We start from the raw sequence: 115,343 nt of genomic DNA, 5'->3' as shown, positions 1-115,343 counted from the left end.
GAATTACCCGACGATACCGGCGGCCAACATCTGGGCCGCTACCATCAACGGGTTGCCAACCGTTACGGCTTATTGGCCGAATGGATTGCCCGGACCGGATACCCAATTGGGAAAAAGCCCTTTGATGGCCACGGATGCCACGGGATATCAAAAAGACAGAAGGTACATTGTTGAGACGAATCTACGGTTGGATATTGCCATACCTGGGATCGATGGCTTGTCCGTGTCGGGCAACGCTTCTTTCGACAAGAACATCCTGAATGACAAGATCTGGAAGAAGCCCTGGACGCTTTATTCGTGGGACGGTAAAACGTATGATGAACAGGGGCAGCCTGTGCTAATCGGTTCACCTACGGGTTATGCCGATCCCAGTCTGTCACACTCGATGACAGATGGAAACCGGATTAGCCTGAACACATTGATCAACTATCAGAAAAGCTTCGCCGATACACATCATCTCAAGTTTCTTATCGGCGGAGAGCGGATCACAACGGACTCGGAGTTTGTTTCTGCATTCCGCAGGTATTTTCCTTCCACTGCATTAGACCAGCTGTTTGCCGGAGGTGACCTCCTAAAAGATAACAATGGCTCGGCCAGCACCAGTGCCCGTTTAAATGCATTCGGGCGTATTAACTACGATTACCTCAACAAATACCTGGTGGAATTTGTGTGGCGGTACGATGGTTCTTACATATTTCCCGAGGGTAAGCAATTTGGCTTCTTTCCCGGCGTATCGCTGGGTTGGGTGATTTCCGACGAAAATTTCTGGAAAGAAAGCCTGTCATCGGTTAATTATTTTAAGATTAGAGGTTCTTGGGGGCAGACGGGCAATGATCGCATTGCTGCTTATCAGTTTTTGTCAAGCTATGCCCTGGGTGGATCAAATGCCAATTACATGTTTGATCAGGACGTCCCCAATAAGACACTCTCTCCCATCCGAATCCCCAATCCGAGTGTAACGTGGGAGGTTGCAAATCAGACAAACATAGGTTTTGATGGCGAGCTATTTGGTGGACAATTTAAATTTTCGGCCGATTACTTTTATAATCTACGTTCAGAAATTCTAGCATTCCGGAATGCATCTGTCCCTGAATCCACGGGCCTCACACTACCCCGTGAAAATATCGGAGAAGTCGTTAATCAAGGCTTTGAGGCACAAGTAAGCTATTATGGTAATACGTCGGCAGGGTTTACCTATGGCATATCGGTAAATGGCGGATTTGCAAAAAACAAGATCAAATACTGGGACGAATCGCCGGGGGTGCCTGATTACCAGAAATCAACGGGTCATCCAATTGGGTCCAAGCTGAATTACCAAGTAATCGGTATATTCCGGGATCAGGCGGCGATTGATGCATACCCGCATATCGCGACTGCTAGACCGGGTGATCTTATTTTTGAGGATGTGAATAACGATGGGTCTATTGACGGCCGGGATATGAAAATGGATTACCGATCGGATATACCCACGTTAACGGGAGGCATGGCAATCGATTTAGGTTTCAAGAATTTTTATGCTACGATCCTTTTTCAGGGAGCTGCAGGCGCAGTGAGAAGCATTTATATGGAATCCGAAGGAGAAGGGTTCAACTACCTGATGCAGAACGTGGCAGGCAGGTGGACACCGGATAATATCGACGCCTCGAAACCACGGGCCTACAACCGTGTCGGTGAATATTGGCGGGCAAATCCCGGTTTCAACAACACGTATTACACCAAAAATAATAATTACTTACGACTCAAGAATATTGAAATTGGCTATAGTTTGTCGGAAGAAATCCTGAAGAAATTTGGCGTAACGGAGCTACGGGTTTACCTGAGTGGACAAAATCTGCTGACTTTTACCAAATTGAAGGATTTTGACCCCGAATCTGCATACAGCCAGACAACAGGGACCATTTACCCCAATGACAAGACTTCCAATATTGGACTGGCATTAACTTTTTAATCGCATGGATATGAAAAGTATAGCTTATCACAAGAGACTATTAGTATGGGTGTTGTTGATATGGATGACCGCCTGTACGAGTGACATACTTAATACCAATCCACTGAACGAGTTTTCTGAGAAAGATGTCTGGAAGGATCCGGCATTGGTAGAATTAATCATTAATCGAATATATAATGAATTCGATTTTGTATTTACCGAGGGAATGAAGAGTGGATTGGTGGACGAATCAAATCAAACCTTCGCGGGTCTGAATTTTAATTTTATCGAATTGTCTCCCGACTATCTTCCAAACCGGGGTAACTCTTTCCGGAGCTGGGCACAGTATTACAAGACCATCAGGGATTGCAATCTATTCTTCGAACACGCTGATCAAATCGAATGGCCTGATGGAACGGCGGACGGGAAAACACTTCGCGAGCGAATGACGGGCGAAGTGACTTTCCAGCGCGCTTTTCTCTATACGTATTTGGTTAATTATTTTGGCGGGGTTCCGCTTATCACTAAGGTATACGGATTAAATGATGATTTTCTGGTGCCGAGGAACACCTATGCGGAGTGCATTGACTTCATTGTGAGTGAATGTGACAAAGCTGCGGCGTTATTGCCGGAAGTACAGAGTGGGGAAAATGATGGCCGGGCCACTAAAGGAGCTGCGCTGGCGCTTAAGGCCCGGGTACTTCTTTTTGCAGCGAGCGACCTATATAATACACCGGTGTTTTCTTCTTATCCCAATCCCGAGCTGATCGGCTACACGGATGGGAACCGGGAGGCGCGGTGGCAAGCGGCGAAAGATGCAGCCAAAGCGGTGATCGATCTCCAGCAATATGAATTATACAAAGCAGATCCAGAATCGCCTGAAGCTGTTTCTCAGAACATCATTGAACTTTTCACGTTGAAGAAAACCACCGAAGATATCTTTGTGAAGTACATCAATGAACTTGCAGATGCACGGGGGTTTGGCCGGTTCAGTACCCCGAATGGATATGGGGGGACCAGCACCATTTCACTGTTGGGAGAACTGGTGGATAGTTATGAAATGGCTGATGGGACAAAATTCAGCTGGAATAATCCGGTACATGCGAAGGAACCGTACAAAAACCGGGAACCGAGATTCTACGCGAATGTGCTCTATGAGGGGGCGGTGTTTAAACCACGGCCGGCTGATGCAAGTGTGATAGACCCTATCGGTGTGATACAAGCCGGTGTTTGGCACCGGTGGGATGCCGCCTCGGGCGCAGTAACCGAACAATGGGGACTTGACACGAGAAGAGGACCGTTTGCCCCACATAACGGTAGCTATACGGGGATATACAGCCGGAAGATGGTTGATGCATCTGTGAACCAGCAATTTGATCCGCAAACGGTACCCTGGCGATATTTCCGATATGCCGAAGTATTACTTAATTATGCTGAGGCATGCATTGAATTGGGTGAAGAGGAAGAGGCGCGGACCTACATTAATCTGATTAGGAAACGGGCCGGTTTGCCGGGTATCACGGAGTCGGGAGAAGCCTTGCTTGCCCGGTATCGAAACGAAAGGCGGATAGAGCTTTCACTGGAGGATCATCGTTTTTACGATGTCAGACGATGGGTCATCGGCCCCGAGGCCTACCATCCGGTGCATGGTGTAAAAATAGTTTATGAATTACTGGCCAATCGGGAGACGGCTACTGCACCAACAATCACGCCCGTTGTCATTGAAAACCGGGAATGGGTTAAACGAACGTATTTTTTCCCGATTCCGCGCAGTGAGATGAATAAGAATAAATTATTGATTCAGAACCCAGATTATCAATAATATGAGAAGAATTTGTTTATTCTGGGCTTACCTGTTGATAGGCTCGGCAGCTGCCGCATTTCAAAAAGACGAAACCGACACGGTCTCTTACAAGTTTACAGCGATGCCCCCTGTTATGCCGGGGACCAATCCATTGACGTGGGAGGGCGATGTGTCTGCGCGGATGTTGGATGAAGCACATTTATTCATTGACAAAAAGCTCGATGAAGCGGAGAGTCAACGAGCTCAGTATTGGAAGCGAGATTTCAGTTCAACCGCGTCGTATCGCGCATCTATCGAGCCCAATCGGAAACGGTTGATGGCGCGTCTTGGTGTCGAAGATTCCAGTGAACCACCCGTAAATTACAACACCGGATGGGAAGACAAGCGGCCGGGGGCGGCTATGGATAAAATCGCTGCGGTGGGAGACTCGATTGTAATCGCCGAAACCGGGAAGTATGTAATCTATCAAGTGAGATGGCCGGTCTTGAACCGGGTGACGGGCGTAGGACTCTTGATTCAGCCAAAAGGAAAGACGGTGGCATGTGTCATTGCGATTCCGGATGCTGATCAGTCACCCGAGCAGTTTGTGGGTCTTGCTCCGGGAGTGCCGCCTGAATCGCAATTTGCTAGGCACCTCGCTGAGAACGGGTTTACGGTACTGGTGCCGTTACTGATCAGTCGAAATTTACTCTTCCCCGGAACGACTAAGCAACAGACTTTTCGAGAAAGAATTTATCGGCAATCCTTTCATATGGGGCGCCACATCATCGGGTACGAAGTGGAAAAGATCCGTTCAGCGGTTGATTATTTCAAAGAGTCGTTGCCCGCAGGCACGAAGATAGGTGTGGCCGGATATGGTGAAGGGGGACTGTTGGCGCTCTATAGCTCGGCGATCGACAGTCGGATCGATGCGACTTTTGTCAGTGGTTATTTCGATACCCATAAAAACGCATGGGATGAACCGCTTTATCGCAACGTTTTCGGAGGGTTTTCGGAATTTGGAGATGCTGAACTTGCCACTCTTATTGCTCCCCGACCATTGGTAATTGAGTACAGTAACATACAAGCCATACGGGATGAAGTAGCGGCTTGGGCAAGGCAGCCTTCTCAGCTTAATGGTTTCCCATTTACCGGCTACAAAGGTCAGCTGCGAACCCCCGCCTTTGCCAGCGTGTCCGCAGAATATCACCGCCTGGAAGAATTGGTACCTCCCGGATTCCAGACCCGGTATTTGATTGCCGGCGAAAAGGACGAACCGTTACCATTTGGCTCCACGAAAGCGTTGACGAGACTGGCGGCTGTGTTGGGTTTTTCGTCACCCATCATTGCTTCCGACAAGATTCCTACAGACCATCGGCGGTTTGTTGATGTAGCCGGAAGGCAACAGCAGCAGGCAAAAGAACTGGAAGACCATGTCCAATGGTTGATGCGGGTGTCTGATGATGAGCGAAATGCTTTTTTTCTGCATAGGGCAATGCCGGAATGGCCGACAAAATCTTGGAGCTCCAGGCTTTATCATGCCTACCAGTCACCCGAGAAGTTTATCGAAGCAACGAAGGAATATCGTCGATATTTTCTGGAAGAAATCCTGGGCAGGTTTGAGGATGACATGTTAGCTCCCCATGCAAAAACCCGAAAGAAATACGATCGCGAAAGATGGACGGGTTATGAGGTGGAACTTGAGGTGTATCCCCATCTTTTTGCAGCAGGAATTCTCCTTATCCCCAAAGATTTGCAGCCGGGTGAAAAGCGTCCGGTTGTGGTGACACAGCATGGTAGGAGCGGAATTCCGCAGCAGTTGGTAGAAGGAAACCATTCCGCATACAACGATGTGGCAGCCAGGTTGGCAGACCAAGGTTTTATCGTGTACGCACCTTACAACCCCTACCGCGGAGAGGATCGGTATCGGTGGCTTGATCGCAAAGCAAATGCCCTCGGGAAGACCCTTTTTTCTTTTATTATATCTCAGCATGAGCAAACATTAAAATGGCTGTCTGACCTTGCTTTTGTCGATGCAAAGCGTATTGGGTTCTACGGCATCAGCTACGGTGGCGAAGCGGCCATGCGCCTTCCGGCTGTACTGGAGGGCTACAGCTTATCAATCTGTTCCGGGGATTTCGGGGATTGGACCCGGAAAGTTACCGATGCTTATTACAAGGGAAGCTTTATAAACACGCCCGAATGGGAGATGTCTTACTTTAACATGGGGAACACGTTTAGCTATGCGGAAATGGCCTACCTAATCTTTCCGAGACCGTTTATGGTAGAGCGTGGTCACGATGACCTGGTTCAGCCCGATGCCTGGGTCGCCTACGAGTTTGCGAAAGTAAAATATCTATACGACCAGTTTAATCTTGGAGACAAAACGTATATTGAATATTTCAACGGAGGTCATTCGATGAAAAGTGAAGGTTCCTTTGCCTTCCTTCACGAACACCTCAACTGGCCCTAACAAAAATAAGTACTATGCATAATACATCCATTTTTTCAGCACGTTTGCTATTTCGTGTCTTAATCTCCGTGATTGTTCCGCTGACGGCGTGGGCCACCGATGTCAAGGATTTCGGCGCCAAAGGCGACGGAAAGATAGACGACACGGACGCCATCCGTAAGGCCATTATCCATGCAAAGGACGGTCTGCTCGAGTTTCCCAAAGGAAGCTACCGGATTACGGAAACCCTGGAGATTGATCTTGCTGAAGTCGGTACGCTGGGCATTTCGGGAAAAGGAGGGAGTGCCCGGATTGTGATGGCAGGAGCAGGGCCCGCGCTACGGATTGTTGGATCGCACGATAAAGGGTCGGCACTACCCGCCTCTGTAAAGCCAATTACTTGGGAAAAAGAGCGTATGCCAACAGTAACGGCAATTGAGATTATCGGAGCACATGCGGAGGCGGATGGCATTGCCCTTGTAAACACCTTCATGCCCGTTCTGACGGGTGTATTGATTCGTGATGTTAGATACGGAATTCATCTTTTGTCGCGAAATCGGAATGTACTCATCGATGCATGCCACATTTACCATGCTCGGGGCGTTGGCATTTACCTAGACGACGTGAATATCCATCAAATGATCGTCAGCGACAGCCACATCAGTTATTGTCAACAAGGGGGAATCAAGGTCCGTGGCGGGGAAATCCGTAACTTCCAGATCACGGGTAATGACATCGAGTACAATTGCGATCCTGAAGGAGAAGTTTCTGCGGATATTTGGGTCGACTGCTCACAGGGGGGTAGTGTGCGGGAAGGGACCATTGTCGGTAACACGATTCAGGCGATCCATAGTCCCGACGGAGCCAACATACGCTTTACGGGTGTCCCCGGCAACGCAGACAAGATCGGTTTATGGAGTATATCCGATAATCACATCGGTAACCAAGCAGTGAACATTCATTTAGACCACTGTCGGGGGATCACCGTAACGGGTAATACCTTTATGCGCGGTTATGACCGTCATGTAAAAATAGTCGACAGTAAAAATATATTGATCAATAACAATCTTTTTGATCATAACGATGATTATTACACGTCGCAGGTTGATGCGCCAGGGGGTATTAGCATTGATCGTGCAAATCACATCACGCTGAACGATAACATCATCGACGGAACGGGTTATGGCAATGAGACCGACGGAGGTGCCGTCGTCATTGCAAATAGCCAAATGGTAACGGTCAGAGGCTCTCACATCTACAATGCACGATACAACGGTATACGCATTGCACACAGTACTCATGTGCAAGTGACCGATTGCTTGATTGACGGAAAGGCCGATCCTGAAATGGCTGCGGGAATTGTGTTGAACGGCGATTGCGCGTATACAGTGATCCGCCAGAACCAAGTTGGCAAGGGGAAGGATGGTGCCATTGTCAATCACGCGCAGGGAGTTGTGATTGAACACAATCAGGTCGTTAGCGGCGATTAACTGCAAGGGTTGTCGCATCGGGCTCTAAGAAAGGAAAAATGGTATCAGGATCAGAGAGAAAAATAGTAGTCTTATCGGAGGAATCCGACTATATTGAGCAGTCGGTTCTCGTACGTTACCGGATATGTGGAAAACAAAGTCGCTGATTTTAATTGTGGTTGTGTGGGTGTCCCTCGCTTCGATCGGGTTTCCCCAAGAGCCTTCTGAATCCAAGGCCGCGCCTACGCTCGCGGGTAGCACCCCGTTGACAGAAAACAGGGATCTGTCGGACCTCATGATCGAAGGGATTGGACATTACTTAGACGGTGCATTGGCCGAAGCAGCGGACCGAAGGGCTAGTCTTTGGAAGCGCGATTTCTCCAATCAGCACGCGTATGAAGAATCCGTCTTTGCCAACCGTTCCCGACTTGGTCGAATCATTGGCCTGGCCGATTCCGTTGCCGGGAACGTGGAGATGGCTTATCTTTCTACTACATCGACTCCAGCTAATGCAGCTGACAATCCCCTTTTCACAGCATATGCTGTACAATGGGGGGTGTTTGCTGAGATTCACGGTGAAGGTCTTTTGTTACAGCCCAAGGGACCGATACGCGCCCGTGTGGTTGTCCTTCCTGATGCCGATGAAACGCCTGAGCAGTTGATTGGCACCGCGCCCGGACTCGCTCCTGTGCATCAATATGCGCGTCGGCTGGCGGAGAACGGTTGTCAGGTGATTGTTCCGGTCGTTATCGATCGGTCTGACGAAGCTTCGGGCAGCAGGCGGTTGAATAGATTTACGAACCAACCGCACCGCGAGTGGATTTATCGGCAGGCATATACCTTCGGCCGCCATATTATCGGCTTTGAAGTCCAGAAAGTGCTGGCAGCCGTCAACTGGTTTGAGCAGGAAAATCAGAAAGCGGACATTCCTATCGGCGTTGCGGGGTGGGGAGAAGGGGGGCTATTGGCATTTTATAGTGCTGCGGTAGATACCCGTATTGATGCGGCGCTCGTGAGTGGTTATTTCGGGAAGCGCGACAGCCTTTGGCAGGAGCCGATCTACCGGAACCTGTTTCGTTTGTTACCCGAGTTTGGTGATGCGGAAATTGCCAGTTTGATTGCCCCAAGGAAGTTGGTTATTGACTATTCACAATCTCCCCAAGTACTGGGTCCGCCCCCGCCCAGACCGGGGCCGCCACGTCTGGGTGCGTCCGCGGCTCCCGGTGTGTTGTCGACGGCTTCTTATGCCAATGTACATGACGAAGTAAATCGGGCTAGAAGGCTGGCGGGTGCATATGGTTCTTTTTTGGCGTTATCTGCAGACGATGGTAAACCGTTCAGCCGTCTCGGCGAATCGGGCGTGCACTTGTTTGTGCAGCAACTAATCCCCGGTATGCAGGCGTTGCAATCACCCGGAGAACCTCCTTCCGAAATGCGGGCAGATTTTGACCCGCGCCAACGGCAACTGCGCCAGCTTGCAGAAATGGAACAGTTTACGCAGGGTCTAATCCGTTCGTCGCGGCATGATCGAGATCAGTTTTTCTGGGAACGGTTGTCCTCTTCATCACCCGAACAGTGGGGCAAAGACATTCAACCGTACAAACATTACCTGTGGAATGAGATTATCGGGAAGCTACCAGACTCCGGGATGCCCATGCACCCCAAAACGCGAAAGATCCTGGATGAACCCAAGTGGGTGGGTTACGAAGTGACATTGGATGTTGCCCCCGGCATCTTCGTGTGGGGGTATTACCTGCTTCCAAAAGGGCTGCGGCCCGGTGAAAAAAGACCGGTTGTGGTGGTACAGCATGGTGGCGGTGGACTGCCGTCGGACGTACTCAATGACGAAGGCCCATACAACGGAATAGCTAAGGTGCTGGCAAACAGTGGCTACATTGTCTTTGCCCCACATTTCCCTTGGCGCGGCGGAAAGGCGTATCGGGATCTTCAGCGGAAAGCGAACCCTTTGGGCCTTTCTGTCTTTTCAATCATTCTCAGTCAGCACGAACGAATCCTCGACTGGCTGGCTATACAGCCTTCCACGGATACCAGCCGGATCGGGCTGTATGGGCTTTCTTGGGGTGGGAAAGTCGCCGTGCGCGTACCGGCCCTGTTGGATGGTTACCGTTTATCCATTTGTTCTGGCGACTTTAACGAGTGGATCTGGAAAAACGCGACGACCGACTGGGCAAACAGCTATATGTTAAACCCCGAATATGAAATGTTCGATTTTAATCTAGGCAGGACATTCAATTACGGGGAAATGGTGGCCCTTATCGCACCCCGAGCGTTCATGGTAGAACGTGGGCACGACGATGGGGTAGGCATCGATGAAATGGTCGCATTCGAATATGCCAAAGTCAACCGATTATACGATTGGCTCCGCCGACCGGAAATGACCAGTATCGCTTATTTTAACGGCGGGCATGAAATTAACGGTATCGCATCGTGCGAGTTTATTGCCAAACATTTTAAGCGACCTATTTATATTGATAAGACGAATGAAAATCCATGAACAAACAACGAGGTGAATGAGCACGAATTTAAAATTTACAACCCGGAAATGGGCGATCCCTTTCGTATTGATAGGCATGCTATCCATTCTGATAGGCTGTCGGGGCGATAGGCAATCGGACGCAAAAAGCATTAGCGAAATGGCCGCGAATGAAGACGTAGCCCGATACTTGGAAGCATTTAAAGGGCTGGGAGCTCTGACGGACTCTTCCCGGGCCACTCCTCCGGAAGATGCGTTGAAAAATTTCCATTTTCCGGAAGATCTTGCCCTTGACCTCGTATTGTCGGAGCCGCAAATAACCCAGCCGGTGGAGTTGAGCTTTGATCATCGGGGCCGTCTGTGGGTCGTGCAATATCATCAGTATCCGTATCCAAATGGCGTCAAAATCGTCAGTGTTGACAATTATCTACGGGTACAGTTTGACAAGCTGCCTGCTGCCCCGCCCCAGGGTGCCCGAGGAGCCGACAAAATCACCTTCTTTGAAGACACCGACGGCGATGGGGTATTCGACCGATCTACCGATGCGATTACCGGATTGAATATTGCCACCAGCGTGGTTACGGGGAGAGGGCGGATCTGGGTGCTTAATCCGCCCTACCTATTGGCATACCCGGATAAAAATGGCGACGGAATTCCGGACGCCGAGCCAGAAGTTAAATTGCAGGGATTTGGTCTGGAAGACACACACGCCGTCGCAAATAGCCTCCGGTGGGGTCCAGATGGCTGGCTATATGGCGCGCAAGGAAGCACAACAACCGCCAATGTCAGTTCATCTGTATCGAAGAATGTCGCCTTTCAAGGGCAAGTGATCTGGCGCTATCATCCGGATACGGAGGTTTTCGAAGTGTTTGCGGAAGGTGGTGGGAATACATTTAATATTGAATTCGATAGTAAGGGCCGTATTTTTTCAGGTAATAATGCCTACGATCGGGGGCCCAATTTCAAGCAAGGAGGGTTTTATCCGCGCAGCCTTGGCAAACACGGACCGTATATGAATCCGTATACGTTTGGCAATCTTCCCAATATGGCTCTTCAGGGAGATAAATCCCGTTTTACACATTCGTTGATCCGTTATGAAGGAGGTGAGCTGCCAACTGCTTATGAGGGCAAATTAATTGCGGTCAACCCGCTGCTCAACTACGTACAGCTCACCCGTATCGAACCGGATGGATCCTCGCTGAAGAACATTGATGAAAAACGAATCATCGAGACGGAAGACCATTGGTTTCGACCGGTTAACATCATTGCCGGCCCCGATGGAGCTGTATACATGGCAGATTGGTATGACAGCCGCCTGTCACACGTTGATCCGCGCGACACATGGGACAAGGGTTCGGGACGGATCTATCGGCTCCGGGCCAAAGCAGATAGCGGCGCACATCACCCTTCTTTTGACCTGAGCAATTATACTAACGACCAGCTTATTGAGTTGCTGAAAAGCCCTAATAAATGGTTCCGCCAACAGGCCTTGCTGCAGTTTGCCAATCATAGGGATCAACGTGCTGTTCAGCAGCTGTTGCCATTACTGCGGCAGGAGGCGGACGGCCAAACAGCGTTGGAAGCACTTTGGGCGATTAACCTATGTGGTGGCTTTGACGAGAAAACAGCGCTTGAGGCGCTAAACCATACAGACCCTTATGTCAGGCTTTGGGCCATTCGGCTATTGGGGGATGCCGGTAAAGTCAATCCAACGCTCTCCGCTAAACTCATTGGCCTGTCTGCTGCTGAGCCACATGCTGAGGTAAGGAGTCAGCTGGCTGCTACAGCCAAGCGCCTGCCTGCCCGGGATGCGATGCCCATTGTCAAAAACCTGTTGACCCATTATGACGACAGCAAAGACCCGGATATACCCATGCAGATTTGGTGGGCGATCGAGTCAAAGGCCGAAACAGACCGGGAGCTCGTTTTATCGTTGTTTAAGGACCCGGCTGTGTGGAAACAAACGACCACCCAGGAGTTCATCCTATCTCGGTTGTCGCAACGTTATGCGATGGCTGGAGGCGCGGCGAACTATGCGGCGATTGTCCGGCAGATGGAGCTTTCGCCGAATAAGGCATTTACCAGACTGCTGGTGAGTGGCCTCAAGGAAGGCCTGCGCGGCAGTGACGTTGTCGGCCTTTCACCTGAACTTGCCCAGGCCCTGAGGCCCTATCAAGCTGAATTTTTTGGCGGACCCCTGGCTTTGTCTCTTAAACAAGGGGATCCACAGGCGGTCAAACAGGCGCTCGCTATCATTGCCGACGAGCAGGCTGACGCCGATCACCGTCTTACTTATGTCCAGATTCTGGGAGAGACCGATCAACCTTCTTCCATTCCGGTACTGCTTTCCCTGATAGAGAACGGCCGGGTGAGCAACGCGCTAAAGCAAGCCGCCATCGTTGCCTTACGGCGGTATGACCAACCCGATATTGGCGTGCGGGTGTTGAAGGCTTATCCGGGTTTCCGTGCGGATGCCGGCTTGCGGACTGCGGCAATTGACATGGCTTCCTCCCGGGTGGTATGGACACGCGAATTATTTCGATTGATCGAGCAAGATAAACGGATCAGTCCGACGGATATACTTGATCAACAAGCGCGCCGTTTCCAACTACTGAACGATCCGGAGATTACAGCGGCCACCCATCGGATTTGGCCTAATGTGAAGCCTTTGGATACCGACGAGAAACAAGCGCGCATGAGTCGCTATGCCCGTCTGATCCAGTCCGGCAAAGGGGATGAAGCGAAGGGACGCATGCTGTTTGCGATACACTGCGGTATCTGTCACCGTTTATTTGAAGAAGGAGGAATCACGGCCCCTGATCTCACCGGTTATGAGCGCAGCAACCTGAATACTTTCCTGCTAAACGTGGTAGACCCCAATGCCGAAATCCGGGAGGGTTATACTATTCAGCAGATTACGACCCAAGACGGCCGGATGCTGGAAGGGCGGATTGTGGCACAAGAGGGTGATGTTACCACGCTTCAGCCCCTTACTGGCAGGCAAATCAGTATCTCAGCTAAGCAGATTAAAGAGATGAAAGCCTTGCCGCTATCGGTTATGCCCGAGCGAATATTGGATCCGTTAAACGACCAGGAGGTGCGTGATTTGTTCGCATATATTATGAAAAAGAATAAATAGTTTTAACCAAAAAATTAGTTTTCAGTTGTTGTACGCAGGTCCATGGATGTGGCTAATGCGATTACGCGACCTTGGTCGCCTACCGCGTTGTAGAAATGATAGACGATGCCATTCCATTTAATTACCCAAGGTTTATGCGCAAATTGGTTGTCATAGGGCTCTGATGGCGCAATCAGGTCTTCGCCGTCCCAAGGCGTCCAATGGATGAGATCATAGGAGCAGGCAAAACGTTCGAACGCTCCCGGACGCCAGAAAGCGCCAAAGTAAAACATGACATAAAGATCATCGATTTTCGTGATCTGCGCGTCGCCGCAGATACCCTGGTGCATCGTAATTAACGGTTGCTCGCCATGGCGTTTCCAGTTTTCCAAGTCGTCGGAAACGGCCATGGCAATGCTTTCGAATCCCTGTCCATTTGCATCCTTTTCCTGTCCTTTTGCATTGTAGTACATAACGTACGGATACCCCGTGACTTTTTCCGAATCTTCTATGATTAAACTTTTATAGATCGTCAGGTTGTCACACCATCGCGCATCGGGATCGGATGCAGACAAAATGGGCGTGGGCTTGCGCGTCCATTCTGCAGGTGCCGTGACGTTTTGCGTGGAGGCTAAACCGATGCCTAATTGGCCGGCTTCATATCCGTGATCGGAACCGCCAAGGTAAGACAGCCAATACCTACCATTGTGCTGTTTCGGCTGATAAGTACCTCCCCATTCGATATCGACTAGCGATACGTATCCAGCTTTTTGCGAGGCATCCCATGTTGAATCGGTAAACGACAGAATGCGGCCCTTGGTATCCCAATTGAGCAAATCGGGACTTTCTGCCAACCACGTTTCGTAGCCCATGCCATCGAAAACAATGTAGGTCATATACCACGTACTATCCATACGGAAGATTGTCGGGCTGTCGAACATTTTAGTCGAATCCGGAGGTGCCAGTACAATGCCGTATTTGTAAGGTGTTTTGACAGTTTCAAACACCTCGACCATCGTTTCTTTCGCTACCTGCCGATGCTTGGTTGTGGTCGTGTGACACGACGTTATGCAGAGGATCAGGGTTATGAATAGGCCCGTTTTCAAATTGCAACCTATTAAGACTTGATCTGCATTTTTTCGGGATCCCAGGAAACGATGCGCTTTTCAAAATAACTGATATTGCCCGCTTCGGTTGGTCCACATGCCCGCAGCCCGAAAGTGGCGTCTTCTACGACCTGTTTTCCGTTTCGGATGGCATCAAAGAAGTTCACAAAGTGTTCGTACCTGTCGCCTTTATAGTTTTTGGGCGTCTTAAAGACAAACTCACGGGGTCCTTCCATTTCATATTGTTCCGGATACTTTTTGGCATATTCTTCTTTAAACTTTTGCTGCATGGCTTCGGAAAAAGACCCGATGGACATGCCTGGGGCCTTGGGCCAGGGGTTGCGTCTTACCATGAGATTGTCCCATCCAATGGAAATATCACCTTCCGAGCCGACAATATGGAATAAATAATTTTCACCACCACCGCTGGCAAAATTCGTACGCAGGGCGAGGTTGAATGCGGGATGGGTGTCGGAGGCGGAATAGTCGAATAGGCCGAGGTGAACATCGGGCACATCCCTGCCGTCTTTCCAATAACGGAGACCTCCGGTTGACATGACGCGCTCGGGGCCTTTGGAATCCAGAACGAAGTGCAGCATAGACAGCATATGCACGTACAGATCCCCGGCAACGCCGGTGCCGTAATCCTGATAGTTTCTCCAACGGAAGAAACGCAGCGGATCCCAAGGGCGCTTGGGAGCATGCCCCAGGTAGGTATCCCAGTCTACCGTTTCCGGGGAAGCATCGGGCGGTATGGAGTACTGCCAGGCGCCGATGGCGCTGTGGCGGTCAATCTGTACTTCCACGAAGTTTACCTCGCCGATGTCGCCGGCCTTGATCAACTCCTTTGCCTTGGCATGGATGATGGAACTCACGAACTGGCTGCCTACCTGAAAGACTTTTCCGGTTTTCTTTTGTGCCTCAATGACGCGGTGTCCTTCGGCTACCTTTTGCACCATTGGCTTTTCACAGTATACGTGCTTTCCCTGCTGCATCGCATCTATCGAAATTTTTTCGTGCCAATGGTCGGTGGTTGCATTGATTACGGCGTCCACATCATCGCGTTCCAGTATCTCGCGATAGTCTTTTGTCACAAACAGCTGTTGGCCCCAGAGTTCTTTTGCACGGATGCGACGTCCCTCATAGAGGTCACATGCAGCCACAATTTCCACACCGGGGACCTGAAGTGCGGTATTCATGTCGCCGATCCCCATCCCTCCGGTTCCGATCAGCGCGATACGAATCCGATCATTTGCTGCGATGGGCTGCTTTTTAACGAGATCCAAATACTGAAATGCCGGCTGGTTTGCCGCAGTTGAAAACGCAGTAGGGGTTACGGCCATCACCGCCGTTGACTGTCCCAGTTTCTTTAAAAAAATCCGTCGTGAACTTTCCGTTGGCTTTGTCATACGTGTCTGTATTTAGCAGTTACTCGATTTTAATTTCCTTTATCTTTATGTTTCTGAAGGCTATCGGCGTGCCTTCATTCTGAAAGAGCAGGTGTCCCTTTTTGGCTTTGCCGAAGCCCTGTAAATCTTTGTACTTGCTGTCTCGGATCAATGCCGCAAACGAAGAGGTGCTTCGGTCATACTCGACCACTTTATCACCATTCAGCCAATGGGTAATGAGGTTGCCATTTACCGTAATTTTAGCGGTATTCCACTGTCCGAACGCACTGACGGTTTTCGCAGGATCGGCAGTTATCAGGTCATAGAGAGAAGCAACCGAGCGTAAATTGCCCCGTTCAGGGTACCGGTAATTGATATCGTCCAAAATCTGGTATTCCAATCCCAGGTATGCTCCCTTTTGGCTTTTATAATTGTTCGTTACCAAGTACTTAACGCCACTATTGGTGTTTTCTGAAAGGGCGAACTCAAATGTGAGTTCAAAATTTCCGAATTGTCTTTCGGTAATAATGTCCATCTGTTTTCCATGGGGAATGGGGGTTGCCAAAAGCATACCGTCTTTGATTTCCCATCCTCCTTCAGCCAGTTTCCGCAATCCGCGAAAACTTTCTCCATCAAAAAGCAGTTCCCATCCCTCGGCTTTTTCGGCGGCTGTCAAGACTGTTGGTTCTTGGGCGGCCGCATTAAAGACCTGAAAGTTAAAAAAAAGCCATAAGATCATCAAAGGTTTCATCGAGTTGTTTTTAGTTAAGAAGAAATACCCTGCAAAAAGCGGGGTATTTCCATAAAAAACGAAGTTAATGCTGAATTATATTTTGGGCTCCCAGCCGGGTTCATACGTACGGCTCCAGAGCTTCGCAGCTTCGGGGTCGCCGATGATATGGCCGTTTTTGGGATCTAACTTGAGGTCGCGCCCCACGCGCCAGGCGATGTTACTAAGCAGCATCGCAACGGTGCTTTTGTAGCCGAGCTCGATGTCGCAATTGGGGCGACGGTCGTTACGGATCGCATCCAGAAAATCAGCCGCATGCATGCTGTCCATTCCGAGGCTGGGGCTGGCAAGATTCCGTCCCTGCATGGCATTTCCATCGGCCGCCGCTTTTTCTTCTTTGATCAGTTTTCCCTTCAGGTCGTATATTTGGTAAGCGTCTTCCCCGGTGTCCAGGCTTCCATTTTCACCGTAGAAGATGATGCCCCGGTCCTTGCCTTCCACGTTTCGCCCATTGCAGCTCCTGCTTTCCCAAAGGAGAGTGGCCCCTGGATATTCGAGGGTGACAACCTGCGTGTCCGGCGTTTCCCAGTCGTCCTGAAACTGATAGCGGCCACCGATGGAACTGACCCGCGTGGGGAAGTCGACCCCAAGGCCCCACCGCGCTACATCCACTTCGTGCGTGCCGTTGTTGAGCGCTTCACCGGTTCCCCAATGCCAAAACCAATGCCAATTGTAGTGAATCAGTCCATCTTGATAAGCCATGCGCGGGGCCGGCCCCTGCCACAAATCATAGTCCAGCCACGAGGGAACGCTACCCGGTTTTAGGAATGTTTCCTTTCGGGTATTCGTATACCAGGTTTTGGCCATGTACACGTTGCCAATGATGCCGTCGTGCAGCAGCTCGATGCCTTTGGTAAGGATGGGTGCCGAACGGCGCTGTGCACCCATTTGCACGACGCGATTGTACTTTCGGGCGGCAGCAACGGCCATTTCGCCCTCGGCGGGATTGTGCGCCATGGGCTTTTCCACGTAAACGTGCTTCCCTGCCTGACAGGCCATGATGGTAAGGGGAGCATGCCAGTGGTCGGGTGTTGCTGTGTAAATCGCATCGATGTCTTTGTTCTCTAAAACATTACGGAGGTCCTTTTCCGATTTCGGTGTGTTGGTTTGACCGGCTTCTGCCACGCGTTTGATGGCTTTCGGAATGGCCCGTTCATCCACATCGCATACATAAGAAACTTCTGCATTCTTCTGGCGGGCGAAGGTTCCGCTCATGCTGGCTCCTCTGCTGTTTACACCAATCATTGCCATACGGATCCGGTCATTTGCGCCGATGATGTTACGGTAACTTTTGGCCGAAGCGGCCATGGCTGAGTTATTGAACAGGCTGTTTCCCAAGGAAATTGCGGCTGTGCCAATGCCGACCTTTTTGATGAAATCTCTTCTGGAATTTGCGTTCATGATCTTTGATTTATAAGGATTTGATTTTTATATTTTTAAAAAACACCACGTCGCCATGATCCTGCAACAGGATGTGGCCTTTATTGATGGAGCCAAAGCTTGGTTTGACCTCTTTGAATTTGCTTAACTCCCGGGCTTGTTCAAATTCCGGACTTTTCCGGTCGTATGTCAATACTTCCTGACCGTTTACGTAATGAGTCACTTTGGAGCCGTGGGCGACAATCCGGGCCTGGTTCCATTCGCCGACCTTGATTGCTACCTTATTGGTTACGGGAAGCAGGTCATACAGTGTGCTGAGTTGGCGATTTCCGTGTAAGCCCAGTTTGGCGTCGGGATGGTTTTGGTTGTCGATGATCTGGTATTCGGGGCCTAGCCAGCCGCCTTCCTCGTAATTGGTAAAGAAATATTTGATGCCGCTGTTGGCGCCTTTGGTGATCTTGAAATCAATCCGCAGATCAAAGTCGCTGTACTGCTCGTCGGAAATGATATCCCGGTGACCTTTGGTTTCGGGACGGACAGACAGCACGCCGTCCGCTATCTGCCAGTCTTCATTCGGTGAAATGCCCCGGGTGGTTTTCCATCCCGTCAGGTCTTTTCCGTTGAAGAGCAGTTGCCAGCCATCGGCTTGCTCTTGGGTGGTCAGCTCGTTATCGCGGGTTTGGCCTTGTACTCCAGCTGCCAGCAGGAGTAGGGATACAGATAAAATGAGTTTGTTCATTCCTATAAAGTTAACATTACATTTGCGTATATCCATTGTTCTGAATGATTTGTTGCGGATTGGATTGCATAACGGTCATCGGGATCGGGTAAGCCAGCATGTCGTCGCTCCATGTAAACGGATTGAAGCCATCGGCTTTTTGTTCGGCGACCATGACCTCCTCGGCGCGTCCGGTGCGTACGAGGTCAAACCAGCGGTGGTTTTCGAATGCCAGCTCCACGCGGCGTTCCTTTTCAATGGCAAGGAGAAACGCATCGTCGTTACTGAAATCGGTCAACTCGTAGTCTGCAAGCAGATCGGCCGGTTTTTCGATCGTCGGGTCGCCCGGAGTATTCCGCGCACGCTCCCGGATTTTATTAACATAAAGCAAAGCGGTCGTTTTATCCCCGCCTGTCCGCACCAGTGCTTCGGCATACAGCAGATAGATATCGGCTAACCGAAGTTCGATCCAATTATTTCCATTGTCGGATCCGCTGGTCGCTACATCGTAATATTTCCGTACGTATTTGTCGCGTTCAAACGCACCGGTCTGTGCATTGGTCCAGCCGTCGCGCATGGACACGTATTTCCGGGAGTCGCCTGTTTCGTAGGCGTTCGACATGTCTTGCGTAGGGGCATTTTGGCCACCTTTGTTGCCGACGAGCACAACCTCCTTATTTGAGAACCGGGGCGCAAAATTATTGTTCCAAGGGCTCCCCGTATCGCCGTCTGGCGAACCTTTCATGTATTGGATTTCGAACAGGGACTCCGCGTTATTTTTGTTATCCACGTCAAACAGATTGCCATAATCCGCAACGAGTGAATAGGCGCTATTTCCAACGGTTTCCTGAAATTTTTCCATAGCCAGGTTGTAATATTCGTTGCCTTTATTCAGCGGATATCCGGCCATGGTCATGTACACTTTTCCCAGTAATGCGGTGGCCGCACCTTTGGTTGCCCGCCCGATATCACTCCCGGAATACGAGGGCGGAAGGTTGGCTTCCGCAAACTGGAGGTCGGCGATAATGAGTGCATAGATCTCCTCCAAGGGTGCGCGATGCAATTCATACGCTTCATCAGGCGTGATTTCTTTGTCAACCTTGATAACACCCAGCAACTCGCCATTCTGGGCGACACCGCCGAATATGCGGTTTAACCAGAAATAGGTCAGCGCGCGGATGAAGCTGGCTTCCGCCTTGTACTGGTTACGAAGGGGTTCGGAATCGCTGGAGAAGGTAGCAGCATCGCTACGGCCAAGGACAAGGTTGCACCGCAAAATGGTGATATAGCCATCATCCCAACACTCTTTAAGAAAGCTATTTTCAGGGAGTAAAGGGGCGGCAAATTCATCTATCCCTTTTTCGTTGGCGGGATTTCCCGCCAGCCATGAATAGGTGGTATTATCCGAACGGATTTCACCCAAGCGATAGAACGATCCGTTGTAAAGGGTACGAAGACTTGCATACGCAGACATCGTTGCCTGATTGATGTCCTGTTGGGTTTTGTAAAACGTACTGGAATTCAAATTGGAAGGGGGTGCCAAATTGATAAAATCGTTGGAACAGGACCCCAGTATAAGTGTGATGACGAGTGATAAGATGATCTTTTTCATAATCCACATGTTTGATTGAGTAAACATTACAGCGTGAGGTTTATACCGAAAATAAAGGACCGGGAAGTAGGATACCCCAGGTAATCTCCCCCTTTTTGTAACCCTGCGCCCTCGCTGCTTGTCTCGGGATCATAGCCCGTGTAGTTGGTGATGGTAAACAGGTTGCCGCCCGTTACGTATAACCGAAGGGCACCGACGTGCAGCCGGTCGAGCAGATTTTGACCTACATTATAGGCCAGGTTTACGTTTCTCAGCCGCAGGTAGGAAGCATCCTGTACCCAGGCCGAAGACGGGTCCCGTTGCCAGCCTGTTGGGTTGCGGGTGGCCCGGAAGTGGATGCCGTCGCCGGGATCTTCCGGCGAACGCCAGCGATTGACCTGTTCAATCATGCCATTCCGATCGCCGTGGTAAATTCCAACCATCCGTTTGAAAAAGCTGAAAACCTCCGCTCCGTATGAGCCTGTGAATTGGATGCCCAGGGAGAAGTTCTTATATGAAAAATGGTTGGTCATGCCCGCAATGAAGTCTGGGTGATTATTTCCTAAATAGGTCTTATCATTTTGATTCAATATTCCGTCTCCGTTGACGTCGGCATACCGACCATCTCCGATTTGATCAGCCGCAAGATGTGGATACCGGTCCAGTTCCTCCTGTGAAGTAAAAACACCTTCGTATTTATACCCATAGAACGTAGCAATGGGGTATCCGATGGTCGCCACGAACGCATTGTTGGCGTTGGGTGCGCTTGCATAAATAGGCCGTCGATCGGGGCCTACTTCCAACACTTTGTTCCGGTTAAAGGAAATGTTGAAATTGGTGTTCCATTTGAAATCATGAATCAAATTGCGGGTTGTAACCGCAAGTTCGACCCCTCTGTTCTGTACCTTTCCGATGTTTTGCAGTTGACTGTCATAGCCGGTAATAGTGGGTACCTGCACATCGAGCAACAGGTCGATCGATTGGCTGTTATAGAAATCGGTTTCCACCCGGATGCGATCGTTAAACAGCCCCAGCTCTAAGCCAAGATTGATCTGTTGGGTTTTTTCCCATCCGAGGTCTTCATTGGGTATCGATTCGGGGTCGACCGTATTCTGGAGCGTACCACCTCCGGGATAATACCCAGGGCTTAGGAGCCCGATGGCTGAATAGTTGCCGATGCGATTGTTTCCCGAAATCCCAAAACCGGCTCTGATTTTCAGGTCGCTGATGGCGCCTACACTTTGCATGAATTCCTCCTGGGATATCCGCCAGCCAACGGACGCAGAAGGAAATGTTCCCCATTTACGGCGTAGACCGAACCGGGAGGACCCATCACTGCGTAGCGCAGCTGTAAAAAGGTAGCGGTCATCGTAGATGTAATTTACCCGGCTCAGGTACGAGATCATCGAGTATTCCGAGGCGGAGCTGGTCAAGTTATACATATTGCCGGCGTTCAGCGTTTCAATCTCGTCGTTTGCAAATCCCCGGGCCTCACCCTCTATCTGGCTGTCGGTGTGTTTTTGCGTAGTATACCCTACTAATGCGGTCAGCTGATGTTTATCCGCGAACGTCTTCGTGTAGTTGAGGGTATTTTCAATGACCCAGTCGTAATCCGTTTCCCTTTCTTCCCTTGATAGGGCCGGTCGGGGTGCCCGGGATGCATCGAGGTCTACCGTTGAGGGCTCAAACCGGTTATCTTGGCTGTTTTCAATACCACCATTGATGCTTACACGGTACTTGAGACCCTCGATAATTTCCCAATCGGCCGAGAGAGTACCCAGCCAGCCATATCTTTTGTTGTTGAGTTTTACCAAATCGGCGACACCCATGGGGCTGGCAACATCTCCGCCTAGTATATCCGGATTCCTCACCATGGAACCATAACTGCCATCTGCGTTCTGAATCGGATAGATGGGCGGCAGCTGGAGCGCATACATCACCGCCGAATACTTTCCCTGATCCTGTTCGCGCCCGTTTGCGGAATAGGCCATGAGGTTCATCCCCAGCTCAATGGTTTTAGTTACTTTTGAAGTGACGGAAGACCGGAAGTTGAACCGTTGGTAGTCCGTGTTGATGACGATACCGTCTTGCTTCGTATAACTGCCCGAAAAATTATATTGTGTATTTTCCGACCCGCCGTTTACCGACAGTTCGTTTTGTTGGGTAAGTGCATTCCGGTACAGGAGGTCCTGCCAGTTATTGTCGGGCATCTGGGCGACCGAGGCAGGGTCCAGAAAGTTATAGCGATAACCACCCGTGCCATCGGGGATGATGTATTGGCCCGTGGCACTTGGGTAGAGGCGCCGCCGGGAGTTTGGATCGTTGATGGTGTGTGGGCTTTGGTCGGGGTCGCTGGGAATCACCGCTGCGTCCAACCACGCCTCATTTCTGCCATCGATCAGCCACTGGACGAATTGGTCCCGGTTCATCATGTCTACCTCTTTACCGCGCTGCTGAAACCCGACAAATGAATTTACCGAAACCTTCGGAGGGCCAACGTGTCCTTTTTTTGTGGTGATGACGACAACGCCGTTGGCGCCCCGAGAACCGTAAATGGCCGTGGACGAGGCGTCTTTCAGCACCTGAATGCTTTCGATATCAGAAGGGTTGATCAGCCGGAATGCATTTCCTTCCATCGGATACCCGTCGACCACATACAGGGGGTCACTGGATTGGGTGATGGAACCCGTACCCCTGACGCGGATGGATAAGCTTTCACCGCCCGGTGCCCCGCTGGTTTGCTGTACCTGAACACCGGCCATTTGTCCGGCGATCGCCTCACCAAAATTCTGAACGGGCCGATTTTGGATATTTTCTGCCGATACCGATGCCACCGCAGTGGTGACGTCGGCCCTTCGTTGGGTACCATAACCCACGACCACCACTTCATCCAGGTCGCTGACGGACTCTGTCATCATCGTGTTGATGACGGAAGAGCTGCTAATGGGGATTTCCCGGTCCTCGTAGCCAATGATGGTAAATACGAGTGCTTTTTCTTCGGGCGACAGTGAAATGCGGTAATTCCCATTCGCGTCGGTTGTTGTGATCGCGGAAGTGTTTTTAGCCGATACCGTAACTCCCTCCAAGGGTTCGCCCTTTCCATTGGTGATTCGGCCCGTAATCTCGCGCTGCTGTATGGAGGCACGCACCGCGGTCTTTTCTTCCCTTACTTTTTTCATCGATGGACTAACGAGTATGGTTTTTTCGTTGATCGTGTATTTGAGGGACTGCTGTTCCAATATCGCATCAAGGAAATCGGTCAGGGGCATTTTGGTGGCCCTGAAAGTAACCGGCGTAGCGGATCGTATAACCCGGGCATTATATAGAACATAGTATCCGGTTTGTGATTCTACTTCTTTGAATACATTCGCCAGTGATTGCTTCTTTACATCCAAACTGACCGTTTGGGAGAGTGAGGTGGCGCTGAGGTGCATACAGCTCAATAGTACTAATAATGTCGTAATGTTTATGTGCATGATCCAGCGCTTAACACCGCATAATTGGTTTCTTCGCATGGGAGTTTGAACATCCCATGGACGTACTAAGTTATTTTTCATTAACTTTGATTGTTTTGGATAGTTTATAACGTCGTTTTATAAAATTGGCCATCAATTGGCACATCCGAACAGGCGCAGGGGAGTGCTGGAACCACTTCCCTGTTTTGTTTTTTTGATTTATATGGGTTTCATAGGCATACGTTTAAAGGGTTCTTAACTATATTTATTGATTACTCTCCAACTATTAACTGCCGCCCCTTGATGCGGGAATGGATACCTGAATCTTTCAGGAAATCGACAAAGATCTGCAAGTTGACATTTTTGCTCATTTTGCCCGAAAAAAGTTCCTTAGGGGCTGCACCTTGATAGTGCACGTCGATATCGTACCAACGGTCTATTTGTTTCATCATCTGTTCAAAAGGTGTTTCTTCAAAATAAAAGATTCCATTTTTCCATGCGATTACGGTTTCTGTATTTACATTGCGGATTTCGGTTTCGGCATTTCGGATGATGCTTTGTTCACCGGGCTTCAGTTGATTGGCCCGATTGGTTTTTAAGTTGAATACGTTAACCGCGCCTTCCACAAGGGTTGTCTTGGTCTCGGACTCGTCGACATAGGCGGTGATGCAAAAGTGCGTTCCAAGGACTTCCACCGTTTGCTCTTTGGTTTTTACGCGAAAAGGCCGGGGTTTATGAGCAGCAGATACCACTTCGAAATAGGCCTCGCCTTCCAGTTCAACGATGCGTGCGGATTGGTCAAATCGGGGGGGATAACGTAGCGTACTGGCGGAATTGAGCCATACCCTGGTCCCGTCGGGCAACGTGATTTGATACGTACCTCCTTTTGGGGTGGAAAGGGAAAGCGGTTTCGACACGTCCAATGTTTGATTTCGTGTATTTAGCACAGAACTTCCGTCTGCGTAGGTAATTTCATTACCAATGATTACCCCGGTTTGTTCCGTACTTAAGTTGATTGTCTGTCCATCTGGCAATGTGAGGGTGGCCTTGTTACCTCCCGGTTCGATATCCTGCACAATTGCAGTAGCCGATTGGAGCGGTTTGCGAGGCGATGATAAATAATAATACGTGGTACCCAGTACCGATAAAAGCAGCGCTGCGGCAACATAAGGCAACCATCGGCGAAAACGCTGCGGCGGAGTTGTTGTTGGCAGCGATTCGTTTTGCAGCCGATCCATAATACGGCTGCCCAATGCTTCCAGTTGATCGGGGGGCCAGTGCGCAGGTTCGGTATCGCCGATGGAGTCGAACCATTGATCCAGCAGGGCCCGCTGTTCGCCGGTGAGCTCGCCGCTTTGGTACTTCTCAATGAGCCGTTTGAATTTTTCTGTGTTCATATGGTCAGCGCGCAGCTTGTGGGGCCGCTTTAATAGGAAGTCGCCTAACTCCCACGATACACACAGGCTAATTTGATTTTTTAAAAAAAATATCGGAAAAAGTTGCGATCACATCAAAAACACCTAAGTTTGATCCGGTAGTAACCAATTGCCATGACCCAGAATACCGATAATACGCAGTTGCTGGAAGCCTTACGAAGCGGAGACGCAAACGCTTTTGAACGGATTTATTTGCAGATGGGCGAGCAATTGCTTCACTATGTGCACAGTAGAATCCAAAATCGGGCGGTCAGTGAAGAAATCATTCAGGAGATATTTATTTCTTTATGGATGCGCAGGCACGACCTTAGCATCAGGACGGCGTTGGAACCTTATTTATTCAGTGCAGCGAAGCATAAAATTTTGAGCCATATCCGATCGGAGAAGGTACGCCGACGGTATGCCGAACATTTTGCCTTGTTCGTTGCCCAGCATCATGCGAATATGACTGCGGATTTGCTGGATGTAGCGGATTTGGAAGCCGTCATCGAGGAGCGGATAGCAACTTTGCCTCCCAAATGCCAGCAGGCTTTCCGCATGAGCCGGTTTGCGCACAAGTCGATTGCAGAAATTGCCGAAGAAATGGATATCTCTGCCCGCACGGTCGAAAACTACATCACGAAGGCACTGAAATATTTACGGGAGGCTTTATCCAGGGGACAGTGGACGTTCGTGTTAATCGGCCTCTTTTTATCCTGTTTTTAATTATCCATCAACGGACTATCGGTTTGATCCTTCGATCCAACGTGTCCTTCAGCGCATGCACCTCTTGTGGGTAAGCGGCGCTCAGGTCTCGCGATTCAGTTGGATCGTCGTCGAGATTGTACAGCGCCCAAGCAGGATCTTCCTTGTCTTTCACGAGTTTCCAGTCGCCTCTACGGATAGCGATGTTCCCTTCGTGCTCCCAATATAGCGTCCGGTTGTGGAGGCTACCGATGTCGTTCCGCTTCAGTAAGGATACCAGGCTGATGCCGGGTAAGTGGCCATCGGCGGCCACTCCGGATAACTCCCGCAGGGTTGGCATCAAATCGATAATATGACCTACACCGTCGGTGAATCCCCCCGGTTGTTTGATTCCCTGCGGCCAGTACCAGATCGACGGCGTTGCAATGCCGCCTTCGTGCATGTATTTCTTGTATTTTTTGAAAGGCGTATTCGATGCGTACGCCCAGGGTGCTTCATAAGCGGTGTAGGAACCGCGTTCACCGACGCGCTTGGTTGCGTCGTTGAGGCCTCTCCGTTCAACGCTTTCGGCACAGGCACCGTTGTCCGAAAGGAACACGATGAGCGTATTCTCCAACACCCCTTTTTCTTCGAGTTGATGGACCAATCTTCCGATGTTCTTATCCATAACTTCGATCATCGCTGCATAAACAGCCATTTTTCTGGCCCATTGCTTTTTATCAGGAATCGAATTCCACGCCGGAATGTCTTCGGGCCGGACGCCGGGTGTGTAACGGTCGTCTATCACTCCGCTTGCCTTCATCTGCTCAAATCGCGATGCGCGTATCGCATCCCAGCCGCGTAAATAACGCGCTTCATACTTCGCCACGATGGAATCGGGCGCATGCAGCGGCCAGTGTGGCGCTGTGTAGGCAAGGTAAAGCAGAAAGGGCCGCTTTGCTGTACGATTGTCGGCATAATGCTCGTTAACGAACGTGAGCGCAGTGTCTGTAAACGCATCGGTCATGTAAAACCCTGCTGCTGGGGGATTCCAAATGGCATCGTCCCGTACCATCACCCGCTTGCGCTTTTCGTCTACCAGCTCGTAGTAGCTACTGGCGCCCGAGATGAGCCCGAAATACCGGTCGAAGCCCCGTTTCCGGGGCCAGTGTTGCGGTCGCTCGCCCACATGCCATTTTCCGGCCATGTAGGTGCTGTATCCCGCTTCGCGCAGCACCTCGGCAATTGTCGGCCGGTCGGTACGGAGAAATCCCTGGTACGGTCCGGGCGTGATGGGTTCATCGGCGTAACTGACCATATGGCCCATGCCGGCATCGTGCGGATACTGGCCCGTCAGTAACGAGGCGCGCGTGGGGCAGCACCTTCCGGCATTGTAAAAGCTCCGGAACCGCATTCCTCCTTCCGCAAGCTTATCGATGTTCGGCGTATGTATTTCGCCGCCGTAACAGCCGATATCGGAATAACCCATGTCGTCAGCGAGGATGACCACGATGTTGGGGCGATCTGCTGTGCCCTGTTGGGCGAAACTTGGGTTGTAGCAACTGGCAAATAGCAGTATCACAAGCGGGAAAATGGTCGTCTTCATCGGTTTAATGTGTTTTGTGCATTCCTTTTATTTCGTCGAGTAACGCATGTAACTCCTTTACCTTATCCGGAAACTGTTGATAGCGGTTTGTGGTTTCCTGCGGATCCTTTTCAAGGTTGTACAGCTGCCCGGCAGGTCCGCCGGGAACGGGTTCTTCGCGTTGAGGTTCGGAAAAGCCGCCGGATCCGAGACCGTCTATCAGTTTCCACGGACCTTTGCGGATGGCGAGATAACCGTTTGAGGCCTGATGGACCACGGCGTGTTGACCGGGAATGTCGTCTGTCTCCCCCTTCAATACGGGCAAGATACTGTAACTGTCGGGCGCGGCATCTGTCGGCATTCTGGTCTGCAGGATGGCGGCACAGGTAGCCGAAAGGTTGGCCAATGTTGTCAGGGCATCACTCGTTGTACCCGGCTGTACGGCAGCGGGCCACCGCACGATAAAGGGGATGCGATGGCCGCCTTCCCAGGCATCGCCCTTCATTCCGCGATAGGGACCGGTTGCGCGGTGATGGAAACGTTCGGCAAATTGCGGCCGCCAGTAGGGACCGTTGTCGCTGGTAAAGACGACCAGTGTGTTTTTTGCAATGCCGAGGCTGTCGATTGCCCGTAATACGCGACCTACGGCATCGTCTACCATTTGTACATAATCACCATAATCCCCGGCATTGGAGGCCCCGCGCTGGTCACCGGTAGGTAACCACGGTGTATGGGGTGCGGGAAGGGGAAGGTACAGAAAAAACGGCTGCGGCTGCTTTGCTTGCTGTCCAATGTACTGCACGGCTTTGTCGGTAAACGTCGGCAATACGCGGTCAAATTCAAAAGAAGGGGCCATTTTCCCCGCGCGCCAAAAGGCACCGGTATATCCGGTATTCAGGTCGTTGCCCGGTGTGTGGGCGGTGGGAAGCTCAATCAGCGTATCCCGCTCAAGGTAACAGTACGGCTCCATGTCGAGCGAAGCCGGGAGTATAAAAGAATAATCGAATCCAAGGCTCAACGGCCCTCCGGCCGGCGGTTTGGTAAAGTCGATGTATTCGGGATTCATGTCTTTCAATAGCCCAAACTCGTTCATTTGCGGATTGCTGGGATCAAGCACGTCACGATGTGCCTCCTTGACCGCCCAATCCAGTCCCAGGTGCCATTTGCCGATGACGGCGGTGCGGTAGCCCTGTTGTTGGAGTAAGGTGCCTACCGTAAAACTGCCCTGTGGGATGATAGCGCGGCCATATCCCCGGAGTACGCCGACAGGTAAACGGCTTCGCCAGGCGTAAGTACCCGTCATAATCGCATAGCGGGTGGGCGTACACACCGACGTTGGGGCATGGGCATCCGTAAACCGCATTCCTTGCTTAGCTAGGGCGTCGATGTGGGGCGTGTTGATCCGGCCGTCAGGATTGTAGATGCTTACATCACCGTAACCCAAATCGTCAGCAAGAATGTACACAATATTGGGTTGGGCTGGCTGTGCCCTGATGGGTTGGACAACGGATCCAAGCCCGATTAAGCATAGCAGGGTGTTCTTGAAAACGAAGCTATTCATAAGAGCTGTTTGTAATTAATTCAAACGATTGTAATGGCTTATAAATTGTGCGTACACATTTTCCGGAATCGAGAGGTGGTCATCCGTCCGTTCCATATGTGCCCGGAGGCACGTCAGCAGTTGGAGCACCCTGCGTTCGTTTTCCCGTTGGAAGGCGAGATTAACTTTTTCCTGGGGGTCTTTCGTTATATGGTACAATTCGAGAAATATTTCATCGCCAAAAATATCAGCAATCAGCTTATAACCATCCTTCACCACTGCCCGCTGGAAATTACCCAGGGAACCGTTGCCGTCGTATTGCAGGAATATCGGTCGTGCCTTGTCCGGCTGCTCTTTACGTACCAACGGGAGCAGCGACTGGCCATCAAGGTCATCCGGAACGGGCACACCTGTATAATCCAATAAGGTAGGCAATACGTCTACCAGGCTCACCGGCTCATCAATGGCTGTACGGCCAACCGGAAAACCACTCGGAAACCGGATATACAACGGTACGCGCACGGACTCTTCATACATACAGTTTTTTTGCCAGAGCGAATGGCTGCCGAGCATCTCGCCATGGTCGGCGGTGAAAACAATGATGGCCTCATCGTACAGGCCTTCTTCTTTCAATGCTTGGACGATCCGGCCTACCTCATCGTCCAGCAGTTTGACCAATCCGAGGTATTTTGCCCAGGTATCCCGCCATTCATCGCGGGTGTACCGGGTGCCCAAAAATCCGGTGATGTTATACAATTGCAGGGGAGACTGACCGGGATACCACTGGCCGACATTGTCCGGCAAATCCACCTGTTGGCTGGAGATGGCAGAGAAATAAGGTTCGGGGATATGAAACGGTGGATGCGGAGCCAGAAACATGCAGTTGAGGAGGAACGGCTTGGTTTTGTCGCGCTGCCGGATGGCCCGCTGTGCTTCGTTGCTGAAATACCGGTCCGTAAAGTATCCGACGCCCGGCTTATAAGGTGCTGCAAATGGGGTTGAATAATACCGGGCACCGGTATGGTGTCCGGATACCTGTTCCGGAACCAATGCCTTGAAAATGCGTCCTCCGGGTTTGTCCACACCTTCCGATTTCATCCACTGCGCATACGTCTGCTGGGTAATCCATTTGGTTTGAGTTTCCGGATCCTTTTCAAGCGGGTCTTCGGTAAAAAGGTGTTGCTTGCCCACATGCCAGCTGTCCCAACTATCCTCCATGAGGGTATACAAGTTGGGGATGCCCGCACTTACGTACCCGAAATGGGCATCTTGCGGCGCCCACGGATTGATCAGCGAATGTGTGCGGTTGGGATACAGTCCGGTGAAGAAAGAGGCCCTCGAAGGCGCACAGAGCGGTGAAGCAGCATACGTGGTAGTAAACGTAACACCTTCTTGCACAAGTGCCGAAATATTCGGTGTCATTTCGCCGATGACATCGGCCCGCAACTGGTCGGCCATGATGACAATAATCGGCGGGGAAGCTTTCTGCTGTCCGGCTGACCGGGCAGCGAAAAGCATGCACCCCACGAGTAGAAAGGATAAAGAACCGTACTTCATGGTTTTGCTATTGGTAACGCGTTAATAATTCGGGATTCACTTTTCGGAAATAGGCCGTCATTTCGGCGGCTAATTCCTTGACTTTTCCGGGGTTTTCACCGGCAATGTTGTGGGTTTCACCCCGGTCTTCCTTGAGGTTGTACAATTCCACCTTGCCGGATTTCCAGAATTTCAACAGTTTGTAGTCGCCATCGATCACCGCCGAATGGGGATACCCGTTGTTATAGCGGTGGAAAACGAGTGCGTTGTTTGTGCGCGCAACGGGTTTGCCCGTTTCGCCCGAGAGCAGGCTCACGAAGCTGCCGCCATCGGTGTCCAGGCTACCGGAAGCCGGGTTTTCACCGGCCAGCTCGGCAAACGTAGCTAGCAGGTCCCAACCGACAATTGGGACGTCACATTGGCTACCGGCCTCAACACCGGGGCCCATGACCAGGAACGGCACCCGTATCCCCCCTTCGTAGAGTGTCCATTTTCCGCCGCGAAGGGGATAATTCCGCATCGGCTTGGTAAACTGCGACGGATGGTCCAGCCGGTTCCGCACGGCAGGCATGAATTCGGTGGCGCCATTATCGGCCATGAAAAAGACATAGGTGTTTTGGGCAATACCCAGCCGTTCGAGGGTATCCAAGACGGCCCCGATGCTGCGGTCGAGGTCATCCAGCATACCTGCGAACGCGGGGTCGTCATGCTTCTTTCCCCTAGGTTTCTTCTGGTATTTTTCATACGACCCGGCAGTCGTCTGCTTCTCTACGTGTGTGGCATAGTGCGAGATTTGCAGGAAAAAGGGAACTCCGGCTTTTGCCTGGCGTGTCATGAAGTTGGTCGACCGTGCCGCGAGTGTATTCGCCCGCTTCGGATCGCTCGTGATGAAATAATCGGTCCACTTGTCTGTTCCCTCGATGGCAAAGTTGCCGTTTTTGTTGCCGGTATCGCCGTCACTTTCGTCATAGCCCGCATCTTCGGGGGAAAATCCGGCACGCATATCCCACTTGCCGAAATGGGCCGTCTGATAGCGGCCGTTGATGCCTTTGAGCACTTGGGGCAAGGTTGGATAGTTCCCTGCCGTTGGCTGGTAATTCGTTCCAAACGACTCATCTCCCTGCCGGGCAGGTGTGTGGCCGAAGAGGATGCTTCGCCTGGAAGGCGAACAGATGGACGCGGGGGCATAAGCCTGGGAGAAGCGCATGCCTGCGGCAGCTAGCCGATCCAGGTTGGGGGTTTCGTGGTAATCACTGGCCGACTGCGGGTCGGATTTATCCATCCGCGAGGAGAGCGAGGACCAACCGAGGTCGTCGGCTAAAATGAATACGATATTAGGTGCTGTAGGTTGTTGTGCGCATAGTCCTTTTGCAACTCCGGTTAATAGTGTGGATACCACTAAAAAAAGGGCTGTCCGGATCATGATTGATGATTTATGAGTAAGCATAGTGTGTATGAGTATTGACGATGTTGCCATCCACATCGTAATGATTGAATTGAATGCACGGATTTTCGTCTTTCCGGAATACGCGGACCTGTAGGAATCCGCCTTTGACGCGCAGGAAACGGTGTTCCGGCCGCACATCGCCCGGTTTCCACCCCTGTGCATGGAAGTCGCTGACCGGGCCGGATCCGAACTCCAGCAGGCCTGTTTCAAGGTCTTCGGAGAAGTACTGCCAATGCCGGTCGCCGCTGACGACAAATAGCTGGTCCACCGTCGATAGGTACTGCCGCAACCAGGCTCCCTCCGTATGGAAGTTTTTATTGGCGTGGTTGTCTTTTTTGGTGTCCCGATCGGGGCCAACGATCGGTGTGGGTGAGATCAGTAACTTGAATGTCGCGGTGGAGGCGGCTATGGTCTCCTTAAACCACGCCAGTTGCTCATCGCCCCAGATGGTTTTGCCGGGGCCGTCGGGTACGTCGTTGTTTGACCGGTATTCACGCGCTTCGATGAGCCAGAGTTGTAGGTCTTTGCCCCACTGATAGGTCCGGTAGGGTTTCCCACGGAGCGCCACCTGTTCGTTCCATACCTTCAGACCGTCCGCATAAGAGAGCTCGCCGTAGGGTTGCGCCGTAGGGTCGACATCGTTTTTTAGCAGGTCGTGGTCGTCTTTGAGCATGTAGATGGGCACCTCACGGCAGAAATCACGGATAGCCGGCCTTGAATTCATGGCGTGCCATTTGTGCCGTGCCTTTTCCCGAGTCGTAGCCAGCGGCCCGGGTTTATCATAATAGACATAGTCGCCCGTGTGGACGTAACAATCCGGCCGCAGCCGACGCATGCTGTCGTACACTTTAAATCCCCGGTCATTGTCATCGTAACTCCAGAGGTACTGGCAGGTGCAGGCCACCAAATTCACTGCGGCGGGCGTTCGCGGGTCCGGTGCCGTACGGAACGAAACGCTGGCATAGGCGGATGTTCCATTCATTGACGTACGTGCTTCGATTTCCACGCGGTAATTGGTGCCGCTTTTCAGGTTGTCTATTGGTATTTTCACGGTATAATCGTCGTCCGCTGCGGCTGTGTGCCAATCCGAACGGAACGTTTGTATACGACCGTTAAAGAGCGTAATCCGCACAAATCCCGCCGCACCGGCAACGGCACCGTCCATGTTGCCCACCGGCTGGTTTTCATCGAAATCGATGGGATGCCTGAATACCTCTTCCCGCCGGCTATGGCGGATGGGACCGGGTGTTTCCTGGCTGCATAATCGGGTCCAAAATAGGGCCGACCGGTCGGTGACTTCGGAAATTTTAAATCCGGTTGTAAAATAAACCGGGAGCGAAATCGATGCGGCGATATCCTCGAAAACGGGGAGCGCCATCATGCCAAGCCCTGTTTTCTTCAGGAAGTTTCTTCGGCTCTCTGTGCGCATGTTATTCCTCATGATGTTGTTCCTTATTTTGATAAGCGGGGTTATATGCCCCCTGTTCGCGGAAACCGGGGAAGGGGCGCATCCTGCCAAACCGCGGATAGCTGTCAAATACGTCGCTTCCCGAAATCATCCGCGGATCCCCCTGCTCGATCAGGAGTTGTTCGAGTTGGATACGGAGCCCAGCCAGCACGTCGGCATAGCGGTTATCCGCTACCAGGTTTGCCACGCAGGCCGGGTCTTCGCGGATCGCGTACAATTCTTCGGCGGCCTGCTTAGCAGTAGCCAAACCGTATTGCGTCGGCCACCGGTAGCGGTTGGTGAGCAGGAGTTCTTTTGTGGGCGAATCGTCGATATCCTCAAAGCCCAACACGATCGGTTTCATACCGGTACCGTCAGCCTCACCGCTGGGGTTTTCCGGAGGTGGGTCGCCCATGGGCCACCGGTCGGGTTTAAGGTTGCGTATATACAGGTAATCGGCGGTACGGATTGCCCGGGCGGGATAACCGAGGTTGTCCGGACGGGCGTGCGTATGCCGCTCCCTTCCGGTCAGTGCAAACCGGCTGGCTGTATCGGGTACATTGCCGCTTACGAGGGGGATAAGACTTTTTCCCGTGATTGCGGGCAGCGGCTCCGCAGCGGCCCATTCGAGGATGGTGGGTGCCAGGTCAATGAGGCTCACCGGCGCATCGACCAAGCGTTGCCCCGTGATACCCGGACCGCAAATGGCCAGGGGTACGTGGATGCCATACTCATGCAGACTGGCCTTGGCATGGGGAAAGGCCATGCCGTTGTCGGCCGTTACGACGATGATCGTGTTTTCCAGCTCTCCCCTGCGCGCCAACATGTCGAGCATTTTCTTGAGATGCTGATCAAACCAGCTGATTTCCAATGCATAGTCCAATAAGTCGGTCCGTATGGTATCGTGGTCGGGCAGGAACGGGGGGACGTCCATTCCCGCCGGGTCCAAGCCCTGGCGAAGGCCCGATCCGTATTCATATACCCGGTGTGGCTCGTGGCAGCCAAACCAAAAGAAAAAAGGCTGTCCTTCAGGTTTTTCCTCCAGGAAGCGTTCGAAATTGGCCGCGTAGTTTGTGGGATTGATCCCGCTGGTAGGCACACTGGTATATTTTTCGTTGTTATATTCTGGTCCCACGGGATTCTGCTTCCACCCGGCATCGCGCCAGTTGCCGGGCCCCCAGGCTTTGCCCGTATAGCCGGTAGCATAGCCGACCGAGGCCAGCGCATCGGTAAACACGGGGAATTTCTTAGGGAAATAGCTGCTGTGCGTACCTGCTTCTTCCAACTGCCAGATGTTGCGGCCGGTAAGGATGACTGCTCTGGAAGGGCTGCATTGGGGTGCGGCGACAAATGCGTTGCTGAACAGGACGCCATGTGCCGCCACGCTGTCAAACGCGGGGGTTTTAAACTGCGGCAGGCCATAGGCCGAAGCATGCGGAAAAGACTGGTCATCGGCGATGGCAAACAGGATGTTTGGGGGACGCTGAGACTTCGTTTTATCGGGTTGCTGGACACAGCCACCCCAAGCGATCAAGGATCCAATCAGTACGTTATAGATTAAGAACTTGTTCATTTTTTCTTGTTTTTGCTGTCGATTAGTAAACGTTGCTGCATGGCGTAGGGTAATTCATCCGAAGCCTCCACATAGCGGATATGACTGCTGAGCATTTCAGCTAGTTTTGCGCTGTTCTCACGTTGACCGAAGGTTTTCCCTGCTAGCGAGATCTGCGCGGCGTGCGTGGAAAAGGCCGTTGTGCCCGAACGGTTCGTGACGGATAAGCCCGGTGAACGTGCGGTGTCCAATTGCGCACGGATGTCCCAATTACCTAAAGAAACGGTCAGCACACCATCATGGTACGCCTCTTCAGCCGCTTCGATGTTGACCGTAGGGCCTACCTGAAAGACGGCAAGGAAACGTGTGGAGCGGATCTTGGCAACGTTGATCGCTTTGAGGTGCCATTGTTCATCGTCATAACGTTTCAGTTCCCCGAACTGATTGAGGCTTCCGCGCCAATTTTCTGCGCGTACTTCAAACGTATCGGCCAAACTCCAGGACACCGCCGAAGGTGTCCACAGCTTACCTGCGCCGGAGAATCCCTCGAAGCGGGAAGAAAAACGGTTGGTTGCCGTATCGATGTGAATTTTGGCCATGCTATGGAGCAGCCACGACCAGCTCGCGGGATGGTCGGCCTCCAGCTCGTCATACACCACGATGATATCGGGCTTCAGCAAGAGCAGGTGCCGGTGGAATTTCTTCAGCCCGTAGTCTTCACCGGTTTCGGCACTGCTGTACGCGGCAGACGCATCTCCCATCACATAGGCCATTTCTTCCCCTTGCAGGAACCGGGGCATCCAGCCGTAGGCCTCCACACTATAGGGTTGGCCGGCACCGTCGATCAAGAGGCTATTGTTGCTTTTGGTGTGCTGATACCAGCCTGTGCGGTGCGGATCCTTCATCGTTACCTTATAGCCCGTGCGGAAGAACGCACGTTTGCCGCCGTACAAGATGTTGAACGCATTTTGATCCGAAAGGAAATGCCCATACGAACCGAAGGGGCTCGACCGCATCGCCACCATGAGGTTTTCAGGAGTATTGCCCGGATTGGAATGCAATGCTGCGAGGCCAATTTCCCGGAAGATCTTTCCGGTTTCTAGTTCGGCGGCAGCAGCCGAGCTGGCGCTGTCAGCGTCTTCCGTCCGGGCTAGCCGGATCCACCGCAGGGACCGATCGGTCGCGATGTCCGGATTTTCGTATTGTCGGCACAGTTCCACATACCGCGCGGCTTTGGGATTTCCGGTCAGCCTGGCGAGCATGTCTGCATAAGCAATATACGCCACGCCCGGCGAAAAGACCTCCTCGGTATTGTCTCCAAACCCGTCCGCGGAGGATCCTGGGGGAACATGGTATAAGAGCCAGTCGATGGTATGCGTATACCAGGGATGCGTGTTGATGAAATCAAAACCGGTATACTGCTTGATGGTCAGGGGAATATCGATGAGTGTCGCCATGTTCATCCGGAAATACGATGCCCCTTCAATCCATCCACCATCCACGCCACCCAATATGGGTGCGCGGGCAAGGAATAGTTCATAGGCATATTCCAGCCATTGGGCAGCTTCCGGAACATCCCCATATACAGCGATGCCGGTCTGAAAAAAATAATGCAGGATGTGCTGCCACACGTGGCCGCTCAATATTTTTGCCTCCACATCGTTCCGCCAGCTGATGTAAAAGCTGCTGGCACGTTCGGTGATTGATCGAAGCATGAGCGCCCGGTCCGCGCTGGTCAGCGATCCGTGAAAGGTATCGAATACGAGCGCGAGGGCCAACATGCAGCGTGCATCGCTGAAGTCGCTGATCCGGGATACCCCTTTGGGGTCCCACGTGGCAATTTCCCGGGCAATGCGTATCGCATGGACGCGGTACCGGCTGTCGCCGGTGAGGAGGTAAGCCTGGCACAGCGGTAGCGTGGTGCCATAGGCGAACTCACCCAATCGCTTGCTGGCATCCTGCTCCTGTTTGCGGTTCCGCTCGGCGTCGTCGTGCCGCCTTTTCGGCAGGCCATCGCGCTCCGTCAGGATGGGCTGCTTCAGGGCCATTTCCGCTTCCCGGATAATGGCCTGCACATCACCGTCAGCAGCGAGGGACCGGATGTGGGTCGTATCTGCCCCTTCTGCGAGTAAACGCGGATGAACTGCCGGTATACCATCGAGGAACCGGTTTGCGGGTGGTGACACCAAGGGGATGGCGGAGGGTGTGATTTGAAAAGTCTGCAAAGCAGACCACGTTTTTCCGGAGACCCGGTACTGCCAGTACCAGATTCCCTCGGGAAGGCGCTGGTGCGGATTGAACAGCGCCCAGGGAATGTTTTCGCGGTGTAGCGTCTGTTCGTTTGGAAACAAGGAATCGGGTGACAGGCGTACGTCATAGCGCACGGATTTCCCCTTTTCCGCAGGCCAGCGGAGGACAGGCGTATTGAATTGCGCCGCAATGCCGGCCGTCGGCTCAGCGGCCGAAAGGTACCGTGAATAGACGGCATCTGGATACGACACCGGCTGTGTGCGTGGAGCCCCGCATTGGATGAGAATTGCTGCGGCCACGCCCGCGAACAAACGGATCAGTTGCTTAGGAATCATGGCTTGTACGGTTTTGATGGGTGAGTTGCCAAACCCGGAAGTTCCGGTAGCGGAAGTGTGACCATTGCATCTGGCGGAAACCGATCTTACCTGCACCGAGGACCGGACCTTGTGTATTCCCATCGTCTGTCCAGTCAATGATTTTACGGCCATCGATAAAAAAGCAGATACGGCCCAGATCTTTGACCAGCTTGATGTGGTGAACGGCAGGAGATGTCTTTGGGATGCCCTCCGGTCCGGTCTGTACGAGCGCGAAGCCACTGTTCTTGCGTAAGTGGGCAAATTCGCGCGTCGGATTCTTGGGATTATTCGCGTAGTAGGAAATGTGGTAGCTGTTGATCTGATCTTTTGTATAATACTTGAATGTACCCTCGCGGGGCGGAAGCGCGGAGTCGAAGAGGTCTTCGCCGTTTCTTCCGGCGGCTGCAAAGAATGTAATCAACAGGCCGGCCTCGGTGTGGAGGTTTTGCACTTCCCATTCGGCTATGAAACTACCCGGAAAGGTTTGGGGGCACCAAAACACGTGGTGCCATTGCTGTTGTTCGGCATAGAGTTCCATCCATCCGTTCTTAAATTCCAGTTTACCGGGTCCTTCCATGACCCATCCGCGGACAGCGGCCGGGTCTGACAACGTGTTTTCGTAAAGCAGTTCCCCTTTTTCATAGGTCACGGCAGGACCGGATTCTTCAAGCAGCCGAATAATTTCACATCCCGCTAGCAAAAACGCCCCAGTCCCATACGATTCCCAGTTTTCTTCGGAAAACGCTTTGGGTTCAATACCCGGCGGCTGCACAAAGCCCAGCCGTCCTTCCGCGTTGATGTGGCTACTCAACCCGGCCCAAGCCTTCTTGACGACCGGTAGGTAGGTGTCGGCGTCGAGTAAGCCGGTGCGGATCCCCCAGGCAAACGCATAGCAAAAGAGCGCGGTGCTGCTGCATTCCGGCTCCGGGAATGCATCGTAGTCCAACAGGTTTGCCCGCCAGAGGCCGTCGGCTCCCTGGCGCGCGCGGATGGACGCGGCCATCTCCACAAATTGCTTTTCGAATCGGGGGCGGCCATTAAAATCGGAGGGTAGTTCACTTCCTATGCGCGCGATCGCTGCCAACACCCAGCCGTTGCCGCGGCTCCAAAAAACTTTCGCACCATTGGGACTTTTGGCATCGAAGAACCGGTCGTCGCGGTAAAAGAGGTTTTCCGGTTGGGCATAGAGATATTCCGATGTTTTCCACCAATGTTCGGTCAGGTAATCGAGGTATTTTTCATCACCAGTCAACCGGTAGTACTTTGCAAAGGCAGGCGGAGCCATGAAAAGCGCGTCGCACCACGACCACCATTCTCTGCGGTACGGGTTGTCCGTAAACTGCACATCGGCTTTGGGTCGGCGGGCTAAGTGTGCATCCAGCATCCATTTGCTGTGCTGGATACGTTGGCTGTCGGGTTGGTGCCGGAAGAGGTCCAGGTAAGTCTGTACCACCATCAAGCGGTCGGCATCGTAGACATCAGACATTCCCTGCCAGTGGTGGCTGGACGCGATGTTGCAAAGGTAATCGTCGTAAATGGAATCGCGTGTGGTATCATAGAGCGCCATTAAACCCGCGTACCACGTTCCTTCGTGCCAGTCGAGCTTCGGATATTTGGCCGGTTGCTGCATCTGCCACTGTGCCGTTTTGTTCATCAGGTTGCGTATGTTGTCTTTTTGCCAACCATCCTGCGCACTGACGGTCTGTATGGCGATACTAAAAAATAATAGCGTAATAATCAATCTAATCATGGTAGTAACGTATGAATGTCAGCAATAAACACCTGTCGCCTTCCTCCGGGAGCTCCGTTGAAGCAAATCTGGGTATAGTCCCTGTTCCAGGCGGGGTGAGGGTCCAGCTTATGGTGGCTTCCGCCGGTTATGCGATCGGGAGGTAAATATTGATTGCTTCCGCCACCCACGTCCGTCGGTAGGGTGCAGATAATCGTTTCGGTGTCGTATTTTAGGTCAATGAGCCGAAGGGGGATTTCCCCGCTCTCAGGCACCACATAGGTCTGTTTCGGATAGGCATCCGCGAGCAGGTATCGCGAACCCGGGTGCATAGTGGGATGGCCGCTGCCGAGGTGTTTTTCGGAGAGTACCGTAAACTGGTCGCCCCTGTAATCAAAAGCGCAAAACAGCATGTCTTGGTAACCCAGCCAGGTTGGGATGCAGTTCATAATAATCCGTTCCCCGTCGGGATGCCAGTTCGGGTGATTGCCGGAGCCCCCCAATCGGGCGCGCTGGTTCCACTTTTCGGCGGACAAGCACTGTATCAGCTCCTTTCCGTTCGTGTTCATGGTAAACAGGGAAGCGTTGCGGCCCTCGCCGTCGACCTGCGCACGGAAAACCTGCAAAATACGGGTATTCTGCCGGTTGAATTTGGAATGGAAGAGGTAACCGATGCTGCGGTTGTACCGCTGGCGATCATTTTCGGCCACGGCGTCGAAAAATTGATCCATGGTGGCCAGCAGTGTCGTCTCGTTTCGTTCCAGGTCGGTTTTCCACAATCCTTCGCGATGCATGTCTTCCGGCCGGAAGGGCTGGGGCTTGCCCGGAGGAGGATCGGGCACCGCATAGCCGTATTGGTGGATGTTCATGTTCAGGAGGTTCGGACTGATTACCGATTTATCGTCCGGCGCAATGTCGTATTTTGCCCCTGAGAACGCCTTGATGTCGCCGGTTATCAGGTCGATGCGTACACAGACCGGTATACCGTTGATGACGTCGTTGGTATACAGGTACCGGTCGGTGGCGTGGCCCCACTGCACATTTGCACCCACCTGGAAAGACCAAGCTTTGGTCTGGTAAACCGTACGTATGGCTCGTTTTTCCAAATCGACCACACAAACAGCTGCGGTATCCCCCCAAACCGGCTTTTTACGTTGATAGGGTAGCTTGGTGAGCGCGAGGTACCGTCCGGATGGGCTCCAGGGGCATACATCGTAAAAGGTATGCACGTAATAACCATCATCCGGTGTTACCTGCATAACCGGCGCGGCGGTTTGTCCACTCCGGAATGGGCGGAAATCAAACGGCTTCCAATTTTCTTTATCTTTCGGGCTGTGAAAAGCCCAGACGCCCGGTAGCGTCAATACGGCGGTAAATCCCACCGTTGTTTGGTATATAAATTCCTTTCGGGTCATTTGTTGCGTAGTTTTGCCCCGTTCATTTCCATTTCGTTCAGCAAGGGATCATTCTGCGATTTCATCCAGTCGACCAACAGCTGATACATTTCCGTTACGGTGCTGTTCAGCGCTTCGTCATGTGCACGGTTAACCAATTCGTACGGATCTTGGGACAGATCGTACAACTCAATGAGCGGACGGTTCCGGTAATAATGGGCACGTTGGATGGCATTGGCATCGCCACTCGACAGCCACGAATCAAGCACCCGCTTGGCATCGATGACCGCCCGTTCGTCCGGTTCGTCCATCGCCTTCAAGGAAAAGCGATTACCTGAGCGCAGGTTTACGATCAGTTTGTAACGATCGCTTACGACCGTCCGTATGGGGTATTCATTGGCGCCTTGCACGCCCAAATTTGTATAACAGCCATATACAGCGTGATGCAGGGATGTTGCCTGGCCCTTCAGGACGGGGGTAAGGGACTTGCCGTCCAGCGGTTGGGGAGTAACGCCTGCCATATCGAGTAACGTGGGGAGGATATCGACCATGCTCACGAGCGCATCGGAAACGGTACCCGGTTGCACCACGCCGGGCCATTTGACAATGAGTGGGATGCGTATGCCTTGTTCGTAAAGTGTCCACTTGGCGAATGGGAAGGCTGGGCCGTGATCGCTGAGGTATAGCTGGATACTGTTTTCATGGAGACCCAGCCGCTCCAGCCAAAACAGTATGGATCCGATTTCCTGATCGGCCAATGTCACGTGATCGTAATAAGCCGCGGTATATTGCGTGGTTTCCGGCGTATTGGCCAGCCATCGCTTTGGGGTGATTTTACCATGGCCTCCTTTCAGGTTAAAGTAGGGCTGATGCGGCGCATTAAGTGATACAATCAGGCAGAATGGCCGCACGTGCTCGCCGCTTAGGTAAGCCGGAATCTGATGCCGCTCCATATACGTGAATGGAAACGCTTCTTTTGGCTTAATATGTTCTTTTCCAGCCAATATCACCTCGTATCCGGCAGCAGCGAGGTAATGGGGCAGCGACCTGATACCCTCGAATACCGATCCATGGTTGCGGGAGCATCCGTTGTGGTGGGGATACAAGCCCGTAAACAACGCCGAACGGGACGGTGCGCACACCGAAACGGGCGTATAGGCCCGGGTAAACACCATGCCCTCCCGCGCGAGCTGATCTATTGCGGGCGTTATCACCTCGGTGTTTCCGTAGCATCCTGCATCTTCCTGCCCATGGTCGTCTGAAAGGAAAACTACGATGTTCGGTTTTGGTTGTGCGTACGTATCCAAGGAAACAGTGAATGCCCACACCGCGAAGAAGAGAACCGAATAGCTAATCCTTCGTATCATCGCTTATGGTTTATTGCTTGGTTTCGATGGCGGACATCGAGGGTGGTACTAATTCGGGCAATGCCCCAAACTGTTTGTTAGGGGCATCCCCCATGTCCAACCGGAGCGTTCCGCCTTTTACCATCACGTCATGGGGTATCCACGCCCGATCCAATGGGTTACCATTTAACGTGGCGGACTGGATATAACAGTTTTTCGGACTATTATGACGGGTTTCGATGACGAATTTCTTGCCGGGGTAATAGTCTGGATTGAGGCGGAGCGTTATTTTGTCGAATATGGGGCTGCCGATCTCGTATATCGGCGTGGTCGACACACCGCCGTCGGTTGTAAAAAGTCCGATCTTGAAAAGTACAGCCAACGCGCCCATCAGCCCTTGATCTTCATCGCCGCTGTACCCGTAGTCGGGGGATATACCGCTGTACACCTCCTTGACGACCTGCCTTGTCCAGTATTGGGTAAGGTATGGCGTGCCGGCATAATTGAACAGGAAAGCGGTGTGTATACTGGGCTGGTTGCCATAGTTAAGGTAGACCTCCCTGTTTTGGGCGTGTGTTTCTACGGAGTGTGATTTGCCCGATGTGAAATGATGGGACTGGGCCACTTGGAATACGCTGTCGAGCTTTCCGCTGAATCTATCAGCACCTCCCATCAGGTTGATCAGCCCGGCAACGTCGTGGGGTACAAACCACGTGTATTGCGCGGCATTGCCTTCTACCCATCCGTTTTCATAGGTGAGGACATTGGCGGGCGAACGCCATCGACCGGTGCTGTCCTTTACCCACATCCAGCCCAATTCGTTGTTCCATAGATTTTTGTAGTTTTCTGCGCGTCGGCGGAATAATTGCGCGTCGTCCGTCTTGCCCAGCGCATGCGCCAACTGCGACAGCGCGAAGTCCTGGTAGGCATATTCCAGGGTCTGTGCCGCACCGTTTTGATGATAGCCGTACCGGATATTGCTGAGCGGATAAGGCACATAGCCCTTATCGATGTACTGCTCGATGCCACCGCCTTTGAACGTATCGTGTTCATAACCCGCTTTGCTCATCAACCCGCCCGGCAGGTGGTTTTTACGCAGGCCTTCGTATGCTTTCTTCACGTCGAAACCGTGGATACCTTTCATGTATGCGCTTACGATAAACGGGGTGGATGAGGCACCGGTCATGACGAACGTGTAATTGCCCCCGGCCGGTCCGCGTGGAATCAACCCGCCATCGTCATACATCAGCAGCATGGAGTTGACAAACGAATGGGTGACCTCCGGATAGACCAGGTGCCACAGTGTATTGATGGTCCATTGGGCACCCCAGAAGGAATCCGAGTTGTGGTGGTTAAACGTGGGTTTACCCTTTTCATCAAGTGGTATCTGGCCAATCCTTGGGCTTGACCCGGTCATGTCGCAGTATTTGCCGTTCACATCGCTGATGATCCGTCTTCCTTGCAAGGCATGCCACAGGTCGGTATAAAATCGTTGGCGCTCTTCGAGAGTACCCCCTTCTACGGTTATCCGGCTGAGCCATTGGTTCCATTCCCCCCTCGATTCACGCACCACCCGGTCAAAGTCCCAATGGGGCAGCTCGACATCAAGATTGAGGCGTGCTTGTTCCACGCTGACGTAGGAGATGGCGACCTTTAGTTGCACCTCCTCGTCCTGCGCGGTCGGAAAGCTGATAAAAATACCGGTGTGTTCGCCATCCACCTCCTCGATGCCGTTTATGAGTTCCCCGTTCTGCCAGCCTGAAAATTGCTGGAAAGGCTTGTCGATCCTGGCGGTAAAGTAAACCGTTACGGGTTTAGGGCGGCGTACGGTTGCGCCCATGACGGCATAGCCTTCGATTTCCCGATCATTGACCTTTCGGGCATAGCCCCTGTCCGTCTTTGAGGGACCTAATGCCGTCGTGAAGTCAAAGAGAATGTGGCTTTCGCGGGATTTGGGAAAGGTATAGCGGTGGAATCCGACCCGTGTGGTGGACGTCAGTTCTGCCGTGATCCCGTAGTCATCCAATACAATTTTGTGATAACCTGGCCTGACGATTTCCTGTTGATGCGTGTAGGCCGATCCATACACATGCGGGCCCAGATGCCCCCGAAATGGCCCTGTTGTGGGCAATACCGGAATGCCCGACAGCTGCCAGCCGTGTACGTGGCTGAAACAGCGGATGGTATCCTGGTGATATCGGTAGCCGGTTCCCCAGTCGCCGTCTACTTCCATATCGGGACTTAGGTTGACCATTCCGAAGGGCCGCGTTGCGGAGTTGAAAAAGAACCAACGGGAATTGGCTGCATCGACCAGCGGTTGTACGAGGTCAACGGGAGCAGCGAGTTCCTTGATTTTGATGTTTTTGAAATAGGCTAAATCGCCGTGGTCCTGAAGGAGGATATGGCCCGAGAGGGCCTGCCCGAAATCAGGCACTTCGTGAAACTTGCTTTTCGCGACCAAGGCCTTGAAGGCGGCTGACCCGCGATCATACTCCACGACTTTGATGTGGTTAAGCCAATGCTCCACATGGTTGCCGTTTACGACAATCTTGGCCCTGTTCCATTTTCCCGGTTTGTTTATCCGCTTGTTTTTCCCCGGCTCGCTTAAGTTTCCGGCAGTGATCAGGTCATAGAGTGATCCTGCCGTGCGGTTTCCGTCTACGCCGTTCTTGGCATCGGGATGCCGTTCGTCGTCGAGGATTTGATATTCCGGACCGAGGCCCGTTCCCGGCCGTTGCCGGAGTTCCTCAACCACCAGGTATTTGATCCCACTGTTGCCCCCTTCGGTGATCAGGAAATCCAGTTCGAGTTCGAAATTGGAAAATTCGCGGTCGGTAACGATATCGCCACCTTTGTTAGGGTCTCCTTTTTCCGATGGCAGGACCTTCAGCAGGCCGTTTTCAATTTGCCATCCCGTAGGGGGAAAGTCCTTGGCACTTGCCCTTCGCCATCCTGCCGTGGTTTTACCGTCCCAAAGCAAGCGCCATCCTTCGTCGATTTGGCGTTTGGTCAGCTGGTTGGTGAGATAGCTTACTTCTTCTACGTCGTTATCCGGTTTCCAGCAATCGGCGGCGAGGTCTTCGGTTTTGATCCGGATGTTACGCCACTGGACCGTCAGTCCTTCCTGGCTTTTCTGTTTGATGCCATGCACCTGCAGGGCAATAAACCCTTCGGGCGTTAGATCGATGATGAGGTTGGCGCACTGTACTCCGTTGACCCATGTCCGGATGGTATTACCCACGGCTTCGATGTGATAACGGTTCCATTCGCCGTTTTTAAAGGCACTTCTGCCTTTCTCGTTGATAGATAGCGGATACAACCATCCTTGGCGTGCTTCGTCGTAGATGCCTCCGCTCCATGCACGTTCGGCCGGATCGATCTCCACTTGATAGCCGTGCACACGGCCGTTGTCTACTTCAGGGAGGCTCAGGCTCCGGACCTGTATCCCCGAGTTGAGGCCAACGTCAATCTTTACATCCATTTCGAGGATGAAATCCGCATACGTTTCTTTGGTGCAGAGAAACGTATTGGGGGTGTTCAGCTGCGAAATACCGACAATGGTGCCGTCACGTATTTCATAGCTTGCCGTTCCGTTTTTCTTTTCCCATCCATCGAAGTTCTGGCCATTGAATAGCGCTTGCCACCCTTTTTGGGCAAACGAGGGTTGACAGCAGCAAACGAAGATTGCACTTACTAAGCCAGCCAGAAATCCATCCATTTTTAATCGCATCATTCATCCATTTTAGTTTGCCGGTTGCCCGACGGTAAGCACGGCTTCGCCTGCTGGCGGAATCCATCGGATTGTCACCAACCGGCGAAGCCGGCACTGATATGTTGGTTTATTGCGTGTTAATAGCCCGGATTTTGCGAAACGGTGTTCGATGAACGCTCGATTTGCGACAACGGTATCGGCCGTAGCAAGTGAAAATCCTTAATCGTATTGGCTTCCGAAGCCCGTTCGTTGTACAGTTTCACCCGTTCGATGAGCTTTCCTGTCCGCTTCAATTCGGTCCACCTGGGTTCCTCGCCGCAGAGTTCCCGCGCCCGCTCGTCAAGAATGTCGTCTAGGGTTACCGAAGAAAGCTCCATGGCATCTTTCATCCCCGGAGCACCCGCCCGCCGGCGCACCGCGTTGATGTGTTCGAGGGCCTTGGGTTCATTCCCGGCCTTGAGATACGCCTCTGCGGCAATGAGGTGGGTTTCTGCCAAACGGAATACAAACAGGTCACGGGTTCCTTTGTCGTCGCCGTACGGTAAGCCGGCCTCGAAGAATTTCCACAGGGGCGGGAACTGATTTTGTTTTGCTACGTTCATGTAGTATTCGTCGTAGTTGACGACGAGGTAATCTGCGGCGGCCATCCGTTCAACAGTCCAGGGTTGGTCCCATTTCGGGAAGTAGAGCACGGTATCTCCTACTTTTACATCGCCTTTATCCACGGTAGCGTAGAAAATCCGAAGAAAGGTGATATCGTACCGTGTATCCATATCCGTATCATAGAGGCTTGATAGGTATCTCGTGGGAACGTAGGTTGCTTGCTGCCGATTGTACGTGCTCGACCGATCCATGCCGATCAGTCCATCCACTCCCTGACCAAAGAGCGAGTGGGCGTCGTTGCCATCGCCATTTAATACCGTATTGACGCTGTATTGTACCGCAAATAGAATTTCATTGTTTTCTTCATTTCCCTGCTGAAAGACCTCACCGAAGGTATCAAGCAGCTGATACTGGCCGGAATTGATGACATCGGTGGCAATACTGGCCGCCTTCGCGAAATCATCAGATCCAGCAAAATCGCGGTATCCACGGGTCAGGTATACCTTCGCGAGCAGATGTTGCGCTGCACCTTTTGTAACCCGGCCGTATTCTTCCTGCGCGGGTGGAAGGGCGGGGATGGCTTCTTCGAGGTCCTTAATAATCTGTTCATAAACTTGTGCTTCTGGTATCCGTTCGGCGGTAGTCACCACTTCGGTAATTTCGGTAAGTGGCAATGGAATATCGCCAAATTGCTGGACCAGGTAAAAATAATAGAGGGCTCTCAGGAATTTGATTTCAGAAACCCGGATCGTTTTGATCGCGTCATCCATGGATACCTCCGGCGCACGATCAAGTGCGGTATTGGCGCGGGCGATTGCTGCATATAAAAAGGTCCAATAAACGGCCGAATTTCCATCCTGGGGATTGATAGCCTGTGCCGAATATTCGTTAAACTGGTTTAGCCCACCCAAGGCCGGGTCGCCGGGTCGCGTAAAGATATCGGTACCCAGTAGTGTCAAGCCTCGTAGCTTGTGAATTTCCCTCAACGGGCTATAGGCCGATTTTACGAGATCTTCATACCCCTGCTCGTCTACATAATAGTTGTCGGTCGTGCGGTCCGAGATAAGCTCCTCCTCCAAAAAGCCATTGCAGGAAACCGCGGTTAAGATTACCCAGGCCATGAGTGCAATGCCGGATATATTTTTTATAATCGATTTCATATAATTTTTCTTTAACGGCTCTATCGTTAACTGTAAAGAGTCCGTAGTTAGTTCTTCCATCTCCGGTTATCAAAAAGATATGTTTGCTCCAAACAGATAGGTGGCTGAGCTTATTCCCATATTAAACGTATTTTGCCCGCTCCACTCCGGATCAAACCCTGCATAGTCGGTAAATATCAACGGATTGTTGGCCGTCAGGTATAACCGTAATCCCGACATCTTCAGGCGTGACAGGATGTTTGGCGAAAACGAATATCCCAATGTAATATTCTGTACGCGCACGAAGGAAGCATCCACATAGGCTTTCAGCTCTTCGCGTCCCCTGCCGCCGGTGTTGTTGGGTGCAGGCCACTCATTGGAAGGATTTGTCTCCGTCCAGTAATTTACGTTGAGCTTGTTATACCGACCGTTCCATTCCCTTGCGAAATTGGAGTGATGGAACGGGCTGTAAATCATGGAGCCCTGCCGTGAATACAGCATGAACGAGAAATCTACTCCTTTATAGGCGAAGGTGTTCGTCATGCCACCGATCCACTTGGGAAGCGGACTCCCGATAATCTGCCGGTCTACTTCTGTAATCTGCCCATCTTCATTCAGGTCTTTTACCTTTACGTGGCCCGGCTCTGCACCGTATTTAGCAGCCTCTTCGGCCTCGTCGAGCTGCCATATCCCGTCGAAGACTTCAGCATAATGTACTTGTATGGGTTGGCCGATGAACCATTTATTTCCGATGTCATCCTTCTGGTCTCCGTAGAGTTCAACGATTTCGTTGTGGTTTTTGGCAAACGTAAGCGTCGTTTTCCACGAGAAATTGCTGGTGTGGATGTTTACGGTATTAAGCGCTACTTCTACGCCCTTATTAGCGGTAGAACCGACGTTGGCGGTAATCGCGCCAAAACCTGTGTGCTGAGGAAGTGCCCGGCTAAGGATGAGGTCTTCGGTTTTCCTGCTGTAGATATCCACCGATCCGGAAATCCGGTTCTTTAAGAATCCGAAATCGATACCGAGGTTTATTTCCTTACTTTTTTCCCAGCCCAGCGATTTGTTGGCAATGGCGCCGGGTGCAAAGCCGAGGGCGGCATCGCCTCCCCAATCGTACAACGTCTGCAAGATAGAAGCTTGGGTCGAATACGGAGCAACGGCATCGTTGCCCACCACACCGTAGCTTAATCGAAGCTTGAGATTGGAAAGCGGTTTGACATCCCGAAGGAACTCTTCTTCGCTTACGCGCCAAGCGATCGCTGCTGAAGGGAAGAAAGCCCACTTGTGACCTGCGGCCAGCTTTGATGAACCATCGGCCCGTCCGGTAAGCGTCAATTGGTATTTATCGTTGAAGGAATAGTTGAACCTTCCCATATACGAGAGCAACGCCCATTCAGTCAGGTAGCTGGAAACCCCTTCGATATTGCCGGCAGAACCCGTATTATACCAAAAGGAGTCGTACGGCAAGTCCAATACATCCTGCGCCGCGCCCTCACCCCGGCTCGAGACGATGCTATTGGCCAGTATGCCACCGAAGGAATGGGATTTGACCGATTTGTTATAAGAAAGTACGTTGTCTAATGTGTAAGAAAAATTTAACTGGTTGCTGTATCCACCACTTCCATTCCGGGTTCCCGTATTCGCTTTGGAATATTTTCCGGCGAAATTTCCGCTGCGTACACTCTCGAAGTAAGGCGAAATGGTTGACCGGAACGATAGCCCATCCAATAAATTCACCTCAACAAAGAGGTTGCCGAAAACCCGGAAATTTCTGGTTTCATTTTTTACGTTCAACGGATCGAATAGCGGGTTGGGAGTTTGACTGTCGCTGGTGGTCGGCCAGAAAAGCAGCTCGCCGTTCTCGTCATAGGCGTCGCCCGTCGGCCGCAGCCGATACGCACCCCGAAGGGCTTCGTTCGATCCCTGATCTTGTATGCCATAAGACACATACGTGGATGTGCCGGCGTTGATCCAGCTGTTTATTTTTCCGTCGATATTCGATTTTAATGTAAACCGGCTAAATTCTTCGGCGGGAACATTTCCCTCTTCCTTTAGGTAACCTGCCGAAAAGAAATGCCGGGAACTTTCATTTCCCCCCGAAAGGGAGATATTGTGGCTTGATTGCATGCCATTTTGCAACAGTAGATCGATCCAATCCGTATAGACGCCATTTTCGATGTTTTGCTTTTCCTTGTCGTCGAAATACCGGGTGCCTCCATTTTTTAAAATTTCGTTGAAATTCGCGACAAATTGCGGGCCGTCCATCATATCAGGCAGGTTCGTGGGCGTCTTCATGCCAACATAGCCATCGTATGCGATCCGGTTTTTCCCGGGTGCCCCTTGCCGGGTGGTTACGATGATTACACCGTTTGATCCCCTCGATCCGTAGATGGCTGTTGCCGAGGCGTCCTTCAGGACATCAATTTTCTCGATATCAGCCGGATTCAATGAGCTCAGCGACCCCCCCATTACACCGTCGATGACCACGAGGGGCGCATTGCCCTTGCCGATGGAGTTCAATCCCCGTATCTCGATGCTGTAATCGTCTCCTGGCTTTCCGTTTACTTTGAGCAAGTTAACACCGGCCACCTGCCCTTGTATGGCTCCGGCTGCCTGTATGTTGGCCGTGCGCACGATGGCATCGCGATCGACAGATCCGATTGCTCCGGTCACGTCGCTCTTTTTTACGCTTCCATAACCGATCACCACCACCTCATCGAGGTCGCTGAGGGAAGGGGATAGCGAAACATTAAGGTTGTTGGAAGTGCCGATGGAATGTTCCTGGGGCTCGAAACCTACCAAGGTAAAGACCAGGGTCGTGGCCTGTTGGGGGACTGATAGGCTAAATCGCCCGGCACGATCGGTGGTTGTTACGGAATGGGTCCCTTTGGCCGCAACGGTGACACCCTCCAGTGGCTGGTTTTGATGGTCCGTTACACGGCCCGAGATTTCACGTTGCAGAATTTCTGTATCAGGCACCGGGGTACTTATTTTTTTCCGGTGTATCAGCACCGTTGTGTTTTCAATCTCATAGGTGAGCGGTTGCCCGGAAAAACAAGCTTCCAGTACTTCATTTAAGGAAGCATTCCTGAAGTGGAGGTCGACCGTTTTGGTTCCTTGTAGGTGTGTGCTATTGTACAGAAAGTCGTAACCGGTCTGTTGCTGAATTTGGTCCAATACAGATGCGATTGAAGCCTGTTTGACGTTGATAGTCACTTTTTGTGCATAGCTTTTTGCACCTGCTTGCAGGATGGTAACGATCAGCAATACAGCGACTAATTTCATGGTTAGCAACAATTTGAATAGATATCGCCGAGGCCGGCGAAATGCAATAGATTTTTTATACATTTGACAAAATGTTTGGTTAATAATTGATTATGTACTCAACGAATTAGTTCAATACCAGCATTTGTGCCGGGTGCGCCGCGAACGCCTCCGGCTTTTTTCTGGTCATTGCGATGCAGGTATACCTACTTCATGACGACCACCCTCCTTTCCCTGATTTCAAAGTGTATAGGGGCGAGTTTCTCCAGATGGCTGAAGAGCTGCGCCACATTTTTTGAACGTTGGAATGTTCCGGAAAACCGGTCGTCGAATTGTCCTTCATACTCTACCGCTTCAATATCGTACCAGCGAGATATTTTTTCTATGATATCTTCGATGGATTCGTTGTCAAAGCGGAAATAACCGTTTTTCCAGGCGATTGCCGATCGGACGTCTGCTGCGGACCGGTGAATGGCTCCGGTAGCTTCGTCGACTACGGCCTGTTGTCCGGGTTTTAGCGTGATGTTATTTCCATTTTTGGAGACATTGACCGATCCTTCCACCAGTGTGGTTGTCGTCTGTTTTTCATCCACGTAAGCAGATACATTGAAATGTGTGCCGAGCACCTGTATCGTGCTGCCGTTGGCATCCAGGAAAAAGGGTTTTGAAGCATCGTGCGCTACTTCGAAATAGGCTTCTCCGCTGATCGATACCGTTCTTTTATCATGCGGGAACACGACCGGATAGCGAATGGAAGACCCGGTGTTTAACCATACCTTGGTCCCATCGGGTAGCAGGATCCGGTACGTACTGCCCTTGGGTGTGCTAAACGTATTGTATTTCAGCGTATTGCTTTGATTGCTGTTGTCGACGGTTTTATAGAAAACGCTGCCATCTTCGGTCTTTGTGATTTCAATACCCGATTCCTGGGCTAAAATTCCGTTTGCCGCATCATCCAGCAGAATGGTACTGCCATCCGCCAAGGTAAGTATTGCCTGATTTCGATCAGGCAGCAGGATGCTATCCCTCGTTGTGTTGCTTTGAAGGTTGGCCCTGTCCAACTGTTTGCCGTTGTATAACCAACTACCCACAGCGATTGCTGCGACAAGAACCGCCGCAACCTTTACGAATGAAAACAGGAAGTGTTTTTTGGTTGGCCTGATCGGTGAAGGGGTTAGCTGCCGTTCCTGAATTTCGGCGAGAAGCTGATCATATACATGCTTTTGGCGATCAGGTTCAAATGCAGTTTGTTCGTTAGCCGTTTGCAATGCCTCGTCAATAGCCGAAGAAACAAAAGAAGTGTCCGTGGTATCCAGATATTCCAGCAACTCGTGACAGTCCTTGCGTGTGATGGTGTTGTCAACGTATTTCTTTAGCAAAAGCTGCAAGCGGTTTTCGTTCATTGTCCTATCGGCAAATAAATTGGCTCCTCGTAATGGAGGTTATATAAAGAGAACACAGATAAGTACGGGTAGGACTAGTTGAAACAGAATTTTTTTTTTGCGGCGGTGTCAGCTTGCCAGCAAGCTGTAAAAAGTAAGTGCCAGAAGATAGGTGTAGCCCGATTGATGCAGCGAATTTTTCAATGTTTTCAGGGCCTGCACCATGTGATTTTTCACCGTATTGGGTGATAAGCCCAATTTCTCGGCAATTTCGTGGTGGGAGAGGCCTTCTTCCCTGCTGAGTTTGTATATCCGTTGTTGCTGTTTGGGGAGACAGGCGATCAGGCGTTGGGCCTGTTGTTCCAATTCGACCGCCATAAGCTGCTCTTCGGGTGGGCGACCGGCCACCTCCATACCATTCATCAATTGCTCAAACAGTACGGGGGATTTACGGATTTCCCTTAGTTTATTCAAGCATAGTCGTTTGGTTATTACATACAGGTACAGCCATAGGTTGCCCTGATCATCCAACCCTTCCCGATTAAGCCATAGCTTCAGGAATACATCCTGCACGATTTCTTCACTCCAGGAAGCATCTTTTAGGAAACGGAAGGCCAACTGGTATACCTGTCCGCTGTGAATGTCATAGATCATGCGGAAGGCAGCTTCGTCGCCAGCCATCAAATGCCGGATAGTTGAGGAATCAACAGAAGACATGGTATAAGTTTATAATTGTATTAACCAATTACAAACCTACTATAAAAATGTAACCAATCCAAGAGAAAGAAACGGGTCGATCATCGGGGTTGCATATACGCTTTCAGAAATTGTGCGGTATAGGTATCCGCATGTTTCACCATATCCTCCGGAGTGCCTTCAAATACGAGGTTACCGCCTGCCTGACCGCCTTCGGGACCAATGTCGATGATCCAGTCGGCGCTTTTGATCATGTCCATGTTGTGCTCGATGACAAGGATGCTGTTGCCCTGGGCAATCAGGGCGTCAAACGATTTTAGTAATTTTTTGATGTCGTGGAAATGCAGCCCGGTGGTGGGCTCATCAAAGATGAAGAGTGTATTTTTGCTGTTATTGCCTTTAATGAGAAAGGAAGCCAGCTTAATCCGTTGGGCTTCGCCGCCGGAAAGCGTGCTGGAAGACTGGCCCAGCTTGACATATCCCAGCCCGACATCGCCCAGGGGTTGCAATTTGGCGATGATTTTCGGCTGATCCGCAAAAAATTCGAGTGCTTCATCTACGCTGAGATCAAGGATATCGGACACGTTTTTGTCCTTACAGGTGACGTCGAGCACGTGCTGTTTAAAGCGCTTGCCGCCGCAGGCTTCACAAGGAAGCACGATGTCGGCCATGAATTGCATCTCGATTTTAACCTCTCCTTCTCCCTGGCATACGTCGCAGCGGCCACCCTCAACATTGAACGAAAATGCGGCTGGTTTCAATCCGGCCGCTTTAGCGGCCGATTGGGAACTATATAGCGCCCGGATTTCGTCCCAGGCCTTGACGTAGGTCACGGGATTGGAACGTGATGAGCGGCCGATGGGATTCTGGTCGACCAGCTCCACCTGCTCAATCCGCTGGATGTCGCCATCGATGCCGTCGTACTGGCCGGTCTGTTCGCCGGAATAATTACCGATTGCTTTTTGAAGTGCCGGATATAGAATGCGTTTTATCAACGATGTTTTTCCCGAACCCGATACCCCGGTCACCACGGTGAAGACATTGAGCGGAAAACGGACATCGATTCCCTGTAAGTTGTTTTCGCGGGCCCCTTTGATACGGATCGCATCGTGCCATTTGCGCCGATTTGCCGGTACGGGAATATATTCTTTACCACTGAGATACTTGCCGGTAAGGCTGTGGTCGTCTGCTAGAATTTGATCATAGGTGCCGTCAAACACCAATCTACCGCCGTTTACACCCGCTTCAGGCCCGATGTCAATCAGGTAGTCTGCCGACTGCATCATCTCCTGTTCGTGTTCCACAACCAAGACCGTATTGCCTACGTTGCGTAGGGATTTTAACACACCGATAAGGCGCTGTGTGTCGCGCGGATGCAGACCGATGCTGGGTTCGTCCAACACATAGATCGAGCCGACCAACGAGCTGCCGAGTGACGTGGCCAGGTTAATCCGTTGTGATTCGCCTCCGGAGAGTGTATTTGACAGGCGATTGAGTGTCAAATAACTCAGGCCTACATCGGTAAGAAACAACAGGCGATTGCAGATTTCCGTTAGGAGCCGACTCGCTATTTTACGCTCGTTTTCTGACAAATTCAAGTTTTGAAAGAATAGGAGTGCAACATCCAGTGGCATCAGCACGATATCCGAGATGGATTTTCCATTGATTTTTACGTAGGAGGCGTCTTTACGCAGGCGCGTTCCCTTGCATTCAGGGCAGTCGGTTTTGCCGCGGTAGCGAGAGAGCATTACGCGGTACTGGATTTTATAGGTCTGCTCCTCGAGTTCTTTAAAAAAGCGATTCAGGCCCTCAAAGTAGCGGTTGCCTGTCCACAGCAATTCCTTTTGTTCGTCGGTCAGGTCGGCATAGGCCCGATGTATCGGGAAATCGAATTTTATACAGTTTTTGACGAGGCGCTGCAGCCATTCGCCCATTTTTTCACCGCGCCAGGGAGCGATTGCCCCATCGTACACGGATCGACTTTTATCGGGGACGACCAAATCCGGGTCGATGCCGATAATCCGGCCATAGCCTTCGCAGCGTTTGCAGGCTCCATAGGGATTGTTAAAACTGAAGAAATTGGGCGTGGGCTCTTCAAAAGTAATGCCGTCAAGCTCGAACCGGTCTGAAAAGGTATGTACCGTGCCGTTCTCTTCTACATAGCAGTCTCCCTTTCCTTCAAAAAAAGCCGTTTGCACGGAATCTGCGATGCGATTGGCGGTATCCTCTTCGCCGTCAACTGTAATCCGGTCGATGACGATCAGCAGGTCTCCGGGTTTTGCCGTCCGGTTTTCGACAGCGACATCTTCCAACAACGACTCAATTTTTTGCATGGTTCCGTTGTAGATGACCCGCACAAATCCTTTCTGTAAAAGAATGGCCAATTCTTCTTTCAGCTTGCGGTTGTTGGTGGGGTGCAACGGCGCACTGATGGTCGTTACTGTACCTTGGGCAAGCGAAGTTACAAAGGAAGTTACCGACGTGACGGTGTCTTTCTTCACTTCCTCACCCGACACGGGGGAATACGTTTTGCCAATCCGGGCATAGAGCAGCTTCAGGTAGTCGTAGATTTCGGTGGATGTCCCCACCGTGGAGCGGGGATTGCTGGTAATGACCCGCTGTTCGATGGCAATAGCCGGTGCAATGCCCTTAATATAGTCCACCTCAGGCTTGCTCATGCGCCCCATAAACTGCCGGGCGTACGACGAGAGGCTCTCCACATAACGGCGTTGCCCTTCGGCATAGAGTGTATCAAAAGCCAGGGATGATTTGCCGGAGCCCGACATGCCGGTTACCACCACGAGCTTATTTTTTGGGATGGCCACGTCGACGTTCTTGAGGTTGTGTACACGTGCGCCTTTGATGAGAATATGGGTTTTGGGATCGAGCGTTGCTACTTCTGTATTCATATATGGACCAAGCGACCATACAGTATGCTGTACGGGAGATACAAAAGTACGGATAATTTTTTTAGTATCAACACTCCCTTGTTATGCGAAAGCGTAACAAGGGAGTGTAGTAAGGGAGGGACAGTGCGGACGGTTATTTTTTCTCGACCGTCAGTACGGCTTGGTCGTTGCCTCCGGTCAGGTCCAGCGTCAGTACATAGGTGGCGCCGACCTCCAAAGTTTGCCCTTCTGCAATGCCTAGGTTGCCGGGGTCTCGGCCATTGCTGCCGTCGCCCACGAAAATGAGATCGCTGGTGGTGCTGAGTGCGGCATTGGTAAATTCTCCACCCCAGCCCTTTTGGTGGAAAAATTTAAAATTGATGTTATCCGAGGTGACGGTGGTACCGGCAACTACGGTGATTTGATAAGTCTTGTCTGCCACCGGAGCCATACAGAGCGCTTTTTCGGTCGTCCAGCCGACAGCATTGGTTGCTACGGATGGTTTTCCAATGCCCTCGCCAATAATCCATACCGCGCCGGATCCATCGGTTTGCAACGTGGCTAAGTCCGATCCATTGAGTGCTTCTACGATGAAATATTCACGATTGAAATCGGCCGTTATTCGATAATTGCCTGCCTTCGGTTGGAACAGGAGGTTGCCGGATGCATCCCGGGCGAAGTAATCGGGATCGATCCACCACGCATCTAGGTCCTCAAAACCATCGATGACCACCGGCTCTTCATGATTCAGTGCGAGGTCCACCTGATAGGTGTTGTCATCCACTCGATCCATCACCGTTTGGTTAATTGCATAAGCGATGATAAACGGTGATGCTTCGTAGTTCAGGGTGTTGAACGTAATGGAATAGTTACCCGAGAATGCGTTGGAAAATGGGATGTTGCTGGTGCTGCCCTCCTTGATGGCATTCTCCACCCAGCCAAATGTTAGCTCGTTTCCATTCTGGCCATAGGCAGGGGTCTTGATATACCCGTTTACCTTGGCGGGGAAGCTGGTAGACGCCGTATACATATATAATCCTGTGCGTTCCATCCGGTACTCGGTGTCATCGGCAGCTACCAGCGTTACGTAGGGATAGTCCGGTCGTTCCAGCGGAAGCTCGTAGGTTTCTTCCCGTATGGTGAAGTTGATGTTTTGCAATACCAATTTGAGTGTGGCGGTTCCATTGGGCACATCGGCATAATAAGGGATATAGATTTTGCCGGTGTAATCACCTTCCGCCTTGGTGCGGATGACGGTTTCGGATACCAGCTCATCGCTGTAGTACAGGCGGGCTTTCAGGGTTGACAGGGGTATGCGCGCATCGTCCGAAACGCCCACGGTAAATTGGAGGCTATCGCCGAAATAGGCGGAAGCAAATTCTGTCTTGGTATTGAGCACGGGATTTCCCGGTGCCTTTTGCTCTTCTTTTTTGCAGGCATTCATTGCCAGAAAGCCGGCGAGAAGGAATAAGGTTATTATTGGGTTCTTCATGATTTTACGAATCTAATTCCAACGATAAGAAACTACTGACTTGGCGGGTACTTCATAGCTGAAGTGGTGCGTGCCATCGGCAAGCACGATGCGCTTTTTTTCGTCCGTATTATTAAGCAATACCGCGGCGTAGCTGCTATCGGGGTTTTCAAAAGCCGCATACATAACTCCTGCGGCGGTATAGCCGCTGGTACCGATACGGGTTGCTCCGGGCTTCACCACTGCCGATAAATGGCTGATAATGTAGTAGTGGGAGTTCCTGCGGATGGTTTTATAGTCATTTTTATTGATATCTACGGCGCCGTAACAGGTTTGGCACCCACCGTCACGGTTGGGACCCCGGTCGCTATCGAGCATGAGATTCCACACAATGACCGCTCTGCACCAATTGTTTACGGTGCCGAGGGCCACTTCCTCCATATCGTCCATTAAACGGGTAGTTAAATTTCGGCCATCGTTCCAGGTACCGATAGAGGTTTCTGTAAAAATCAACTCCTTATCCGGCCGCTGTTGGCGGATGTCAAGCAGTTCCTGGCGATTACCCCCATAGTTATGGTAGGCTGCGCCTGCCACAAAAGAAGCAGCGGCCTCATCCTGGTATATTTTGACGGGGTAGTCGTATTGGTCGGCCATGTTATCGTAGTTATAGTTGTGGTCGAAAACATAGATTTTCGTTTCCAAGCCCGCGTCCCGCAACCGGGGGCCAAGCCCTTCTTTGATAAATGCCTGCTGCTCCTGCCACCCCATGAATAAAGAGGCGGAATTACCGCGGTTAAGCGGTTCATTTTGCGGAGTTACCGCATAGATGGGAATCCCTTCGGATTCCAGGGCCTGTATCCACTTGACGAAATAAAGACCATAATCGGAGTAGTAAGCCGGATTAAGGTGGCCGCTCGTCCACGCGTTGTGCGGCTGACGGTCCGTGAGGTTGTTTACCTTCATCCAACGGGGGGGGGTCCACGGCGAGCCGATGATTTTGATCGACGGATTGATAGCCAGGATTTCCTTGAGTATGGGAATGACGTAATCCCGCTCCTCGCTCTGCAGGGCAAAGTTCTCAATGCCGGGATTATCGCATAGTGAGTACTCGCTGAGTGAGAAATCGGAGCAGCCGATGGCGATGCGGATGTAGCTATGTCCATACCCCTCGGATTCGGAGAAAGTTTCCTTCAGAAACTTCGCACGATCTTCGGTATTCATCTGCATGAGGTTGTAACTGGTAGACCCCGTGATGGCGGCACCGAAACCGTCCATTTCCTGGTAGCGCTGGGTTGGATCGAGTGTGATGGTAGTGGGAGACATATTGGATGACTCACCGTAGTCAACAGTTTGCCATTTCAGGTCTTGCGAAAGGTCGGCCGTGGTGACCAAAACTTTCACGTCTCCGTCTGTGACTGGAGGCGCTGGCTCCGGCTCGGGTGTGGAATTGTTGTTCGAGCTGCAGGTAGCGAAAAGAAAGCAGACCAGCATGAGCTTGGCGATATGGTGATAAAAAAGTTGGCTGTTCATACGAAGTGTTTGCAATGTCAATATCCGGGGTTCTGTACTAATTTGGGATTCTGATCGATAGCGTTTTGTGGAATGGGCAGCCGGTAAGAGGTGCTGTTGAACGGATAGGCCTGTGTTAAGCGTCCTTCGTCGCTGGCGTAGACAGCGTTCATCACCTCTTCCACTTTATCCAACCGCACCAAATCGAACCAGCGCTGTCCTTCGAAAGCGAGTTCGAGCCGCCGTTCTTTCAGGAGTGCATCCAGCATCGCTGTTGGGTCGGTGCGCACAGCGCTGGATAAGCGGGCTAGCCCGGCACGCTGCCGGATTTGGTCAATAATCGCCGCTGCGTCTTCCAGGTTACTCGTCATAATCAGGGCCTCGGCTTTCAGTAACAGGATATCTGCATAACGGAGCTTAATGATGCTGTTATGGGCCGAACGGATCTTGTACATAAACGGGTAGTTAGCTGCGGGGTAATAATTGCTCCAGCTGGTTTCGTAGTACACAATGGCCTGCTCGTAACGCTTTTCGTCGCCCTCCTGTTGGTAGGCACGGATGAGGTTGCGCGAGGGGGTTACCCATTTAGCCCAGGTAAAGCTGTTATCGTAGTTGGACAGGTCGCGGCCGAACATCCACGTAACCCAGTTTCCGCTTCCGGGAAAAAAATGGGCTTCCAGGATGGACTCCACGGTGTTGCGGGCCTGAGCATCGGATCCGACTGCATTGGTACCAAAGAGTTCGTTCAGGTCGGCTACCAAGCCAAAGCCGTCTGCAGCAAGCTCGTCTGCATACTGGATGACTTTGGTATAATCCCGTATCGGTTTCTCGGCATACACTTTTGCGAGCATGGCCCGGGCGACCGATTTGGTAAACAAGGTTTTATCTGAAGGGTTTACAGCAGGCGCATCTGGAAGCGCCTCTAGCAAGTCTGTCTCGATTTGGCGGTAAACCTCTTCCTCGGGCGATTGGGCCGGGAAATACAGATCGTAGACTTCCTCGATGTTTTCGGCCGTAATATCCGGCGCTTCGGTGATAATCAACGGCACATCACCCCATATGCGCACCATGTCAAAATAAACCAGTGCACGGAAAATTTTTGCCTCGGCCTTGTACTGTGCACGTTCGGTTGTTGTTAGGGACGCATCTTGTACGCTGTCAATATTGAGCAACAGCCGGTTAGCCCGTGCTACGTCTTCCAGGTACCGTGTCCAGTCGCGTGCTAACACGGAGTTCGAAGCGTCCAACGCATTGTTTTCAAACGGAATTACTTCGGCACCCGTGGTACCGCCATATGCATTGTCGGAATGTGCATCGGCGATGAGCAACAGATCGAGATACCAGTGCTCCTGGCGATCGTTCAGCTGACGGTAAATAGTCTGCATATGGCTTTCAACAGCTGCTTTGTCTTTAAAAACCACCTCTTGCCCTGCATCGTTGACACCCTCGGTAACATCCGAATAGGTATCTATTGGTTCGGTGATCAGTGAGCACGACGACAGTAGCGCCGCCATGCCGGAAATCATCAGAATATGAGCGTATATTTTCATCTTATTCGAATTAAAATTCAACATTGATACCCACCACAAACGACCGATTTTGCGGATATGTACCCCAGTCTATGCCTTGTACGGCACCGCTGTTTCCCCATTGGTTTACTTCGGGGTCCATGCCCGAGTAGTTGGTCCAGGTAAGCAGATTAGTAGCCGAAATATAGGGTTGTAACCGGTTGATGCCTAAGCGTGTGAGTGCATCTGACCGAACATTGTATCCCAAGGAAATGTTTTTTACACGGAGGTAGCTTCCATCCTCCACAAAATAAGAGGAGTTGCGCAGGTCGAACCCAGCTTTGGGCACGTCCGTAACCTGGCCCGGGATGCGCCAGCGGTCCAGCACACGTGTCGATTGGTTCTTCCCATCATACATCCCTTCGGTTTCGATGCGCGAAGCATTGAAAATATCATTGCCGTACGACCCTTGTAAAAATACGCTCAGGTTAACGTTTTTCCAAGAAAGCGTATTGGTCAATCCGAACGTAAAGTCCGGATTCGGGTCGCCGATGTACGAACGGTCCGTGGGCGTAATTTTTCCGTCCTCATTGAGGTCCCGATAGATGAGCTGGCCGGTTTCCGGATCCACTCCGTCGGCCACGTAGCCGTAGAAGCCGCTCAACGGACGTCCGGGCCCGTTGCGTACCACTTGGTCGCTGATGACATCGCTGGTCGGCGCCGCCCAGTAGAACGGGGTCAGGGCAACGTAATCAAACCGGTTGCGGTTAAAGGAAATGTTAAAATCCGTATCCCAGCTGAAATCGCCGATGAAATTGCGGCTGTTTACAGCAATTTCAAAGCCACGGTTGCTCATCTCGCCTTCGTTGCGGATAATCGAACCGGATGCTTGCCCTGGGGGCAAGGTCACCCACATGAGCATGTCGGTCGTTTTCTTGTAATAATAGTCGAGGTTTACCGTCAGTCGGTTGCGGAGCGCGGTGAAATCGATGCCCACGCCGGTTTGCGTCGTGGTTTCCCAGGTCAGGTCGCGCGTCCGGAGATTGGCGGGCGAGATGGTGGGCACGGCATTGACATATTCTTCTTCAAACCACGGAAGGCGGGTAATGTTGTAGCGTTGCAAGTACGCATAGTCGCCCACGCCCGATTGATTACCCGTCTGTCCCCAGCCGGCACGGATTTTCAGGTCGTCCAGCCAAGTCACGTCCTCCAGAAACGGCTCTGCCGAAAGACGCCAGGCTGCAGAAGCCGAAGGGAAGAGGCCCCATCGGTGGTCGGGGTGCAGCTTGGAGGAGCCGTCGGAACGGAGATTGGCCGTGAGGAGGTACTTGCTGTTGAAGTTGTAAGACACGCGCCCGAAGAACGACATGATCGCCCAGTCGGAGCCCCCGCTGCCCGTATTGTCCCAGGCAATGCGGTTGGCCGCATTCAGCGTGGGTATCGACCCATTCCGGTAGTGCGATCCATTTATCCAACTGTTGGAATAATACGATTGCGTCCATGAAGAGCCGGCCATGACCTCCAGGTTGTGCATACCGAACGACTTGTTATAGTTCGCCACATTGTCCCACGTGGTGACCGTGTTGATATTGCGGTTGTCCGAACCCTCGCCATACTGATTGCGGCCCCAAGAGGTGGTATAGGGATCTAAGAAGGAAGTATTCACCGCATTGCGGCGGTCCAATGTAAACGAAGACTTGAGCGTGAGTTCCGGAAGAAAGGAGATTAACGCATGGCCCGAAGCAATTAATCTATTTTCCCGGTTCTGGTTGTCCTTGCTGCGAGCCAAATTTTCCAGGGGGCTCGTGATATTGACCCCATAGAAATTGGTATTGTATTGCCCGGGATTTTCCGGATCCCATATGGGTGCAAAGGTCGGCGTGTTAATCACGGCCAATACCACACCGCCTCGGTTGGCCCCATTGCCGGTGTTGATGCCATTGCTGGAATAGTCGGAATAGGTTACGTTGGCATTGACATTGAGCCATTTCCGTACCTGATTGTCAATGTTGGCCCGGAAGTTATACCTTTTGTAAAAAGCCGCATCGAGTACTCCCTTTTCGTCCAGGTAACCTCCGGAAAGGAAATATTTCAGCTTTTCGGTACCGTCGGAGATGGATACTTGATAGTTTTGAATCCGGCCAGGCTGATAGGTTTCTTCAAACCAATCCGTCTGATCGGTCAGTCCATCGGGCAAATTTACGATGCCAATTTCGTCCATCAGTTCGGTGTATTGCGCTGTGTTGAGCGGCGTAATGGAGTTGGCAACCTGGTTTTGGGTAACTTGGGCGTTGACGGCAATGCGTGCCTCGCCCGGCCTGCCGGTTTTGGTCGTTATGAGCACCACCCCGTTGGCCGCACGCGAGCCGTAGATGGCTGCCGATGAAGCATCTTTCAGGATTTGCATATCGGCGATATCCTGTGGCGAAAGGAAGTTGATGTTATCCACCGGCACCCCATCAACCACATAAAGCGGGTCGTTGCTGCCGTTGAACGAAGTCGTTCCGCGGATACGGATAGACGTTTCGCCCCCCGGCGCCCCGTTCGGCTGGATAACCGACACGCCGGCTGCCCTGCCCTGTATGGCTTGTGCCGCTGATACAATCGGCCGTTCATTGAGGTCGTCCATTGAGACGCTGGAAATAGCGGTGGTTACGTCTTTACGTTTCACCGAGCCGTAACCGATGACGACTACGTCTTCCAGCATGTTCAACGAGGGGTTAAGCTGCACCGCCATGGGAGTGTTACCGGCAGGTAGCTCAATCGGATCATAACCGACAAAGGAAATGGCTATAACCGCCCCTTCAGGCACATTATTCAAAACAAAATGGCCCTTATCATCCGTTGTCGTGCCATTCGTTGTTCCCTTTTGGGAGACGGACACGCCGAACATGGGCTGCCCGTTGCTGGCATCAATCACCGCACCCGTAACACGCAGGCTGGTCTGGGCAAAACCTGGTGAGGTGTTGAGCCACGTCAGTAGTAAAAAAATAGGGAAAATACCCCTTTTTAATTGTGTAAAGAAAAGCTGCATATCCAAGATGTTTAATACAGGTTATTATTTGGGTTTATTGGCTATCCCAACCGTTGCAAAAGCGACCGTCGTTCTTGCACGACAAAATTAAGTACCGTCTCCGGGGAAATTTCCTACTTCCGGCAGCGATGAAGGGAAAAAGTAAAACCTGTAAAATGTATTTATCTTGTATTCAGTGTTTTGTGTTTTTGCTGCCAGCCGAAAAAGTAACCTTTGAGCAAGTCATTTGGCCTAGGTAATCTGTCGGAGCGTACCTATTTGTTTGATCTGAGCTTCAAATTCTTCACGCGACATAGCTGCTTTGTGCCTTATTTTTGTGCGGTAGTTATAGACGGTTCGTAGGGAGTAGCGCAGGAAACTCGCGATTTTTACGCTGTCCGTGATGCCAAGACGCAACAGTGCAAAAATCCGCAGTTCGGTGTTAAGCAGCTCGCCGGGCTTGGGAAGAATCTCTTCATCGGGCAGCAGCAAGCTGTTGAATTCAGACACAAATGTCGGATAAAGGTTCAGGAAAATGGTATCAAAATTACGGTATAATTCGGCCAATTCGTTTTCAGCTAGGTCGGTTGACTTTAATTCTTTGAGCAATAGATTATATTGGCTGTTAACCGCTTTCTTATGCAGGGATTTGCGGTAATTTTCGAGCTTTTCGATGTTGGCTGAGCAGATATCAAAGAAATGGGCGATGTATTCTTCCTTGATGTGGTTGGCTTCAAACAGGTTTTCATTCGCCTTCCGGAGCGCATGGTTTAACTGGCTGAGTTGCTGGTTTGTTTGAGAGAGGGCTTTTCGGGTTTTCGCCAGCCGCTTCATCTGGATATAGCTGTAGACAATGCCAATGATCAAACCGAGGGATAATAGGCTGATTAAAATTAAGAAGAGCCGGAGCCCGGCTTTCTGTTCTTGTTCCAGCGCCCGGAAGGACGCATTGATGATCGGATAGTAGCTCGTGCTTTCCACGGTGCGGTATCGTACGTTACAAAATATGGCATCGTTGATGGCCGCTTCCATAAACTGATAGGCCTGCGTGATGTCGCCCATATCATAAAAAGTCAGGGCCAGGCCCTGAAGCGATGCATTGTCTTTAATGGAATTAATGACGTCAGTAATGGCCGATAACGCGAAATAATGCAACTGTTGGGCGATGTCGCCTTCATTTTTGCTGATGACCCCGAGGAGGTACGTAATGAGCGCTTGTTCCGGATTTTGGTTGTCGGTTTGGTCGAGCAAAGCCAGTAACCTTACCTCCGCCTGTTTGGGTTGCCCGCGGTACAAGATGCGGGTAGCTGCGGTAATCTTGTATTTTAAAGAGTTTGTATCCAGTACAGCCAGCAACGAGTCGCGGTATAATTCGCTTTTCTGGTAGTAGGCATCGTTGGCATTGCTTTGTCCGTACCGGCTGCAAAATGAGAGGTATGTTTCGTAATAATGGGGCAAAAGCTCGCTGGCAAGTGCGGTGCGGTCTATTCCATTCAGCAGCTCCTCCGATTCAATATAGAGTCCGCCGGAGGAATACAGCCAAGCCAGCTGGATGGCTGTTTCGTCTTTGAAGTTGGTGTTGGCCAGTGCCTTTGCAATCTGTTGGTTTCGCTGTGCATAGAAAATGGCCGAATCGGCTTTGTATTTTTTGTAAGCTTCAATAAGCTGCCGATTAAGTTGGTATTGGCGGAATAGGTTCGGCGGGTCCTGTTGCAACTGCTGCTTGAGGGTAGTTATTTTGTTTTCTTTTACCGTATCGTACAGGTCCCTGTTTTGCATGACCTGCTGGAGTTTTGCGAGTACAGCGTCGTTGGCCTTGGCGGAGTAAGCAGCTAGGACGATCAGAAGCAACAACAAAATGGGGCTTGGCTTCATTTTTACAAACTTAGCTAAACTCGCTTTTATATGCAATATAATTGCGTCGGTCTCTCCTCTGCCATTGAGGGACAACTTTGTGCCCTATTTCTGGAGGTAACTTATTATCTTTAAACCCATGAAAGTCACCTTTTTCTCGGCAAAGCCTTATGATAAGGATTTTTTTGGGCGGCTCAACGAAACCTTCGGCTTCGATTTCATCTTTTATGAAACTCATTTAGGGCCACATATCGTCAATGCGGTAGAGGAATCGGATGCCGTCTGTGCCTTTGTCAACGACAAGCTTACGGCGGAAGTATTGCGCATTTTGGCCGACCGGGGTGTGAAATACATCGCCATGCGATGTGCAGGCTTCAACAACATCGACCTGGATGCTGCCAGGCAATACGGCTTGCGTGTTTGCCGTGTACCGGCCTATTCGCCGGAGGCGGTGGCAGAACATGCTCTGGCCATGATGCTTACCCTCAACCGTAAAACTCATAAAGCGTATAACCGGGTGCGGGAACAGAACTTTTCACTTAATGGCCTCATGGGCTTTAATCTGCATGGCAAGGTGATCGGCATTGTCGGCACGGGCAACATCGGGAAGGCATTTGCCCGAATCATGCGCGGTTTTGGTTGCGAGTTACTTGCTTATGACCTGTATGAAGACGATGCCCTCAAGACTGCTGGAGTAAAGTATGTGCCTTTATCCCAGCTTTTTAACCGGGCAGATGTTATTTCGCTACATTGTCCGTTGACCCCTGACACCAACCACCTGATCAATCGGGAAACACTGAAGTTGATGAAACCGAGGGTGATGATTATCAATACGAGTCGGGGCGGGCTTATTGATACGGCGGCAGTGTTAGAAGGGCTGCGCTCCAAGCACATCGGCTATCTGGGAATCGATGTATACGAGCAAGAGGAGAAACTCTTTTTCCGGGATCTTTCACAAACGATATTAGACGATGATGCCATTCAGCTGCTTATGAGTTTTCCCAATGTGCTGGTGACCGGTCATCAGGCTTTTTTTACCGCCGAAGCATTGGAAGAGATTGCGTCTACAACATTGACTAACCTGTCGCGTTTATCTCAGGGGCTGGAACCCGAAAATCCCGCAGCGCTGCTGGTATAAGCGGCGAACCGATCCGAAATGAATAGTTAATGTACATTAAGTAAAAGAAAACAACATGTCCAAGCTACACCGAAGGGATTTTATCAAATTGTCCGCAACGGCGGGACTGGCAGCTTCCTTGTGGGAACCGCTTTTGCAAAAAGCGTTGGCGGTACAGGCCTACAACGCCACAAGGTCCATAAAAGATGTACAACACATTGTGATCCTCATGCAGGAAAACCGTTCCTTTGATCACTATTTTGGCGCAATGAAAGGGGTGCGCGGTTTTGGAGACCGTTTTCCCATCCCGCTTGAAAGCGGTCAGCGGGCATTTCATCAGTCAGACGGCAAAAAGATTGTCCCTCCTTATCGTGCCGACCGGAAAATATCAAACGCTGCTTTCGTCAATGGCACTCCGCATAATTTTCCAGATACGCAAGCCGCGTGGAATCAGGGAAAATACGGATTCTGGCCGTTGTTTAAGACCCCCTATTCCATGGCGTATTATACCAGGGAAGAAATTCCCTTTCAATACGCCATGGCCGAATATTTTACCATCTGCGATGCCTATCACTGTTCCATTGCCACGGGTACAGATCCCAACCGGATCGTGTTTTGGTCAGGATCCGGTTGGGATCCTGAAAAGCAGGCAGCCGGCATCAACTGCACCGATGCGGATTCGGAACCGGTCAACCTCCGTTGCTGGATCAAAGGCGAAATGCCGGACCCGGGATATACCTATCAAGGAAGTGCATTCAAATGGCCCACCATTCCGGACGTGTTGCAACAGGCGGGGATCAGTTGGCGCATTTATCAGGATCCGAACGATAATTGGACCGGGGCTATGCACGGCTGCCTGGCCTTTGAAAGCTTCCGGAATGCGAAACCCGGGGATCCGATCTATGAAAATGGAATGCGGCACTGGTCGCTGGAAGACCTGGCTAACGACGTGAAAAACAATACCCTTCCGCAAGTAAGCTGGATATTGCCCTCACAGAGCAATTCCGAACATCCGGGTGCTCCTTCCAGCCCCTACCGTGCGTCCAACTTTACACACGAAGTGTTGTCTGCCATTACGTCCAATCCGGCGGTATGGAGCAAGACCGTTTTCTTCCTGACTTTCGATGAGAATGATGGCCTTTTTGATCACCTGCCCGCGCCCGCGGTCCCTTCTTACAACTTGGATGGCACGCTGGCCGGTAAATCAACGATAGACGTTGCCGGTATGTATTTCCACGATGACAAGGACAACCTGGAAGATACCAATACGTCACGCGTTTACATTGACAAAAGAGACACGATCTCCGGAAATGTACGTCCTTGGGGGATGGGTCCCCGTGTGCCGATGTATATTCTGTCCCCTTGGAGCAAAGGCGGGTGGGTGGATTCAGCAGTGGCCGATCATACATCGATAGGACAGTTTATCGAAAAAAGGTTTGGCGTAATCCTTCCGGCTATTTCGCCGTGGCATCGCGCCGTTAGCAGTGACCTAACTTCTGCATTCGACTTTGTCACACCCAACGATCCAAAGCTGCCGGTTATGCCGGATACATCCGGATTTGAAAGCATGGATGCGGCGTCTAAAGCACTTCCCAAGGCTGTTGCTCCCGAACAGCCAGCCCAATTATACCAAGAGCGAGGAACCCGTTTTTCGCGAGCGCTTCCCTATCGGTTGCATTGCACATTGAAATACCTGAAAGATCAAAAGCAGGTACAGCTTGTTTTTGAAAACAGGGGGAACAAAGGGGCTGTATATCATGTATATGACATGCATCGGCTAGATCGGATTCCACGGCGGTACACGGTGGAAGCGGGTAAGTTGCTGGCAGACGAATGGAAGGTGAGTGAGACAAACGGTGCCTATCACCTCGAAGTATATGGCCCAAACGGGTATTTCCATAAATTTGCGGGAAATATAGGCGATGCCGAACCGGAGATCGAACTGGAATACAATCATCGAAACGGGGGGCTTTCTATTCTTTTGCAGAACAATTCACCGGCTTCTTTAAGTCTGGAAATTTCGGCGAATGCATATGATTATGAAAAGTCAACTCCGATTTCCCTGGCTCCCCGAAAAAAAATGAAGAAACAAATAAAGCTGGAAAAAAGCAGCAATTGGTACGACTTTACCGTGAAAGCCTCAACGGGTTTTTTGCACCGTTTTGCCGGAAGAATAGAAACCGGAATGGACGGCGTCAGTGACCCGGCTATGGCGACTGAAATATAGTTCTGTACTACGGATTATCGCCGAATCCGGACATACAGTATCAACATACACAGCGCTACTCCAAGAAAAAAGCAGGTGAGCCCAAAACTCCGGACACGGTTGCGTGCGTGGGCTGACAAAAAAGCGTGTGTGTTATTTTTTGATAAAACGTAGGTGCAGAGATAGCCTCCGACAAATAACAATACGATCACTAAAAACAAAAACTTCATTTGCGGTTGAATGTAACATATGCTGTGCAAAGAATAAACTAAAGTTACAGAAAAGTGGCGAGAGAGGAGTGAAAATTAAACTATTTTCAGCTATGTTTGTAAATCCGTGCTTTTAAGTTGAAAAATTGCTATTGAAAGGCAAACGTACTAAATCGTCTTTTGACTCGCTTAGGGCTTACTGGCTGGAGTTGACCGGAAAGCCAGGTGAGTTACCACGTGAAAACCGCGGTTTCAATGTGGTGTCGCTGTACGTGATGCTGTTATTGGCGATTTTGATTCCCTTGGACTTTTATCTCGGACTGTGGGAGATTGCTATTGGGTTAATTGTGACCGAAGGCATGATTATCACGATGTTCTTTTTGTCGCGTTACCGGGGTTTACACCGTGCGGGATTAATTGTATATGCCATCTATAGTTATTTGCTTGTTATCTTTACCTATTTTTACAATGGCGGGAACGCGGGGCCAGCGCTTTATTTTTTTCTGTTAACCTATCTGCTTCAGATCGCGTTCACTGCACAGCAGCTTCATTGGGTTTGGACGGGATTGCACCTCATTTTACCGGTTGGTCTGTTGGTCATCGAATATGCCTATCCATCTGTTGTGATCACAACTTACGATTCGAAAAGTTCACGTTTTATCGATTTGACAACGTCCTTCCCAATCATTATTATTTGTGTTTTTGCTGCAACCAGCTATCTTCGAAAAGCATATGAACGGGAACGGGCGGCTGCGGAACTTCGGGCGAGGCAGATTGAAAGTCAGAACAAACGGATTAAATCACAGAATAGATTATTGCAAAAGGCAAACCGTGAAAAAATCGAGTTGATATCCATCCTGGGGCATGACCTAAGAAATCCGTTGAACGCGATGACCGGTACGCTCGAAATTCTTACGAAAGAAGATCTCTCTTCTAATATGAAGAAAAAACTGAACGGAGAACTGTTAATTGCTGCCCACAATACATCCGCCCTGTTGAACAACGTACTCGCTTGGGTGTCGGGACAAATTAAGGGCATTAACCCCCTGCTTACTTGGGTAGACCCCACTATGATTATCGAACGTGTATTGGATGTGCAGGGATTTATAGCGGAGAAAAAGGACATCACAATCCAATTGAATACCAGGAAAGGAATTAAAGTGCTTGCAGATGCTGAAATGTTGGAGGTGATTGTCCGGAATCTGATAAATAATGCGCTTAAGTTTACCCCTCAAAAAGGTACGATAAACGTATCGGTGGTTGAAGATCGGGCAGTGAATGAGTGCACGATTTTGGTCCGTGACGACGGCGTTGGCATGACCGATGAAGATGCAAAAAACATATTTGAAGGTCGCATCCAATCCACATATGGCACGGAAAGCGAAAAGGGAATCGGGTTGGGGCTATTTTTATGCCGAGAGCTTACGATCCGATTAAATGGAACGATCTGGGTAGAAAGCGAACTGGGCAAAGGCTCCGTTTTTTTCCTCACATTGCCACTGTATAATGGCGGTAAACCGGATAATCCCGCCGTACTTTTTTCAAAAGAGAACGTATCTCACGCTTCTCATTAGTTTTGTTGCCCACCAATTGGGCAGTTTTTGCCGAAAACGGAAATCCAACGATCCGACACATGTTTGGATTTATTTTTGTTAGATAGGATTTCGTGAATACCGCGCATTTTATATATGTTTGAAAAGGAAAGAAACTTGACCATGACGACAACGAATTTAGATCCGGCGATCCAGGCACGTGCCGATGTTTGGCTGCGTGCGCCATATGATGAAGCTACGATAGCAGCCGTAAAGGAATTATTTGACACACAGCAATATACTGAGCTGACGGATAGCTTTTACAAAGATCTTGAATTTGGCACGGGAGGCCTGCGCGGCATCATGGGCGTGGGCACCAACCGGATGAATAAATATACCATCGGCCGGGCTACACAGGGGTTGAGCAATTACTTGCTTAAGACTTATGCTGGACAAACGATAAAAGTGGCTATTTCTTTTGATAGCCGAAACAACTCCCAATCGTTCGCACGGCTGGTGGCGGATGTGTTTTCTGCAAATGGTATTCAGGTATACCTCTTTTCCGAATTGCGCCCCACTCCCCATCTGTCGTTTGCCGTTCGGCACCTGAGTTGCCAAGCAGGCGTTATGCTGACGGCTTCGCACAACCCTAAAGAATACAACGGCTATAAAGCGTATTGGAACGACGGCGGACAGCTGGTGCCGCCTCACGATAAAAATGTGATTAAAGAGGTATATGCCATCGAAGGTCCGGACGAAATCAAATTTACTCCAAATGAAGCCAATATTCATCTGTTGGGAAAGGAAATGGATGATGCGTACCTGAATGCCATTGAAGCCTTGACTATCCGGCCGGAGACCGTAGCGCGCCAAAAGGACTTGAAAATTGTTTACTCACCCATCCATGGTACGGGTGTTACGTTGGTTCCACCCGCCTTACAACGTTGGGGGTTTGTCAATGTACATGTCGTAGAAGCGCAAGCCGAACCAGATGGAAATTTTCCGACGGTCATCTATCCAAACCCGGAGGAAGAGGAAGCAATGTCCTTGGCGGTAAACGCAGGAGAACGCATCGGCGCAGATGTAATCTTTGCTACTGATCCGGATGCCGATCGCGTAGGGGCAGCGGTGAAAAATAGCCGGGGTGAATACCAGCTACTCAATGGCAACCAGATCGGTAGCCTGTTGGTCAACTACGTACTGTCGGCCAAAAAGGAGCAGGGCGATTTGCGGCCTGATGATTATGTAGTGAAAACGATTGTAACCACGAGCCTGATTGCGGATATCGCGAAACAATACGGTGTGACATATTACGATACCCTCACAGGCTTTAAGTACATTGGCGAGCTGATTACATCGAAAAACGGACAAGGCCGTTTTCTCGTGGGCGGCGAGGAAAGCTATGGCTACCTGGTAGGCGAGTTGGTACGTGATAAGGACGCGGTAGTATCGGCCGTGTTCATCGCCGAAATGGCAGCTTATTACAAAGACCAAGGCAAAACCTTGTTTGATGCGTTGATAGACCTCTATGTACAACATGGTTATTATAAAGAGAAATTAATTTCGTTGACCAAAAAAGGAAAAGCCGGTGCGGAAGAAATCAAGGCCATGATGGAACGCCTGCGGAGCAATCCGCCGCAGACCCTTGGGGGTATTGATGTAGCCGAAATAAAAGATTACGAAAGCAGTGAATCGTACAACCTCAAAACGGGCAAGCGGGAGGTAATCAACCTGCCCAAATCGGACGTGTTGCAATTTATCACCGTAGATGGCGACGTAATCTCAGCCCGTCCCTCTGGCACCGAGCCCAAGATCAAATTTTATTGCAGTGTACGGCAGCCGCTTGGCAATGCTGCAGATTTTGATCGCATAGGCCAGGAGCTTGAAGATCGGGTAGACCGTATCATGAAAGACATTGCCTGATTATGCTGCACTGGGAAACGCTTTCATCCGAATATTTGGTACAGGCGCCTTGGGCCGTGCTGCGTAAAGATGTATGCCGCATGCCCAACGGCCATGTGGTACCTGAGTATTATGTGTTGGAGTATCCCGACTGGGTGAACATGGTGGCACTTACCGCCGACAATCAGTTTATTCTCGTCAAGCAATACCGGCATGGTGTCGCACAGGATGTGCTCGAGATCCCCGGCGGAGTCATTGACCCCGGTGAGGATGCTCCCACTGCGTCTGCCCGGGAGATGCTGGAGGAAACCGGTTATCGGTTTGATACCATAGAGGAATTAGCCACGCTTTTTCCCAATCCCGCGACGGCAAATAACCGTACGTATACATACTTGCTAACCGGTGGTGTGAAGGTGCAGGAGCAGGATCTTGATGAGCAGGAAGAGATTGAAGTCCTTTTGGTAACGCCTGAGGAATTGAAACAATTACTGATCGGGAACCAATTTGGGCAGGCCTTACATACAGCCGCACTTTTCTATGCATTGATGCATCTGGGACTGCTGAAATAGCAAGGTCTTTCGTTCAGCGACAGATGTAGCCGCCGAAACCCTGTTTTCCGGCATGGCAGCCAGATTATAAACCCCTAGTTCTGCTAACAGTGCTCGGCGATTTGCCGCTGAGGCAATGGGTTTTAATCGACAAACCGTCCGAATCCGGACACTCTACTGTTCGATATCGAACATTTTTTGGTATATGGCCTGTCGCGAGGCTTTGGAAGACAGCTTGTTAACTATTTGGGAATGAATTTCGTGTAAAAAAATAGTGGCGAATTATGAAGGTATTTGTGGAAAACCGGTTGTGAACGGATCCATGTAGTATAACAAGAACCATACGTATGAATAACCTGAAGATTGCGTGGCGCAGTGTACTGCGATCAAGACTGTTTACGGCATTCAATATCCTCGGTTTGGCTTTGGGATTTGCTGGTTTCATTCTTGCTTACCTGTACATTAACCGGGAAACAAGCTATGATAAATGGAATCCAAACTATGCGAACATTTACCTTGTGGGACTTTCCTATCAGGGGAGCCGTACTGATCTTACGCCGCCGGCGTTGGCAACGGCCATCAAAGCGAAGCTGCCTGAGGTAGTGGAAGTAGGAAGGGTATCCTATTTTCCTTGGGAGATGCCCTTTATACACAATGATGGCGAAGTCATTGTAAAAGACTGGAAGGCAGCGGATCTTTCCATTGCAACGATGTTTGGCATCGCAGCGCATGGCGTAAGCCTCGCGGACGAAGAGCAACCCGAAGTGAATCTGGTAACATCCGGGATTGCAAATGCGTTGTTTCCGCAAGATTCCGAACGGGTATTTGAGCCTCGGCAGATTGCACTTCAAAGTAAAGAGAGTGGTTTGGTTTATAACATCCACGGCATCACCAAAGAACGCGGATTGTCTAACTTAACCTATGAAGCCATTTTTTTCAAACCGGACCTTGCCGGCGACAATCTGGGTGATCCGCTTCAATACCAAACCTACATTCAAGTAAAACCGGGCACGGATATCGCGTTATTGGGCCATAAGATCAACGAACTCTACAAGCAGGAAATTTCGCAACAGCACCATACCGTTACCTCCGCATTTGCTAAGGGAGACGCGTATCTTGATCCGTTAAAAAATTTACACTTGCGGCCGCAGCACGGCTCGAACACCGGCTATATTACCATATGGGCATTGGGGATCTTGTCGGGAGTCATTTTATTGTTGGCCGGTATCAATTTTGCCAACCTCATGATCGCGCAAGCCCATAAACGGGCAAAGGAAATCGGTCTGAAGAAAGTATTTGGAGTGAGCCGGAGTCGGTTGACTCTGCAATTCATGGGTGAGGTTTTGCTTCAATGCCTGCTTGCTGCCGTCCTTGCATGGGGCCTGGTGGTACTTTGCAGGAATGGGCTGCAAAAATGGCTGGCTTATGACCTCGCCGCTTCTGTCGTGAATGGCAGGATCGCTTGGCAATTGCTAACGGCAGCCGCGCTTACCGCACTGATATCCGGGGTCTATCCCGCTGTCATTCTTTCCGGCTACCATCCGGTAACGATCCTGAAAGGTAACTTCCAGACCAGTCATCGCACAGCTTGGTTCCGCCACGCGCTATTGACCTTCCAGTTTGTCATAGCGATGGTATTTATCTTTGGAATGCTTATCCTCAACAAGCAACTGAATTATGTGCGGGATGGGGACAAAGGGTTTGAGCCGGCGCAGGTGATATACATCAAGAATACGGCGCTGCTCAACAACCCGGCAGATTTTAAACCTTTCCGTGACCGGATGCAAGCCTATCCCGGTATCGTATATGCGACAGTGGCGACAAGCACGCCCGGGGGAATAGGCCCCGCAGAAAAGGAATTCCAACATGTGGACCAGGTGCGCAAAGCAGACCACCTAGCAGTAGATTTCGACTATGTGGAAACAATGGGTATGGAAGTATTACAGGGTAGGTCGTTTACGGAGACTTTTGCGGCCGATTCCGCGAATGGAGCCGTTGTCAATGAAACGCTGGTCAAGGCGTTTGGGATGCAAAACCCCATCGGGCAGACCATCCGTGGGTGTGATACTGATTTCCAAATTGTGGGTGTGGTGAAAGACAGCAGGATGCAGGGCTTCGAAAAATTGGTGCGTCCAACGGTCTATTCCATCACCAATGCGTGTGGACAGTTTAAAACGGAGATTCTGGTCAAAGCCAAGCCCGGTACGACACAACAGACATTGGCCGCCCTGGAAAAAAATTGGAAATCCATTAATAGGTTGGACGGTGAACATTTCCGTTATGAGTTCATCGAGCAGAAATATGCAGCGTTGTATGCGCAACAAGAGCAGTTGGAGGCGGCCTTCAGCGCTTTTACAGTTTTATCCATTGCCATTGCCGTAATGGGACTCTTCAGCATGTCGGCCTACAGCATCAGCATCCGGCAGAAGGAGATAAGTATCCGCAAAGTGCTTGGTGCATCCGTGAGTGAGTTGTTTATGCAGCTCAACAAGCCGTTTTTTAGGGTTTTTATATGGGGAAGTTTGATTGCATTGCCGTTGGCGTATCTACTGATAGAACGTTGGCTTGATACGTTTGCCTATCGCATCGAGGTGCACTGGTGGATGTTCGCATTGGCCGGTATCTTGGCACTGCTGATCGTATTGTTTACCGTCACATACCAATCCGTACGTGCCGCGCGGGCTAATCCAGTGGATAGTTTACGAGATGAGTAAATACGCCCTATCACGGCTCGATATAACCACAGGCGGCTTGGGGTGACTTAACTATCCGAGCAGATCAGTCGTTGGCATTCTGGACTAATCCGCAGGTAAAACCATCGCTCGGCACGTTGTATTGGATACGGTTGTTAAAAGACAGGCTCTTCTTCTTCCATTATCTTTGGGGAGGCAACTTGAGGTGCGTGCAGGATTTCGACAGGTGTGGATGGCAGGAAGCTTTTCCGTGCTTGTTGTAAGATGAACGTCAATGCGAATAATGCTCCGCACGCTGCCATGGCAGCGCCAACCCACTCCGGTGATGCATAACCATAGCCCATGGCGATGGGAAGGCCGCCGAGAAAGGCACCCAATGCATTCCCGATATTAAAACTCGCTTGGCTAACTGAAGCGGCCAGCATTTCTGAACCTTTCGCCGTATTGATCATCAGTATCTGTATGGGGGCGGACAGTGCAAAGGCTATGCCGCCTAAAATGAATGTCATGACCAGTGAGGCAATCGGATACACCGCTAGGTAGTGCTGGGCCACCAAGGCAACGACCATGCCGGCAAGGAGTATAAGCGACGCCTTTGCGGGCGAAACGAGGTCGGCCAACCGGCCACCCAGTAGGTTGCCGACCAGCATGCCAACGCCTGCCAGCATCAGGATGTACGTCATCGATGATTCGGAGAAGCCCGCTACCTTAGTCATCAATGGCGAAATATAGCTATACCACGAAAAAAGCCCACCTGTGCCGATGGCGATCATTCCTACGATTAGCCAGGCCTCACGGCGCCGAAAGAAACGCAGTTGTGTTTTTACACTGGCCGCCTGCTTGGCGGGCATATCAGGCATCCATAGCTTCAGCGATAGTAAGGTGATGAGGCCGACTAATACCACAATGGTGAACGAATATCGCCAGGTGAAGTGATGGCCGATATAGGTACCTAACGGTACTCCGATCAGGTTGGCAATGGTCAGGCCCGCAAACATGATAGAGATAGCTTGTGCCTCCTTACCTGGTCTGGCCAACCGGCTGGCAACCACTGAACCAACACCAAAAAAAGCGCCGTGGGGGAGGCCTGCAAGTACCCGTGAGACGAGTAGCGAAGCGTAGCCGGGGGCAAATGCTGTAAAGGCATTGAAAACGGTGAAGAGTATCATCAACCCAATGAGGATGCGTTTGGGTGGGTATTTGCCGGCAATTACTACAAGCAGTGGCGCCCCGATTACCACACCTGCTGCGTAGGCCGCGATTAAATGTCCGGCCGTGGGGATATCAACACCCAGATCGCGTGCGATGTCCTCTAGTAATCCCATCATCACGAATTCGGTAATGCCAATACCTAATCCTCCGAGGAGAAGGGCCGTTAAACTTTTCTTTGTTGTTGCTTGCATGGTGATGCCGTAAACTCTTAGTGTAAAAAGTACACAAAGGTAGCGTATTTTTCTTTTGCGATGTATGCATCCTGTAGTGTACGCGAAAAATATGATATTAACCTGATACAACGGTACCTCGGTGTTGTGATCGAAGTGTTCGAAATCGTACAACAAGTTGTTCGGAATCGGACACCATCTGATAATGCTGCAAAGTATGCAACTGTTTAACAGCTATTTACAGTAATGGAGAGATTTTGGCAGGGGAACATGATATTTAATATATTTGATGGGTGTCGGCAATTAACTATCGGCAATCGGTAATCAGAATAAGCATTCGGCAATCAGCCGATATCCGATAGCTGACAGCCGATTGCTGAAAACAAAGGCAAAGAATGATTCAATTAAGCAGCATATTCAAATGGTACAATGTAGGGGGCAACCGCTCATTTGTACTCAAAGATGTCAATCTTCATATCGCCGAGGGCGAGTTTGTGTCTATCATGGGGCCTTCGGGATCGGGTAAATCCACCTTGCTCCACATTTTGGGACTCTTGGATGAGCCGGATGAAGGAGCCTATTCCTTTATGGGCGAAAATGTACTCGGATTGAAGGAGAAACAGCGTTCAGCCCTTTACAAACAATACATAGGCTTTGTATTCCAAGCGTATCACCTGATCGACGAACTAACGGTATACGAGAATATTGAGACGCCACTTATTTACAAAAATTTAAAAAGCAGTGAACGGAAAGCGATTGTCGCAGATCTAATCGACCGGTTTGGCATCGTAGGTAAAAAGGACCTTTTCCCGACCCAGTTATCCGGAGGTCAGCAGCAATTGGTGGGTATTGCACGGGCTTTAGCCACGACCCCCAAACTATTATTGGCCGACGAACCAACGGGCAACCTGAATTCGAAACAGGGCGAAGAAATCATGGACCTGTTCAAACGCCTGAATGAGGAAGATGGTGTGACCATTATACAAGTGACGCATTCGGAGAAAAATGCCGAATATGGCAACCGGATTATTGAACTGTTAGATGGTCAGGTTGTAAAATAAAGACAGATGCTTTCAATTAGCTTGCAGCGCAATTAGTGCTTCTGCCAACACCTTATCTGAACGGTTTCGGACTTTAAAAAAGGCTTCGTTGCCAAAGTAGTAGCGGCCCAATAAGGCCTCAATGTCACTGCGTACCATCGGTTTTATCCGGTTAGCCTCTTTGAAAGTGTAGTCGACGCCATTGTCTTGTACATATTGCAAAAAATCAAGATATTCCCGATCAGGCAGAAAATATCCTTTCAGGTAATTTTCTACAGAATAAGCTGGCAAGGACTTTGTCAATTTGCCGTACACATAGTCTTCGATAAGGTTCGCCGCACGGATATTCCGGTAGAGTGCGCTGATTTTGCTGCTGTCTATGGACACCCATATATCGGGTGAGATTCCACCGCCCGCGTATACATGTTTGCCCGATAGGGTCGTAAAGCTGACCGTATCGCTGGCTCGCGATCCCGAATCGGACACATCTCCTTTTTGTTTTTGAAGGGCTTTAATTCTGGGGTTTGTGTATGATTTTTGAATGCACCTTCCCGATGGTGTATAATAGCGTGCCACGGTCAGATTAAGCGCCGAACCGTCGCCAAACCCAAATTGCTCTTGCACCAAAGCTTTTCCGTACGATGGCCTACCGATGATAATACCCCGTTCCAGATCTTGAATGGCTCCCGCGACGATTTCGCTTGCCGATGCCGACTGCTCATCGATGAGGACAGCCAAATCGCCGTTGCCAAATATGCCATCTGCACTGGAATAATAATCGGTTCGAGGTTCGTGGGCACCTTCGGTATACACAATCAGCCGCTTATCGGCAAAAAACTGGCTGGCCAATGCGGTGGCTGCATTAAAATATCCGCCCCCATTTTCGCGGAGGTCTAGAATAAGCTGCTGTGCTCCCTGTTTTTTGAGCCGCTGAAGCGTGCTTTTGAAATCGTCGGAGGTTTTCGCACCAAAGCGCCTAATTTTAATGTAAGCTGTTGCGGTGTCTAGGATGTATGCAGCGTCGATACTGCTCACGTCTACCCGGTCACGTACTACTTTTAGTGGTAGGGGTAAGCTTTTACCATTACGGTTTATCGTGATTTCGAGGGTAGTTCCCCGGCGGCCACGAACCTTCGCTTCAATGGCTTTTTCTGAGATGTTGACGCCTGCCACGGTGTCTCCGTTAATCGCAATCAATTTGTCTCCTACACGCATACCTGCTTGTTGAGCAGGGCCACCCGTCACCAGGCCTACCGTCATCAGCGTGTCGTTCAGATTATAATATTCAATGCCGATACCTTCGAAACTTCCTTCGAGGGCTTCATGCTGTTTCAGCGCTTGATTTGGTCTGAGGTATTCAGAATGCGGATCCAATTGCTTCACTAGCTCGTCGGCCGCGAGATTCTGTAATTGATCGATATTTACGCTGTCGACATAGTTTTCGGCAATGAGGTCGATCATGCGCTGTACTTTACCGGTTTTATCGGTCATCCCCAAGGGCAGCAAACTGTTCGTACCCGAATGGGTGTTTTCATCGGCGTAATTTTGCCCAAGCAGGAGACCCAGCGATAATGCTGCACCATACGTAGCAGCCATAAATAAATTTCTTTTGGTTTCCTTGCGCATATGCTTGATAACACGCGCTAAATTAAATAGTTTCCCTCATTTTTTACCTGTAGGATGCAAAATTTACAAAAAAAGGATTTACCTCGACGGGTAAAACCAGCGCTTATCGCAAAAAGTGATAGCCCCGTAGGTTCCATCGGGCCCTTAGGGATAAGGACAATTTATTTTCTGACGAAATATTCCCATTTTTGCAAAATAAATACATAAGGCGATGCACGAGATAGAACCCTATTACCGCTGGAGAGACGATTACATCGCTGCCGAAGACGAGTTGTCACCGTTTTACGGCATAGAATACAATGAGTTTGAATTTGACAAGCAGATATACAATTTCCTGCTTCACCCGCAATGGGACAACTTTGGTTCCAACACGTTATATTTAAAAGTTCTGTTTGCAGATTATCAGCGGGGTTATGCCATTATTGAGCTGATCGGCGAGTGGAATGACGCGATATACAATGACATCATGCTGCTCAAACGAGAAGTGATCGATTTGATGGTAAGTGCGGGGATCAATAAGTTTATCCTGATCGGTGAAAATGTACTCAATTTTCATGCTTCGGATGACTGTTATTACGAAGAGTGGTTTCAGGATATTGAGGATGGCTGGATAGCGGGCATCAATTTCCGTGATCATGTAATCGATGAATTTAAGTCGGGAAACATCGATTATTTTATCAACTTCGGCGGCAAATTGGATGACCTTAGCTGGCGGAATCAAAAGCCCCTTCAGGTATATAAGGCAGTCGAAGAGCAACTCACTAAACGGCTACATTGAGAGGTTTGATCAGGCTTGATCGAAGACTTTGCCGTAAATCAATTTAAACCACGCAGTATAGTCTTCCGGTTTTTTTCTGTTTTCACGGTCAATCGTCGCACGATCTACCCATCGATAAGCCGCCACTTCTGCAGGGTTGGGTACAGGAGAGTGGTCGGCATATCCGATGAAGACATGATCCAACTCATGTTCCATCAAACCGTTGTCAAATGGGGCGCGGTAGCGAAATGTAAAGGCAAATGTCAACGGAACCTGCATGCCCATTTCTTCTTCCAGTCGGCGATAGGCGGCATCAAGCGCAGGCTCACCGGGGGCCGGGTGGCTACAGCAGGTATTAGTCCATTGCCCAGCACTGTGATATTTATCAGCCGCCCGCTGTTGGAGCAGCAAGCGGCCCTGGCTATCAAATATAAACACACTGATGGCCCGGTGGAGTAAGCCTTTCTGATGAGCTTCCAGCTTTTCCATGGTACCAAGGACCTCATCCTGCTCATTAACCAATATGACTTGTTCTCTCTTCATTAACCATTAATTAAACCGTCTTCACATGCCGCTCATCGTATCCTTCAATATCGATGATGTACCTATTCTTAACGAGGAATTCAAAAAGTGGGCGCGCTTCCTCTGATACGGGCATATTGGCAGTAGTAATAATCTGATTATCCTCTTTATTAAGATAGGGGTACGCATAGAGTTTTACATTTTTACTGAACAGCCCACTTACATATGCCAGTAACTCATCGGTATAATTACCCTTATTGTATTGTTTGGAGTTGAAAATATTGCGCAAGTTAGAAATGTTTGTGGAAATCCCCATGTTCCGCGGCTTAAACTGAGATAAATATTCCGCCAAGTAGTGGTTGCGCGTGAAATTGGATACCAAAATATGATTGCCCGTACTACAGAGATATTCGGCACGTTCGGCGAAATAATGGAGGTCATCCGGTGTAAATTGAGGCGTCTGATCGAGTACATTGCTCATCAGTACTTCGATCATCACCACCACGTTGTCGTCGGATAGTTGGAGATTGCGCTTAAACTGCTCAACCGCTAGGTTAAACAGGTCAAAATGTGGATTAGATTTTTGCCGGTACTTGGTACGCAAGATCATAATATCCTTTTTATAAAGGAAATCTTTGCTTTGGTAGGCTAAGCCCTGCGGATTAAATATGGCAGCCTTGGAAAAGCCCTTTGCAATGAGGTAGAGGTTGATGAGCCGTTCGTTTACGTCCTTGAAAGCCGGTCCGTTAACTTTGACCAGATCGATTTGAACTGCACCGGGCGACAGGTTATCGGCAAGCGATTCGATCATCGTCTGCACATCGTGGGTATAATAGTAGGCAGCAAAAACAAGATTGACACCCAATACACCTAGTACTTTTTGTTGCAATAGGTTGTCGCTGTCCAGCAGCCGGACGTGAATGATGATCTCGTTGGGGGCGTCACCCACTTCGTGCTGAAAGCGGATGCCGATCCAGCCATGCGGTTCGTTTGTCTTGTTAAAGTTGAGCGCGGCGACCGTGTTGGCAAAGGCAAACAACCGCTTATTTTGATATTTTTCACCGGTTAGTCTTTCGGTAAGTAGCTCGTATTCGTGTTCAAGCATTTTGCGTAGTCTCGATCGGCTCACGTATCTCCCAGCGTCCTCGGCGCCATAAATGGCATCGCTGAAAGCCATATCGTAGGCCGACATGGTTTTGGCAATGGTGCCAGAAGCTGCTCCCGCATTGAAAAAATTACGGGCCACCTCCTGTCCGGCACCGATCTCGGCAAACGTTCCATAGATTTCCCCATTTAGATTGATTTGTAGTGCTTTTCGTTTAGTTTCGTAGATTTCACGTGCCATGGCGCAAAGATAGCGATTTCTTTCGGCTGCCTACGCCGGCCTCATCAATCCGATTATTTCTTAGTCGAGACACGACTCTGATCGGAGATATGATTTTAACTTCTTACTTTTGATGGGTAACTTTTTTACTTTTGTCCTATGTACAAGACCCTCCAACCCGTATTGCAGCAGGAACTGCAATCCATCAAAGATGCAGGATTATACAAGACCGAACGCATCATCGTGACCCCACAGGGGGCCGATATCAAGATCCAAAGCGGGGCGGAAGTGATTAACTTCTGTGCGAACAACTACTTAGGACTATCCTCCCATCCCAACGTAATCGAGGCAGCAAAAAAAACGATTGATACGCACGGATACGGCATGTCATCCGTCCGTTTCATTTGCGGTACGCAAGATATTCATAAAATACTGGAAGCTAAAATATCAGCGTTTCTCGGAACCGAAGATACCATTCTTTATGCGGCTGCATTCGATGCCAATGGTGGGGTATTTGAGCCGTTGTTTGGTGCCGAAGATGCGATCATTTCCGATGAGCTGAATCATGCGTCCATTATTGACGGGGTGCGGCTGTGTAAAGCACAGCGCTTCCGCTATAAAAACTGTGACATGGTCGATTTGGAAACGCAGCTCAAAGCGGCAAAGGGAGCCCGCCACCGCATCATTGTCACCGACGGAGCCTTTTCGATGGATGGCAGTGTGGCGCCGCTAGATAAAATCTGCGACCTCGCAGACCGATATGAAGCACTGGTGATGATTGACGAATCGCATTGTACCGGGTTTATCGGCAAAACAGGGCGTGGAACGCATGAGCTGCATGGTGTGATGGATCGGATAGACATTATTACGAGTACGCTTGGCAAAGCGTTGGGAGGTGCTTCCGGAGGATTCACCTCCGGCCGCAGGGAAATCATCGACCTATTGCGCCAGCGCTCCCGCCCGTATCTTTTTTCCAACACCCTGGCGCCGGCTATTGCGGGAGCATCCATCGCCGTGTTGGATATGCTAAGCGAAACCACCGAGTTACGCGATAAGCTAGCATCGAATACCCGCTATTTCCGGGAGAAAATGACCGCGGTAGGGTTTGACATCAAGCCGGGTGTGCACCCGATCGTGCCTGTGATGCTCTACGAGGCGCCTTTGGCCCAGGAATTTGCTGCCAGGATGCTGGAAGAAGGTATTTACGTGATCGGCTTCTATTATCCGGTGGTACCCCAGGGAAAAGCACGCATCCGGGTACAGCTCTCGGCCGCCCATGAGCAACACCATTTGGATAAAGCCATCGGCGCCTTTACAAAGGTAGGGAAAGACTTAAAGGTTATTTAATGCAAAAGCGCGGTCTGCCAAGGGCTTCTGAAAAAAATATCCTGATTTTCAAAGAATTTCTCTACCTTTGCGCCCTCAAAAATTGACAAATAGTTTGCTGGATGCAGAAAATCAGAAATATAGCAATCATTGCACACGTTGACCACGGCAAGACCACCCTGGTAGATAAAATCCTTCACTTCACCAACCTTTTCCGTGAGAACGAGCAGAGCGGTGAGCTCATCCTGGACAACAACGACCTCGAACGCGAGAGAGGTATTACCATTGTGTCAAAAAACGTATCGGTAAAATACAAGGATGTCAAAATCAATATCATTGATACGCCGGGCCACGCCGACTTCGGCGGAGAGGTGGAACGGGTGCTGAAGATGGCAGACGGGGTTATTCTGCTCGTGGATGCTTTTGAAGGCCCCATGCCGCAGACCCGCTTTGTGACGCAGAAGGCACTTGGCCTGGGATTGAAACCGATTGTGGTGGTCAATAAGGTCGATAAGGAAAATTGCCGGCCCGACGAGGTTTACGAGGCGGTGTTCGATCTGTTTTTCAGCCTGGATGCCACAGAAGAGCAGTTGGATTTTCCGGTGCTTTATGGTTCATCCAAGCAGGGGTGGATGTCTACCGATTGGAAGCAGCCCAAGGAAGATTTTACCGATCTGCTGGAAGCGATCCTGGAACATATCCCTGCCGCACCCTACAATGAAGGTACCCTGCAGATGCAGGTTACTTCGCTGGATTATTCCTCTTTCGTGGGGCGCATCGCGATTGGCCGTGTGGCCCGTGGTTCCGTCAAAGAAAACCAACCGGTATCGCTGGTGAAGCGTGATGGAAAAATCGTGAAGTCTCGTGTCAAAGAGTTACATACGTTTGAAGGTCTTGGCCGTGTAAAAGTACAGGAGGTCAAAGCAGGCGACATTTGTGCAGTGGTCGGCATTGAAGGGTTTGACATCGGCGATACGATCGCTGATTTTGATAATCCGGAACAACTCGCGGTTATCAAGATCGACGAACCGACGATGAACATGCTTTTCACCATCAATACTTCACCGTTTTTCGGCAAAGAAGGCAAGTTTGTCACTTCACGCCACCTTCAGGAGCGCCTGTATAAAGAGACGGAAAAAAATCTTGCCTTGAAGGTGGTGCCTACGGAGTCGCCCGATTCGTACCTGGTATACGGTAGGGGGATTCTTCACTTGTCGGTATTGATTGAGACCATGCGCCGTGAAGGCTACGAATTGCAGGTGGGGCAGCCTCAGGTAATCATCAAAGAGATCGACGGTGTAAAATGCGAGCCTATTGAAACGCTGGTGGTGGATGTGCCTGCCGAAGTATCCGGTAAGGTAATAGAGCTGGTGACGCAGCGCAAAGGTGAGCTGTTGATCATGGAAACCAAGGGCGATATGCAACACCTTGAGTTTGACATCCCCTCGCGGGGCATCATCGGCCTGCGGAATAACGTATTGACTGCCACGGCGGGAGAGGCTGTAATGGCGCACCGTTTTAAAGCGTATGAACCTTGGAAAGGTATCATTCCCGGCCGCTTGGCAGGTGTATTGGTATCGATGGAAAAGGGGCAGACCACGGCTTATTCCATCGACAAATTACAGGACCGCGGTCGTTTCTTCGTGGACCCTGGCGTAGACGTCTACGAGGGGCAGATCGTGGGTGAGCATATCCGCGACAACGACCTGGTTGTGAATCTGGTAAAAGGCAAGCAGCTCACCAATATGCGTGCCTCGGGCAGCGACGATAACGTACGCATTGCACCGGCTATCAAATTTTCACTCGAAGAATCTATGGAATACATCCAGGCGGACGAGTACATCGAGGTGACACCCAAAAGTATCCGGCTCCGGAAAATCTTCCTGACGGAAAACGAGCGGAAGGTCAACGCGAAGAGATTTCAATAGCCGGGGTTTTGTTCCAAAGCCGGATTGGTGCGCATTTCGCTGTCGGGAATGGGCATCAACAGGTACTTGGGATCGAAGGTGAGTGAACCACCCCCTTCTTCTTCTCTGGCCAGAAAAGCATTCATGATGGCGGCAGCCCGCTCGGGTCCCTGACGTACGATGTCAAACCAGCGCAGCGCTTCACCCGCAAATTCCAAGCGTCTTTCTTTGAAAAGTGTATCGCGGAATGCCTGCTGGTCGGGTATCTCCGCGCTCGTTAGGGTATCTAATCCGGCACGGCCTCGCACGGTGTTGAGCAGCATAAAGGCTTCTCCATCGGGTATATATTCCATTTCATTGAGTACTTCTGCGTACATCAACTGTACGTCGGTGATGCGCACGATCGAAAGGTTTACATCGTTATCGAGGTTGTTGGGAGGAACCGTTCCGTGTGCGTATTTGATGAAAAGCAAGGTGAGGCTGTCTATCACATTGTTGGCAGTTGCATAGCCCTTCTGGATCGTAAAGTCGCGACGTACATCCGTCGTGTCATATGCTTCGTACAAGTCGTTGGAAACCGCAAGCCACGTGGAGCGGCCACCCTGCGGAAACTGGTCGGAACGAAGGTTTTCCGGCACAAGTGAATAAACCAGTGGGTTGCCCTGGCTGTTCAGACCAGACGTATATTGGATCTGGAAGACATGTTCCGATCCGTTGTCGCGCGTATTCAGGAAGCAGTCAGAGAATTGTTCGAACGGGCTCAGCCCGTCATAGGTGAGGATCTCTTCGAGCAGCGGGCGCGCGGCGTCGTAATTTTGGGTGAATAGATGCAGCCGTGCAAGAATAGCCTTGGCGGCGTAGCGGGTTGCCCGGCCGAGGTTGTCTCCACCCTGGCTTTCAGGCAGCGCGGCGGCGGCTGCCTCCAGGTCGGCAACGGCAAAAGCAAAGGTCTCTGCTTGGCTGCTGCGCGCAACCGTCGCGATTTCTTCTGCAGTCATCACGTGGTCGATGAGGGGCAGCCCGCCGAAAATCCAGCCTAGTTGGAAATAGCAGTATCCGCGGATAAACTGTGTCTCGCCTTTCATAATGGCTCTTGTTTCCTCGTTCGGAAATTCACCGCCATCGATCTGGTCCAGGATGTTGTTGGTGCGGTTGATCACGCTCCAATAGGCTGCCCACACACCTAGGATGCGGTCGTCGCCCGGTGTAAAGCCAAAACGCGCAAGTGGATTGTTGGTCGTATTTTGCAGGGTGTTGACGTTGTCACTCAGGCTTTCCATCATCATCGGATAATCAAAACCATGTACGGAACGCAAGCCTCCGTAGGCACCGAACAACGCCTGCCGAAAATCGTTGATGGTTTGATAAAAATCTTCGGTGTTGTATGCCGATTCCGGGGTCAGCTCGAGGTCTTTGTTGCAAGCATTGAAACCCAAAAACACGGCAAGCATCAATAGACCTAGCAAATTGCAGATATTCATCGTCTTGGAATTTTTCATAGTTGCATGAGCTATTGCTAAAAAGAAGCGTTTATTCCGAAAGTAAACCGTTTAGACAACGGGTATCCGCCATAATCGGTGCCTGGTCGGGTGTTTTCGCCCGCGTCGGAACCCCCGGCATTGTTCGCTTCGGGATTGGCACCGGGATAATCGGTGAATGTATGGAGATTGTCGGCCATGACAAACAGCCGGACGGCGCGTACGTTCCACCGTTTCAAGAACGTTTGGGCAAAATTGTAACCCAGCGTGATGTTGCGGATCCGTACAAATGTAGCATCGTATATCCAGGTGTCGTTGTAGGGCGGGTTTACGCCGACCACACTCGGGGTTTTTCCGTCCCATCCCATATCGATCCCATCGGGAATATTGGCGGCATACGCGGCGGGTTTGTAGGCATGCAGCCAATCGCGGTACTGGTTAGTACCTTCACCCAGTCCATTGTTGAAGCCGCGCCTGCCCAGATAGAAAAGATCGCCCCCCTGTTGCCCTTGAATATCGAAGCTGAAATCAAATCCTTGGTAGGTCAACCGGCTCGACAGGCCCCATAAGAAATCGGGCTGAGCGTTGCCTACAATGGTATGATCCTGCTCGTTTATCTGCCCGTCGTTGTTTAGATCCACGATTTTCAGATTGCCTTCTAGCTGTCCATTGACGATTGGCACCAATGCGTTTCCGTCGGCGTCGAAATCTTCCGGCAGCAACACTCCGTCCGTTTTGTACATATAAAAACTTCCGATAGGCTGACCTACGATGGTAGCGTAAGCATTGAAGTCATTCAATGTGCTCAGCATAATCAGCTGGTCGATGCCCGGCGCTAGCGCGAGTACGCTGTTGTTATTCCTGGAAAAATTGGCGGAGGTCTCCCAGGTGAAATTCTCCGTTTTAATATTTTGGGTCGTCAGCTCCAATTCAAACCCTTTGTTCTCCACTTCTCCCACATTACGCCGGATGGTTGAAAAACCGCTCACCCGGGTAACGGGTACATTGAGCAGCAGATCGGTCGTTTTATTGAAGTAAACATCGGCAGTCAAACGGATCCGGTTATCAAACAGCCAGAAATCGAGTCCGATGTCCCGTGATACCGTCGTTTCCCAACTGAGGTTTTGGTTGGCAATATTGCTAGGCACCAGTCCATTGACCAGCTTTCCGTTTAAGTTGTAGTCTTGGAACCCCAGCAGCGAGATGTGCTCGTAGTTTCCGATCCGGTCATTGCCGGCTTTACCGATAGACGCCCGTATCTTCAGCAACGTCAGCCATTCGGCATCCTGCAGGAACGGTTCGCCATTAATTTTCCATCCGGCAGACACCGCAGGAAATAATCCCCACTTATTGTTGGCGCCGAAACGCGACGATCCGTCGTACCGTGCGCTTATCGATAGCAGGTATTTGTCAAGGAATTGATAGTGTGCACGACCGAAAAATGAGGTGACTGCGCTTTCGCCGATGGTAGTGCTTGCCAAGGTGGGGTTGTTGGCATTGTTCAGCGTAGGAAGCAGGTCGTTCGGATAGCCATCGCCCGCCGCGGCTAGGATTTCCTGGCGGATGTTTTCGTAACTCTGCCCCAATAAAAGCTCCAATGCGTGGTTCTCGCCCAAATTTGGCCGGTAAGTGGCGGTATTTTGTATGCTGAACGAATAATTGTCGGTACTGGAAGCGTAGCCATTGGCCTGGGCACCCCGATTTACGTTGGCCGGCGTAAACTCGTTGTAAGCGGCATGCGCGGAAATATAACCGATCTGGCTTCGTAGCGTCATTCCTTCGATGGGAAGATATTCTGCGAAACTATTGATCTGCAGTTCGCTTGCTTTGGCCCGGGCCGTCATTTCGCGAAGCCGCGCCAAGGGATTGATGTACGTTTGTGCGGGCGAATAGCCGGTGGCTTCGGTGTTTTGCTCGATGCCGACGACCGGAGGCATGGCGAGGGCATAGTGGGCGTTACTCTCTTTTCCATCGGTTTCCGGATCGTCCATCCGGTTAAAGGAGGCAGCTACGTTTGTGCCTACCTTGATTTTATCGCCGATGTTGAAGTTGGTATTGGCACGCAGGTTGTACCGTTCAAAACCTGTGTATTGCATAACACCGTCCTGATTCAAGTAAGAACCGGACAACAGGAACGTACCTACATCTCCTCCGCCGGATACGGTCAGCGCATAGTTCTGCATGGGCGCACGCTGGTAGACGATGTCTTGCCAGTTGTTGTCGGGCAGCGAAGCCGGATTCGTGTAACCTTCGGGATACTGGTATTCTGCCGGACGGCTGGAAATCGGCAAGGATAAATCGCCGCCGGTTTGCTGAAAGCGCGAATCGCGTAAATAGCGGATATAGGCGGTATATTCACGAGTATCCATCATGGGTAGGAAGCGGTCTGCCTCCTGGAAACCGGCATAGCTGCTGAAATCCACTTGGGTGGCCCCTGATGCACCCGATTTGGTGGTGATGACAACGACCCCATTACCTCCACGCGCACCGTATATGGCCGATGCCGACGCATCTTTCAGCACTTCCATCGAGGCAATATCCCGGGGATTTACATTTCGCATGTGATCCTGTGGGATGCCGTCGATGACATACAAGGGATTGCTGGATGCGGTGATGGAGTTCAGCCCCCTTATTTTGATATTGGCTGCTTTGCCTGGACCACCGGTACGCTGGCTTACCCGTACGCCGGCGATTTTGCCAGCGATGCCATCTTCTGTGTTTGTGATGGCATTGTTTTGGAAAGCGTCGCCTTCCAGTGAACTCACTGCACCGGTTAGGTTTTGCCGTTGCACGGTACCATATCCGATGACCACGACCTCTTCCAGCGTTTTGGCCTCAGAAGGCATGAGCACGATGGTTTGCCCGTTGGCCACACTCATGGGAATCTCAAAGGGCTCGAAACCGAGCATTGAAAAAGTAAGCACGACGGCTGAGTCTGTGGACGAGCGGATTTCAAATGCTCCTTGGTCGTCGGATTGCGTTTGTGTTTCCGAACCCTTGATGCCGATGGTTACGCCGGCGAGGGCCGTTCCGTTTTCGTTGGTTACCTTACCTTTTACTACTTTTTGTGCCGAGTCGGATAGCGTCGTGTCGCGGGGTCGGGCTGAGGTATCCTGTGGGGCCGTGCGTTGTTTTAGAGTGCCCTGTTGGGCGTGACCAGTTAACCAAGTGCATGATATCCAGCAGATCATGATCGGTATTAGCACCTTTTTACCCATGCGTTTTACCATAATTACTCGAAATTAGTACAAGCAATAGTAGTTATCCGGTAGTCACCGGTATGCATATTCGTAGTCACGGGTATGCATCTGCCTGCTTAGCTATGCTGGATAATTAAATATACAGTACTGCGCACGTTTTTGTTTTGAAAAAAAATTGTATAATAGAAAACAAATGCTGATATTTGCAAGCTCTTTGCGAAAAGGCATTTAAAAAGATTAAACAGCATACGATCATGTCAAGAGTTTGTGATTTAACAGGAAAAGGGGCGATGAACGGATACAACGTTTCCAATTCGAACAAGAAGACGAAGCGCAAGTTTTACCCGAACCTGCAGACCAAGCGATTTTTTATTCCCGAGGAAAACCGTTGGATTACCCTGAAAGTGTCCACCTCAGCGATAAAGACCATCAATAAAAACGGCATTACCGCCGTGATCAACAAATTTATCAAAAAGGGATACGTTTAATTAAGACAGTTTCCGCCCGACTTGCGGTGGATAATAACACAATAGGACAATGGCAAAAAAAGGAAATAGGGTGCAGGTGATTCTGGAGTGTACCGAGCACAAAGAAAGCGGGCTTCCCGGGATGTCACGTTACATCACCACAAAAAACAAAAAGAACACAACGGAGCGGTTGGAGTTGAAGAAATTCAATCCTGTGTTGAGACGCGTAACCGTTCATAAAGAAATTAAGTAAATCCGCAGTTGCTTTCAACAGCAATTTGCACAATACAATAAGACATGGCAAAGAAAGCAGTAGCATCGCTAAAAACGGGTAAAGGCAAAGATTATACGAAGGTCATTACCGCTGTTAGGTCTCCGAAGACCGGTGCATATACCTTTAAAGAACTGATTGCACACAACGACCACGTAAAAGAAGCCATCGAAGTGGCCCGTGAAGCCGTTATTGAATCGGCACAGTAGTTTTTGTGTATAGGATATGTAAAAAGCCGTTTCGGAGCCTGCCGGAAGGGCTTTTTTGTTATGAAACCTGTCGTGTCATCGCCTAGCAAGAAAGTGATGAGAATGCAGGTTCCATGAGGCCTTAAGAACAGGTTATTTTCGAATGAATCTTTTTTACCGAGCTGGCTATGGGACTATTTGATTTTTTCAAAAAAAAGCAGGAAACACCGGAAGCGCAGGAAGCGCTTGACCGGGGCCTTGAGAAGACCAAGGAAGGGTTTTTCTCCAAGATAACCAAAGCCGTGGTGGGAAAATCCACCGTTGATGACGAAGTGCTGGACGATCTGGAAGAAGTATTGGTTACTTCGGATGTCGGCGTATCCACTACGCTTAAAATCATCGAACGTATCCAGGCACGCGTGGCACGCGATAAGTACGTAAATACCTCCGAGCTTCATGTCCTGTTGCGGGAAGAAATCCAGGCGCTGCTTGCTGAAAATAACAGTTCCGACTTCGAGCATTTTGAGTATGGCAACCATAAGCCGTATGTGATTATGGTAGTAGGGGTCAACGGCGTAGGCAAAACCACTACCATCGGCAAATTGGCCCATCAGCTCAAAGAAGCCGGAAACCGCGTGGTATTGGGTGCGGCCGATACATTCCGGGCAGCGGCGGTAGACCAAATTAAATTATGGGGCGAGCGTGTAGGCGTGCGTGTCGTTGCACAGGCGATGGGGTCAGACCCCGCATCGGTGGCTTTTGATACCGTCAAATCCGCCGTTGCCAATGGCGATGACGTGGCGATCATAGATACCGCCGGGCGGCTGCATAATAAAGTGGCCCTGATGAATGAGCTTACAAAAATTAAGCAGGTCATGCAGAAAGTTGTTCCAGGTGCGCCGCATGAGATACTTTTGGTGCTCGATGCCTCAACCGGACAGAATGCCATTGAGCAATGCAGGCAATTTACCCAAGCTACGGACGTCAATGCGCTGGCACTTACGAAGCTTGATGGAACGGCAAAGGGAGGGGTAGTTATCGGTATCTCCGACCAGTTCAAAATCCCCGTGAAATACATCGGGGTAGGCGAAAAAGTAGGCGACCTGCAATTATTCAATAAAAAGGAATTTGTTGATTCGCTATTTAAGTGACGCATAATTACAATGAGGACAAAACACATAAAACCACCTGCCGCGACGCAGAAGCCGCGTGTGAATGTGGTCACATTGGGCTGTTCTAAAAACATCCACGATAGCGAAGTACTAATGGGCCAATTGCGTGGTAACAGCATGCCGGTGGTGCACGAAGCATCCCATGTACAGGCCGATGACATCGTCGTCATCAATACGTGCGGCTTTATCGACAATGCCAAGCAGGAGTCCATCGATACCATTTTGCAATACAGTGCACTCAAAGAGGAAGGCAAGGTCGGAAAGGTGATCGTGACAGGCTGTCTTTCCGAGCGCTACAAGCCGGACCTGGAGGCAGAGATTCCCAATGTAGATGCGTACTTCGGAACAAATGACCTGCAAGCGTTGCTAGGTACCTTAGGTGCTGATTATAAGCATGAATTGCTGGGCGAACGCATGCTTACGACGCCTTCGCATTTCGCCTATTTCAAAATCGCAGAGGGCTGCAACCGGCCCTGCTCATTTTGCGCCATTCCGCTCATGCGGGGCAAGCACGTATCCAAGTCGATGGAAAGCCTGGTGATGGAAGCGCAGCACCTTGCTAAAAACGGCACCAAGGAGCTTATATTGATTGCACAGGATCTTACCTACTATGGATTGGACCTGTATGGCAAACGGAACCTTGCAGATCTGCTCCGACGCCTCTCGGATGTTGACGGGATTGAATGGATCCGGCTGCAATACGCTTATCCATCGGGATTCCCGATGGATGTGCTGGAAGTTATGAAAGAGCGCGCCAATATCTGTAACTACCTCGATATGCCCTTGCAGCACATCAGTGACAACATGCTCCGATCGATGCGCCGCGGAATCACCAAGCAGAAAACGTTGGATCTGATTCATGCTATCCGCGATTACGTACCCGATATTGCCTTGCGTACAACGCTCATATGCGGATATCCGGGAGAAACTGAACGGGATTTTGAGGAACTTCAGCAGTGGGTCGCGGATACCCGTTTTGACCGTTTGGGCTGTTTTACCTATTCGCATGAAGAGAAAACCCACGCACATAGCCTGGTCGATGACATTCCTGAAACCGTGAAGGCCTACCGTGTGGAAGAGATTATGGAAATCCAGCAGGGTATATCGTATGACATCAACCAAACCCGGATTGGTAACACCTACAAAGTGCTGGTAGACAAGGTGGAGGGCGAATATTTTGTGGGCCGTACGGAATACGATTCTCCGGAAGTGGATAACGAGGTGCTTGTTCGCGCTGCGAACCAGTATGTTACGCCTGGCCGGTTTGCGCAGGTCTGCATAGACCGCGCGGAAGACTTCGACCTGTATGGAACGATTGTCAAATAATCGTTATCAATCGCGGCTTTTGACGGCAACCCCTATCTTTGTTTGCGATGAAGGCAACCTACATAGATTATAAGGATACCAACAGCTTTTCAAAGACACTGTTGGCTTATTTGAATAACGATCCGGCTCTTGAACCCTTTGCGGGCAACCGGCCGGATATGGAAGGCTTTGCGCGACAGATAACGTCTAAAGCGGGAAAAACCGATCGGGGAATATTGGTGCAACGGCTCAAACATCAGTATGGAGACTTGTTGCAGAGCGAACAGTCAGTGGCCGCCAATGTGGAGGCGCTGGCCAGCGAGCAAACCTTTACCGTCACCACGGGGCATCAGCTGAATATTTTCACGGGGCCCTTGTATTTCATTTTCAAGATTGCGAGTACAATCCGGCTTGCGCAGGATCTAAAGAAGGCATTTCCGGCATATTCCTTTGTGCCTGTCTATTGGATGGCCACGGAAGACCATGATTTTGCTGAAATTAACCATGTCCGGCTTCACGGAAGAAAGATAACCTGGGAAGCCAAGGCACAGGGAGCTACGGGGCGGATGGAAACAGAAGGCATTGCGGAAGTGGCGCGTCAGTACCAAAATTTCCTTGGTCTCTCGGAAAATTCATCCCGGTTATCGCGCATGGTCGATGAAGCTTACCTGCAACAGGATAACCTCGCTGCCGCCACAAGGCACCTTGTCCATCAGCTGTTCGGTTCCTATGGATTGATCGTTATGGATGCGGACGACCGCTCGCTTAAACAATGTTTTGCGCCGGTAATTGAACAGGATATCCTGGGCGAATATAGCCACAATGCCATCGAACGGACCTCCAGGGCATTGAAGGATGCTGGATTTTCAACTCAGGTACATGCCCGCGAAATCAATTTTTTTTACTTGACGGATGCGTTCCGTGAGCGCATCGTCCGGCTTGGCGATGGTCGGTATGAGGTGCTTCACCAGGAAATTTATTTTACCGAGGATGAGTTACGGGCGGAGATACACCATCATCCAGAACGGTTCAGCCCTAATGTGGTCATGCGGCCTTTATATCAGGAGTTGATCTTGCCCAATCTCGCTTATATTGGCGGAGGGGCCGAAATGGTCTATTGGCTGCAATTAAAAGCCTGCTTCCAGCATTATGGCGTGGATTTTCCGATTTTGGTGCCACGCAATTCGGCGATGATAACCGATGACAACATGGCGGTAAAAGTGCTCCGTCTAGACCTAACATTCCGGAGTATATTCAAAGCAACCGATGAATTGAAAAGGGAATACGTGCGTAGGCATACGAAGCACCGGCTAAACCTCCACGACGAGTGGATGGAGCTCAATGCCATCTTCAGCAAACTGCGCCTGCGCGCTCACAAGATTGATCCGACGCTAGGGGCAAGCACCGACGCGGTAAAGGCAAGGCTGAAGAAGGCAATCAATAACCTGGAGAAAAAACTACTGAAGGCAGATAAACGGAATCATGAGGACGCACTGATTCAAATAGACCGTATTAAGGAAAAACTTTTTCCCGGAGGGGTGCTTCAGGAACGATCCGAAAATTTCGGACTGCTTTACGTAAAGTATGGAGACCGATTGATCAATGAGTTAATCGAGCACTTTAATCCGTTAACTTTTAAATTTACAATTATCTACTAGTCCGGCTTAATCCGTTCCGTCACAGGAGCGAAGGTTGCGGTATCCCGCCCTTTCAATTCGAAATAGGCGATGTCGGGATTAAACTGACTTCCGCCGTCGATGCGCACAAAGATTCGATCAAGAATTGCTTCTCGGTTATCAATGGAAGCATATACCACATATTTTTTGCTTTTGTCGCAATAGGAAAGCCGTAGGGGGCGACTCTTGTAAGCTGTGAGACGTAGTTCGTAACTCCCGTTGCCAAGCGGTTTATGACTGATACCATATGCCATTGTGCGCTGTATAAAGTTTAGGTCTTTGCGTACCCCGCCTTCCGCATAGCGGATCCAATATACATTTATAGGTTCATCCGGGTCTATTACGCTGTCTGTCATATTGAGTTGATAGATCACCGTATTTTCATCCGGATCGCGTTGCAAGTAAAACAATTGCTTCTTTTCATTGGGCACAGGCAACTGGTCTACGACGACCTTTTTGTTGAATTTGCTTTCCTGCGCAATCAGGCCTAATGCGGAAAAAAGAAGGACAAAACTCATATAACCTTTCAGTCGGGTGTATTGCCACAGATTTTTTTGTATCGATGGCTGAACCAATGAACAGCATTGCATAATGCACCTCCTTTTTCCAAAGATAGCGAAATTTATCGAGCAAATTTTAAAACTTATACCCGGTGATGGACGACAAAATTCCAGTTGCTGCGAAGTAGGCCTTTGCGACTAAAATTCTTCAAAGAAATGGGTTAGTTATAATGAAAAAATGAAAGGTTTCCAAACGGGGAGAATGGAAACCTTTACTAACCAATTATAAACCTAAATTATGATAATACAAAGATAGTGTATTTTATACACTATTGCAAGAAAAAATGAAAATATTTTTTGAACACGTTTTGATTTTGCAAATGCCACTTTTGTTCTCGAAATTCGTCGCATGGTAAATTCTTGGATCCCGGCAATCCGCTCACACGCAGAAATTCGGCTTAAAGCCACTGTTGTGGTTCTCATTTGTCTGGCGTTAGGCAGTGCCTGCCGACAGGCGGCAAAAACTAGGGTTTCTGCTGCGGATAGCTTGACCAATATGGATCTTCCTCAGGATACGGTTTCTGATCCCGCACGGTTTCAGTTGGTGTTCGGTGACTCTGTAAACCGTGCTTTTTTCTGGGATCAGGTAAGTGTGCTGGAAGAAACAACGAATGGCGGGGTGCGCATAGATGGCCTCTCTGTCCTGTATATCGAAAAGGCCGCTGTGCCCTTTGCTTTGCATACTTCGCTAATGGATGTCGAAGTACTGGAACTACCTCTTTTATTACAGGTAGATGCCTTTGACCGGGAAGCGGGGCAGTCGCTCGAGCTGTTTTCTGGAGCCTTGAAAGTCGAGAAGAGTTATGAATCGTCCTTTCCGTCTTTGGATACGCTGCACGCTGGCGACCTGTATATGATCAATAAAGACATTGATCTGTCCGAGAAGGAACGCCTTGATGAGTTCACCGTCTTGCATTGGTGGGAATCCTACGCAGAATCGCAGCATATCAATAACAGCGTATCAACCCCGGGTGATTAGTGGGGTTTGTCGGAGTGCCCAAGGGATTTACCCGGAGCGATGTGATCACGGATGAGGCGTTTTAGGGCTGTTATTTCCGGAAAGCCGCCGTCTGTTTTCCGATCGATAATTTGTTGTTCGCCTAGATACACAGCGAACTTTCCGGTGGTTTCCGAAGGGCGTAGCAAGACACCATTAAGCTCGTTAGTAAACGTGGTAAGCAGCTCCGAGGCTAAATAAACGGATCTTAGCATCCAGCCGCATTTCGGGCAATATTCAATGGTGATTGTTGGCTTCATTCATAGATCAATACAATGATAGCGAAGATACGTATTTTTGCGTTATGATCCGACGAATAGCCTGTCTGCTACTGCTATACGTGACCACCGTCGCTACCGCCGCGGCGCAATGGAGTGACAGCACCCATTACTACATACAATTGTCTTCGACGAATTCGATTAACCGGGCAAACACAAAAAGCGCCTATCTTTTTAACAACGGGTTTAGGTTTTCGATTCAGAAAGAACGTGTACGCCTCAACTGGAACAATAACTGGCTTTACGGTCAACAGGATGGCAGCAAGACCAATAACGATTATTCGTCGACGTTTGACGCCAATTTTTACCGACCTAACAAAAAATTGTTTTATTGGGGACTGGCCAATTATAATACCAGCTATTCCCTGAAAATCAAGAACCAGCTATTGACTGGAGCGGGATTGGCGTATAGCTTTTTTGATACCGAAACTGTTTATTTCAATGTGAGCGATGGATTCCTTTTTGATGCAAGCAGTATTCTGGAAAATGATTTACCGGTTCACTATCAGACCGTACGCAATTCCTTCCGGTTGGCTTACAAGTTTGTTATCGGTTCATTTATCGTGATACAAGGCAGTAATTTCTATCAACCTTCGCTTTCCAAAGCCTCGGATTACAACATTCGGCTTACGAACGATATATCGTTTCAATTAAACCGCTGGCTTAGCCTTAAGGCTGCCCTTACGTATAACCGTATTAACCGCACGGACAGTGAAAATCTATTGTTTACATACGGTGTGACTTTTGAACGATATTTTTAACACGGTTATTCAGGAAAAAAACTCAGTGAAGAGAGGTTCCGCTCATCCAGGATTTCGTTGGCAATGTGCAATAGTTGTTGGGCCTCTACGGCATCAATCTGGCTAAACACCTCTTCCAATGTTTGTACCCTGCCTTCGTCCATCAGGTTTTTCACGAGCGAAATGATAAGACTTAGCCGGTTTTCCTCGGCCAACGCAATTTGACCCTTAAATTTCTGCTTTGCTTGATGCAACTGCATGACACCCAGTTGATTTTCGCAAAGTTTCCGTAGTTCTTTACTGACCAGCCGCAACGCTTTGTCTGTTTTTTCGGCATCTGTACCCAGGTAGATGTGGAAGATTCCAGTATCTGAAAGTGGCGTATAGTTGGATTCAATGGTATACGCGATACCGTGTTTTTCTCGTATCACCAAATTGAGCCGTGAGGTCATTCCCATACCACCGAGTAAATTGTTGAGTAGCAGCAACCCGACCTTGTTGGGATGGTGCACGCTGTACGCCGTACCTCCCATCAAGTAGTGGGTTTGGTTGATCGGCTTTTCGATCCGTGTTTGCGATACCTCCCGCTGTTGTGGAGGTATTCGATGGCGGTGGCCGGAAGTTTCAGGTACCTTACCCAGCGTGCGCGCGGCTAAGGCGGTCACTTTGCGTGTTGTATAGTTGCCCGTGATCCCGATGACTATTTCGTGCGTTTGGTAATTTTTGTGTATGAATTCAGCGATGTCATTCCGGGTAAGCTGGGAGAGATCTGCTTCTGTACCCAATATATTGTGGCCCAGTTCATGGCCTCGAAATAATTGGTCTTCGAAATCGTCAAGGATGGAATCTTCCGGACTGTCGAGATACGAGGCCATTTCATCCATGATGACGCTTTTTTCCTTTTCCAGCTCGTTTTCGGGAAAGATAGAATGGAAAAACAAATCTTCAAATAAGTCCAGTGTACGCTCCAGATAGGGGGTTAAAAAAGAGGCGTGTATACAGGTATACTCCTTGGTTGTATAGGCGTTCAGATCGCCCCCTACGGATTCCAGCCGGTTTAAGATCTGATGGGTGCTCCGTCTTTCGGTTTGCTTAAACAGCAGGTGTTCGATAAAGTGCGCCAACCCATAGTTGCCTTTCCGCTCGTCCCTCGACCCTGCATTAATAAGCATACAGACGTGGGACACGGGTGATGCAACCTGGTGAAGAACGATCCGTATACCGTTGGGAAGATGAATAAGCTCGTATTCCATAGCCGTGCAAGATAGCAAAAATATACCGTCCGGTATTGGGTATACTAACCGCTACTAAAAACGGCCTCCTTCTCTTCGGTAACCTCCCGATCCGCCGTGGCCACCCGGTCCTCCCGGGCCATCGAATCCCATGCTTCCTCCTGCAAAATTGGAAAAGCGGTACGACAGGGTAAGCATGAAATAACGCGCCAGGCGATTTGTACGGCTGTCGATAATCGTGTTTTCGATGACACTGCGTGATACATTAGTCTGCTCGTTCAGCAGGTCAAATGCCTGAAAACGGATGGCACCGTTTTTACCCTTAAAAAACTGCTTTTCGATATAAGCATCGATAATCATGGGATTGGCGCCGACGGAACTGGTATATCCGTTGTTGCTGGTCTTAGCCAGATCGGCGCTGAAAATCCAAGTAGGCGTAATGTTTACGGTGCCGTTTAACGTAAGGGCCCAGGTAGATACGTTGCTGTTGGCGTTGTTGCGGGAGGTAACTGTGTTAGCGGTGGTGTTATAGGTATAACGTACACCCGGTGTGATTTCCAGGGTTTCTTTGGGATTGTACCGAAAATTGACATTTTGTGAGAAAATCCAGTTGCGGGCAATATTTCGTAACGTCTGTCCAAGGGGACCGTCCTGATTTGCCATCTCCGAGGAGACGTATGAAACGTTATTATTATACATCACCATGCCACCGAAAGACAGTGTATAGGTACGGTTGGCGAAAGGCTTGGAGAAGTTATAAAAACCGCGGGTATTGTAAAATCCATTGGTATTGAGGTATTCCGTGGCCTGTACCACACCGATGGAATCATCGATGAAGGTTGTGCGATTGGTTACAATCTTATCTTCCGACAAGGATCCGGTGATGCCCGCGAAGAATGAATTGCCTCCGCTAATGTTGAAGTTGCGGTAGAACATCCGCAATTCATGGGTAAACTCAGCAGAAAGATCTGGATTTCCCGTTACTGGCGCATTTGCGTTGGAATAATCTGTAAAGGGCTGCAGCTGCGTGAAGTTCGGCTCACTTGCCCTTCCGGAGTAATTGATGTTAAACCGCTTGGTGCGGGAAGCTTCATATTCCACGCGGGCAACAGGCATCCAATTGAATCCGGTCCGATGAATCTGGATTGCGTTCCCATCAATGTTTCCTCCGCCCTGAAGCAGGTTGGGTTGAGCAGCTACGCCAACTGAATAGTTCCATTTGTCTTTCCGGTAGCGGTAGCTGAGGGTCCCCCGATGCGTGTAGAAGGTATAATCATACGTCCGGTTGTTGTTGTATTCCGGGTTGTTGATAATTACCCCATCGCTATCGTAGGCATTGGCGTTGCGGTAGTTGTCGTACGACGCGAAATTGAAATCATAGTTCAATTCCAGGGTGCTGTATTGCCCGATGGGTTCGATGTAAGAGAGCGTTGCCCCTCCGTTGAGACTTTTATTTTCCAGATCGATCAAATGCTGCTGGTATACGCTGTCAAGGTCTTCGATGGCAGTTTCGTAGACCAAGGTATTCAGTATACGTTCCTGATCCTGTTCTGTGCTGGCGGTGTTCAACGAAAAGTTGACGAAGATATTCCGGCCTTTATCGCTAAGCCTTCGATTATACAAACCACTGGCACCATAGTTTGGCGCGTAAGAGTTGCTAAGTTGGCGGTTTGTCAGATCATTAATCAGCTGTTCATCTTGTAGATTCGTGCTCAGTGACAGATTATTCGATCGGCTCTGGCGGAAGGCCACGTTTGGTGAAAACTTGATGTAATTTTTGTCATCGGGCTTATACTCGACGTTCCAACTGAAGCGATGGTCATTTCCGATGCTGCCGTTATCCATGTTGCTGGTGGTATACGTAGTGCCCTCTGGAAGGGGCGCTTCACGAAATTCATCACTTAATGTCGTGTTGTCGGTATGGCCGAAGCTATATTCGCCATACATCGTGAGTTTGCTGCTGAAATCCTGACGATAGTTTATGCCAATGGATTGCGTATTGGTGAGGCCGTTATTGGCACCGGACCAGCCACCGAATCCCGCGCCAGCTCCGCCGCCAAACCCGCGGCCAAAACTTCCCCCCCGGGACCCTCGGCGTGCGCCTCCGCTCCGGATGTTAAAATCAAACAGGTTGGCATTTACGTTATTTAGGTTACCCAGTACCGAAAGCTGCATCCCCTCTTTGAATTTGCCGTATGAACCGGTTACTTGATACCGCTCGTCGGTACCACCGCCGACGCGGAAATTTCCGAAATCACCATTGTTCTTATCGGGAGCAATTTCCAAGTTCAACACGCGCTCCGGATCGCCGCTGCGGTTGCCCGTAACATTGGCCATATCGCCATAATCATCTACAATCTGAATCCGCTCGACGATCTCCGCCGGCAGATTCTGGATGGCCGCTTTGATATCGCCACCAAAGAAATCCTTTCCATTGATACGGGCACGGGTTACGGTCTCGCCTTGTGCGGTTACGTTTCCGTCTTTGTCCACTTCCACGCCGTCCAGCTTTTTAAGCGCATCACTTACTAAAGCCCCTTCCCGTAGCCGGAGGTCTTTCGTGGAATATTCCAACGTGTCTTCTTTTACTGTAATGGGGGCGGCACCGGTGACGGATACTTCAGCAAGCATCCGGCTGGATTCAATGAGACGGACAGGCAGCGTCAGCTCGTTTTTGCCGGGTTCGAACGTATATCGCTGTTGGAGGGTGTCGTATCCTAAGCTGGTCACCGTCAGGAGGAACCCGACGCCTTTAATGTTGTTGAAAGAAAATAAGCCTCCCTGGCTTGAGCTGGTCTGCACCGAATCCCGATCGGATACGAGTTTGATAGAAGCACCCACAATGGCCTGTCCTTGCGAATCGTTCAACGTGCCCTGCACCCGTTTGTTGGTTTGCGAAAAACCGGGCAATAAGAGGAAAAAAAATAGAGCGGCTAACAAAGCCACTCGAATTACTGTTTGTTTAGTGTCTGATTGATTGAAGTTAGCCATTCGTATCGTTCGTAAATATATTATTCTTTAGCCAGCGGTGCTTTAATCCAAACGCCGGGTTCTTCGCGTGGTTTCGTGGGCCCCTGCTGTCCGTAACTGTAAGGGTATCCATAACCATATCCATACCCGTAGGGATATCCGTATCCCCTCCTCATCATTGCAGGGGAGCTACCGCTACCGGGTATCATTACACCATTTATTTTTACGTTGAATGCCAGCTCTTCGCTCGCATCGTCGAAGGATATCCCCAATCGATCCAGTGGTACGGCCATCTCCACACATAATGCATCCGTGGTATCCAATGTGGCCTGAGCATGGATGCCATACGTATTCTCCAGGGAAATCTGACCGTCGAGGACATCATCAAACCGCATCACATAAATGGCTCGTATCGCCGCCAGTGCACCCTTCCGCATATCGTCTGGGCGATCGTCATTGTCTGCAGACATAATTGACCGAAAGGCGAGCCGATCAGCAACTGGAAAGTAGACCGTGGGGCCTTCCCGCTTCTTACCGTCTTTATTGACCATGAAAGCAAGACCCTGCGCAAAAATCTGCATCTGCCGGTCCTTGTCTATTACGCGCATGGCGATATAGAGATTTTCATCGTCATTCTTGATATGGTATCTGAACTTTTGAACGGCGTGTTCATAGGTGAGCGAATCTTCCCATTCATTGAGTTTTCCATCGACTACAATACGCGTGGCCCAATCCAGTGATTGCTGGATATTCCCTTTGTTGCGTTGGCCAAATACGGGATTTGCCAACACAGCAATCAGTATTCCTATCTTACAAGCCTTTAAAGCCATGTGTTCTGCAATGTGCGTTTTTGACACCTTCATCTTAAGTTAGTTTAATTGTATAAAAATTATTACATGCGGGGTGTTAAACCGGGTTTTTGTGTAACAACAAAAGTATGCTTTTATGTGCAAAGGCGCTGAGTTGCAAAGTTGCTGATTCACAATTTTGCAGCTTTGTCGTAACCACCCATTGCATATTGCGTACAAGTTCCCTAAGTTTGCTTCGGTAAACGAAGCAAAACGAGGCAATGCTACTTTCGAGGTATCAGGATGTATTGGTTGAAGCAGGGTGTGACGAAGCAGGCCGAGGTTGTCTGGCGGGGCCTGTTTTTGCCGCCGCTGTAATTCTCCCCCCAGATTTCCAGCATGAGCTGCTAACCGATTCCAAGCAGCTGTCTGCGATACAGCGTGCCGAGCTTCGTCCCGTTATCGAAGCGACTGCTTTGGCATTTGCCGTTGCCAGCGTAAGTCCTCAGGAAATTGACCGGATAAACATCCACAATGCCTCTTACCTCGCGATGCACAAGGCACTGGACACCTTAACCCCAAAAGCGCAATACATCATTGTGGATGGCAATCGGTTTATTCCTTATCAGCAAACTCCGCATTGCTGTATTGTGAAGGGTGACGGCAAGTATTTATCCATTGCAGCGGCGTCGATATTGGCCAAGACGTACCGAGATGATTACATGGAAAGGCTGGCTCCGGAATTTCCGGAATATGGGTGGTGCCAAAACAAAGGTTATCCCACCATACAACACCGGAGTGCAATCCTACAACACGGAGTAACCCCACATCACCGGCGCACCTTTCGGGTGACCGACCCTCAGCTCAGTCTTTTTTAAGCGGGTATAGCTTCCGATTTTCTACGTGTTTCCAGCCAAATGGCAGCCGCCATGCCCAACAGCAGTGCGATTGAGGCGATCAACGAAATGGTTTCGCCCAGGTAATAAGAACGGGGTTTGAAGATAAATTCCACTTTGTGATTGCCGCCCGGTAATTGCAAGGCACGCAGGACGTAGTTTGCCCGTAAAATCGGGTATTCTTTTCCATCCACATAAGCTTTCCAGCCTTTATCATACCATATTTCCGAGAATACCGCCAATGCATCGTTGGGGGCCGAGTATTCGTATGCCAACCGGTCCGGCCGATAGGATGTCAATTCAATGGAAGAATTTACCGGGCGGCCCAACCGCTTTTCATCCAAAAGCGATTTGAATTCTTCGTTAATAAAGGCTTCTTTGCGGGGATCAAATCCGTTGATGGCTTGCATCTCTTCTTCGTTATCTTTGACCAACGTTACCTTTTCCACAAACCACGCATTGCCTGCGGCGGTACTGCGACGCTGGATACGCTCGCTGTTTTGGTTATCCCTGGTGATCACATAACGCGTATTGAGCATGTCCAGCACATCTTCATTAAGCGCACCGTTGAATTGCCGCTCGATGAGTTCCTGGTAGCGCATCAATTTTGCTGCATGGTAACCTCCCAGCGATTTATGGAAGTAAGAAGCACGCGCATCCGCGAAGGGATTGGTTGTCAGATCCAATACGCGATAATTTGGATCTTTATCCATCAGGATGAGTTTGTCTACTTCACGTTCCTGCACAAACTGGCGGTTCACCTGAAGCTTGTCGACAAAACGTTCTTCGTTGAGATGTCGTTTGTCTACCCCCCAAAGGTCGATCAGCGTGAGCAAACCCAACGCGATCACCGCGGTTTGTGCTTTAAGTTTATGTTTGGCAAGCAACCAAATAATGGCAAACGTGGCGATAATAAAAAGTAACGAACGGAACGCGTCTGCCCGGGCTAGCGCTGCCCGATCTTTCACCAACGCGGCCATTACTTCATTGGCAAAAGTATTGTCTCGCAACTGTTGGGCATATTGCTGGATAATTGCCTGATGGTTCGATGTTTTGAAACTCAGAAACACATCCGGCAATAGGGCCATAAGCAATGCCAAGCCGCCCACACCATATAACACGTATAAACTTTTTTTATCCAGGTTTTTAATCCTGCTTCCGTTGGTAACAATTTCGTTGACCGTCAGAACCGCCAGAATTGGTATCAGCAACGAAGCGATGATCAGGATCGATTCAACGGCCCTGAATTTATTGTACATCGGAAAATAGTTGAAGAACAAATCCGATACCAGTGGAAAGTGCCTGCCAAAAGAAAGTAACAGCACCAATAAGGTGGTGATTGCTAGCCACCATTTTAGTCGCCCACGTACAACAACCAGCCCCAGGACAAACAGAAATACGACTCCTGCTCCAAAATACCAGGGTCCGGAAGTGAACTGTTTTTCGCCCCAATAAGTTGGCAGGTTGGCCGCAAACTGAGCTGCCTGTGCCGGATCTGCACCCTTGCCCATGACCAGCTTGGCAACGTTCGATTCTGCGTCCAAACGGGTATGCATGCCTCCTCCATACGCATTGGGTATCAGGAACGTCAGGCTTTCCCCTACACCTTGACTCCAATCATACGCGTATTCACGGCTTACGCCATTGTCTGCACGCTGCGCATTTTCTGTCTTCAGATTGGCCTTTCCGCGCAATGTTTCCTTGCTATATTCATACGTCGGCCATAGCAGCGAGGCATTCACGGCGACGGCTAAGATGACCGCTATGGCTTGGTATGCGATGGACGTTCCAAATTGGCGTAATTTTTTTTCTTTGAATGCATGATAAAGTTCGATGGCGACCAATACCAGCAAGGCCAAAAAGAGGTAGTAAGTTACCTGGATGTGATTGACGCGGATTTCAAGTGCCAGCGCCAGGGCTAATAATACCGTACCCCATAAATATTTACCCCGAAATGCCAATAATATACCGGCGACGATCGGAGCCATGAATGCGATGGCATATGCTTTATTTGCATGTCCTGCCTCGATATAAATAAAGTTATAAGATGAAAAGGCGAATGCAATAGCACCTGCTGCGGCTAACCAGGGTTTCACTCTTAGCACACTAAACAGCAAGTATGCTCCCAAAAGGTATAGTAACACCACATCAATGGGGTGAGGAAATAGCGCTTTGAATCCATGCAATAGGTGGGTAGTCAGGTTATTGGGCAGTTCAATCACCACTTGATACGCAGGCATTCCGCCGAACATCGAATTTGTCCAAAGCGGCATATCGCCGTCGCGGGCTTTAATATCCAGAATTTCCTTCTGTCCGGCCTGGGCTTGCAGCACATCGTGTTGGTATAACACCTTACCCTGCCAGGCGGGAGTGAAATAAAGAAAACAGATGGCGATAAAAACGCCGATGACCGCCAAATGGATCGAATTGTTATTGAACCAGTTCTTCATGTATCCCTGTTAGTTTCAAAACACAAAGTGCCAAAAATAGGGATTAGATTTGAGATGTGGCACATCAGCGCCGATTAATTAGCAGATAATCGGAAGAACGCTCACCTTCGCGCCAGCAGGGTCTCCGAAGGGTTATCGAGGTTGTTTTTCAACACCTTGCTGTTAGTCGGGTATTCATTGTCACCTGCATAAACAAAGAGCAGGGATCCGTTTTTGATGACATCGATGATCGGCTTATTGAGTTCTCTCGGCAGGGCCGGGCAGCCGTAGCTTCTTCCCAGCCTTCCAGTGGCACGGATCACATTTTCGCTGCAATAATCCGCGCCGTGGATAACCACCGCCCGGGCCATTGCCTGGTCATTGATGCCGGGCTCCAGACCCGCCAGTCGGAGTGAATAACCATTACCACCCTGATAGGTTGCGTCGGTCAAGTAAAATCCGAGTGAACTTTGCAGGGAACCCTCCTTGTTGGAGAACTTGGTGGCGTACTTTCCTCCACTATTTCTTCCGTGTGCAACTAGGGTATGAAAAAGCAGCTTTTTATTTTGCAGATCCAACACATACATCCTTTTTTCGGTAGAAGGCAAGGAAAAGTCTATGACGGTAAGGATATCTTTGTTTTTAGCAGGAAGGGCCCGATAACCCACCATGGCCTGTTCAAATGCCTCGTAGTTAAGCAGGGATCCAAGGTGTAAACTATCAAAAAGCTTTTGAGTTTCAGACAATTCGGGAGAAGGGCTTACAGAGTCAATTTGCTCGAATTTAGGTGGGGTCTCTCCATTTTTGGCTTGGAATGGATGAAAGCCCAAGCTTGCAACAACGGCAAATAGTATTACCAACAACAGCTTATTCATACGCACATTTCTTTGGTTGGGGTACAAAGTTAACAATAATTTGGGTATCAAAGTGTTAAATAATGTCAATCTATTACGATGATTAGCGATTGAAGGGTTTTTGCCCAGTCGTAGATGAATTTGGCATGTGAGGATGCATTGCGTACACACATGTGTGACCGGGGGACAGTTCCCAAGGAAGCACTGTATTCGATGATGCGTGCATTCGGACTTTGGGTAGGTATGCCATGGATATATCCCCCGTTGGTAAAGCGGTTGGCATAGGGAGCATAGCCCTGTATGGTTTTGGTGCCATCTTTCAAGTATCGCATTTTGGGCTTCTTTTCCTGGAGGACAAAGATGCCGGTAGGTGTTTCCATAGAATAAGGCGGTTTATGCATCCCCGAAGTGGCGGGATTCATGCTCAGTATTCGCCAGGATGTTTCTTCCGAACGTTCGATGGTACAAATGTTTTGATTGGTCACATCCACCACAACGACATGGTTGAATGTTACGGTATCTCCGATGGTCTTTACATATCGCTTTGGCACCTCCCAGGTCCCGTCAAACGATAGGCCTGCCACTTTGATCATTGGAATTGTATCACTGCTTAACAGTTCGACCAGCGAACCGTCTCGCCCGTACAGAATAGGGACGTTGTCGTTGTCCGCTTGATATAGCGGTACGGATTGATATCGCTCGGTACCCAATGTGTCCGAAACGCGTTTATACGCATTTCGGACATAATTGGCGACGACAGGTGCCTCGCCGTTTCGATTTTTGTAATTCTGCAATACCGCGTAGTATTTTTTTTCTCGTTGAAAATTGTCAATATGTGCCAATTTTTCTTTGATTTTGTCCCATTGAAATACACGGGTTGTGTCCTTGTAAGGATACTCGTCATCCAGGGTATACTTGTCAAAGGCCAGCTTTTTGGTAAGCTTGATATCGGCGGCCGTACGTGGGCGCTTCCGCTCTTCTTCCTCGGCTCTCTTTACACGTTCCAACGAATCGGCTTTCCGCTTTTCGGCTTCTTCCCGTAGGGAACTTTTCTCGTTGCATGAAAAAACAAACAATGCAATAGTAAAGCCAATTAGGTATGTTACTGTTCTCATAAAGGTGCATTACTTCGTACTTGTTTAACCGATTTAACATCCAAACCCGTCAAAGAGTTTGGTTTCAATTTGGTTTCATCGTTTTAATCATTGTTTGTAATTTTTTCTATTTTTGAGAATATTTTCTATATTTACCCCATTGTTACTAGACCCTATCTAAATCTTTATTATGAAAAAGACCCAATACCCATTTCAAGATTTGTCACAAGGAGATTTGCGCGGAGAACATTGGAAAGATATTCCCCAATTGGAAGGATATTACCAAATCTCCAACAAAGGGCGAGTGCGCAGAATAGCGCACTGTCGGACTACTGCCTCAGGCGCTTGCATACCGGTTCCCGGCTTAATGTTGTGCCAGCAAACGAAGTCAACTTATAACTCGTTCACGCAAGACTACCGGTTTAACCTGCGCTTTTCGGCTACTGTAAATAAGAAGCGACATTACATTACCACTGCCCGCATGGTTTACTATTGTTTTGTAGAGCCCTTTGACCTGACAGATTCCCGCCGCGTTGTACTGTATAAGGACAACGACTCACTAAACGTTTCGGCCGAGAATCTGGAATTAAGTAATCCCAGCGAAAAATTTGCACGCATGGTTAAGCAAAGTCGATGGAAAAACTCGTTTGCCGAGCTGGATCAAGCAACAAAAAAAGCAATGCGGCAAAAAGCAAAGCAACATTATGCTCAGACTGGTGTACATGAGATTAGCCAGTATGATTTGGAAGGAAACTTCATCCGTACGTATCCAGATGCTTCAGAGGCTAGTAAGGCGGTAAAAATAAGTGCTTCACATATCAGTTCTGCCGCTAAAAACCGAGGCACGTATACAGCCGGTGGTTATATCTGGCGGCGTGGAAAGGCATCCCCGATTGACATGGCAGAGCTAATGAACCTGCCGGGTATTCACTTAAGCCCCTTGGCAAAAAACCTGAGACGTATCGGGCAATACGACCTTCAGGGCAACCTGGTACAGACATATGCCACCATTGCAGAGGCCTGTTCAAAACTCGGAATGAATAGTTCATCCAGCTTGCGTGCCGTATTAAATGGCAAGCGGCATACCTGTAAGGGCTATGTCTGGCGAAGAGGAGATGCAGCCCATATTTCGATAAACAATATTGCCTCTGGCCGGTCCTTTCGTTTATCCGCGCTATCAGCAGAGGCTCGAAAAGTCACCCAATACAATTTTGATGGGATTCGCATGCGGACATTCAATAACGTACATATGGCCAGCCGGGAAACCGGTATTAACCGGTCTACCATTCAACGAGTGCTCAGTGGGCGATATGTGACAGGCGGGGGCTATCTATGGCAATATGGTGAAGCATTGCGCATGGATTTGCGACCGCTAAAAAAACATCCGCGTTTTGACCAATCGAAGCTGGGAATATACATGGAAGAAAAACGGGAACAGAACAAACGGAAGAAAGAAATTCGTCTGCTTCAGCTGTATTAGCAGCCTATTCGCCTTTTTGGATTAGCTGGGTAATATCTTTCAGTTCGCCAAATAGGACGAGAATGTCGCCCTCTGCCAGCACCGTGTCGGATTGGGCAATGCCGGTGGCTTCTTTGTTAATTTTCGTTTTTCCATCTTCCTCCTCTTCCGTAGATTTGATGGTGGTAAGCACGATAACTCTGTATTTGTTTGTTAAGTTGGCCTCTTTCAATGTCAGACCCACATATTTTGCCGGCACTTTGGTTTCAATGATACTGTAACGCTCAGAAACTTTGAAAGAATCCACAATATCAAGGTTGTCTAAGCGCATCGCCAACCGGGCGGCAGACTCTTCTTCGGGCATGATATATTCGTCGATGTTCATCGCCTCCAGTACCGTTCGCTGTAGATCAGACACAATCCGGCCAATGATGCGTTTTACGGGAAGCTGCTTTAACAATGCCGTGGTCAATAGTGATGCTCCCTCGTCTTCACCAATGGCAACAATCACCGCATGTGCGTCTTTTAGAGGCAGCGCGCTTACAGCATCGATGTCGGTACTATCCATACATACCGTATGCGTGATTTTTTCTTTGAGTTGCTCGACCTTATCCATGCGGTTGTCTACACCGATGACTTCATGTCCCAATTCAGTAAGCCGTATGGCCAGCGATTTGCCGAAGTTTCCAAGACCCATGACAATATACTTCATTACTAACCTCCTTCTTAAAATAATACCTTCTCCTGCGGATAGGTAATGTTTCTATTTTTCGTGTTTTTAATTAATGCGACCAACAAAGTAAGCATACCAACTCGTCCGACGAACATCGTGCACGTAATGATCATTTTTCCCGCGTCGCTGAGTTGGGGTGTGATGCCCAGGCTAAGCCCACAGGTCGCATAAGCGGAAAAGCTTTCGAACGCAATATCAAGAAGGCTTTTGTCACTGTCGGTAAGGGTAAGCGCAAAAACAGATGCTCCCATGGCCAGCAACGACAATGTAATAATAGCAAATGCTTTACTGACGGTATCGTTTGAGATTTTTCGCTTAAAAATTTCTAAATCATCTTTACCTCTTGCCAAGCTGATGATATTCAACAAGGCGATGGCAAATGTAGTCGTCTTGATACCACCGCCAGTCGATCCGGGAGATGCTCCTATCCACATGAGCAGCATGATAATCATAATTGTTGGAAAGGTAAAGGCATCCATATCAGCGATGTTGAATCCCGCAGTACGGGAGGAAGTTCCAGTAAAGAAAGCCGAAATCAATTTAGCCCAAAGTCCTTGATGTTCAGCGAGGGTGTGGTGATATTCCAGTACGAGCGTGATCAGTGTGCCGAAGACAATTAGTATACCAGTGGTCCAGGCAATCAATCGCGAATTGAAACTGATAACCCAAGCGCGGTAGATAAACGGCCTGCCGTAAAACAACCGCTTGAAGACATTGATGAACCACCGCTTGATAAACGTGTAGGTGTTCAATACAATAGCAAATCCGAACCCACCCAAAATAAAAAGGAGAGCAATGATCAGTTGTACGTTATAATTGAATCGAAGGACCGGATTATGCATTCCATTGCTCGCGGTCGAAAACCCGGCATTACAGAAGGCGGATACAGCATGGAACACGGCAAAAAATAAACGCTCGCTATTAGATTTAAAGTCACCAGCCGCTACACTTGTATAAATAAACGCTGCGCCGGCTGCCTCGAAAAATAAGGTGATAAACACAATCTTAAACAAGGTATTGATGACTGATCCGACTTTGTTGTGACCGAGTATCTCACTATACATCAATTGATTCTTAAAGGAAAATCCGCCAGAAAAGAAATAGCCAAAGAATCCAGTGAATGTCATAATTCCCAAACCGCCCAATTGGATCAAAATCAATAATACCGTATGCCCAAAGGGCGAAAATACGGTAGCAACATCGACGGTAGACAAACCGGTGATGCACACGGCGCTGGTAGCCATGAATAAGGAGTCAATAAACCGCAGGGGAGATTCGGCTCCTGCTTTGGGAAGCATAAGCAGCAACGTACCGATCAAAATCAGAAAGAGAAAACTGATGACGAACAAAATCGTCGGATTGAAGTAAAAGTTATCGAAAAACAGGCTGCTTTTAGAAAGTTCGGTAAGAAATACTGCAAAAATGCCCAGATAAAGCCATTCGGATTGACGGAGGAAGATAAAGAGATCGTTGCCGCTGCTCCGTCCGATAGTGATCAATGTGAAGTAGATGATTAGCGCAATGCCGCCGTAGTGCGACACAGAAACCTGACGCTTGGCAGCAATTGCCAAAGCGGTGCGAAGGAAACTGAGAAAAAATAAACCGTAGAATATCCAGGGTATGGACGATTCGAAATAATATTCCGCGATTTGGTTGGTGTTGTAACCGATATGGAATAGAACGGCCAAACCGCAGGCGAGACTGATATATAACATCGCCCGGTCTACCGTTTTTTCCCGGTATTTAAAAATGTATCGGAGGTTGCTGAGCATTACCTGGCCACTAGTTCAATCTCGTAAAGCGTACGCCAATTTTTGCCGGTTATGAAAAGCCGTTTACCTTCCCGTTCATAGGCAATGCCATTTAGCTCGTTGTTGGCTTCTTGTTTATCGGGATAGATACCAATGAGGTTGATTTCGCCTTCGATTGCCCCGGTATCGGGATTGATGATTACGATGAAATCTTTGGTATATACGTTGGCGTATATTTTACCATCGATGTATTCGAGTTCATTAAGACTATCCATGGGCCCCTTGTCGTTGTATATTTCGATGAATCCCTCTTCAGCGTAGGTGTCTTTATTGAGAAAATAAAGCTTGCTGCTGCCATCGGATTTGATTAATCGCTTGCCATCGTAACAAAGCCCCCAACCTTCGGGGCTTTGGCCGTATGTAAACTCACCGATCTTGGCGAAGGAGCTTTTGTTGTATACGAATCCTACTCGGTGTTCACGCCAGGTAAGCTGGATGATTTTGTCGCCGACAATGGTCAGCCCTTCGCCGAAGTATTTTGCATCCAACTCGGCTTTCTGCAATACATCGCCAGTTTGGTAGTTTACCTTTCGGATGGAGGATTTACCTTGTTGACCGGTACTTTCATAGAGGACACCTTGATGATCGAACTCCAGTCCTTGGGTATATGCTTCAGGGTCGTGAGGATATTCATGCACGACTTTGAAACCATAGCGCTTGGGTGCGGGCGGTACCACTACAATATTACTATATGCGATCTGTTCTTCTCCACCATGGTAGAGCTTGGCACTGAGTGTACGGCTGCCGAAAGGAGCCTTTTCGGTGTCCAGGGAAACGGGGGTGCTATCTGTTTTCCGAGCCAGGATTTCTCCATCTATGGCGTAAACTATTGAATCAAACGAAGAAATTTCTGAAGGAAAAACTAACTTCAGCGGAATAGATTCGCCTTTTTTGACAAGGGTGCCCGCTTCGGGGGTATCAAAGCGGAATTTTGATGCTTTCCTTTGTGTATTGCAGGATGCAACAAATACAAACAGCATCAGCAAAAAGTAAATCAATCTTTTCATGGTCACAAACTTAGTTATTATGATTTGCCGCGCAAAGCCGCGAAGGCGTAAAGTAAGCTGCCTAGCGCCAAGTCCTCGTAGTTAATCCGGCCAAAAGGCATCCCTTATTAGCCGGGTATTATAGGTGTTGTTTTCTCTTGAATATAAAATAGACACCACGTCAAACCGGATTTCGCCGCCATAACGGTTGGCAGCAATGTATTGGTTGGCCGCACGTATCAATTTTGCTTGTTTTGCGGCATCCACAAATTCATAGGGCATGCCGTATGCATGATGAGCCCGTGTTTTGACCTCTATAAATACAAGAATGTTCTCTTCTTCTGCAATGACGTCTACTTCCAGGTTTTTATAACGCCAATTCCGGCAGCGAATCCGGTAACCCTGCTGTTTTAATAATTGTACAGCTACATCTTCGCCTTGTATACCGGTTTGTAGAGATTTTGACATCTATTTGATTACGATGGTGCCCAATTTATCCGCAATTAGCTTCGATACATCCTTGAGTTTTTGATAGTTTGCTAGCATAACCTCCATGTTCGTTTCGTCGGTTTCCGCTTTCAATTCCTCCCGGATCCGAAAAATCTGTTGCTCGACCTTTCTTTTTTTCAGGCGATAAATCGCTCCATATACCAGGTCTTCCAGTCGCTCCGACTCGTGAGAAACGTAGATCTTGCGTTTTTCGTCATTCCAATTGGGGCTGATGCTATATTTGATGGCGAGTAAGTCAATGGCGAGGTCTGCGATATGCCGGTCGGGGTGGGTGATAAATACCCGTTCTTCGGGCAATTCGTGACGTGCGATATATTCTTTGTATATGTTGATTACTGAAAGGCAGGCCGGATCGTCAAAGGAAATGTCGGTTAGTCCGCTTAGTAGGAGCGGGGCGATGGGAATGTCGCCGTTGCTTTCCCAAGTCGCGGAGTGGTTTCCATAATTAAGCAATATACGGACAATTTCACGCTCTTGCAATGCATCCGGTGAGATGCCTTCTTCTGCTTTGTCAGGATCGGATTTCGCGGCGGGTGTGTGCTCTTTATGCTGCAAAGGCACGGGGTCCTGCTTCCGGTCGGGTTTCTTTGCTTGGCCGATCCGGATTTTATTGAGTTCCGAAATGAGGAGCCGTTCTTCGATTTCCAGCAATGAACTGCACTCCCGCACAAATATGGAGGCTTTGATTGCATCCGGAATTAACGCAATACTGGCAACCACCTCGTGGATGACTTCCGCTCGCTTGATCGGATCATTGCCGGCATCGCGCAAAAGCACGTGGGTCTTATAGAAAATAAAGTCTTGCTGATGTTCGGCAATGTATTGTTTAAATGCAGCAGAGCCATACCGTTGTACATACGAGTCGGGATCGTTGCCATCCGGAAACAGTAGGACTTTCACATCGAGCCCCTCTTCCAGTAGCATGTCCGTACCGCGCAGTGACGCCTTGATGCCCGCTTCGTCGCCATCATACAGGATGGTTACATGCTTCGTATAACGCGAGATGAGTCGTATCTGTCCGATGGTTAGCGAAGTGCCCGACGAGGCAACTACGTTTTCGACACCGGCTTGATGCATCGACAGCACATCGGCATATCCTTCAACCAAATAGCAGTTGTCTGCGTCGAGAATCGGTTTTTTGGCAAAATATAACCCATAAAGTACATCCGATTTGTGGTATACCTCACTTTCGGGTGAATTTACATATTTAGGGGATTTCTTGTCTGTTTTAAGTGTACGTCCGCCGAAGCCGAGTATCCGCCCTGTAAGATTATGTATCGGAAACATCACACGGCCACGGAAGCGATCGTATACGCTTCCGTCATCCTTGCGTATGATCAGCCCCGCTGTTTCCAGAAATTCATCTTTATGGCCCTCCGCCTTCGCCCGATCATAAAGTGCAGTCCAAGCCTCCGGCGAATACCCCAACTCAAATTTGCGGATGATATCTTCCCGGTAACCTCGCTCTTTGAAATAATTAAGGCCTATGGTACGGCCCTCTTCATTTTCCCACAAGGTTTCTCTGAAGAACTTACCCGCCCAGTTGGTTACAATAAACAAGCTTTCCCTTTTATCCTGTGCCGCTACCTGTTCGGGGGTTCGCTCAGTTTCCTCCACCTCGATGTGATATTTTTGGGCGAGGTATTTAAGTGCTTCGGGGTAAGAATATTTCTCGTGTTCCATCACGAACCGCACGGAATCTCCTCCTGCGCCGCACCCGAAGCACTTGTAGATGCCCTTGTTCACCGATACGTTAAACGATGGCGTTTTCTCATTATGAAACGGACAAAGGCCAATAAGTGAAATTCCCCGTTTTTTAAGATCCACGAAATCGCCCACCACCTCTTCAATACGGGCGGCATCCAATATTTTATCAACAACCTCTTGCTTGATCACTCCTCTTCGATTTGGCAAGGTAAAATTAACGAATAAGGAAGAAGTAGCAAGCACATCGGTAAAATATTATTTTGTAGTCAAGTAACGACAATGGGTAATCCTTCCAATCAGTTAATTTTCTATTTTTGCCGCACAAAGAGGCACCACAAGGCTGCCATTTTAGTTTGAAAATTATGGAAGTAAAGAATATCTGTTGCATCGGAGCGGGCTACGTGGGAGGTCCGACGATGTCGGTCATCGCCCAGCAATGTCCCCACATTACGGTTAC

General features: G+C 50.0%; 75 protein-coding genes (1 of these 75 running past the window's edge). 27 read left to right on the top strand and 48 right to left on the bottom strand.

The features are described 5' to 3' along the window. From BMZ56_RS11440 to BMZ56_RS11415, 6 genes are all read left to right on the top strand, one after another. Nucleotides 1–1,948: the 3' portion of a TonB-dependent receptor gene (locus BMZ56_RS11440; RefSeq protein ID WP_218146546.1), read on the top strand. Its footprint begins 1,475 nt before the window's first position; 1,948 of the gene's 3,423 nt are visible here — the last part of the coding sequence; the start codon falls outside the window, past its left edge; the stop codon is at nucleotides 1,946–1,948. 10 nt (nucleotides 1,949–1,958) lie between these two features. After that, entirely contained in the window at nucleotides 1,959–3,749 is a 1,791-nt protein-coding gene (locus BMZ56_RS11435) for a RagB/SusD family nutrient uptake outer membrane protein (RefSeq protein ID WP_090627231.1), read from the top strand. Nucleotide 3,750: 1 nt separating this feature from the next. Continuing rightward, complete coding sequence (locus tag BMZ56_RS11430; RefSeq protein WP_090626731.1) at nucleotides 3,751–6,183, top strand: alpha/beta hydrolase family protein; 2,433 nt, start codon at nucleotides 3,751–3,753, stop codon at nucleotides 6,181–6,183. Nucleotides 6,184–6,197: 14 nt separating this feature from the next. Beyond that, on the top strand, nucleotides 6,198–7,652 hold the full coding sequence (locus BMZ56_RS11425; protein ID WP_090626730.1) for a right-handed parallel beta-helix repeat-containing protein: 1,455 nt from the start codon (nucleotides 6,198–6,200) through the stop codon (nucleotides 7,650–7,652). Nucleotides 7,653–7,776: 124 nt separating this feature from the next. Next, a complete protein-coding gene (locus tag BMZ56_RS11420) occupies nucleotides 7,777–10,146 on the top strand; it encodes a dienelactone hydrolase family protein (protein WP_090626729.1) in 2,370 nt (789 codons plus the stop codon). A gap of 16 nt (nucleotides 10,147–10,162) precedes the next feature. Further along, the gene (locus BMZ56_RS11415) at nucleotides 10,163–13,264 is read left to right on the top strand and encodes a DUF7133 domain-containing protein (RefSeq protein WP_218146545.1); all 3,102 of its coding nucleotides are present in this window, start codon (nucleotides 10,163–10,165) and stop codon (nucleotides 13,262–13,264) included. A 14-nt stretch (nucleotides 13,265–13,278) separates the two neighbouring features. Here the strand turns inward: BMZ56_RS11415 and BMZ56_RS11410 are convergent, their stop codons facing one another. From BMZ56_RS11410 to BMZ56_RS11375, 8 genes are all read right to left on the bottom strand, one after another. Beyond that, nucleotides 13,279–14,349 carry a glycoside hydrolase family protein gene (locus tag BMZ56_RS11410; protein ID WP_177195133.1) on the bottom strand — a complete coding sequence of 357 codons (1,071 nt, stop codon included), beginning with the start codon at nucleotides 14,347–14,349 and terminating at the stop codon, nucleotides 13,279–13,281. A gap of 11 nt (nucleotides 14,350–14,360) precedes the next feature. Next, nucleotides 14,361–15,758, bottom strand: coding sequence for a Gfo/Idh/MocA family protein (locus BMZ56_RS11405; protein WP_090626727.1), 1,398 nt, complete (start codon nucleotides 15,756–15,758; stop codon nucleotides 14,361–14,363). Between the two features lie 19 nt (nucleotides 15,759–15,777). Next, nucleotides 15,778–16,488: a 3-keto-disaccharide hydrolase gene (locus BMZ56_RS11400; protein WP_090626726.1), complete on the bottom strand. Its 711-nt coding sequence runs from the start codon at nucleotides 16,486–16,488 to the stop codon at nucleotides 15,778–15,780. A gap of 75 nt (nucleotides 16,489–16,563) precedes the next feature. Next, nucleotides 16,564–17,928, bottom strand: coding sequence for a Gfo/Idh/MocA family protein (locus BMZ56_RS11395; RefSeq protein WP_090626725.1), 1,365 nt, complete (start codon nucleotides 17,926–17,928; stop codon nucleotides 16,564–16,566). A gap of 10 nt (nucleotides 17,929–17,938) precedes the next feature. After that, nucleotides 17,939–18,646: a 3-keto-disaccharide hydrolase gene (locus BMZ56_RS11390; protein ID WP_090626724.1), complete on the bottom strand. Its 708-nt coding sequence runs from the start codon at nucleotides 18,644–18,646 to the stop codon at nucleotides 17,939–17,941. Nucleotides 18,647–18,662: 16 nt separating this feature from the next. After that, entirely contained in the window at nucleotides 18,663–20,237 is a 1,575-nt protein-coding gene (locus BMZ56_RS11385) for a RagB/SusD family nutrient uptake outer membrane protein (RefSeq protein ID WP_090627225.1), read from the bottom strand. Nucleotides 20,238–20,263: 26 nt separating this feature from the next. Further along, entirely contained in the window at nucleotides 20,264–23,773 is a 3,510-nt protein-coding gene (locus BMZ56_RS11380; protein WP_218146544.1) for a TonB-dependent receptor, read from the bottom strand. A gap of 170 nt (nucleotides 23,774–23,943) precedes the next feature. Continuing rightward, nucleotides 23,944–25,068: a FecR domain-containing protein gene (locus BMZ56_RS11375; protein WP_090626722.1), complete on the bottom strand. Its 1,125-nt coding sequence runs from the start codon at nucleotides 25,066–25,068 to the stop codon at nucleotides 23,944–23,946. Nucleotides 25,069–25,221: 153 nt separating this feature from the next. On the opposite strand from BMZ56_RS11375, the gene BMZ56_RS11370 reads away from it, so the two are divergent. Further along, the gene (locus BMZ56_RS11370) at nucleotides 25,222–25,812 is read left to right on the top strand and encodes an RNA polymerase sigma-70 factor (RefSeq protein ID WP_090626721.1); all 591 of its coding nucleotides are present in this window, start codon (nucleotides 25,222–25,224) and stop codon (nucleotides 25,810–25,812) included. A gap of 7 nt (nucleotides 25,813–25,819) precedes the next feature. Here the strand turns inward: BMZ56_RS11370 and BMZ56_RS11365 are convergent, their stop codons facing one another. The 21 genes from BMZ56_RS11365 to susR all read right to left on the bottom strand — a co-directional run bounded on the left by BMZ56_RS11365 (nucleotide 25,820) and on the right by susR (nucleotide 65,015). After that, nucleotides 25,820–27,376 (bottom strand): arylsulfatase, encoded by a 1,557-nt coding sequence (locus BMZ56_RS11365; RefSeq protein WP_090626720.1) that lies wholly within the window; start codon nucleotides 27,374–27,376, stop codon nucleotides 25,820–25,822. A 4-nt stretch (nucleotides 27,377–27,380) separates the two neighbouring features. Beyond that, complete coding sequence (locus BMZ56_RS11360; protein WP_090626719.1) at nucleotides 27,381–28,916, bottom strand: sulfatase family protein; 1,536 nt, start codon at nucleotides 28,914–28,916, stop codon at nucleotides 27,381–27,383. 15 nt (nucleotides 28,917–28,931) lie between these two features. Next, nucleotides 28,932–30,452: a sulfatase family protein gene (locus BMZ56_RS11355; protein WP_218146543.1), complete on the bottom strand. Its 1,521-nt coding sequence runs from the start codon at nucleotides 30,450–30,452 to the stop codon at nucleotides 28,932–28,934. Between the two features lie 7 nt (nucleotides 30,453–30,459). Continuing rightward, complete coding sequence (locus BMZ56_RS11350) at nucleotides 30,460–31,854, bottom strand: sulfatase (protein WP_177195132.1); 1,395 nt, start codon at nucleotides 31,852–31,854, stop codon at nucleotides 30,460–30,462. Between the two features lie 10 nt (nucleotides 31,855–31,864). Further along, nucleotides 31,865–33,319, bottom strand: coding sequence for an alkaline phosphatase D family protein (locus tag BMZ56_RS11345; RefSeq protein ID WP_218146542.1), 1,455 nt, complete (start codon nucleotides 33,317–33,319; stop codon nucleotides 31,865–31,867). Further along, nucleotides 33,309–34,898, bottom strand: coding sequence for a sulfatase family protein (locus tag BMZ56_RS11340; RefSeq protein ID WP_090626715.1), 1,590 nt, complete (start codon nucleotides 34,896–34,898; stop codon nucleotides 33,309–33,311). Before BMZ56_RS11340 ends, BMZ56_RS11345 begins: the two co-directional genes overlap by 11 nt. Then, complete coding sequence (locus BMZ56_RS11335; RefSeq protein ID WP_177195131.1) at nucleotides 34,895–37,462, bottom strand: DUF4962 domain-containing protein; 2,568 nt, start codon at nucleotides 37,460–37,462, stop codon at nucleotides 34,895–34,897. The genes BMZ56_RS11340 and BMZ56_RS11335 overlap by 4 nt, the downstream gene beginning before the upstream one ends. Further along, a complete protein-coding gene (locus BMZ56_RS11330) occupies nucleotides 37,452–39,233 on the bottom strand; it encodes a DUF1961 family protein (protein WP_090626713.1) in 1,782 nt (593 codons plus the stop codon). The genes BMZ56_RS11335 and BMZ56_RS11330 overlap by 11 nt, the downstream gene beginning before the upstream one ends. After that, complete coding sequence (locus tag BMZ56_RS11325; protein WP_090626712.1) at nucleotides 39,230–40,627, bottom strand: hypothetical protein; 1,398 nt, start codon at nucleotides 40,625–40,627, stop codon at nucleotides 39,230–39,232. The genes BMZ56_RS11330 and BMZ56_RS11325 overlap by 4 nt, the downstream gene beginning before the upstream one ends. Then, nucleotides 40,624–41,973: a sulfatase family protein gene (locus BMZ56_RS11320; protein ID WP_090626711.1), complete on the bottom strand. Its 1,350-nt coding sequence runs from the start codon at nucleotides 41,971–41,973 to the stop codon at nucleotides 40,624–40,626. The genes BMZ56_RS11325 and BMZ56_RS11320 overlap by 4 nt, the downstream gene beginning before the upstream one ends. A gap of 10 nt (nucleotides 41,974–41,983) precedes the next feature. Beyond that, nucleotides 41,984–45,685: a GH92 family glycosyl hydrolase gene (locus BMZ56_RS11315; protein WP_090626710.1), complete on the bottom strand. Its 3,702-nt coding sequence runs from the start codon at nucleotides 45,683–45,685 to the stop codon at nucleotides 41,984–41,986. Between the two features lie 116 nt (nucleotides 45,686–45,801). Then, a complete protein-coding gene (locus BMZ56_RS11310) occupies nucleotides 45,802–47,427 on the bottom strand; it encodes a RagB/SusD family nutrient uptake outer membrane protein (protein WP_177195130.1) in 1,626 nt (541 codons plus the stop codon). Nucleotides 47,428–47,496: 69 nt separating this feature from the next. Next, entirely contained in the window at nucleotides 47,497–50,694 is a 3,198-nt protein-coding gene (locus tag BMZ56_RS11305) for a TonB-dependent receptor (RefSeq protein WP_177195129.1), read from the bottom strand. A 185-nt stretch (nucleotides 50,695–50,879) separates the two neighbouring features. Beyond that, nucleotides 50,880–52,076, bottom strand: coding sequence for a FecR family protein (locus BMZ56_RS11300; protein WP_090626707.1), 1,197 nt, complete (start codon nucleotides 52,074–52,076; stop codon nucleotides 50,880–50,882). Between the two features lie 108 nt (nucleotides 52,077–52,184). Then, complete coding sequence (locus BMZ56_RS11295; protein ID WP_090626706.1) at nucleotides 52,185–52,772, bottom strand: RNA polymerase sigma factor; 588 nt, start codon at nucleotides 52,770–52,772, stop codon at nucleotides 52,185–52,187. Between the two features lie 80 nt (nucleotides 52,773–52,852). After that, nucleotides 52,853–55,660, bottom strand: coding sequence for an excinuclease ABC subunit UvrA (gene uvrA / locus BMZ56_RS11290; RefSeq protein ID WP_090626705.1), 2,808 nt, complete (start codon nucleotides 55,658–55,660; stop codon nucleotides 52,853–52,855). 133 nt (nucleotides 55,661–55,793) lie between these two features. Beyond that, the gene (locus tag BMZ56_RS11285) at nucleotides 55,794–57,131 is read right to left on the bottom strand and encodes a DUF5125 domain-containing protein (RefSeq protein WP_090626704.1); all 1,338 of its coding nucleotides are present in this window, start codon (nucleotides 57,129–57,131) and stop codon (nucleotides 55,794–55,796) included. A 12-nt stretch (nucleotides 57,132–57,143) separates the two neighbouring features. Then, nucleotides 57,144–58,640 (bottom strand): endo-1,6-beta-glucanase, encoded by a 1,497-nt coding sequence (locus BMZ56_RS11280; RefSeq protein WP_090626703.1) that lies wholly within the window; start codon nucleotides 58,638–58,640, stop codon nucleotides 57,144–57,146. Nucleotides 58,641–58,657: 17 nt separating this feature from the next. Continuing rightward, nucleotides 58,658–60,169, bottom strand: a complete 1,512-nt coding sequence (locus BMZ56_RS11275; RefSeq protein ID WP_090627223.1) for a RagB/SusD family nutrient uptake outer membrane protein — start codon at nucleotides 60,167–60,169, stop codon at nucleotides 58,658–58,660. A gap of 10 nt (nucleotides 60,170–60,179) precedes the next feature. Then, the gene (locus BMZ56_RS11270) at nucleotides 60,180–63,161 is read right to left on the bottom strand and encodes a SusC/RagA family TonB-linked outer membrane protein (RefSeq protein WP_090626702.1); all 2,982 of its coding nucleotides are present in this window, start codon (nucleotides 63,159–63,161) and stop codon (nucleotides 60,180–60,182) included. Between the two features lie 231 nt (nucleotides 63,162–63,392). Then, nucleotides 63,393–65,015: a SusR family glycan utilization regulator gene (susR, locus tag BMZ56_RS11265; RefSeq protein ID WP_090626701.1), complete on the bottom strand. Its 1,623-nt coding sequence runs from the start codon at nucleotides 65,013–65,015 to the stop codon at nucleotides 63,393–63,395. Between the two features lie 118 nt (nucleotides 65,016–65,133). Here susR and BMZ56_RS11260 point away from each other — a divergent pair, with 118 nt between their 5' ends. The 6 genes from BMZ56_RS11260 to BMZ56_RS11235 all read left to right on the top strand — a co-directional run bounded on the left by BMZ56_RS11260 (nucleotide 65,134) and on the right by BMZ56_RS11235 (nucleotide 75,222). Beyond that, a complete protein-coding gene (locus BMZ56_RS11260) occupies nucleotides 65,134–66,132 on the top strand; it encodes a 2-hydroxyacid dehydrogenase (protein ID WP_090626700.1) in 999 nt (332 codons plus the stop codon). A 55-nt stretch (nucleotides 66,133–66,187) separates the two neighbouring features. Next, nucleotides 66,188–68,338: a phosphocholine-specific phospholipase C gene (locus BMZ56_RS11255; RefSeq protein WP_090626699.1), complete on the top strand. Its 2,151-nt coding sequence runs from the start codon at nucleotides 66,188–66,190 to the stop codon at nucleotides 68,336–68,338. 340 nt (nucleotides 68,339–68,678) lie between these two features. Next, nucleotides 68,679–70,100, top strand: coding sequence for a sensor histidine kinase (locus BMZ56_RS11250; RefSeq protein ID WP_104443712.1), 1,422 nt, complete (start codon nucleotides 68,679–68,681; stop codon nucleotides 70,098–70,100). Between the two features lie 141 nt (nucleotides 70,101–70,241). Then, nucleotides 70,242–71,981 (top strand): phospho-sugar mutase, encoded by a 1,740-nt coding sequence (locus tag BMZ56_RS11245; RefSeq protein ID WP_090627221.1) that lies wholly within the window; start codon nucleotides 70,242–70,244, stop codon nucleotides 71,979–71,981. A 2-nt stretch (nucleotides 71,982–71,983) separates the two neighbouring features. Beyond that, nucleotides 71,984–72,529, top strand: a complete 546-nt coding sequence (locus BMZ56_RS11240; protein WP_090626697.1) for an NUDIX hydrolase — start codon at nucleotides 71,984–71,986, stop codon at nucleotides 72,527–72,529. Between the two features lie 326 nt (nucleotides 72,530–72,855). After that, nucleotides 72,856–75,222 (top strand): ABC transporter permease, encoded by a 2,367-nt coding sequence (locus tag BMZ56_RS11235; protein WP_090626696.1) that lies wholly within the window; start codon nucleotides 72,856–72,858, stop codon nucleotides 75,220–75,222. A 134-nt stretch (nucleotides 75,223–75,356) separates the two neighbouring features. On the opposite strand, the gene BMZ56_RS11230 is transcribed toward BMZ56_RS11235, so the two are convergent. Next, entirely contained in the window at nucleotides 75,357–76,604 is a 1,248-nt protein-coding gene (locus BMZ56_RS11230; protein WP_090626695.1) for an MFS transporter, read from the bottom strand. Nucleotides 76,605–76,978: 374 nt separating this feature from the next. On the opposite strand from BMZ56_RS11230, the gene BMZ56_RS11225 reads away from it, so the two are divergent. Further along, nucleotides 76,979–77,644, top strand: coding sequence for an ABC transporter ATP-binding protein (locus tag BMZ56_RS11225; protein WP_090626694.1), 666 nt, complete (start codon nucleotides 76,979–76,981; stop codon nucleotides 77,642–77,644). 12 nt (nucleotides 77,645–77,656) lie between these two features. On the opposite strand, the gene BMZ56_RS11220 is transcribed toward BMZ56_RS11225, so the two are convergent. Next, on the bottom strand, nucleotides 77,657–79,219 hold the full coding sequence (locus BMZ56_RS11220) for a S41 family peptidase (protein WP_245893183.1): 1,563 nt from the start codon (nucleotides 79,217–79,219) through the stop codon (nucleotides 77,657–77,659). Between the two features lie 241 nt (nucleotides 79,220–79,460). Between BMZ56_RS11220 and BMZ56_RS11215 the strand changes: the two genes are divergently transcribed. Further along, nucleotides 79,461–80,027, top strand: coding sequence for a hypothetical protein (locus BMZ56_RS11215; RefSeq protein WP_090626692.1), 567 nt, complete (start codon nucleotides 79,461–79,463; stop codon nucleotides 80,025–80,027). Between the two features lie 9 nt (nucleotides 80,028–80,036). Here the strand turns inward: BMZ56_RS11215 and idi are convergent, their stop codons facing one another. Next, entirely contained in the window at nucleotides 80,037–80,549 is a 513-nt protein-coding gene (idi, locus tag BMZ56_RS11210; RefSeq protein ID WP_090626691.1) for an isopentenyl-diphosphate Delta-isomerase, read from the bottom strand. Between the two features lie 10 nt (nucleotides 80,550–80,559). Next, a complete protein-coding gene (locus tag BMZ56_RS11205) occupies nucleotides 80,560–81,873 on the bottom strand; it encodes a nicotinamide mononucleotide adenylyltransferase (protein ID WP_090626690.1) in 1,314 nt (437 codons plus the stop codon). Nucleotides 81,874–82,011: 138 nt separating this feature from the next. On the opposite strand from BMZ56_RS11205, the gene kbl reads away from it, so the two are divergent. Both kbl and typA read left to right on the top strand, forming a co-directional pair. Beyond that, complete coding sequence (gene kbl / locus BMZ56_RS11200) at nucleotides 82,012–83,199, top strand: glycine C-acetyltransferase (protein WP_090626689.1); 1,188 nt, start codon at nucleotides 82,012–82,014, stop codon at nucleotides 83,197–83,199. A 101-nt stretch (nucleotides 83,200–83,300) separates the two neighbouring features. Next, entirely contained in the window at nucleotides 83,301–85,106 is a 1,806-nt protein-coding gene (gene typA / locus BMZ56_RS11195; RefSeq protein ID WP_090626688.1) for a translational GTPase TypA, read from the top strand. On the opposite strand, the gene BMZ56_RS11190 is transcribed toward typA, so the two are convergent. Next, nucleotides 85,100–86,584 carry a RagB/SusD family nutrient uptake outer membrane protein gene (locus BMZ56_RS11190; RefSeq protein WP_090626687.1) on the bottom strand — a complete coding sequence of 495 codons (1,485 nt, stop codon included), beginning with the start codon at nucleotides 86,582–86,584 and terminating at the stop codon, nucleotides 85,100–85,102. The two genes, typA and BMZ56_RS11190, sit on opposite strands and share 7 nt — an antisense overlap. Nucleotides 86,585–86,601: 17 nt before the next feature. Next, the gene (locus BMZ56_RS11185; RefSeq protein WP_090626686.1) at nucleotides 86,602–89,793 is read right to left on the bottom strand and encodes a SusC/RagA family TonB-linked outer membrane protein; all 3,192 of its coding nucleotides are present in this window, start codon (nucleotides 89,791–89,793) and stop codon (nucleotides 86,602–86,604) included. A 224-nt stretch (nucleotides 89,794–90,017) separates the two neighbouring features. Here BMZ56_RS11185 and rpmB point away from each other — a divergent pair, with 224 nt between their 5' ends. The 6 genes from rpmB to bshC all read left to right on the top strand — a co-directional run bounded on the left by rpmB (nucleotide 90,018) and on the right by bshC (nucleotide 94,824). After that, a complete protein-coding gene (rpmB, locus tag BMZ56_RS11180) occupies nucleotides 90,018–90,251 on the top strand; it encodes a 50S ribosomal protein L28 (RefSeq protein WP_090627219.1) in 234 nt (77 codons plus the stop codon). Between the two features lie 49 nt (nucleotides 90,252–90,300). Then, complete coding sequence (gene rpmG, locus BMZ56_RS11175; RefSeq protein WP_079718388.1) at nucleotides 90,301–90,483, top strand: 50S ribosomal protein L33; 183 nt, start codon at nucleotides 90,301–90,303, stop codon at nucleotides 90,481–90,483. A gap of 44 nt (nucleotides 90,484–90,527) precedes the next feature. Then, nucleotides 90,528–90,710 (top strand): DUF4295 domain-containing protein, encoded by a 183-nt coding sequence (locus BMZ56_RS11170; RefSeq protein ID WP_090626685.1) that lies wholly within the window; start codon nucleotides 90,528–90,530, stop codon nucleotides 90,708–90,710. A gap of 167 nt (nucleotides 90,711–90,877) precedes the next feature. Further along, nucleotides 90,878–91,840: a signal recognition particle-docking protein FtsY gene (gene ftsY, locus BMZ56_RS11165; protein ID WP_090626684.1), complete on the top strand. Its 963-nt coding sequence runs from the start codon at nucleotides 90,878–90,880 to the stop codon at nucleotides 91,838–91,840. Between the two features lie 12 nt (nucleotides 91,841–91,852). Then, on the top strand, nucleotides 91,853–93,187 hold the full coding sequence (gene rimO, locus BMZ56_RS11160; protein WP_090626683.1) for a 30S ribosomal protein S12 methylthiotransferase RimO: 1,335 nt from the start codon (nucleotides 91,853–91,855) through the stop codon (nucleotides 93,185–93,187). Nucleotides 93,188–93,234: 47 nt separating this feature from the next. Then, nucleotides 93,235–94,824, top strand: coding sequence for a bacillithiol biosynthesis cysteine-adding enzyme BshC (gene bshC, locus BMZ56_RS11155; RefSeq protein WP_090626682.1), 1,590 nt, complete (start codon nucleotides 93,235–93,237; stop codon nucleotides 94,822–94,824). On the opposite strand, the gene BMZ56_RS11150 is transcribed toward bshC, so the two are convergent. Further along, the gene (locus BMZ56_RS11150) at nucleotides 94,821–95,360 is read right to left on the bottom strand and encodes a DUF4833 domain-containing protein (protein WP_177195127.1); all 540 of its coding nucleotides are present in this window, start codon (nucleotides 95,358–95,360) and stop codon (nucleotides 94,821–94,823) included. The genes bshC and BMZ56_RS11150 overlap by 4 nt on opposite strands. A gap of 391 nt (nucleotides 95,361–95,751) precedes the next feature. Between BMZ56_RS11150 and BMZ56_RS11145 the strand changes: the two genes are divergently transcribed. After that, nucleotides 95,752–96,381, top strand: a complete 630-nt coding sequence (locus BMZ56_RS11145; RefSeq protein WP_090626680.1) for a hypothetical protein — start codon at nucleotides 95,752–95,754, stop codon at nucleotides 96,379–96,381. Here BMZ56_RS11145 and BMZ56_RS11140 read toward each other — a convergent pair. After that, on the bottom strand, nucleotides 96,378–96,659 hold the full coding sequence (locus tag BMZ56_RS11140) for an Rdx family protein (RefSeq protein WP_090626679.1): 282 nt from the start codon (nucleotides 96,657–96,659) through the stop codon (nucleotides 96,378–96,380). The genes BMZ56_RS11145 and BMZ56_RS11140 overlap by 4 nt on opposite strands. Before the next feature lie 44 nt (nucleotides 96,660–96,703). Here BMZ56_RS11140 and BMZ56_RS11135 point away from each other — a divergent pair, with 44 nt between their 5' ends. Continuing rightward, nucleotides 96,704–97,438, top strand: a complete 735-nt coding sequence (locus BMZ56_RS11135) for a DUF481 domain-containing protein (RefSeq protein ID WP_090626678.1) — start codon at nucleotides 96,704–96,706, stop codon at nucleotides 97,436–97,438. 5 nt (nucleotides 97,439–97,443) lie between these two features. Here the strand turns inward: BMZ56_RS11135 and BMZ56_RS11130 are convergent, their stop codons facing one another. The 3 genes from BMZ56_RS11130 to BMZ56_RS11120 form a co-directional block, all read right to left on the bottom strand. Further along, entirely contained in the window at nucleotides 97,444–98,670 is a 1,227-nt protein-coding gene (locus BMZ56_RS11130) for a M16 family metallopeptidase (RefSeq protein WP_090626677.1), read from the bottom strand. 54 nt (nucleotides 98,671–98,724) lie between these two features. Further along, nucleotides 98,725–101,595 carry a TonB-dependent receptor gene (locus BMZ56_RS11125; protein ID WP_177195126.1) on the bottom strand — a complete coding sequence of 957 codons (2,871 nt, stop codon included), beginning with the start codon at nucleotides 101,593–101,595 and terminating at the stop codon, nucleotides 98,725–98,727. A 65-nt stretch (nucleotides 101,596–101,660) separates the two neighbouring features. Further along, nucleotides 101,661–102,482 carry a hypothetical protein gene (locus BMZ56_RS11120; protein ID WP_090626675.1) on the bottom strand — a complete coding sequence of 274 codons (822 nt, stop codon included), beginning with the start codon at nucleotides 102,480–102,482 and terminating at the stop codon, nucleotides 101,661–101,663. A gap of 206 nt (nucleotides 102,483–102,688) precedes the next feature. On the opposite strand from BMZ56_RS11120, the gene rnhB reads away from it, so the two are divergent. Beyond that, nucleotides 102,689–103,285, top strand: a complete 597-nt coding sequence (gene rnhB / locus BMZ56_RS11115) for a ribonuclease HII (protein WP_090626674.1) — start codon at nucleotides 102,689–102,691, stop codon at nucleotides 103,283–103,285. On the opposite strand, the gene BMZ56_RS11110 is transcribed toward rnhB, so the two are convergent. The 3 genes from BMZ56_RS11110 to BMZ56_RS11100 all read right to left on the bottom strand — a co-directional run bounded on the left by BMZ56_RS11110 (nucleotide 103,282) and on the right by BMZ56_RS11100 (nucleotide 107,701). Beyond that, the gene (locus BMZ56_RS11110) at nucleotides 103,282–105,753 is read right to left on the bottom strand and encodes a YfhO family protein (RefSeq protein ID WP_090626673.1); all 2,472 of its coding nucleotides are present in this window, start codon (nucleotides 105,751–105,753) and stop codon (nucleotides 103,282–103,284) included. The two genes, rnhB and BMZ56_RS11110, sit on opposite strands and share 4 nt — an antisense overlap. A 101-nt stretch (nucleotides 105,754–105,854) precedes the next feature. Further along, complete coding sequence (locus BMZ56_RS11105; protein WP_090626672.1) at nucleotides 105,855–106,607, bottom strand: murein L,D-transpeptidase catalytic domain family protein; 753 nt, start codon at nucleotides 106,605–106,607, stop codon at nucleotides 105,855–105,857. A gap of 65 nt (nucleotides 106,608–106,672) precedes the next feature. Then, nucleotides 106,673–107,701: a L,D-transpeptidase gene (locus BMZ56_RS11100; RefSeq protein ID WP_090626671.1), complete on the bottom strand. Its 1,029-nt coding sequence runs from the start codon at nucleotides 107,699–107,701 to the stop codon at nucleotides 106,673–106,675. 169 nt (nucleotides 107,702–107,870) lie between these two features. On the opposite strand from BMZ56_RS11100, the gene BMZ56_RS11095 reads away from it, so the two are divergent. After that, the gene (locus BMZ56_RS11095; protein WP_090626670.1) at nucleotides 107,871–109,160 is read left to right on the top strand and encodes an NUMOD1 domain-containing DNA-binding protein; all 1,290 of its coding nucleotides are present in this window, start codon (nucleotides 107,871–107,873) and stop codon (nucleotides 109,158–109,160) included. 4 nt (nucleotides 109,161–109,164) lie between these two features. Here the strand turns inward: BMZ56_RS11095 and BMZ56_RS11090 are convergent, their stop codons facing one another. The 5 genes from BMZ56_RS11090 to dnaG all read right to left on the bottom strand — a co-directional run bounded on the left by BMZ56_RS11090 (nucleotide 109,165) and on the right by dnaG (nucleotide 115,075). Further along, nucleotides 109,165–109,851, bottom strand: a complete 687-nt coding sequence (locus BMZ56_RS11090; RefSeq protein WP_090626669.1) for a potassium channel family protein — start codon at nucleotides 109,849–109,851, stop codon at nucleotides 109,165–109,167. Nucleotides 109,852–109,865: 14 nt separating this feature from the next. Next, entirely contained in the window at nucleotides 109,866–111,644 is a 1,779-nt protein-coding gene (locus BMZ56_RS11085; RefSeq protein WP_090626668.1) for a TrkH family potassium uptake protein, read from the bottom strand. Continuing rightward, nucleotides 111,644–112,690, bottom strand: coding sequence for a glutaminyl-peptide cyclotransferase (locus BMZ56_RS11080; RefSeq protein WP_090626667.1), 1,047 nt, complete (start codon nucleotides 112,688–112,690; stop codon nucleotides 111,644–111,646). The genes BMZ56_RS11085 and BMZ56_RS11080 overlap by 1 nt, the downstream gene beginning before the upstream one ends. A gap of 81 nt (nucleotides 112,691–112,771) precedes the next feature. Next, the gene (locus BMZ56_RS11075) at nucleotides 112,772–113,137 is read right to left on the bottom strand and encodes a YraN family protein (protein ID WP_090626666.1); all 366 of its coding nucleotides are present in this window, start codon (nucleotides 113,135–113,137) and stop codon (nucleotides 112,772–112,774) included. Then, the gene (dnaG, locus tag BMZ56_RS11070; RefSeq protein WP_090626665.1) at nucleotides 113,138–115,075 is read right to left on the bottom strand and encodes a DNA primase; all 1,938 of its coding nucleotides are present in this window, start codon (nucleotides 115,073–115,075) and stop codon (nucleotides 113,138–113,140) included. Nucleotides 115,076–115,343 lie beyond the last annotated feature (268 nt).

Origin of the sequence: Parapedobacter indicus (genome assembly GCF_900113765.1) — a bacterium.
Classification (GTDB): domain Bacteria; phylum Bacteroidota; class Bacteroidia; order Sphingobacteriales; family Sphingobacteriaceae; genus Parapedobacter; species Parapedobacter indicus.
This window is presented reverse-complemented; position numbering and strand designations above follow the sequence as displayed.

Bases quoted from the DNA above. Each gene is read 5' to 3' on its own strand.
- BMZ56_RS11150 (WP_177195127.1), bottom strand. From the start codon at position 95,360: ATGAGTTTTGTCCTTCTTTTTTCCGCATTAGGCCTGATTGCGCAGGAA.
- BMZ56_RS11145 (WP_090626680.1), top strand. From the start codon at position 95,752: ATGGTAAATTCTTGGATCCCGGCAATCCGCTCACACGCAGAAATTCGG.
- rpmG (WP_079718388.1), top strand. From the start codon at position 90,301: ATGGCAAAAAAAGGAAATAGGGTGCAGGTGATTCTGGAGTGTACCGAG.
- rnhB (WP_090626674.1), top strand. From the start codon at position 102,689: ATGCTACTTTCGAGGTATCAGGATGTATTGGTTGAAGCAGGGTGTGAC.
- BMZ56_RS11130 (WP_090626677.1), bottom strand. From the start codon at position 98,670: ATGGAATACGAGCTTATTCATCTTCCCAACGGTATACGGATCGTTCTT.
- BMZ56_RS11365 (WP_090626720.1), bottom strand. From the start codon at position 27,376: ATGAAGACGACCATTTTCCCGCTTGTGATACTGCTATTTGCCAGTTGC.
- BMZ56_RS11325 (WP_090626712.1), bottom strand. From the start codon at position 40,627: ATGACCCGAAAGGAATTTATATACCAAACAACGGTGGGATTTACCGCC.
- BMZ56_RS11360 (WP_090626719.1), bottom strand. From the start codon at position 28,916: ATGAATAGCTTCGTTTTCAAGAACACCCTGCTATGCTTAATCGGGCTT.
- BMZ56_RS11305 (WP_177195129.1), bottom strand. From the start codon at position 50,694: ATGAAATTAGTCGCTGTATTGCTGATCGTTACCATCCTGCAAGCAGGT.
- rimO (WP_090626683.1), top strand. From the start codon at position 91,853: ATGAGGACAAAACACATAAAACCACCTGCCGCGACGCAGAAGCCGCGT.
- BMZ56_RS11100 (WP_090626671.1), bottom strand. From the start codon at position 107,701: ATGAGAACAGTAACATACCTAATTGGCTTTACTATTGCATTGTTTGTT.
- BMZ56_RS11370 (WP_090626721.1), top strand. From the start codon at position 25,222: ATGACCCAGAATACCGATAATACGCAGTTGCTGGAAGCCTTACGAAGC.
- BMZ56_RS11400 (WP_090626726.1), bottom strand. From the start codon at position 16,488: ATGAAACCTTTGATGATCTTATGGCTTTTTTTTAACTTTCAGGTCTTT.
- typA (WP_090626688.1), top strand. From the start codon at position 83,301: ATGCAGAAAATCAGAAATATAGCAATCATTGCACACGTTGACCACGGC.
- BMZ56_RS11315 (WP_090626710.1), bottom strand. From the start codon at position 45,685: ATGATGCGATTAAAAATGGATGGATTTCTGGCTGGCTTAGTAAGTGCA.
- BMZ56_RS11255 (WP_090626699.1), top strand. From the start codon at position 66,188: ATGTCCAAGCTACACCGAAGGGATTTTATCAAATTGTCCGCAACGGCG.
- BMZ56_RS11230 (WP_090626695.1), bottom strand. From the start codon at position 76,604: ATGCAAGCAACAACAAAGAAAAGTTTAACGGCCCTTCTCCTCGGAGGA.
- BMZ56_RS11190 (WP_090626687.1), bottom strand. From the start codon at position 86,584: ATGAAAAATTCCAAGACGATGAATATCTGCAATTTGCTAGGTCTATTG.
- BMZ56_RS11420 (WP_090626729.1), top strand. From the start codon at position 7,777: ATGTGGAAAACAAAGTCGCTGATTTTAATTGTGGTTGTGTGGGTGTCC.
- BMZ56_RS11185 (WP_090626686.1), bottom strand. From the start codon at position 89,793: ATGGTAAAACGCATGGGTAAAAAGGTGCTAATACCGATCATGATCTGC.
- uvrA (WP_090626705.1), bottom strand. From the start codon at position 55,660: ATGAATACAGAAGTAGCAACGCTCGATCCCAAAACCCATATTCTCATC.
- BMZ56_RS11390 (WP_090626724.1), bottom strand. From the start codon at position 18,646: ATGAACAAACTCATTTTATCTGTATCCCTACTCCTGCTGGCAGCTGGA.
- idi (WP_090626691.1), bottom strand. From the start codon at position 80,549: ATGAAGAGAGAACAAGTCATATTGGTTAATGAGCAGGATGAGGTCCTT.
- BMZ56_RS11205 (WP_090626690.1), bottom strand. From the start codon at position 81,873: ATGGCACGTGAAATCTACGAAACTAAACGAAAAGCACTACAAATCAAT.
- BMZ56_RS11335 (WP_177195131.1), bottom strand. From the start codon at position 37,462: ATGATTCCTAAGCAACTGATCCGTTTGTTCGCGGGCGTGGCCGCAGCA.
- BMZ56_RS11270 (WP_090626702.1), bottom strand. From the start codon at position 63,161: ATGCAGCTTTTCTTTACACAATTAAAAAGGGGTATTTTCCCTATTTTT.
- BMZ56_RS11295 (WP_090626706.1), bottom strand. From the start codon at position 52,772: ATGTCTTCTGTTGATTCCTCAACTATCCGGCATTTGATGGCTGGCGAC.
- BMZ56_RS11395 (WP_090626725.1), bottom strand. From the start codon at position 17,928: ATGAACGCAAATTCCAGAAGAGATTTCATCAAAAAGGTCGGCATTGGC.
- BMZ56_RS11425 (WP_090626730.1), top strand. From the start codon at position 6,198: ATGCATAATACATCCATTTTTTCAGCACGTTTGCTATTTCGTGTCTTA.
- BMZ56_RS11260 (WP_090626700.1), top strand. From the start codon at position 65,134: ATGAAAGTCACCTTTTTCTCGGCAAAGCCTTATGATAAGGATTTTTTT.
- BMZ56_RS11245 (WP_090627221.1), top strand. From the start codon at position 70,242: ATGACGACAACGAATTTAGATCCGGCGATCCAGGCACGTGCCGATGTT.
- BMZ56_RS11430 (WP_090626731.1), top strand. From the start codon at position 3,751: ATGAGAAGAATTTGTTTATTCTGGGCTTACCTGTTGATAGGCTCGGCA.
- BMZ56_RS11120 (WP_090626675.1), bottom strand. From the start codon at position 102,482: ATGAAGGTGTCAAAAACGCACATTGCAGAACACATGGCTTTAAAGGCT.
- susR (WP_090626701.1), bottom strand. From the start codon at position 65,015: ATGAAGCCAAGCCCCATTTTGTTGTTGCTTCTGATCGTCCTAGCTGCT.
- BMZ56_RS11415 (WP_218146545.1), top strand. From the start codon at position 10,163: ATGAGCACGAATTTAAAATTTACAACCCGGAAATGGGCGATCCCTTTC.
- BMZ56_RS11085 (WP_090626668.1), bottom strand. From the start codon at position 111,644: ATGCTCAGCAACCTCCGATACATTTTTAAATACCGGGAAAAAACGGTA.
- BMZ56_RS11350 (WP_177195132.1), bottom strand. From the start codon at position 31,854: ATGATCCGGACAGCCCTTTTTTTAGTGGTATCCACACTATTAACCGGA.
- BMZ56_RS11330 (WP_090626713.1), bottom strand. From the start codon at position 39,233: ATGATTAGATTGATTATTACGCTATTATTTTTTAGTATCGCCATACAG.
- BMZ56_RS11340 (WP_090626715.1), bottom strand. From the start codon at position 34,898: ATGAACAAGTTCTTAATCTATAACGTACTGATTGGATCCTTGATCGCT.
- rpmB (WP_090627219.1), top strand. From the start codon at position 90,018: ATGTCAAGAGTTTGTGATTTAACAGGAAAAGGGGCGATGAACGGATAC.
- BMZ56_RS11275 (WP_090627223.1), bottom strand. From the start codon at position 60,169: ATGAAAATATACGCTCATATTCTGATGATTTCCGGCATGGCGGCGCTA.
- BMZ56_RS11380 (WP_218146544.1), bottom strand. From the start codon at position 23,773: ATGAAAAATAACTTAGTACGTCCATGGGATGTTCAAACTCCCATGCGA.
- BMZ56_RS11075 (WP_090626666.1), bottom strand. From the start codon at position 113,137: ATGTCAAAATCTCTACAAACCGGTATACAAGGCGAAGATGTAGCTGTA.
- BMZ56_RS11435 (WP_090627231.1), top strand. From the start codon at position 1,959: ATGAAAAGTATAGCTTATCACAAGAGACTATTAGTATGGGTGTTGTTG.
- BMZ56_RS11385 (WP_090627225.1), bottom strand. From the start codon at position 20,237: ATGAAAAAGATCATCTTATCACTCGTCATCACACTTATACTGGGGTCC.
- BMZ56_RS11225 (WP_090626694.1), top strand. From the start codon at position 76,979: ATGATTCAATTAAGCAGCATATTCAAATGGTACAATGTAGGGGGCAAC.
- BMZ56_RS11375 (WP_090626722.1), bottom strand. From the start codon at position 25,068: ATGAACACAGAAAAATTCAAACGGCTCATTGAGAAGTACCAAAGCGGC.
- BMZ56_RS11080 (WP_090626667.1), bottom strand. From the start codon at position 112,690: ATGAAAAGATTGATTTACTTTTTGCTGATGCTGTTTGTATTTGTTGCA.
- ftsY (WP_090626684.1), top strand. From the start codon at position 90,878: ATGGGACTATTTGATTTTTTCAAAAAAAAGCAGGAAACACCGGAAGCG.
- bshC (WP_090626682.1), top strand. From the start codon at position 93,235: ATGAAGGCAACCTACATAGATTATAAGGATACCAACAGCTTTTCAAAG.
- BMZ56_RS11215 (WP_090626692.1), top strand. From the start codon at position 79,461: ATGCACGAGATAGAACCCTATTACCGCTGGAGAGACGATTACATCGCT.
- BMZ56_RS11345 (WP_218146542.1), bottom strand. From the start codon at position 33,319: ATGAGGAATAACATGCGCACAGAGAGCCGAAGAAACTTCCTGAAGAAA.
- BMZ56_RS11355 (WP_218146543.1), bottom strand. From the start codon at position 30,452: ATGAAGTACGGTTCTTTATCCTTTCTACTCGTGGGGTGCATGCTTTTC.
- BMZ56_RS11235 (WP_090626696.1), top strand. From the start codon at position 72,856: ATGAATAACCTGAAGATTGCGTGGCGCAGTGTACTGCGATCAAGACTG.
- BMZ56_RS11310 (WP_177195130.1), bottom strand. From the start codon at position 47,427: ATGAAATCGATTATAAAAAATATATCCGGCATTGCACTCATGGCCTGG.
- BMZ56_RS11090 (WP_090626669.1), bottom strand. From the start codon at position 109,851: ATGAAGTATATTGTCATGGGTCTTGGAAACTTCGGCAAATCGCTGGCC.
- BMZ56_RS11240 (WP_090626697.1), top strand. From the start codon at position 71,984: ATGCTGCACTGGGAAACGCTTTCATCCGAATATTTGGTACAGGCGCCT.
- BMZ56_RS11110 (WP_090626673.1), bottom strand. From the start codon at position 105,753: ATGAAGAACTGGTTCAATAACAATTCGATCCATTTGGCGGTCATCGGC.
- BMZ56_RS11095 (WP_090626670.1), top strand. From the start codon at position 107,871: ATGAAAAAGACCCAATACCCATTTCAAGATTTGTCACAAGGAGATTTG.
- BMZ56_RS11280 (WP_090626703.1), bottom strand. From the start codon at position 58,640: ATGAACAGCCAACTTTTTTATCACCATATCGCCAAGCTCATGCTGGTC.
- BMZ56_RS11140 (WP_090626679.1), bottom strand. From the start codon at position 96,659: ATGAAGCCAACAATCACCATTGAATATTGCCCGAAATGCGGCTGGATG.
- BMZ56_RS11405 (WP_090626727.1), bottom strand. From the start codon at position 15,758: ATGACAAAGCCAACGGAAAGTTCACGACGGATTTTTTTAAAGAAACTG.
- BMZ56_RS11320 (WP_090626711.1), bottom strand. From the start codon at position 41,973: ATGATACGAAGGATTAGCTATTCGGTTCTCTTCTTCGCGGTGTGGGCA.
- BMZ56_RS11300 (WP_090626707.1), bottom strand. From the start codon at position 52,076: ATGAACGAAAACCGCTTGCAGCTTTTGCTAAAGAAATACGTTGACAAC.
- kbl (WP_090626689.1), top strand. From the start codon at position 82,012: ATGTACAAGACCCTCCAACCCGTATTGCAGCAGGAACTGCAATCCATC.
- BMZ56_RS11220 (WP_245893183.1), bottom strand. From the start codon at position 79,219: ATGGCTGCTACGTATGGTGCAGCATTATCGCTGGGTCTCCTGCTTGGG.
- BMZ56_RS11135 (WP_090626678.1), top strand. From the start codon at position 96,704: ATGATCCGACGAATAGCCTGTCTGCTACTGCTATACGTGACCACCGTC.
- BMZ56_RS11285 (WP_090626704.1), bottom strand. From the start codon at position 57,131: ATGAAGAACCCAATAATAACCTTATTCCTTCTCGCCGGCTTTCTGGCA.
- BMZ56_RS11170 (WP_090626685.1), top strand. From the start codon at position 90,528: ATGGCAAAGAAAGCAGTAGCATCGCTAAAAACGGGTAAAGGCAAAGAT.
- BMZ56_RS11105 (WP_090626672.1), bottom strand. From the start codon at position 106,607: ATGAATAAGCTGTTGTTGGTAATACTATTTGCCGTTGTTGCAAGCTTG.